Origin of the sequence: Photobacterium sagamiensis (genome assembly GCF_050337085.1) — a bacterium.
In the GTDB taxonomy this organism is placed as follows: domain Bacteria; phylum Pseudomonadota; class Gammaproteobacteria; order Enterobacterales; family Vibrionaceae; genus Photobacterium; species Photobacterium sagamiensis.
Window position 1 is genome coordinate 57,672 of sequence record NZ_JAKJSP010000018.1, and the last position, 107,486, is coordinate 165,157.

The window sequence follows — 107,486 nt, forward strand, 5'->3', positions numbered from 1 at the left end:
GCTACACCGGATTTGTCTGTTACGCTGCACCAGATGTCACCCTGGAGCAGGATCTGCTGCGCCGGGATCTGACCATCAATGCCATTGCTCAGGCTGACGACGGGACACTGGTAGATCCCTATAACGGCCAGCAGGATCTTAACAATAAAACCTTACGCCATGTCTCACCGGCATTCGCCGAAGATCCTCTGCGGGTATTGCGCGTGGCTCGCTTTGCCGCCCGCTTCGCCCATCTCGGTTTTACCGTGGCTGCAGAAACCATCGCCTTAATGCAAGAGATGGTCATCACTGGTGAATTAGCCGCTTTAACCCCCGAGCGGGTATGGAAAGAATGGGAAAAATCCCTCTCGACCCAGCACCCTGAGATCTTTTTGACTGTCCTGCGCCAGTGCGGAGCACTGGGGATCGTTATGCCTGAAATTGATGCCTTGTTTGGCGTACCACAGCCGGAACAGTGGCATCCGGAAATTGACTCCGGACTCCACACATTGCTGGTGACGCAACAGGCCGCGTTATTAAGCCAGGATAAGGCGATCCGCTTTGCCGCCCAGGTACATGATTTAGGGAAGGCGTTAACCCCCGAAGAAGAGCTGCCAAGCCATAACACGCATTGCCATACCGGTTTAAAGGCAATAACGGCGCTATGCCAGCGCTTGCGGATCCCCAATGATTATCGGGATGCCGCACTGATGGTCTGTGCTCAGCATACTAAAATACACCTTGCCAATGAGATGCGCCCGGCAACCTTTATCAAAATATTGGATCAGATAGATTGCTGGCGAAAACCCGAACGGGTTAACCAATTAGCCCTGTGCTGCCGGGCTGATGCGCGTGGCAGAACAGGTCATGAACAGGATGAATACCGACAAGCTGATATTTTAGTTGCCGCGTTCACCGCCGCCCAAGGTGTTGCCGTCAAACCGATTGTCGAGGCCGGCTTTAAAGGGAAAGAGATCAAAGAACAGCTCGCTATTCGTCGTACTGTTGCTGTTGAGGAAGCGCTGAAACCGCTGCGCTTCAAGCAATAACGCCGCTCCAGTCCCCATCAAAACACAAAGCCCGGCAATATCTGCCGGGCTTTGTTATTTTAAGAAACTGTGTCGTCACAATTGTGCACTGCGATTCAACACCGCTATGACTGGGTCAGCAAAAACGCAATCAGACCACCACCCAATAGCAGACGGTAGATAACAAACGGCATCATGCCCATACGTGTTACCAGCTTAAGGAACACATGGATACAGGCATAAGCACTGATGAAAGATACCGCTATACCGATGTTTAACGCACCAAAATCGACGGGTTCACCGCTGGTCACCAGCTTCGTACCAAGATAGCCGCCAGCCAGCAGAATAATTGGGATCGACATCAGAAACGAAAAGCGGGCTGCCGCTTCACGGGTAAACCCCAAATGTAACGCTGCCGTCATGGTCGCCCCTGAACGCGACGTTCCCGGGATCATTGCAGCGGCTTGTGAGAAGCCGATAAACAGCGAGCGTTTCCAGCCAACCTGATACTCATCATCTTGCTGAGTTGCACGTTTATCTACCCACCATAACAACAAGCCGAACACGATGGTCGTACAGGCAATAACCCAGGCTGAGCGCAGATACAGCTCAATAATATCTTTCATGAACAAGCCAAAAATACAGGCCGGAATTGTCGCCAGTACAATCATCCAGGCCAGTTTAGCTTCTGCGCTGCGATGGCCTTTGAAAATCGATCCAACCCAGGCCGATAACAAGGCCACCACTTCTTTGCGGAAGTACAAGATCACCGCCGCCAACGTACCTACGTGCACGGCGACATCAAATGCTAATCCCTGATCGTTCCATCCGAACACCTCGGAAGGCAAGATCAGGTGGGCCGAGCTTGAAATAGGAAGAAATTCTGTCAGCCCCTGGATCAGGGCCAGCATAAATGCTTCAAAATGACTCATTAATTATCCTCTGTTACTAATTCTACCGGCCACAAGGCTTGAGAATGTTCAAATACCTGCCATAACTGCCCGATGGTACGATCATCACCCGGGATCGCGAGATCAGGGCAAAGCTCCGCCATCGGCCATAAAACAAAAGCAAATTTATAAAGATCTGAACGTGGGACAGCGGGGGCAGCCTCACGTAATACCTCACCGAACAACAAGATATCCAAGTCTAACGTTCGGCTTTGATTTTTTTGTGCATTCGGCGCTCGCCCGTATTGCAGCTCCAGCTTTTTCAGCGTCTGCTGCAACGTATCAAGTGCCAGCGAAGTGTCTATTTCAACCACGCAATTAAAAAAATTGGGGCCGGCAAAGCCCACCGGTTCCGCTTCAAATGTGCGAGACGCCCGGTAATGCGTACCCAGTTTTCTCAGCTCAGTCATTGCCGCCTGAATATGGTACTCACGCTCAATATTGGATCCCAGGCTGATATAAACGATGGTCACTTGCTGCCTCTCTCGATCTGGACCCCGACACCACGGGCATTAACAACTGCGCCGGGTTTTGTGACACGCACCTTCAGCCAAGGGACAGAAAACTGGTTCATAATCAGACTCGCGACTTCTTCCGCCACCCGCTCTACCAGTAAAAAACGGCCATTCTGAATATGGTCCGTCACTGCGGTACTTACCGCGGCGTAATCCAATGCATAGGCCACATCATCACTGTTTGCAGCCGGGCGGTTATCGTGCGCCATTTCCAAATCGAGCACGAGTTTCTGTTTTATTTCTTGTTCCCAGTCATACGCCCCGATCGTGGTGATGACTTCAAGATGTTCGATAAATACTAAATCCATGTTCAATCGCTAATTTTGTTAGAGGTCGGATACCTAATGTGAGCAAAAGCGCGTATTATCAGGTCGTAATCGTCAAAAATTATGACATTCATTCGTCAGGTCATCATATTGCATGTCAACCTGGAGTGGCACTATACCACAGGAGTGAATATCTGGGATGGAACCGGGTGATTATCATCACGATAACGCCTGAATGACACGGCAGCGATGTTATCGCTACCCAGCTGGAATTTTGCATGACGCCATTAGTTCTTCTGATCATCATTGGAGCCTACCTGTTAGGCTCCATATCGAGTGCGGTCTTAATCAGCCGGTTCTATGGAATGCCCGATCCTCGCGACTCAGGCTCTGGTAATCCTGGGGCGACAAATGTCTTACGCCTGGGCGGCAAAAAAGCCGCAACCATGGTGCTGTTCTGCGATATCATGAAAGGTATGCTGCCGGTCTGGCTCAGTTACTACCTCAACATCAACCCATTCTTACTAGGCATTATCGGTATTGCCGCTTGTCTCGGCCATATCTATCCAATTTTCTTTCATTTTCGGGGCGGCAAAGGGGTTGCGACCGCTTTGGGGGCACTGGCGCCGATTGGCTGGGATCTCAGTGGAATGCTGATTGGAACCTGGTTGCTGGCCGTATTTATTACCGGCTATTCATCGCTTGCTTCACTGATCACCGCATTAGCTGCGCCGATGCTGACCTGGATGGTAAAACCGGAATACACCATGCCGGTCGCAATGCTGTCTTGTCTGATTGTGCTCCGCCACCATGACAATGTACGTCGTCTGCTGGAAGGTAAAGAGACTAAAATCTGGAAAAAAATAAGCCGCAAAACCAAACCCGGATCGAGTTGATTAGTGCGGCTCTGTCTACTTGCAGCGATGACTCAGTTGTTCACCGGCTCCAGCTGATCAATCGGCCAGCGCGGGTAGGCTTTCACCGCCAGATCCATGGATTCCTGGTTCTTCAGGCGCTGCATACCAGCATAGGCAATCATCGCACCATTATCGGTACAGAACTCAGTACGCGGATAAAAAACCTCACCCTGCATCTTGGTCATCAGTGCCTTTAATTCCTGACGTAAGTATTTATTCGCACTCACACCGCCAGCAATCACTAACCGTTTCAGGCCGGTTTGTTTTAACGCACGCTTACATTTAATAGCCAGCGTATCAACGACGGCCTCCTGGAAGGCAAAGGCAATATCAGCACGGGTCTGTTCATCGCTCTCATTGGCACGGATGGTGTTTGCCGCAAAGGTTTTCAAACCAGAAAAGCTGAAATCCAGCCCCGGACGACCGGTCATCGGTCGCGGAAACTTAAAGCGTCCTTGGGTGCCTTTTTCAGCCAGCTTTGATAACAACGGGCCACCAGGATAGTCCAGCCCCATCAATTTTGCTGTTTTATCAAAAGCTTCACCTGCTGCATCATCAACGGACTCACCCAGGATCTGGTAGTCCCCAATGCCTTTAACTTCCACCAGCATGGTATGACCGCCAGAAACCAGCAGTGCCACAAATGGAAATTCAGGTGCATTGTCTTCCAGCATAGGAGCCAGCAAGTGACCCTCCATATGGTGTACCGCGACTGCGGGTAAGTCCCATGCATATGCCAGGCTGCGACCTATGGTTGCACCCACTAACAATGCCCCCACCAGACCAGGCCCTGCGGTATAGGCCACACCATCAAGATCAGCAGGTGTTAGCCCTGCTTTTTTCAACGCTTCTTTGATCAGCGGAATGGTTTTTTTCACATGATCACGCGACGCCAGCTCTGGTACCACACCGCCATAATCAGCGTGCAGTTTTACCTGACTATAAAGCTCATGTGACAGCAGACCTTTTTCATCATCGAAAATTGCAACGCCTGTTTCGTCACAGGAGGTTTCGATGCCCAGTATACGCATAACAACCTCTATACTATTAGAGTGCCAACCTGATTAAATATGTCGCCCTTTCAGAGCAATTAACGAGTCAGATTGGTATTTAGGGGAGTAATTGTGGGCCATGTTACCGCCCTTGACAGAAATTAACCAGTTCATGGTTGCAGAATGCTTTACAAATGCCCCCTAATCAGATTAGAATTTCGCACCATTTTTAATAAGCTGACACTCTTCGACTGTCAGCGTTAAACCGAATCACTCTGAGGTGAGTATTACATGCCAGTAATCAAAGTACGTGAAAACGAACCGTTTGACGTAGCACTACGTCGTTTCAAGCGCTCTTGCGAAAAAGCAGGTGTTCTTTCTGAAGTACGTCGTCGTGAGCACTTCGAAAAGCCAACAACTGTACGTAAGCGTGCGAAAGCAGCGGCAGTTAAGCGTCACCTGAAGAAATTGGCTCGCGAAAACGCGCGTCGCGTTCGTCTGTACTAATCGTCAGATAACGAAAGGATCGCGTAATGACTCTGATTGAACGTCTGAAAGACGAACAAAAAACGGCAATGAAGGCGAGAAATAAACCTCGCCTTGGTGCCATCCGCTTAGTTCTTGCTGCTATTAAGCAACGTGAAGTTGACGAAAGAATAACGCTTTCTGATGACGATGTTGTTGGCGTATTAACTAAGATGGTTAAGCAACGCCGTGACTCTGTAGCTCAATATGAAGCTGCAAGTCGTCAGGATCTTGCTGATGTTGAGCTGGCTGAAATTACAGTACTTGAAGAATTTATGCCTCAACCACTGAGCGGCGACGAAGTTGCCGCTCTGCTGGATGAAGCAATTGCTTCTACAGGTGCTGCCAGCATGCAAGACATGGGTAAGCTAATGGGCGTGCTAAAACCGCTGATTCAGGGTCGTGCCGACATGGGTAAAGTTAGTCAATTAGTGAAAGCTAAACTAGGCTAAAACTAACCCAGCTCTACAACAAGCCGTGCTATCCATCAGGAATGCGCGGCTTGTTTGTATTTTACCTTCATCATTTTTCAGTCTATTTTTACACTCTATTCCCATAATTATTTTCAGGTATAACTCATTGTATGGCAGGAAGAATCCCTCGTTCATTTATTGATGATCTCATCACACGACATGACATCGTGGATGTCATCGATGCGCGAGTGAAGCTAAAGAAACAAGGTAAAAACTTCGGTGCCTGTTGCCCTTTCCATAATGAGAAAACCCCTTCCTTTTCTGTCAGTCAGGAAAAGCAGTTCTATCACTGTTTTGGCTGTGGTGTGCACGGTAACGTGCTTGACTTCGTCATGGAGTTTGACAGGCTTGAGTTTGTCGAAGCCATTGAAGAGCTCGCCTCACAACTCGGTCTTGAAGTTCCCCGAGAAGACGGCGGCAAACCTTCAGGTCCACGTACTGCAGAAAAAAGAAGCCTGTATGATCAGATGGGTTTAATTTCACAGTTTTACCAATCTCAACTGCGTACTCCTGATGGACAAGTCGCGATCGATTATCTGAAAAATCGAGGCTTATCCGGTGAAGTAGTACAAAAATTTGGGATCGGTTATATCCCCGATCAATGGGATATGGTTCGTAGCCGTTTTGGCCGGGATCCTGAATCGCAAAAATCACTTGTCACCACCGGCATGTTGATCGAAAACGATAATGGTCGTCGTTATGACCGTTTCCGTGGCCGAGTGATGTTTCCGATCCATGATCGCCGCGGGCGCGTCATTGGTTTTGGGGGACGAGTCTTAGGAGATGGTACCCCTAAGTACCTTAACTCACCGGAAACCCCGATATTCCATAAAGGCCGCGAATTGTACGGCCTATATGAAGTGTTGCAAGCCCACAGGGAACCAGAAAAGCTCTTGGTTGTCGAAGGGTATATGGACGTCGTTGCCCTTGCGCAATTTGGGGTTGATTATGCCGTGGCCTCTCTGGGAACCGCCACCACAGGTGATCATATCCAGACTCTGTTTCGCCAGACCAGTACTGTCGTCTGTTGTTATGACGGTGATCGGGCTGGCCGGGAAGCTGCGTGGCGTGCAATGGAGCAGGGACTGCCCTATTTGACCGATGGGCGTCAGTTGAAATTCATGTTCTTACCCGATGGTGAAGACCCGGATTCCTGTATTCGCAGTGAGGGGCAAGAAGCATTCGAACAACGTACCAGCCAGGCAATGCCCCTGACAGAGTTTTTATTTAATACCCTGATGCAACAGGTTGATACCAGCAGCAATGAAGGTAAAGCCAAACTCAGCACCCTGGCGGTTCCGCTGATCGATAAAGTGCCAGGTGGGACGCTGCGACTATACTTACGTGAGCAGCTTGGAAAAAAGTTAGGTTTACCAGACGAAACACAACTTCAACAGCTAATATCAAGACAAGGTGTTGAAACTAAAAAAGTTGGCCAACCCGAAATCAAGCGAACACCAATGCGTGAGGTTATCGCATTGCTGATCCAGAAGCCGCATTTTGTCAACAGCCTCGAATTTGACATGGCTGCATTTGAAGGAATTAACGTGACAGGGTTAAATTTATTGCTATCAATAGTTGATAAATGCCGAGCTAACCCCAATATCACCACAGGCCAGTTACTAGAGTACTGGCGTGGCAATAAGCAAGAACCCATGATGGCCCGTTTGGCTGCATGGGAATTACCTCTGTCAAAAGACGAGGATAACACTCTAGATGTATTTTTAGACGCAATGGACAAAGTAATTGGCCAGTGCGTTAAACAACAAATCGAAAAATTGCAGGCTAAATCGAATACCGTCGGCTTATCAGTCGAAGAAAAGCAGGAGTTGCAGTTACTATTACTGAACCGTCCTGGCTAGTATGTAGTCAACAATTAAGAAATTTGTTATAGTTAATGGTTTGCATCTCTGCACACTAAATTCTCACTCAGACCCGAAGTTGGATATCGTCTATGGAGCAAAATCCGCAGTCTCAGCTAAAGTTACTTGTCGCTAAAGGCAAAGAGCAAGGCTATCTGACCTACGCCGAAGTAAATGATCACCTACCGGAAGACATTGTTGATTCCGATCAGGTTGAAGACATTATCCAGATGATCAATGACATGGGTATTAAGGTAGTGGAAACCGCACCTGATGCCGATGAAATGATGATGACTGAAGATAATGCAGATGAAGACGCCGTCGAAGCGGCGGCCCAAGCGTTATCTAGCGTAGAAAGCGAGATCGGTCGTACCACTGACCCGGTTCGTATGTACATGCGTGAAATGGGTACGGTTGAACTACTTACCCGTGAAGGCGAGATTGATATCGCAAAACGCATTGAAGATGGTATCAACCAGGTTCAGTGTTCAGTAGCTGAGTATCCTTCTGCAATCGCTCACCTGTTAGAGCAATTTGATAAAGTTGAAGCCGACGAGCTTCGTCTGACCGACATTATTTCTGGTTTTGTTGATCCTAACGATGAGGGAACAACTGCACCAACCGCGACACACGTCGGTTCAGAGCTAAGCAAAACAGATCTTGAAGATGAAGATAAAGATCTTGAAAAAAGTGACGGCGACGACGACGAAGAAGAAGAAGAAGATACTGGTATTGATCCAGAGTTAGCTCGCGAGAAATTCTTAGAGCTACGTAACTCTTATGAAAAAATGGCGACAGCGATTACTACTCACGGCCGCCACAATGCGAAGACCGAAGTAGCAGTTGAAGAGCTGTCTGATATTTTCAAGCAGTTCCGCCTGATCCCAAAACAGTTTGATAAGCTTGTTCGCTCACTACGCGACTCCATGGATAAAGTACGCACCAATGAGCGTCTTATCATGCGTATGTGTGTCGACAACAGCAAAATGCCAAAGAAAACCTTTGTTAAATTCTTTGCCGGCAACGAATCCTCAAGTGAATGGATTGATGAAGCACTGAATTCTGGCAAGCCGTATGCCGAGCGTTTGAAGAACTACGAAGAAGATCTTCGTCGCGCATCATATAAGCTGAGAATACTGGAAAAAGAGACTGGCCTCTCAATCGTACGTATTAAAGATATCAGCCGTCGTATGTCTATCGGTGAAGCGAAAGCCCGCCGAGCGAAGAAAGAGATGGTTGAAGCGAACTTACGTCTGGTTATCTCGATTGCGAAGAAATACACCAACCGTGGTCTGCAATTCTTGGATCTGATCCAGGAAGGCAACATTGGTCTAATGAAAGCGGTAGACAAGTTCGAATACCGTCGTGGTTATAAGTTCTCAACTTATGCTACATGGTGGATCCGTCAGGCTATCACTCGTTCGATTGCTGACCAAGCGCGTACTATCCGTATTCCAGTACACATGATTGAAACGATCAACAAACTGAATCGTATCTCTCGCCAAATGCTACAGGAAATGGGTCGTGAGCCTATACCGGAAGAACTGGCTGAGCGCATGCAAATGCCTGAAGACAAGATCCGTAAAGTGCTTAAGATTGCCAAAGAGCCTATCTCAATGGAGACCCCGATTGGTGATGATGAAGATTCACACCTAGGTGATTTCATTGAAGATAACACGCTACAGCTTCCAATGGATGCCGCGACAGCAACGAACTTGCGCGGAGCAACTAACGATGTTCTAGCAGGCTTAACGCCACGTGAAGCTAAAGTCCTTCGTATGCGTTTCGGTATCGATATGAACACTGACCACACCCTAGAGGAAGTGGGTAAGCAGTTCGACGTAACGCGTGAGCGTATTCGTCAGATCGAAGCGAAAGCACTGCGTAAACTGCGTCACCCAAGCCGTTCAGACGTGCTGCGCAGTTTCCTTGACGAGTAATCGTTGAGTTTGCAATAAGAAAAGCGAGCCTTCGGGTTCGCTTTTTTATTTCCGCCCTCCTGCCTTCTACATCCCTCATCATTTTTCACTGCCAGGTAATAGCCATTGAGATCATTATCCCGATGGGTATAAGGCAATGATTTGTTAACTGCCTAAAAAGCAAACAAAACATCTTCTTTATTCGCTAGACAAGCGCCAAGTCATCCCATATAATTTCTCGCACACTGGCCCCTTAGCTCAGTGGTTAGAGCAGGCGACTCATAATCGCTTGGTCGTCTGTTCAAGTCAGACAGGGGCCACCAGATATAGAAAGGGCTGAGCGGTTAGTAACCACTCAGCCTTTTTGCTTTTCTGAATCCTGTGTAGCATATATGTAGCAAATTTTTCAGACGTTTTTCCCGGTCATCCCCTCCAAAGCACATTTCCACTCACATTTTTTGCCACAACAAATTGCCCCATAAACACGCTGTGATTTAATAAGCAACAAAACACACATGGATATCTTGTATGGCAAAGCGGAACCCAAACTTTTTCACCTTCCTCCTTGAGTCACCTTGGTGGTATAGCGTAATCGCCAGCTTGGCTTCATATTCCGCTCTTAGTTACTTAATACCCATGCTGATTGGTAACGACTCTGCGGTCTCTAACGCCTTTCTGGGCGGCCTAAAACAGATTGCCCCTTATGTTGCCTGCACTCTGCTGATCCCGGCTCCCTTGGCCTATTTGAGAGCTTGGGGATTAAAGAAAAAATTTAAAGCTACCGCTAACCGACAGGATATCAATAAGCTCGACTGGCAAGAATTTGAGTGGCTTATTGGTGAGGTGTACCGAAAGCAAGGTTTTACCGTAGAGCAGACTATCGGCCACGGCCCTGACGGTGGCGTTGATATCGAATTGAGAAAAAATGGCGAACTGTGGCTGGTTCAGTGCAAACACTGGAAAACCCAAAAGGTGGGCGTAAAGGTACTGCGTGAACTCTATGGCATCCTGATCAGCCGACAGGCGCAGAAGATGATTGTCATCACCTCCGGCAACTATACCCGCGAAGCTGTCGCGTTCTCAGAAGGGAAGCGCTTTATCCTCATCAATGGCGATGAGTGCGTGAGTATGATTGAAGACATCAAACAAGTATCAGCATCAGCATCAGCATCAGCATCAGCATCAGCATCAAAGCCTGTCATGTACTGCCCACAATGCCAATCAGCTTTGGTACTGCGAACGGCGAAGCGCGGCCCCAATACGGGTAATCAGTTCTACGGATGCTCAAGTTTTCCAAAGTGTCGTTATATACAACCTCAGTAAATCTGCGTGCTTTCCTGCGCATGGTGACACTTCGCATAGTGATCTCGCAACTCACTTTGGGACACAAACGTGTCAGCACCATCTCTAATTTAGAAATTTATGAATTATCTTAGGTAAGGTAAGTGTCCAGTAATGATGGTGCAGATCAGTATTACAAAATCCGAAGATGTGCGGCATTTACTACATGGCGTGAAATTGCAGTTAATTGATAGGTTTGTTGACCATCAAGTCTACGCGTTAAGTTAACAGTACCATTGAGAATAATGTATTCAACCTATCGATATTGGTGATCTAAGCAAAAAAACGGCCTCAAACATGCATTTGAGACCGTTGGTATTTATCATATTAAGCTTTTAAACTTAAGTTTTACCACTTAATCATTACTTATATTAAGCACGTTCAGAGTTCAAACCTTTTATCAGACCCACACACATAATCAGCATTACAAAGGTAAAGGGTAATCCAGTTGTCACAACACCAGCTTGCAAGGCTTGCAGCGACTCGGTACCACCAAGCCAAAGCATCGCTGCAGCAATAGCACCTTGTACTACCGCCCAGAAAATACGCTGTGGTACCGGCGCATCAATCTTACCGCCCGCCGTGATACTGTCGACCACAAGCGAAGCAGAATCCGATGACGTAATAAAGAAGATTAATACTAATACAATCGACAACACGGACAATACATTACCATACGCCATGGCATCGAATACGTGGAATAATGATAACGATATATCAGTCAAACCATTCGTACCCAGTTCACCTACTTTATTAATGACTTGATCGATTGCAATACCGCCGAACGTCGCCATCCATACCAACGTCACTAACGTTGGAACAAAGATCACAGCGCACAAGAATTCACGTACTGTACGACCTTTAGAAATACGCGCAATGAACATACCAACGAATGGGGCTAATGAAATCCACCATGCAAAGTAGAATACTGTCCAACCCTGCATCCACGTAACATCACCACGGTCATGCGGATAACTAAGAGCAACAAAACTCTCTGCGTAAGCAACGAAAGTTTCTGGAATCGATACGACAATGACATCAAAACTTAAAATCAGCATAAAAGCTAATAGCGCAAATGCAAACATCATATTGATATTACTCAATACTTTAACACCGCCATTAATGCCTCGAATAACAGATATAATTGCAATTAAGGTAACAAAAACAATAACCATCAGCTGCAAGCCAATGCCGCTTTCAATGCCAAATACGTGATTGATACCACTCGCAGCTTGCTGTGCGCCAAGACCAAGTGATGTGGCGAGAGAAAATAACGTCGCAAGTACAGCCATGATATCAACGATGTGACCAGCCCAGCCCCACGTTCTATCACCAATTATTGGATAAAATACCGAGCGGATTGATAATGGCAGACCTTTGTTATAAGAAAAGAAAGCCAGAGAAAGTCCCACAACGCCGTAAACAGCCCAGCCATGGATACCCCAGTTATAAACCGTGGCCGCCAGTGCTAATGATTTTGCTTCTGCCGTAAATGGCTCAACATTTAATGGGGTTCCCCACCAGTTAGTGAAGTAAGCCGTTGGTTCAGCGACCCCCCAAAACAATAGGCCAATACCCATACCTGCAGCAAATAACATCGTTACCCAAGATAGGGTTGAGTGTTCAGTTTTTGCTTGCTTACCACCAATTCGGATTTTACCAAATGGAGATATAATCAACATCATAGTAAAAAGAACAAAGAAGTTAGTTGACCACATAAAAAACACATCAAATTCAGCCATGATGCTGTTGCGAATACTAGTTAGTGTTTCGTTTGCGGTGGTAGGGTCAGCGAGGAGGAGTGCAGAGAGGAGGAGGATAATGAGGCCAGCGCTAATGCCGAACACGGGGTTATGTATATCTGCTCCCCATTTTTGAATATTATCCTGACCGACTTGGTAATCTGTGGTTCCAATACTGTATTTGTTTGTCGAACTACATGTATCTATGGAGCGATGTTTAATTAACGTACTACTCATAACCACTGTTTAAGAATATCCTGCAATACTTTTTGATCGAAAAGTAAAAACGAAATGACCATCACATAAAAATGAGGCGGGCATCAATAAAGTGCGCAGACTAACAATAACGTGATAAAAACTCAAATAAAGCTTGCCTATCCCCCCCAAGGTAAGGTTGATATATTCCCTTTCTGTCATCAATAAGCTTGTTTGATTACGTTGAAAGATTTATAAACAGTTGTGCATTTCTAACGTGTGTTGAAAAAGTGAACACTGCCCACTCCTCATGTTACTAATGATTATCACCTTAGTTTCTTTACAATTTATTAGCTTATGATCTTGCCCTGCCATTGGCAGCGCCTACCTAGTGACAATAATCTCGTATTGCACCACTTAAGCTTTAGTCGCTCAAAACAAGATTAACAATAAATAAATGAGCAATAACTCTAGACTGATGTATGGAATACTGGTAGTCCTGATATTTATAGGCAGATCGACATAAAAAAGGTATCTCAAAACGGTCGTTACAATTTATGGTGAGTATCTGCTCTAACAAATAAAGGGGCAAAACCTTCATACTTAATTATTCCTACTTCATACACTTATTCACAGAACTCCAAGTTAAGGGGCGTATGGCACCTGAAACGCTATGCGCCATTCATGTAAGCGGGTAATGATCGCTTTACCAGCTATCACAACACCTTTAAGCGCCCTAACAAACTCACCTTCGCAATACTGGCTTGTCTTTACCGCTCCCGTTTCAGAGTCAAACGACAGCTCATAGTGAGGCTGAAAAGCCTGTTCTTTGCGTTTACAGAACACTCCCCCCATCAGTTGGGTAAAGCTTTTCCAATCGCTGCTATCAGCCGCTTCTGTAATTTGCTGGGCTAACTCACTTTCACCCAGTAACGACTTAAGACGACGCAGTTCACGCCACACAGTCACCGAGCAGCCACCTAATTGCTGAAACTGCCTGATACCCCAGCAAGCGGCCCACGCATCAACACGAGCTGCGGCGTTTTTAGGATCTTCGCCATAAATACCGGAATCCAGATTTTCACCATCGATATTCTTGGAAATATATTTAGCGATGTAGCCTGTTGCCGATCCTTTACTCTCGTCAATCTTGACCTCGGTGAAACGATGTTGGTCTGCGCCCTTCTCTTGGCTGTCTTCACGCATTGCATACTCACGCATGATAGACGTCATGCCTTGGTAGTGTTCAGGCTCAACAAACAAGAGTAAGTGCCAGTGCGGCGTTCCGTCATGCTGTGGCTCTGCAACCCGAAAGCCATAGAAACGGATCCCTTCACGATGCAACTTAGAACGAATCAGTTTCCATACGTCATTGAGATACTGCTGACCATCCAACGGCGTATAACCTTCCCAGTTAGGATTTTCCATACCAGACTTTGAATAGCTCCGGTGATACTTGGACGGGCAAGTAATGGTGAGAAAGGTCGCAACATGACCAAGCTCTTTCGCCAACTCTTCAAAGCCCCTCGCCCTTACCATCAACTCGGCTTTACGGATTTTAGGATCAGCGACACCTTTTTGTGACAGCTCCAATAGCGAAAAGCTCTGTCCATCCTGATTAGTTGCGATGGTGTTAGCCAGGTACTCTTGCTGAAAGTGTTTCTGGTTTACCCTGGCTTTCAAGGTTGGATTGGAACAATAGATACCCTTAATACGATTAACCTGATTAAGGTGGTGATAAACCAGCTCAACATTACGGTTATGGGCTTTACGTAACTTACGAAGCCACCACTTATCATCACAAAGACGGCCAGTGATCCCTTCCATTGAATAGCTTTCACGACTTGGAGACTTCACACCCTGAATAGTAGCGAACTGTTCAAGCTGCAAAAGTGCCTGTTCTGGTTCGTTGATATGGAAACGACGAAGAGAAAGGCAAGCAGACGAAAAACTCTTGGCATCAGCCCGTAGCCCATCCTCACTGACATTGAGATTGAGCTTTTTAAGAGGAATTGAAATCTTATTGGCGAGAGAATCCGTTGTTTCCCTGAGGAACGCATTGCGATCCCGCTTGCTCGGCATTGAAAGATAGTGGTTAAACAGTTTCTGCTGAACAAAATCAGGAAAAGGCCGAAGACGGCCTTTTACAAATTCCTTATCGTCCCAGTCGACCATTGAGAAATTTAACCCTGTTAGCATATCGCCACCTTCCCTTTCAGCGTAATAGAGAAGCGATCCCAACGCACACCATACTTCTGAATTTCGTGGTACTTAATCAAGCCTTCACGGCGAAGCTTGCAAATGGTTGGATGAATGATTCGAGTTGTAAGAGGATGAGATAAAATAACCTTCCCTTGCATAGAGCAGTATTCAGAACAAACATCGAACGTATGACCTTGTTTCAACCATTCCATTACATTCTTTTGCTCTTTCGTTAGGTTATGCATAAGCGCCCCCTTCATGAGAGAGTTGATGCATTTTGCGATGGCTATCTAACCATTGGTCGAGATCTTCTTTGAGGTATCGCACAGCGCGGCCAATTTTAATAAACGGCGGGGATTCAGTGCGGTTCTTGCGTAGCCCTTCCATTCGTGACTGACGAAGGAAGGAACGGCTCATGCCGATGTAGTGGGATGTTTCTTGTTCTGTGTATACACATTTTTCTTGTAGTACTGATTGCATTATTGTGCCTCCTGTTGTTCACTGAGAGACAAATTACACAGTGCTTAATTCCCGGGAATCTAATCAGGAAGCTAACAAGGAAGATTATTTTTCGAGACTTTTCCGAACTGATGACAGGTTATTTTGAAAGGTTTTGTAGCTCATTACTCGTTGCTTTTCCCTATCTCGACCAAACCAAACTATCTCATCACGGTTAATTTCATCTACGATGCCATCAACATCATACTTACGTGGATTCTTCTTGGTGTCAGTTCGTAATAAATTCCAAATCGTATTTGAATCAGCATTAGGGTAATCAACCAAAATCGCTCGAATCATCACGCGTATTGGATTCGTATCAATTTTCGGTTTATTCAGCTTTTGGGGTTGGTTCAATAATGGCTTCGTTTGATTAACGATACGGTTCGATTGGGTTAGCGGTTCGGTTTGCTTTAGGCAATCAAGGCCAAAGTGTTCGGCTAGTTTTCGGATATCAAACCGTAGCTGTTCTGGTTTTATTTCTATAGATTGGATACCAAGTGATTTCACATGTGGGGTCACATAAGCTTTTAAAGCGTCACTAAAAAATCCTCTTCCTTGTCCATTCTCAATTTTTTTCTTATGTTTATTGCTCACTTGAAGCAATGAAAGAAGTGACTCGCCAATCTCCCCTACAGGTCCACAGGCTTCAAACGGTACAACAGGAACCGTACTTTGATATCGAATTTCAGAAAATGTGGAGTTGGGCAAAGTTGCGAACCGCTCCCGACAATCCACGATCGCCTTGATTCGCTCTGGCTCGTGGATCTTAAACCGTTCAAGACGAATACTTTTGCCTTCACAAAACAAAGTTTTGGTTTCTTCTTTGGTTAAGCTAACCGTACCGTGATAGTCGAACAAACCGAGTAACGCGTTTGTTTTGCTTACTAAGCCGAAACCTTTGTCTTCTATCCAAGCGCATAATGCAAGATCTTGGCGTTCAACAGCATCTAGTAAGTCACCTTTGGTTAAGCTGGTTATATCGGAGATCTCATCAATTCGATAGAAGGTGCGCTTTATCATATGCATCAATTGTTGGTTGCAAAGAATACAAGTTATCGATTGGGTTCGATCAGCTCAAATAGACCGCTGCATAGCCGTTAAGTGACTCGCATTTATCGATAAGAATTACTCTGTGATTCAGCTATGAATTGATTACTCAACCTCATATGGCTATCGAAAACGGGGAACATAACTTGAGGACAACGACTCTACTTTTTGGTAGTTTACCGCTAAATTCAGCCTTACCCTATCGCGTTTTTGCCCCATTCTGTGCCAGAGCTTTTACTCATTAGTATTCTGTTCATGTCGATTTGCCATATGTGAGCTTATGTAAATTAAGTGTGAATCGCTTGGGTTTCTTAGTTGCCTCGTAGTTTAGACAAGTAAGGGTGGGGGGGGAGAGGCTGATGCTTCAATAAAAAGCCCGCCTCATCTGGCGGGCTTTTCTATTTATATATCAATCAAGCTTTAGTTGTTTTTTTTGCGACGCAATGCAGTCAAGCCAAGACCTAGCAGAGTAAACAAGCCCGCAGAGCCGCCGTTACCGCCTGTGTTACCATTACCGCCTGTGTTACCATTACCGCCTGTGTTGCCGTCCGTTATGCCTGAAACAATATCAATGCGCTCTTGCTCTGTAATTGAACCAGCATCACCTGTATACGCATCAGCATTGTAAATAACATCGCCTTCACCTGTCAGAGCAACCTCAGAGCCGCTAGTCGGCATAGTGAAGTAGCACACTTCTTTAGGCTGAAGAATGCCGCCACACTCATCAATTTCAATTGACTCAGCACCGCCGTAGACATCAATGCCAACACTACCAACGTTCTCAACGCGGACGCGCTTGCCTGGCTCAGCTTTTGTATTGTAGCTCAGCACGGCCTCATAATTACTTGTTTTGGCGATTGAATCCTGAATAAAATCCAGGTAGTCATAAACATAAAGCGCAGTTGAACCTGTGTCGGCTTTACAGCTTTCAATCCCATCATAAGCATCAGTGCCAACAATTAAGCCCTGTACCTGATTTTTATCATCAACATAAGAACCACCAGAGTCCCCAAAGCATCCAGCGCCGTTTACTGCGTCCACCTCGAATGCATCACCATAGTTGTCATTGGTCATAACTGGATCGCCATTCTCATCGAGAACAGGGATGCCATTTTCATCCACCTGTGGGTATAGTTCATAAATACTGGTATTTACACGACCAATAGCTGATTTAAGCGATATTTTTGTAGGGTAGCCATCGTTCAGGGTGGCGGATTGGTTACTCTCGTTAGCACCAGTACCCCAAAGAGTAACCTGTTCTCCATGAGCAATGCGAGCTGTAGGTAATTTGAAGACCTGACTTATCTTAACTTTTTCTTTTAGCTTAATAATACGAATGTCGAGGCTGTAGTGGTACTGAACAGCGTCTGGCGGCAAACCTGCATCATCTACCATTTCAATATAGTCTGGATGATCGATCACTTCCGCAACTTCTGCGTAAGTGCCGTCATAAAGACCGATAAATTGCGGTTTAGGACAGTGAGCAGAAGAAATAACAACGTCAGGAGCAATAAGCGAGCCTGTGCAGTTACCATCAGAAGATACGCCCGCTTGATGCTGACCCCAGTTTTCCCATGTTCCACCCACGATAGCAAGAGCTGGTGCGGACACTAACAAAGAGAGGGCTATACATTTTCCTAACACAAACAACACCTTTAATTCAAAGACTTAAACCGATTGCAATGATACTGGTATATATGAACCTGTAAACATAATCCTGATCAATAGTTTGTACTGGTAAGATGTCTTTGGAAGTTATGTGACTTATGTCAGTCTTTTCGTCGTAGCTGTGAATCGAAATACCATACAGAGCGCCATTCAAGAAAAACTAGCGTAAAAAAATCAGCTCGCAGTCAACCAAGACTCGAACCGATCTAATTTTCAGTATTTGAATGTCAAAGGAGCCGGTTTAGATTTTCTCTAGTAACTCAGGATAGAAGATGCCATAAGCGTACGAGCCAAAACTTACCTTGTCGTCAGCATCAACAGCTAGAATAATCTCACCCTGCGGCGATTTCAGTCTGTACGCAGCCACATAGCCATCGAATGAAGTCGCTGCACGGTCAACAAGCTCAATCTGCTCGATATCTGAAATCATATTCTTTTGATAATCAGGAATGTTATACATGAACGTGCTGTCAGTAATTTCGATTGTATCGCCATCAACTGTACGGTAAGTACCAGCAAGATGCCCGATGTCGGTGCCGCCGCTAAATAGCATGGAGATCACTAGGAACAGGGTTACAACACCGCCAGCAACGGCAATCAAAAGCGATTTATTTTATTTAAGTGCGTTAATGTCGAAGTTTTTTATATCTACAGTCCCAGCTTCGGATTTCACCTTCTCGCTGAATGCATTGAACTTCTCTTTACCTTTATTCATTTCATAACTCTAGGTTTTATTTATTATCAGATTTAAATCTGTTTTTTGGTGTTACCTTTGTGTTTTACAGGTTCAAACACGTGATTGCTTACGTTCATGATGTATTAATAAAAGCAGCTAAAGTAGTGACCTTAGCTGCTTCGATTCATGAGATGACTACTTAATCTTTTCTAACAAATCATACTCAACCACATCTTGCTTATTGTTACCTAACTGTGGAGGATAAATTGAAATATCAAGATTCGAAACATTTGAATAATCTTTGGTTAAATCCGTCAACTGACCTGAAAACACGACTTTATCATTTATAGTTAGTTCCATAATTGAGAGTAAGTAAGCATTATCCAAATCTACTTCAAACTGTTCACCCATAACGACATCGACTTCTTTCGCTTTTTTCAATATTGACGAAAATGCTGATTGTTTATACTTAGTCCACGCATCACGTACAGCAAGTTGTTCTTTATCAATCTGCTCTGTTATAAATCGTTCTCTACTCCACTCAGAAACAGACTTTTCATAGGCTTTCTCAGCAGTATTAATATCACGACTAATTTCATGTAAAGTGCGACGTAAATTTTCGATAAAACCGTATTTTTTACCTGCAACCGTCGACGCGGCTCTGTAAGCTGCTTCACCCGCTTTAATCTCTGCTTTACCAGCATCTTTGAGATTGTAATACTCAACAGCATTAGCTAAGGCTATGCCCGTACCTTTCCCTTCAACCAAGAGCATTGAGTTAGGAAAGACATAATAACAATGAGTTTTGGTCTGAACGAATTGATTTTGATCGCTGACTTTACATGCGGTGGTACGTACACGGACATCAAATGGTGGATCGTTTTTCCTAATAGCCCTCATCGGTAACTTCTGGTCAACAATCTGTTTATTGTAGGCTGTACGCACCTGTAGCTCGATTTCCTTACGCCTCTCATTCGCTTGCATTTTGACACTCTTCGATTGCTCTAAAGCAGCTTTAGGAGCTTTCATCTCTTCTTCATAAGCTTTGATGTTATTCTCAACATTAACTTTTGCTTGTTTAAGCGCTTTAAGTTCAGCAATAATCGGTGCCCGTACAATTTTTTTATGCTCTTCAAAAAGGTCAGGCATAGCTTTTAATTTTTTATTGTAAACTTTTGCTACCTTTTCCAGATCCGAAATATCTTTGGATTTCATTTTCCTTAAATCGAATTCTTTACTGTCAATAACTGACACAATAACCGTTGTATCATCAGCTAATATATTCTTAATCTGCTCGGCACTTTTTGAGCTAATATATCGATTACGAACGCCCATAATCTCAATATCACCCAATTCTTGAGCGTATTTGATTTGATGATCAGGTACAACAGTGGCATTTATGATATCACTGCCACCGCCTCCAAATAGTATGGAAATCACCAGGAACAAGGCTACAACACCGCCAGCAACAGCAATCAAAAGCGATTTCTTTTCTTTGAGTGCGTTAATGTCGAGGTTCTTTAGATCAACAGTGCCCGCTTCGGCTTTCACCTTGTTACTGAACGCGTTGAATTTCTCTTTGCCCTTTTCAATCTCTTGCTTGGTATCAACAGATTTCAAAGTTTCCATAGCATCCTTTGCTGACTGCTTACCAGCTTCGATGTTTGAAGTAACTTTATCTTGCTCTGTCATAACATTTCCCTTCTTTGCGAGAATTCACTGATAGCTTATATCCATTCAAATGGTTACAAGCTTTAAATTAACAACTTAACTGTGAGTTTGACTTAAATAAACCAAACATAATATGGCAACATACCCTGCGAGAATGAAGATTCTTGCGACCAATAAAGTAGCAGCGAAATAGTCAGGAAGACTACAAAAACAAAGCCCCTGAACAAGTCAGGGACTTTTGTGTTTGTCATTAACACAAGGTCTTAATTAGAATAGCGAGTTGCCACCCTGCGCCTTGTATGCTTTTACAACTTTATTCTTGCTATTGAACTTAATAACAGTGGTTTCATTAATATTGTTTGATGAAAATGCAGGGACTTTAACGTACCCGTATTTCCAAGTGTTCCCTTCTTCATCAACCGCGTGACCGAACAGCTCTACAATCTTCTCTTTAGTGTAATGCTTTTCTGTCATTACTTTGATTTGAGCATCAGAAATGAATACGCCATTTTCGTGGTCTAGCGCACTTGTCGCTTTTGAAACCGTTGCCATGAAGCCACTTTCTTCAGAGCCACCGTTCGAAGCACAACCACCAAGACCAAGACTAAGCGCACAAACTAAAACAGCGATACCTTTATTCATTTCATAACTCTCTAGGTTTTATTGATTATCTGATTTAAATCAGTTTTTTGGTTTTACCTTTGTGTTTTATAGGTTCAACCACAAGATTGGTTTTGACTTTTTCTTTAGTGTAATAATCCGAATATCAGATCTGTGTGTCCAAAGGTGGTCATTTTCAGAATTGCGCTTAATGCCAGAATCATCAAGCATATGAACAGGGTGATTGACCACCTCCTCAACCTCTTCATTCGTACCATTATTAAGATAAACAAAACGAGGTTTTGGACAATGTGATGCAGAGAAATCCGCGATCCAGTACAATTGCAATCAGAGGAAACGACAGCTTGATGCTGATCTCAGTTTTCTCATGTTCCGCCCATGATGGCTAGAGCGACGCATTTTTATACGAATAATCGATTAGAATCAAAGCGTTAAACTGCTTGCAATGATACCAGTATATATAAACCTGTAAACATAATCCTGAACAATATTTTGTACTGGTAAGATGTCTTTGGTAGTTATGTGACTTATGTCAATCTTTTCGTCGTAGCTGTGAATCGAAATGCCATACAGAGCATCATTCAACTAAAACTACCGCAACTTTTTCTTGCTCGGTGTACGCCCCATTGCGGGATCTCTTGTTATCATTAAACAGCCTTTGATTCAGCATATTTCGACATTAATACATGTATCCCTTACCTCAAAAAGCATTTTATACAATGAACTAAAGGACTGGCTGGGTATGGGGGAAAGCGACAGATAAGAACCGATTTCTGATGATATCGGCACGAGAGTAGTAGCATCAAATTGTCATAATGCGGGGCAAAACGTGATTGCAGAGAAAGTTAAAGCTCATATCTATGGGAACACATATACGTCAGCGAATTAGTTAGCTTTGATGTACTTCAGACAAACCAAGCGTCATACCCGAGATCAGGTTGCCCTTCTTCAAAAAAACACGCTCGGTAATTCCTGTTAGCGGGTGTTTTAGGATGTGATACCTTTCCTTATCCGAAACGCCCGATTTAGAGCAGAAGGTCTAACAGACTTTTGTCCCAAAGTGTCTCAGTCGTGTCCTTTCTATCATCAAAAATAGAACGTTGTACTTTGATGGCGTTGTATGGCGCTATGGGAGCGAAAGCGAGTTAATCACCCGATCAGATTTACCGCTGCTGCCTTATGCTCCGGTGCCAAATGCGCGTATCGCAGGGTCATGTTCAAATCAGCATGGCCCAACAATTCGCGAACGGTATTGAGATCAACACCTGCCATCACCAACTTACTGGCGAAGTGGTGCCGTAAGTCATGAAACTTGAAATCAATGATAAAGGCTACCTCCAATACTAACGCCCAAGGCTTTTTCACGTCGGTTAATGGCTGCCCTGTTTTTCCCTCATATATATAGAGGGAATCTGGATTTTGCTGCCGCCAGCTTTCCAACGTCGAAAACACCTCATTATTAAGGGGCACGATTCGCCCTTCTTTCGATTTAGCATTGCTGGCGCGAACCGTCAGGTATCGGCCTGAAAAAGAAATATCAGCCCATGCAAGGCCAAGCAACTCGCCGCGTCGTAGACCTGTGTTCATGGCAAGTAACACCAGCGGTTCAAGGTAATCGGCAAACGCGACATCATTCAAACTGGGATATGGCTCTTTGTGACGTTTTTCCCGGTGTTCATTGGCAGACACCCGTGAGGCTCGTATGTTTTGATCTCGCTCCTTTAGCGCATGGCGAAGCCTTTTCTCTTCCATCTGAGATAAATAACGTACTCGGGTGTTATCGCTTTTGATGGCTTTAACCTTGCTGAGTTCGTGATACTCAATTAAGCCCCACTCAACCGCACGAGATAATGCACCTTTTAATGTGTTCACCGTGTAATTGATGGTTGCTGGTGCTCTGCCTAGTTTTCGTTGTTCACTGCGCCACTTTTCAATATCCCAAGGCGTTATCTGGTCAAGATCTCTATCCATCAAAAAATCAAACCGCGAACGCAGGTGGTTGACGATTCTTGCTGCTGTCTTGGGGTTTCGGGTTTGTAAGTAAGGTAGGTATCTTTCTTCAAGGAAAATGGAAAGGATTAAGTGCTTGCGACGAAGCACCTCTTCCCTTGCTTGCTTCTTCACGGCATGAACATCATTGCCTTTGGCAACTTCTCCCATCTTTTCTCTGGCAAGGTCACGCGCCTGAGCTGGAGTCAGATCACTGGCAGGGCCAATTTTAAAATTGACCTGTTTACCATCCAGACGGTAATACAGGTAGTAAACGATTCGACCTAGCTTTGAGATACGAGCATGAAAGCCGGGGATTTCCGTATCATTGAGCCTTTTCTCTTCGACCGTGAGTTGCTTGATTGATGAGGCTGATATCTTCTTCTTCAATGCCATTTCACCTGCTTCCCTGAATAACGCCACTCTGTATATGTAGCATATATGTAGCAAATGAATTGTATTTCAGTAGATCTCGGTGAACAACAAAAAACAAACCACCGACCATAACTACTTGATAATTATTGGATTTATTTCACATTATCGTTCACTGCCGTTCATTGGAATTCACTCAAAAACCGACTCATAATCGCTTGGTCGTCTGTTCAAGTCAGACAGGGGCCACCAGATTCCTGATGAGGCTTATGGAGAAATCCGTAAGCCTTTTCTGTTTCTGCCCTTCCCATATCCTGTCTGCAGGTTAGGTCAACCAAGTTCCTTTCCATCTACTCCACTGAAATTCATCAGCAAATTTCCACTAAACAGCATCTTGATAGCCCTCCAGAAAACCACATCGACAGAATACGCACCAAGCTGTAGCCGTCGCAAAAGAACATAAAAACAATGACATTCCGATTAAGAAACAAACAAAAATAGAGCAAACAATCAACACAAATGCATATCACCCAGCTTCATATCGATAAGTGTGACACTCCTCCCAGAATGATTCATGCAACAAATGTAAAAAGAGCAGGAGAAATATATTCCAGGAGAACATAAATGCTATTCGGTAAATTATGTCCTGCTTGTAACTGCAGAACGAACTTCTTACAATTACACAGGACTTTTTTTGAAAAACATGTTGTAAGAAAAGACTGGCTTAAATATCAATGCAACGAATGCCAATCTGAGGTATTTACTCATCGTTATCAGGATATTGGAATGGAAATTAGTAAGCGCTGCGACAGTGCTGCTGCTTAATTTTTCAGTAGTAGCTCATAATCGGCTGGTCGTCTGTTCAAGTCAGACTGGAGCCACCAGATATAGAAAGGGCGAAGCGGTTAGTAACCACTTCGGCCTTTTGCTTTTCTGCTGTTCTGTGCGGCAGATCCCCCCCCTTTTCCGCTATCCCCACCTATGTAACAATTCAAGGCCTATCCGATGACGTCTGGCACGCTCTTTAATACGCTCTGCTACAGCGATCTCATTTTTAACGTATACCCAAACTACTTCAAGATGCCGTGTTCAGCGAGAATTCAGTGGCTTTTAGGCAAGGCAGCCATATGAGCGAATAGTGGTTCTATTTGGAGTATGGCTAACGCAGTATAAAAGCCACTGAAACTCGCCCCTTGGGAGCTCCTCTGGAAACTCACTTCTGCGCAAAATGTGCTTGAAAGGGGATGCCATTCCTACACACATTTCGTTTGAATTGAATTCCCAGAGGAAGCTCTGAATCATGCACCTTGAAGTAGTTTGGGTATAAATATGCTAGGTGTAGGCGTCGATATCCCTGATGCTATCGGTAACCAGTTTATTATCATTATTCAAGACGATCGCCTCTTGGGGGGTGCCCCACTATGCTGACAGATAGCTTAAGCGTCACTGAGTAGGCGGAAAGTACTTTCTTCACATCCGTATTGACGTTCTTTGTAGACAACGACCGTCTAAGCCAATGGTGGCGATGTACTTTGTCATTCTTGAATATTACTTTAAGGATATGTTGATTTATAAAGTGTGAATTTAACAGATATCCATAGATGCAGAACCAAAGACAAGGACCTTCATTTAATGACATTTGATATCGATCACAACATAACACCCTTTCAATTTCCACACGCAATTTTTTGCTAGCACCGGTCACATTTATTGATAACAAGCATATATTTAATAATTGAACTATAGGATACTTTCGTCATTAGTTTAAAGCATTGCTTTTTCATATAGGACATAAAATGAACGTGTACCTCAAATGGCAATCAACTTCGGCGCTAACATTGTTGGCCTGGTATAACGTAGACCACAAACTGTCCTTTCATTTATCTTCAGAATAAATTCTAGAGGCGCTCTTTACGCGGCCTCAAAAAATTCAAGACATTTAACAACTAATTTTTGGTGTTGTTTAGGTTAAATTTAATTTGTGAAAGCAAAGGTGCTTTAACATATTTAACCTATAATGCTGACTGTTAATTTTTACTTTGATTTTTATGTGGGAACATAAAATGAACATGTATCTTAAATGGCAACCTTCAATATTATCATCGCTGACGCCATGGTATATTGAAGATTATAAAATATCTTACTATTTTCCTTCAAAGTAAATATGGAAGCGTTTACGCCTCTTTTATTTGAGGCGGAATTAATACTCCTGACATTTCGTTATTTGTTTGACGCGATTTTACTCACCGTAAAATCAAAACATTAGATAACTTTGAAGGCATATTATTAATTTGAATTTTAGTAACATAAAAACCAAACATTAATTTATGGTGAAATAAACACCAATCAAGAGTAAAGGCATTATTATGGAAAACTTTAAACACTTACCTGAACCATTCCGTATCCGTGTTATTGAGCCTGTAAAACGTACTACTCGTGAATATCGCGATGACGCAATTTTAAAAGCGGGTATGAACCCATTCCTGCTAGATAGTGAAGACGTATTTATCGACCTGTTGACTGACAGTGGCACGGGTGCAATTACTCAAGAAATGCAAGCCGCGATGTTCCGTGGTGATGAAGCATACAGCGGTAGCCGCAGCTACTACGCACTTGCGAACGCGGTAAAAGATATCTTTGGTTATGAATTAACCATTCCGACTCACCAAGGTCGTGGTGCCGAGCAAATCTACATTCCTGTCCTTATCAAGAAACGTGAAATGGAGAAGGGACTAGACCGTAGCAAGATGGTAGCACTGTCTAACTACTTCTTTGATACCACACAAGGTCACACTCAAGTGAACTGTTGTGTGGCGAAAAATGTGTATACAGAAGAAGCGTTTGATACCGCGGTCAATGCAGATTTCAAAGGTAACTTTGACCTCGTCAAGCTAGAAGAAGCGATCCTTGCAGCAGACCCTGTAAACGTACCTTACATTGTGAGTACAATTACCTGTAACTCTGCAGGCGGTCAGCCTGTTTCTATCGCTAACCTAAAAGCCGTGTATGAGATCGCGCAGAAATATGACATTCCAGTGATTATGGACTCCGCTCGTTATGCTGAGAACGCCTTCTTTATTCAACAGCGTGAAGATGCTTACAAAGATTGGACTATCGAAGAGATCACTCGCGAATCCTATAAGTATGCTGACGGCCTAGCTATGTCTGCAAAGAAAGATGCCATGGTACAGATGGGTGGCCTACTTTGCTTCAAAGATGAGTCCATGATGGATGCATACACCGAGTGTCGTACTTTGTGTGTTATTCAGGAAGGCTTCCCAACCTACGGTGGTCTGGAAGGCGGTGCGATGGAGCGTCTTGCCGTTGGCCTCTATGACGGTATGCGTCAAGAGTGGCTGGCATACCGCATCGGTCAAGTTCAATACCTTGTAGATGGTCTGGAGGCTATCGGTGTCGTATGTCAGCAAGCGGGTGGTCACGCGGCATTCGTAGACGCAGGTAAGCTGCTTCCACACATTCCTTCCGAGCAGTTCCCAGCGCATGCACTTGCTTGCGAACTCTATAAAGTTGCGGGTATCCGCGCCGTTGAAATCGGCTCTCTATTACTAGGTCGCGATCCAGCGACAGGCAAACAACATCCTTGTCCTGCGGAACTACTTCGTCTGACTATCCCACGTGCGACTTACACTCAAACGCATATGGATTTCGTTATCGAAGCGTTCCAAAAAGTGAAGGAAAACGCAGCGAATGTGAAAGGCCTTGACTTTACTTATGAGCCAGCGGTGCTTCGTCACTTTACTGCTCGACTCAAAGAGGTTGAGCCAGCGCAAGAAGTGGCGAAAACGGAAACCAAAGTTCTAGAAGAAGCTTAATCACAATAAAAGAGCGCAATCCCTAGGGGCTGCGCTCTTTTCCTAAACACATAATAAAATAATACAGTTTAGGTTCATAAATCCAATAACGTGAAATTACAAGAGTGACTGAATTATGGAACAGAATCCGTCATTAGTAGTAGGTGACAGTGTTAAGGAAAAGAGTCCGTCGTTAATAGGTGGCGCATGCATTATAGCCAGTGTCTGCGTCGGTGCAGGAATGCTGGGGCTCCCAAGTGCGGGAGCGGGTGCATGGACTACTTGGTCAATTTTCGCGATTACAGTAACAATGGTCGTAATGACCGTTTCGGGTTGGATGCTGCTAGAAGCCTTTAAGCATTATGACTTAAAGGTATCTTTCAACACGGTAACCAAAGACATGCTTGGTGATAAGGTCAACATGTTCAATAACCTGACGGTGTATTTTGTAGGGGGTATTTTACTGTACGCCTACATCACATCTTCAGGCCTTATCCTTCAAGATGTTCTGGGCCTCGATAGCAAAATCAGCTCCATCTTGTTTGTTTTGGTGTTTTCAGCCTTTGTGTGGCACTCAACTCGAGCAGTAGACCGAATTTCCGTTGTTTTAATCTTATTTATGGTCTTAAGCTTTATATTTGGTGTGTCAGGGCTGGCGATCAAAGTAGATATGTCCATCTTGTTTGACACCATCAATGAAAAAACGAGCTACGCACCCTACGCAATGGCTATGCTGCCGGTCGCTTTGACGTCATTTGGTTATCACCATTCTGTGGCTTCAATGCGTGCTTATTACGGCGAAGAGCAAAAAGCAAAATACGCGATTTTGGGCGGCACAGTAATCGCATTAAGTCTGTACTTCTTATGGTTGTTCAGTATTTATGGGAATCTGCCTAGAAGCCAATTTGGACCTGTGATTGAGCAAGGCGGTAACGTAGATGTACTACTAGCCGCATTAGGTTCAGTCATTGAATCTGAAAAAGTGGCGAATGCGATCAATACCTTCTCAATGGCGGCAATTCTATCTTCTTTCATTGGTGTTGGACTTGGGGTGTTTGACTATTTGGCTGATCTGTTCAAGTTCGAAGACACTAAACAAGGTCGTGCAAAAACTTGGCTGGTGACTTTCTTGCCACCTCTGATTATGTCACTTCTGTTCCCGTTTGGTTTTATAATTGCCATTGCCTATGCCGGCGCTGCAGCAACGGTTTGGACGTGTATTATTCCTGCTCTTCTCGTGAGAAAGGCACGCATGTTAGAGAACGGTCAGGAAGGCTTTAAAGCACCAGGTGGCCAGCCAATGATTGTTGTAGTAATTGGCTTTGGTGTTTTAACCGCCGTGTTCCACTTCATGTCTATGCTAGGCATACTTCCAGCGTTTACAGGCTAAACAAATTTAAATCAATATCATAATGATTGGCTGGTTATCTTACTCTACTAATCTAGAAAACAGAGATAACCAGTCTATTAAATAAATAGGAAAATAAAATGGTTGCAATTAAGACGCCAGGTGCGCCTGAAGCTATTGGTCCATACGTACAAGGTGTGGATTTAGGTAATATGATCATCACGTCAGGCCAGCTACCTATAAATCCAGAAACGAAGGCAATGCCTGATGACGTTGCTGAGCAGGCAACTCAATCTTTAAAAAATGCATTAGCGATTGTCAAAGAAGCTGGATTAGACGCCAACAATATCGTTAAAACCACCGTGTTTGTAAAAGATCTAAATGACTTTGCCAGAGTAAATGAGGCTTATGAAGCTTTCTTCAATAATCATGATGCGACTTTCCCGGCTCGCTCTTGTGTTGAAGTGGCTCGCTTACCCCTGGATGCAAAAGTTGAAATTGAAGTTATCGCCTCACGCTAACTTTTAGGATTTTAAAAAGATATTTTTCGTCTTAGTTAATAGCCCTATCATATATATATGATAGGGCTAAATATTTTAAGCTTAAATACCCACAATTATTTTAAGTTCACCTAAAACAAAAAATAATCAAATCACCAAATGCTCTTTTAGATTCTTCCTATTACTCTAAATACGCAATTGGGATCCCACCTTGAGTTACTTATAGAAAGGAAAACATTATGCATGGCATTCTATCCATTCAATCACATGTTACTTACGGGCACGCAGGAAACAGCTCTGCTATTTTCCCGATGCAAAGAATGGGGTTCGAAGTATGGCCAATACATACGGTCCAGTTTTCTAATCATACTCAATATAAACAAGGTTGGACGGGACGTGCTTTCTCTGCCTCTGATATTGATGAGCTGGTTCAGGGGCTTGATAACATTGATGCGCTAACGCGTTGTAAAGCAATTCTCACGGGGTATCAAGGAAGTGCTGAACAATGTGAGGCTGTTATCAGAACCGTAGAAAAAGTAAAGGCCAAAAATCCTTCATCCTTATACATCTGTGATCCTGTCATGGGGGCACCGGATAAAGGTTGTATCGTTGCTCCCGGCATTACGGAATACTTAGTGAATCATTTAATGCCAATGGCAGATGTCATCGTGCCGAATCAATTCGAGCTCAGCCAATTTGCACAAATGGAAATCAACACACTTTCTGATGCCGTGAAAGCTTGCAACATTGCTTTAGCTAAAGGGCCAAAAGTTGTTCTTGTTAAGCATCTATATTGTGTTTCAGACGATAAGTTCAGCATGCTGTTAGCCACACCCGATGGCTGCTTTCTGGCCCAGCGCCCTCATTTACCTTTTGCTCAGCAACCCGTTGGGGTTGGCGATCTGATCTCTTCGTTGTTCACTGCGGGTCTACTAAAAGGCTATTCAACAATGCATGCATTCCAACATTGCCATGATGCTTGTTATGGCGTTCTTAAACAAACTCATCGACAAAACGAGTGGGAATTGCAAACCATTCAGGCTCAAAATGAACTCGTCGAGCCCAGCGAGACATTTCCAGTGGAAATGATCAACCTGAACTTGAAAACAGCGTAAGGATAAGCTCAAATATCAGATAAACAGACCCTCGTGTGTTTTAGTTATACAAGGCCCAACTCGAAAAGATTGGGCCTTTTTAGTGTGTGTCGCTGGTCGAAGCAGGTCTGTAAGACGAAGAATCGTATAAAAAGGTGACAAGGTTAACGAAATATTAACATTTTGAGTTCCGATCGACATTCACTACCTAGATGTTAATAAGTAACGATATAGGCTGAAATAGTGAACCATTAACAGTTGATAATAGCCAATTACTAACATTGCACAAGATAAACGACCACAGTAAACCACTACCAGTTGTTGAGATTATGTTTCCTTATTGCTAATTTTTCTCTCCACAGGGAAATGTTGGCGACATATGAACTAGGTACTGAATGGTGAAATATTCTGCCCTGTTCCGCCTTCATACAATAAACACACAGGTGGAACGGAATATGATATCAAAAATTAGTTGTTATCTTGCTGTAGCGTTAACCATGTTTACCTCTTCGGCTTTTGCCTCAGGTGAGCAAGTTGGATTTGATAAGGCAGTCGATCACTTTTTTAGCGAAAACCTCGGTTGGTTCGCAAACACCATTTTTACTTCGGTGCCTGTCAATGGAACAAATTTCCCGATCATCGTTGGTTGGTTATTTGTCGCGGCCATTATTTTCACCTTTTATTTCGGTTTTGTTCAGTTCAAGCGTTTTGGCTTGGCGGTGAAAATCGTTAAAGGTGACTTCTCGGATCCGAACGACCAGGATCCGGGTCAGGTTTCTCACTTCCAGGCGCTGGCGACGGCGCTTTCTGGTACGGTCGGGCTCGGAAATATTGCCGGTGTGGGTGCGGCCTTGGCCATTGGTGGCCCGGGAGCAACATTCTGGATGATTTTGTGTGGCTTGCTAGGCATGGCTTCGAAGTTCTGTGAATGTACCCTTGGGGTTAAATACCGCAATGAACTGCCAAACGGTGACGTGTCGGGTGGTCCAATGTATTACCTGAGCCGAGGCTTAAAAGAGCGTGGCTTTGGCGGTCTGGGGAAAGGCTTGGCTGTCGGCTTTGCGGTTATGACCATCTTGGGTGCGCTGGGTGGCGGTAATATGTTCCAGGGCAACCAGGCCAATGCGATGATTGTGCAGACACTGGGCTTGCCTGAGGGCTATGGCTGGGTGACAGGTCTCATCTTAGCTGGCATGGTGGCGTCGGTTATCATTGGTGGCATGCCATCGATTGCCCGGGTAACCGGAAAGTTAGTTCCTGCAATGGCACTGATATATGTAACTATGTCGGTTATTGTTTTGGTCGCAAACGCCTCTCAAATCGGCGACGCATTTGCACAAATCATTGACGGTGCCTTTACCGGTGCTGGTGTGGCAGGTGGTTTCGTCGGTGCTCTGATCCAAGGGATGAAGCGTGCAACTTTCTCTAACGAAGCCGGTGTGGGCTCGGCGGCGATTGCACATGCGGCAGTAAAAACCAAAGAGCCTGTAACCGAAGGTCTGGTTTCAGTGCTGGAACCATTCATTGATACCGTGGTTATCTGCACCATGACCGCTCTGGTTATCACGATTTCAGGCATGAACAATGGTGAGTTAAGCGGGGTAACGCTGACGGCGGCGGCATTTACTGAAACGGCCGATATATTCCAGTATGTTCTGGCGGTGGCTGTGGTTATGTTTGCTTTCTCAACCATGATTTCATGGTCTTACTATGGGCTTAAAGCATGGACCTATCTGTTCGGTGAAGGTGAAAAAACCGAGCTGGCCTATAAAATTATGTTCTGTAGCTTTGTGGTTGTCGGTGCCAGCGTTAGCTTTGGTGCTGTGATTGACTTCTCTGACGCGGCCATCTTTGCAATGTCTATCTTCAATATCATCGGCTTGTACTTCCTGATGCCAGTAGTGAAGAAAGAGCTGAATTCGTTCGTGGCGCGGGTTAAGTCGGGCGAAATCAAAGACTACAGCAAAGGCGGCGAGCGAGGTCTGGTTCCTTCCAAAGAGACAAACAGTTAAGTGACTTAAACCTAACTGACTAAACCAACAAGCCAGCCAATTACATTGGCTGGCTTGACTACAACCTGTCGGGCTGCGCTTTTTATATAACAGTATTTCCTGAAATCAGGTTTAGCTGGCCGGCACAACCCGAGCCTGCTTGCCATCAATATTTACCTGAACTTTCTGTCCGACCTGAAAGATCATATTTGGGTTAACCTCCTGAACGATCGCGATCACTTCTCCGTTATCCATTTTAATCGTCAAGTTAACACCATTACGGCGAGTAGCCGCATCCGCAGCTTTACTACCGGCAACACCACCCAGCACACCACCACCGATAGCGGCTATATCTGACCCTGAGCCGCCACCAATTTTAGAGCCTAAAATCCCACCAACTGCAGCACCGGCAACGGTACCGACAAGCTTCCCTCCACCGTCACCTTCAATGGTAACCGGTTCGGCTTTCATAATGGTGCCATAGCGTACATTTTGGATCTGCCGCGTATCACTGACACCATAAGAGTCACCATAGGGGTTGCTCGAACATCCCGCAAACACAAAAACAGAAAGCAGTAACATGAGAGAGAGAGGGTGTATCTTCATGGTGAACTCCTGAAAGAACGTATGTAGAACAAGTATAATAGCAACTGTAATAAATATGCCTTTGACCATGAAATATCTTGCCATTGTTTCAGCGACGACTTCATTGCTGTGCTTCCGCTAACAAAATTATGATTTAACACAAAACTTAGGCGGCATACGGCTGACTTCCTATGCCATGTATTGAGATATGTACTATCTATAAAGTAGTGCCGATTTTTTATACTGATTGCAGAAATGATAATGAGGAACGTGGCCTAAGGGCGGTAACGTTACGGATGGAATAGAAACAGGTTTTGCAACGCTGGTATTAATGAAGTCGCACCTGAACGAACACCATTACATTTTGCTACCACCCATCTGTTCGATTACCAGAGGAGGCCACGTATGTCTGTGGAGCTAATTCGCAACATCGCATTTACTGGGCAATCCGGCTCAGGAAAAACCAGCCTGGTTGAACGTTTACTGTTTGAGTCCGGCGCCATCAAAACGCTTGGTGAGCTCCAGCGGGGCACCACCGTGACCGACTTTGATCGTCAATCTATCGACTACCAGCATTCGGTAGAAGCCACCCCCGTTAACTTCTGCTGGCAAAAAAACCAGCTTAACCTGATCGATACTCCGGGAGCCGGTGATCTGATAGGCCGTGCGATGAGCGTTTACCCGGCAGTTGAGACCGTCGCGCTGGTGGTCGATGCCAATGCCGGGCCGGCATCGCTTTCCGACCAGCTATTTCAAATGGCCCATGACCACAAAAAGTGCCGCCTGATCATCATTAACAAAATTGATGCCGATGGGATCAACTTGCATGCACTTTTGGCTCAGCTGAAAGAACGCTATGGTTCGCAATGCCTGCCAATTAACCTGCCCGATCCCGACGGACATGAGGTTGTAGACTGCTATTTTGAACCGGATCCCGATGAGCCGACTCTGTTCAGCACTGTCGAAGAGGCGCACGACGCTTTGGTCGATCAGGTGATTGAAGTCGACGAAGAACTGATGGAAGTTTACCTGGAACAGGGACAAGATCTGAGCCCGCAGCAGCTGCATGCTCCCTTTGAGGCAGTACTGCGCGATGGCCAGTTGATCCCGGTCTGTTTTGTTTCGGCCCGCAGTGGCGCCGGGGTGAAACAATTGCTACAGGTAATGAGCGAGCTCATGCCATCACCTCTTGAGAGCAATCCCCCTCTCTTTTATAGTGGCGACAAACCGGTAACCGTGAGCCTGAACGAGCAAGATCATGCTGTTGGCCATGTGTTTAAGGTCAGTGTCGATCCTTACATGGGCCGGATGGCCTTTGTCCGAATTTTTCAAGGCGTGCTTACGCCCGACAGCCAACTCTACATTGATGATGGAAAAACGTCCTTCAAAGTAAGTCACCTCTATCAGGTACAGGGTAAACAGCGACGTGAAATTCAGCGTGCCGTTTCCGGCGATATTTGCGCCATCGCCAAAATTGACGATCTGCAATTTGATAGCGTTGTACACAATTCCCATGATGAAGACGGCTTGCATTTAACCAGCCTTAACTTGCCAGCCCCTATGTACAGCCTGGTAGTGCACCCGGCACGGCGTGGTGATGAGCAAAAACTTTCAGATGTACTGAAAAAACTCACTTCTGAAGATCCAAGCCTGCAGGTAACGCACCGGGTGCGGGTTAACGAAACCCTGCTGACCGGTATTGGCGAGTTTCACCTGAAGATTGCGCTCGAGAAAATGCAACAGCAGTACAAACTGGATGTACAGACCAGTGCGCCGAGTATCGACTATCGCGAAACGATTACCCGCCCTGCCGAAGCGCATCATCGGCATAAGAAGCAAACAGGAGGGGCCGGGCAGTTTGGCGAAGTCTATCTCAAGATTAATCCCTTGGATCGCGGTGAAGGCTTTAAGTTTGTCAACAAGGTGGTGGGCGGGGCAATTCCCGGCCAGTTTATACCGGCGGTGGAAAAGGGGGTGCGTCAGATACTCGAAGAAGGAGCGATTGCAGGCTATCCGTTGCAAGATCTGGAAGTGATCGTCTATGACGGCAAGCACCATAGCGTGGATTCCAAAGAGATTGCCTTTGTGTCGGCTGGTCGTAAGGCATTTTTAGAAGCGATAAAACAGGCAGAACCGATTATCCTGGAGCCTATCGTGGATGTAAAAATCCTTATCCCTTCCGATTGCATCGGCGATATCTCCGGTGATTTATCAAGCCGACGCGGCATGATCAACGACTCGCAACCGGAAAGTCAGGATCGTACCTTGATCCTCGCCAAGGCACCGCTCACCCAGCTGCAGGACTACTCGAAGCGCATCAAGTCACTAACCCGAGGAGAGGGCAGTTTTAGTTTGTCGCTCAGCCACTTTGAACCGGTTCCCACCCCATTACAGCAACAGCTCACCGAAGAGCATAGGGAAAGCGATAGTGCCTGAGAGGCCCGGGATTCCTTGTAATCCCTTCCTTATCCCCTAGGCGTTAGCCTGCGAAAAATAAATGTCCGCAGGCTAACGTTTCCGCAACAATATGTAATAAATCATTCTAACAATGAGAGGTTGATCCCCCTTCACTACAATCATACAAATCGGTACTTTATTTAAACAAAATAGCAATAAATCGCCCAACTATTGATAAATGACAAAACTTTATTCGTAATTCTGTAGATAATCACCGTCATTCCTTCAAGGATGGTAGCCAAAAGCATGACCGCTATCACAGGGTGATAATAGATAAGAACTCTGTTATAATGCGGCGCTTGTTTATCGTGCGGATTTATGGCTACAGCTTTATGGTTGCGTGATCGTTGATATCAGCCCATTTTTCACTGTTGCCGGAAGTTAAGAACGTGCGGTAATTTAGGAAAGAGTCAACTGTACAGGCCTTATAAAAGCAACTAACTGCTTTCATAAGGCAATATTTTTGTAAAAAATTTGTATTATCACCACGCCCTGAAGGCGGTAAGTTGAAGATCTATGATCTACTTCTCACTTTATGTCCATTATTCAACATTAATGGTTCACAAATTTCAGGTATAACACTGTGGTTAAATTTCCCTTGGGTAAAAATTTGTCCGGAGACAATCCTCAATGAAAAAGACCAAAATCGTATGTACGATTGGACCTAAAACAGAATCTAAAGAAATGCTTACCAAACTAGCTAACGCTGGTATGAACGTAATGCGTCTAAACTTCTCACACGGTAACTTCGAAGAGCACGGTCAGCGTATCGACAATCTTCGTGACGTAATGACTGAAACAGGTAAGCCTCTGGCTATTCTGCTTGATACTAAAGGTCCTGAGATCCGTACTATCAAACTAGAGAACGGTAATGATTTTGCTCTAGTTGCTGGTCAAGAGTTTACATTCACTACTGATATTTCTGTAGTTGGCAACCAGGACCGTGTTGCGGTTACTTACCCTGGTTTTGCTAAAGATCTTGTTAAAGGTAACATCATCCTTGTTGATGACGGTCTTATCGAGATGGTAGTACTGGAAACCACAGAAACTGAAGTTAAGTGTAAAGTACTTAACAACGGTGACCTGGGTGAAAACAAAGGTGTTAACCTACCTGGCGTTTCAGTAAAACTTCCTGCACTTTCTGAGAAAGATAAAGCAGACCTTAAGTTTGGTTGTGAGCAAGGCGTTGATTTCGTTGCTGCTTCTTTCATCCGTAAAGAAGACGACGTTAAAGAAATCCGTGAACTACTAAGCGCTAACGGTGGCGAGAAGATCCAGATCATCTCTAAAATCGAGAACCAGGAAGGCGTAGACAACTTCGACGCAATCCTTGAAGCTTCTGACGGTATCATGGTTGCTCGTGGCGACCTGGGTGTTGAAATCCCGGTTGAAGAAGTTATCTTCGCGCAGAAGATGATGATCGAGAAGTGTAACCGCGCTCGTAAAGTCGTTATCACTGCAACTCAGATGCTTGATTCTATGATCAAGAACCCACGTCCTACACGCGCAGAAGCGGGTGACGTTGCGAACGCAATCATGGATGGTACTGATGCAGTAATGCTTTCAGGTGAATCTGCTAAAGGTAAGTACCCTATCGAAGCGGTAACTATCATGGCGCAAATCTGTGCACGTACAGATTCAGCACTAAAAGCAGAGCTAGGCTCACGTCTGGACAGCTCACGTCTGCGTATCACTGAAGCGGTATGTAAAGGCGCTGTTGACACCTCTGAGAAGCTAAGTGCTCCTCTAATCGTTGTTGCAACAGAAGCAGGCAAATCTGCACGCTCTGTACGTAAGTACTTCCCAACAGCTAACATTCTGGCTGTAACGACTAACACTAAGACAGCAGCTCAGCTAGCACTGACTAAAGGTGTTACACCTGTTGTTGTTGATTCAATTGAAAGCACTGATGCATTCTACAGCCGTGGTAAAGAGCTTGCTCTTGAAACGGGTCTGGGTGCGAAAGGCGATATCGTTGTTATGGTATCTGGTGCGCTAGTTGCTTCTGGTACAACAAATACAACGTCAGTACACGTACTATAATTCGTAGACTGAACTGAAAAAAACGGGAGCGAATGCTCCCGTTTTTTATATCATCTGATTAATCCCCCTCCCCTCCATACTGGTATGTATTCACAGTTCCAGCCTTTCTGTATCGCACCCTGATCTTATTAATCGTATACTCACTCAACAGCGGATTCTTGCAAGGAATACAACCCCATAAGAATCATGCTTCGCTTGCTAAGAAAATCACAATAATATCCCCAGCCGTCATCATTTGACGGGACTCTCGGGAAAAACAATAAAAAAACCTGTGAGGAATTCAGTGTCTAGTCCTACTTTGACCAACACAGTCATGGAATTGATTCGACAAGACATCTTGCTTGGTGAACTCGCACCAGAGCAAAAGCTTGTTGTTGCCGACTTAAAAGCCCGTTATAACGTAGGTGCGTCTCCGATCCGGGAAGCTCTTGTTCAGTTATCATGGAAAAAATACGTAAAATTCGCCCCCCAAAAAGGGTGTTGGGTTGCTCCTGTTTCAGTCGATGAGCTCGAAGACCTCTTTGAAACCAACCTGGTGCTATCAAGAGTCCTGCTGGAACGCGCTATTCTCAATGGCGACGAAGCATGGGAGCTGAATATTTTGACCAGCTACCACAAACTCAACCGTATTAACCCAGCAGATCAGACCGTTGATTTATCTGAGTGGGAAAAACGCCACAGTGAATTCCACCTGGCACTGCTTGAGGGTTGTCAGTCTCCTGTCATGCTGACGCTATACCGTGAAGTGTATGAACAGATCGAACGTTATCGCCATATCTGGATTAACCACAGCCGCGACTATGAAGAGCGCTATCATGATAACGGCGAACACGAAGCGATGATGAAGGCGGTATTGGAACGTAATACACCGCAAGCACTAGAATTGCTTAACAACCACTTCCAACGGGCTATGGAGTTCATTAAGACTTATATACCCAAACCTCTTCAAGATGCGTAATTCAGCATTTTAAAGTGACTTGACTCTATGAGATTGATTTGAAGCTCGATCAAAGATCGAGCTTTTGCTGCGATTGCGAAACATTGTCTTTGTTTGAAAAAAACAGAGACGGATGTCAGCCAGAGCGTCAGAATAATAACCCTACCAGCCAAAGATTTCTTTATGGTGGGTATTGAGCAACAATACTGCGAGCAGAAAATACATCGCGCTAATTTTAAACCCAAGCATCAACAAGCACAGGGTCAAAAAACGCACTATAAACTTATTGATCATTGTTAATCCTCCTCTTCTTCTCTTAGCAAGAGTCCTTTCACTTTGATCTCCGTGCATCCAATGCGCTAAAACGCCGCCAACCTCGCCCATTCCGACCAAAGTCGATATATACCCAATAGACGCCAGGCGTTTAACTGCCGGTTAGTTGACTCCTTCTTTCCCATTATTCCTTTTATTAGACTTTAGTCTAACTGTCATCGTTTGATGACAATTTGTACAAACAATGTCTTTTCTACGCGCAGCAAAAAGCCCAACTCAGGCTATGCCTGAATTGGGCTTATATAAAAAACGCCTTACGCTTTTAGCGCGCGCTCACCACGGGCCATACCAACAACACCACTTCGGGCAACCTCAACAATATCGGTCGCTTCCCCCACGGCAGCAATAAAGGCATCCAGCTTGTCACTGGTTCCCGCTAGCTGAATGGTATAGATCTGGCTGGTCACATCCACAATTAATCCACGGAAGATGTCCGCCGTACGTTTAACTTCAGCCCGGGCAAAACCGCTGGCTTTCACTTTCACCAACATCAACTCGCGCTCAACATGTTCAGCTTCGGTAACATTGCTGACCTTTAATATATCAATCAGCTTATGCAGTTGTTTCTCAATTTGTTCATACGCCGCATCGTCTTCCACATTGGTGGTGATATTCAAACGCGACAAGGTCGGATCATCGGTTGGTGCCACTGTCAGAGATTCAATGTTATAGCCTCGTTGAGAAAACAGGCCAACGACACGGGACAATGCACCGGGTTCATTCTCTAGCAATACTGATATAATCCTGCGCATTATGTTCTCTCCGTTTTACTTAGCCACATTTCACTCATCGAGCCACCACGAATCAACATCGGATAAACATGCTCGGTTTCATCAACACTAATATCAACAAAAACCAGCTTATCTTTCAATGCCAGGGCTTTTTCCAGCTCACTATCGAGTTTGGCCGGATCTGAAATGCGTACCCCGACATGACCATAAGCTTCAGCAATCGCAGCAAAGTCCGGTACCGAATCCATATAAGAATGAGAGTGGCGACCTTGATAAATCATGTCCTGCCATTGCTTAACCATGCCTAAGAAGCGATTGTTCAAGTTGATGATTTTAACCGGAATATCGTATTGTAATGCCGTCGACAGTTCCTGAATATTCATCTGGATACTGCCATCCCCGGTGACACACACCACTTCAGCATCGGGCAGCGCAAACTTCACCCCCATCGCCGCCGGCAAGCCAAAGCCCATGGTGCCCAGACCGCCAGAGTTGATCCAACGACGCGGTTTATCAAACGGATAGTACAACGCGGCAAACATCTGATGCTGACCAACATCCGAGGCAACATAAGCCTCACCATTGGTCAGCTTGTACAGCGATTCAATCACCTGCTGTGGCTTTATGCGTTCATTACTCGACTCATAACTCAGACACTTACGTGCACGCCATGATTCTATATCTGCCCACCAGCCCTCAATCGCTTGCTCATCATTGCCGCCATCCTGCTCTGCCAGCAGTTTGAGCATGCTGTTTAATACTGTGTCGGCCGAGCCGACGATGGGAATATCAACGGCAATCGTTTTCGAAATGGACGACGGGTCAATATCGATATGCATAATGGTGGCATTCGGACAATATTTTTCGACGTTGTTGGTAGTACGATCATCGAAACGGACGCCGATACCAAAGATCAGATCCGCGTTATGCATTGCCATATTGGCTTCATACGTACCGTGCATGCCCAACATGCCTAAACAGTTTTTATGGGTTCCCGGAAAAGCGCCAAGACCCATTAGGGTATTTACAACCGGTATGTTCAATGATTCAGCCAGAGTCAGCAGCTGTTCACTACACTCCGATATGATGGCACCGCCACCCACATACAGAACCGGCTTTTTCGCGGCCTGCAAGGCTTTTAATCCCCGCTTAATTTGACCTTTATGCCCCTGAGTCGTTGGATTATATGAACGCATGGCGATCGATTCAGGATATTGGTAAGGATAGGTTTCAGCCGGGTTTAGCATATCTTTCGGAATATCGATAACCACAGGGCCAGGGCGGCCACTTGAAGCGATATAAAAAGCTTTTTTGATGATTTTAGGGATATCTTCCGGCTTTTTCACCAGAAAGCTGTGTTTTACAACAGGGCGAGAAATACCCACCATGTCACATTCCTGGAAAGCATCGTTACCAATCAGATTACTCATCACCTGACCAGAGAAGACAACCAGTGGAACTGAGTCCATATAAGCGGTAGCAATACCCGTAATGGCATTCGTCGCGCCCGGACCAGATGTTACCAGTACCACACCGACATCACCGGTTGCACGGGCATAACCATCGGCCATATGCACAGCCGCTTGCTCATGGCGCACGAGTACGTGTTCAATATCACTTTTCTCATGCAGTGCATCATAGATATCAAGCACTGAACCGCCAGGGTATCCGAAGATATGTTTTACGCCTTGATCGATCATCGAACGAACGATCATATCTGCGCCAGACAACATTTCCATATTTCTTGCCTCCAGGTTGATTACACCAACCCACATAGCTAATTCTTCCATAAAATGAAGCTCAACAGCAAACTGGTGAATGTCTGTAAGCGAGGTCGAATACAGACGACAAACCGAGTTAGATAGCGCAGCTAAACTTTATCATTGTGCGTCATCAGGTATATGGGACGTTTTGTGAGTATTCTATGAAACACAAAATGCCATTACCCAATAAATAATTAGCTATACGGGCTGATATAACATAGTTAGGGCTTATTTTTAGCCTAAATTGAAATCATTGTTACTTTTTCATGCTATGCGAGCCACTACCGGTCATAACAAGCAGCAGTTACCTGCAACAACTTTAACGCTTTTTTAGCAATCAAGTCTATTGCTGAAAAGCATGTTTGACCTATTCATCTGAATGCAGAAGAAATTAACTATATTCATCCGGAGCTTACCGAGTACGACAGGGGGGATTAACTGTAACTAACCAAAATTTCAGATAGAAATGCTTATCTAAAGCGGAGAGAAGAAAGAAGAAAGAAGAAAGGGAATGGTGAACAAGTCTCCGAAAACAACAAAGGGGCCATATGGCCCCTTTGTTCAAAGTTATTGATATTTACCGTACAGATGATTTTTTATGGCTCTCTTCGTACATACGCTCAATTTCCTGATGGTAACGATCATGAATGACCTTGCGACGCAGTTTCTGAGTCGGCGTTAGCTCGCCTTTTTCCATCGAAAACGATTTAGGCAGCAAGGTGAATTTTTTCACCTGCTCAAAGCGTGCCAGATCTTTTTGCAACTCAATGACTCGTTTCTCAATCAGCTCAACAATCTGGCTATGTTTGACCAGTTCAAGGCGATCGTGATATTTAATGTTCAGCTCGCGAGCATGCGCTTCCAGGGTATCAAAGCAAGGTACAATCAGTGCAGAGACAAATTTACGGGTATCAGCAATCACGGCAATCTGTTCGATTAAGTGATCTTTACCAATCGCTCCTTCGATGACCTGAGGCGCAATATATTTACCGCCTGAGGTCTTCATCAGCTCTTTAATACGATCGGTAATAAACAAGTTGCCCTGCTCATCGAAACGCCCCGCATCACCGGTTTTTAAGAAGCCATCTTCGGTAAAGTTCTTCGCCGTTTCTTCCGGCATTTTATAGTAACCGCGCATCACCATCGGGCCACGGACCAGAATTTCATCGTTCTCGCCGATCTTCACTTCAGCCCCCGGCATCGACATACCGATAGAATCAGGATTAAAACACTGATCATCCCAGCATGATACGGTCGCCGTGGTTTCTGTCATGCCGTAACCAAGCTTAACGTTAATGCCTATCGCGTGGAAGAAACGACCAATGCTCGCATCTAACTTCGCACCGCCACACGGCATAAATTTAATCTGTCCGCCCAGTAAATCCCGAAGTTTAGCCAACACTAGCTTATCTGCTAATGCATACCCCTTCTTCAACATCAGTGACGGCTCACGTTTTTCCTGGTGGCAGGCCGCCATGCGTGCCCCCATGTTCACCGCCCAGGTGAAGATCACTTTACGATGAAAGGGTGCACGCGCGACCTTATCATGTACTGCAGAGTAAATTTTCTCGTACACCCGAGGAACCGCAGCCATGACATTCGGCTTTATTTCCACCAGGGCTTCACGCACTTTGTTGGTATCGGCCAGATAGCAGTTAACCGCGCCACGGTGCAAGACAAAGAACGTCCATGCCCGCTCAAAAACATGAGAAAGCGGCAAGAAACACAGTGACGTATCACCTTCGTCCAGAGCCAGATTCTGATCATGCGCTTCAAGCTGAGACGCAATGTTTGCGTAATCCAGCATCACGCCTTTAGGTGTTCCTGTCGTACCGGAGGTGTAGATCAGGGTCAGCAGATCATCCATCGCTTTGGAGTCTAAACGATGTTCAAGTTCAGCTTCTAAGTCAGGGGTAGCACAAGCGATGAAGTCATTAAAATGACAGACTAATGGATGGTCAGATAAGATCACATCATCCGACATCACGACAATACGCTCAAGCTGCGGGCATTGTTCGATCATTTCAACAGCGGCATCGTGTTGCGCCTGCTCACCGACAAACAGAATACGCACATCTGCATTGTTGATGATATAAGCCGACTGCTGCGCAGTATTAGTTGGGTAAATAGGTACGGTGACACAGCGATTATACAAAGCCGCGACATCAGTAATGGTCCAGCGAGGCATATTATTGGAAAAAATACCAACTTTATCCTGAACGTTCAGCCCTTGCGCCAACATGGCTAATGCCAGCTGCTGTATCTGCTCGCCAAACTCAGTCCAGGAAATATCTTGCCACTGGCCTTCAACCTGATGACGTAAAGCAACCTGATCGCCTAAACGGGCGATCTGGGTACGAATTCGATTTACTATGTGAAAGTCACGTTCAGCCATAACTACTCTGCCTTTTTAGCTTACACTTGTAAGCCCACTTGAGCTGCGAAGTCTACCTTTGATGTGAAAAAAGGCAACCATAAAGGGGGATAATTTATCTTTTATGCCGCGACCTTCTCAGTACCAGCCCTTGTCCCAACAGGCTTTACACGAATTATTAATAGAATGACTACAAGTGTAAGAAAGTGCTGCTATCCAACTCTCAGCCACCCGTGTACATGACCACTCTGAATGAAGCTGGCCGGAGATTGCAAAAATGAGAATAAAGAAAAAGCCGGCTGGCGCCGGCTTTTAAGAAAATCAGAAAGATGAGTCGCCACAGATGGTTAGCAGCTGATCACGCATCCAGATATGACCTTTATCTTTCTGCGAAGATTCATGCCAGCTCAGATAACCACTGATAGAAGCCGACTCAAACGGTAAAGGCAGCACTTTTAACTGCAGGTTTTCCGCAACAGATTCCGCTAACCAGCGAGGTGCGACAGCAATCAATTCAGATTGACCAACCACATACATGATATTACTCAGGCTCGCTCCCTGGTAAGCATCCTGGTATGAGGTGTGCTGATTGTAGATATGATCAGCAAACATCTTCACGCCCGGCTGCGACTTTAATACCGCATGCGTTTCTGAGGCAAACATCGCATCAGAAATCGTGTCACCGATGATCCTAGGGTGGTTACCTGCCGCAATTACGACCAGTTCATCGCAGAATAATTCGCTACTGCAAAAACCAGGCTCATCAAAGCGAACGTAGTCGATAACAAAATCAATCTCCTGATAACGCATTTTTTGCGTTAGTTCAGCATCAAATTCCGCTTCAAGCTGCATACGCAAATTCGGTGCCTGCTCTGTCACATTACGCAGGATGCGAGGTGCAAAACGCATATCCGACGGGCTGCAAATCGCCAGCTTAAAAGTACGCGTTGAAGTTTCAGGCGAGAAGATTGACGATGGCAGTTCATTCTTCACCAGCTGCAGTGCCTGGCGCATTGGACCAAACAACTGCTTAGCACGTTGTGTTGGCTGAATACCGCGGCCATGACGAATAAAGAGTTCATCATTAAACATCACCTTTAAACGAGCGACAGCGTTACTTACAGCAGGCTGAGACATACCCAGGTTGTGCGCTGCCCGGGTGATGTTTTGCTCTTGCATAACTGCGTCAAATACTGTCAATAAATTAAGATCAACACTTCTTAAATTTGACTCCACCTTGTAACCATCAGCAGGGTGAATAGAAGAACCTCTACGTGTCATATATTGCCTCTAAATGAATCTATCTGGCGCGCATCCGTTATGCCATCGCTAAATTAAAGAACCGAAATCTTGTTCTCAAATAAGTTAACCCTTTTTCGGGATGCGCTCAGTATCATCAAATAGATTGATGTAACCAATAGCTGAAAATCAGCAAATGTAAGCAAACATAAACCAGAAGCCAAGGTCACAATAAAAATACATTTACATCAACATATTACATAGTTCTAAAAAGACCTAAAATAACTATAAATATAATAAAGGCGTAATTATAAGCGAAAAAAGGCACTTTTTTATTCAATTCACATGACACTTCAACGTAATATTTTCAGGTTTGAAGAAGCAATTAATAAGTTTCAGTGATTAAAACCAACGGTAAAAAGAGACTCAATACGGATAATTCTCGGCCATCGCCCCACCAAGCCAATCAAGAAATTCAATCAGCCGTCACAGCTTCAACCATCATTCATGACAGTAATACCATTTGCTTTTCGGCACACAATTCGCGCTCAGTAATACGACATCGGGGATATAAAATCGCAGTAAAAAAAACGAGGCACTGTCAATTGTCAGTACCTCGTTTTCATTATTCTCGGTTACAGGTAATAAACCATCAGGCCTCTAGCGCTTCATGCTTTCGCACCAAACCAAAATCCGCCAGAATGGCATAAGCCGCCGGGATCATAAACAGTACCAGCAGGGTCGATGTGAAAATACCGAACACAATAGAAACGACTAAGGGTTGGATAACCTGAGCCTGTAAACTGGTTTCCAGTAACAAAGGCAACAGACCCGCAGCGGTTGTCAGCGAGGTTAAGAATACCGCCCGAAAACGCTCTCTACTGGCTTTCACCACCGCGTCGTGAACACTGTCACCGTCATCAACATGATGGCGAATATATTGCACCAGCAGAATAGAGTCGTTAACCACCACCCCGGCCAATGATACAAACCCCATAATACTCGGCATACTCAGCGCATACCCCAACAGCCAATGGCCCCAGAGCACCCCTATTGCAGCAAGCGGGATCGCCAGCAGCACCACAAAAGGTTCCAGGTAGCTGCGGAACTGAAAGCTGAGGATCACAAATACACCGAAAATTCCCAATGCAAAGCCTACCCCCATTGATTGTCCGGTCTCGGCGGTATCTTTGGCCTCACCTTCAAAGTCAAACCGCAGCCCGGGATACGTCTGCTGCAACTGTGGCATTAAACGGTTGCGAAATTCCTTCAGCACTTCAGCCGAACTGATCTTACTGCTCTCCAGATCACCAAACACACTCAGGGTTCGCAACCCGTTCACCCGTTGGATCCGGACATAATTGCGTTGGTGTTCCAGCATCGCCACTGAGGCTAGTGGGATCTGGCTGCCATCACCGAGGATAATTGGAAAACTGGCAAAGGTTTGCAGGCTGGCCGCTTCCTGCTTATCAAAGCGTACTTCTACTTCTATATTTTCCGGACCAAGCTGAATTTCATCGGCAGTCTGGCCAAAATAAGCCGCCCGCAGCTGAGAAGCGATCATTTGCCCGTCGATACCAAAACTTTCAGCCCCGGGACGAAGCTTCACCAGCACCTCCTGCTTACCCATCCGCATATCATCCAGCACACCGAACACCCCATCAAACTCATTGAGGAACTGCTGAATTTCAATCGATGCCGCCTTCAATTGATCCAAATCATCGTGCTGCATGCGAATTTCAATCGCCCGGCCACCCGGCCCCATGATCGGTTGCTTAAAGACCAGAGACACCGGATCTGCGATGATGCCGACTTCTTCCCGCCAGGCGGCAATAAAGTCATCGATCACCGTTTTACGTGATTCTGCGCTCAGTAAATCGAGTCGGACCGTCGCCACATGAGGACCATTTTCGTCAGCATCAGCATTGAAGTTATATTGCTCGGTAATATGCTCAACGAGGGTTTGACCGCCTTCTTTCCCGTCACTCCACTGCTGATTGAGCTTTTCTGCGGCAACCACTATCTGCTGTACGACTTTTTCAGTCTGAGCCAGCGATGAGCCCGGCGGTAGAATCACCCGCGCTTCAGCAATGTCGCCGTCCAGTTCAGGAAAGCCGACAAATTTCAAAGCGCCGCCGGCAAGAAGTGAGAATGAGATAAACAGCATCGCAATCACACTGCCCATAAACAGGTATCGCCAGCGTACGACTGCCTCCACAGCAGTAACCAGCTGCTTCTGGCGGAATGCTTCAAATTTAATTAAGAACCGGGCTTTGAACGCCAAATCCGATTTATCCCCTTTGCCACCGCGGCTTTGCTCGCGCTGCTTCTTCAGGGAATGACTTAAATGGTGAGGCAAAATCAAAAAAGCTTCGACCAGACTTAAAGTCAGTACCAAAATTAACACCTGAGGCACCACCTTCAGTACCGCCCCCATCTCACCTTGAAGAAACAGTAAGCTACCAAAAATACAGACCGTCGTGAGATAGGATGACAGTACCCCGGGAAAGACTTTTTTCACCCCATTGGTCACCGCATCGGTAACCGGCTGGCCGCGTTCGAGATGGGCGGCAATGGATTCAGCGATCACGATCGCATCATCCATCATAATACCAATCGCCATTAACAAGGCGACCAATGACATCACATTGATGGATAGGCCAAGCCCGGCCATGAGAAACAGACTGCCGAGAAAAGCGACAGGCAATCCGGCAGCAACCCAGAATGAATAGCGGAAAGTGAAAAACAGCCACATGGTGGCAAACACCAATGTCACCCCCTGCCAGCCATTTCTGACCATCATGGTTAGGCGATCCCACAGCAGCGATGACAAATCATTGGTCATGTTGAGGGTGACACCTGTGGGTGCGATCTGATTTTCATCTTCTACAAACTGTGCAACCCGCTCTTTAATGCGCAGGGCGTCGTCCGCTTTGTTCTTACTCACCTTCAATATCGCGGAGGGCTGACTATCAAACAGGATCTTTTGTTCATCGAGCTCAAAACGATCGGTAAGCGTCGCGATATCGCCAAGTCGCAACACGCCCCCTTCACTGTCTGCGCCGATAACGGTTTGTGCCAGGGCCGTTGGCGTGATCTTTTGTTCATCAAAGCGGATCAACAAATTTTTATCTCCGAGCTCTATGTTTCCGCTCGGTAATTTAATATTCTGCCGCGCCAGACGGTCAGCAACATCCCCGACACTCAACCCCAACTGGCGTAACGAGGCTTCTTTGAGCTCGATCCGGATCTGATGATCGGAAAAACCACTCACCGCCACTAAAGACACCCCATAATCGAGCTTTAGCTTACGTTTGAGCTGTTCGGCATACGCTTTCAGTTGCGGCCAGGTGGTATCTGCATTAATCGCAACATCGACAACTGGCTCATTCCAGTCCAGCTCCCGTACAATCGGAGACTCAATCTCGTTGGGGAAATCATTAATCGCGTTGATTTGAGTCTGTACATCCACCAGCATCCGCGACACGATATCGCTATGAGTCAGCTTTAAGACCAAAGATGCCGAGCCTTCCACGGCTTCACAGCGGGTTTCCACTATATTGGCCAGCCCATCGACAGCATCTTCCATCCGCATACAGATACTCTCTTCCACCTCTTGGGGGGAGGCGCCGGGATAGATCACCGAGGCAATAACGTAAGCCGGTGAAAATTCAGGAAATGTTTCCCGCTTAATTTGCGGTAGTGCAACCAGACCCAGAAGCAGCAAAGTCAGCATTAACAAGTTAGCGGCCGTCGGATGACGCGCGAAATAACGGATCATGGCGTAAGATCCTCTGCCGTAGTGGCTTGCTCTGGCGACGTATCTTCCACCGCTTTACCATTCAGGCTCACCACCCTGAGCCCCATCCCCGATACCGCAGGTAACAGATCGTTGACGATCAGTTGTTGCTGATCAGCCAATTCACCGCTTATGGCGACGACACCATCACGGCGGAACAACACGTTAACCGGTTGAATTTTTAATACCTTGCTATTACCGTTTTTGTTATCAACCAGATAGACATGTTCACCATGCAGCGCACGCTCGGGAATGATCCAATGGGCATTCGCCTGACCTTCAATTCTGGCTTCAACGAACATGCCGTTAACTAACGGGGGGGCGGTTTCTGGTGATAACTGGCTGTAATCCTGATCAACTTCAAGGATCACCCCAACCGTGGCCTGATTAGCATTGACGGTATCACTGATCCGGGTCACGGTGGCTGGCCACTGCTGGATAAAACTGCCACTGGAAAGCTGGATACTCGCCGTCAGATCGAGCTGATCTGCACGGGGGCGGCCATCGGCATGAGCGGTATATTGAGTCAGGCTTGAGGCCAGTACCTGCATATCATGCAAGGCAACCTGTGCATCGATTTCGACCTTCTCAATGCCATAAGCCACCAGCATCGACTGTTGCAGGTTCACCACCTGATCCTGTTCGATATCGACACTGGAAATTCGCACATCAATCGGCAAAACAATGACCGTTTTTTCCAGCGAACGTCTGGCTTCTGCCTGGCGAGATTGGTTGATCTGTAATTGCGCCTGCGTCACCTTGCGCTCATTGGGCAACACGATCTGCTGGTTTTCAATATCTTGAACGGTTTTCTGACTGGCAAGATAAGCTTGTTTCTCTAAGTCCAATTCTGACTGGGAAGCCAGCCCTTTCCGGCGCAGCTCTTCCTTACGGGCCACTTCTTTTTTGCTGATCGCCAGGCGGTTACGTTCAATCTTCAGTGTCGCCTTGAGGTTCTGCTGCTCCTGATCTAACTTGGCCAATTGTGCCTGGCTGGAGCTGATATCCGCCTCGGCCTGAGCCAGTGTTAATTCGTAATCCAGCGGATCAATTTTGATAATGACCGTTCCGGCATCCAGAACCCGGCCTTTTTCTAAATCAGGGTGGCGATAGACGACTTTCCCTGTAACTTGTGCAATCGCCTGCCATTCAACCTTCGGTTTTACCCGGCCAAAACCACTGGCCACCGGCGCCAGAGGTTGTTGCTGCAGGCTAATCACATCAACGGCACGCTCCCGGTTTACCGCGGGCTTCACACTGGGAGAGGGGCGCATTTTAATTGCCAGAACCAGCACCAAAATACCAAATAAAATGGTGGGAACGAGCAGTAACTTCCTGTTGATTTTCACCTGAATCATCTCCTTAATCTGTCAGGATCCCTTGCATCAGTACCTTGACATTATGTTCTGCCAATTCCATTAAATAGGCTTCATTTATTTCCATCCCTTGAATATCCATCATGGCCAGCGGGATCAGAAACGGAAATACCAGCATACTGATGAAGGTCATTCTGGCTTTCTCCGGGCAAATATCCTGGCGAAGTTTGCCCTCCTTTTTAAGCTGCTTAAATATCAGTTCTGATGCGGGGTTAGTGAACTCATTGAAGAGCTTCTCAAAAGCCTGACGTTGTATATCGCCCGGCTCCATCATCATAGTCCGTGTCATCAGCTTTGGCAGATCCGGATTGGGTGCCATTATGCGGTAATAAGTTCGCATCAAATCACCAATACTTTCGATATCGCCTTTACTCAACACCACCTCGATCTGATTGTGTATTGGTTCAAGCGTTTCGCGCAGCATGTTTTCAAACAGGCCGGCTTTATTACCAAAGTAATAACGGATCATCGCCACATTTACGCCGGCCCGACTTGCGATCATGCGGGTAGAAACCTTGCTGTAAGGCAGCGCGACAAACAGTTTTCTGGCTTCAGCGATCAAACGGGCTCTAGCATCAGACTCTCCCATGGGGCGACCTGCTTTTCCGACCATAATGTTTTACTCATTCAATATTAATCAATTGATTAATAATTTACTCTACAAGCGACGATTTCGCTCACTGGATTTATTCACTCCAATATAAGCAAATGATTAATTACTAACCGTGCTCTGCCTCATCATCTCAGCACTTAGGTCCATTCCTGTTACAACAATGCAAACACTGAAATATGCTGAGGTAATATCAGGAACAACAGATATCCACCATGGTGATAGTAACCGCCATTATCCATCGGGGCAGCCACCTCAATCAACCACTTGAAAATCATATAGATAGCATTTTATGCAAAATAAATAATCAATTAATGGTTGACGGTTGTCCTGTCTATTTGGTATTCATTTGTTAATCAACTTTGTGGATATCATTTAAAAAATGAAAAATCGTTTCTCTCTACTCCTAAGCCTCCTCTTAATCGTGATCAGTTCGCGCGGGTAGCTTATGGTGAGAAACACCACTAAGAATTAAAAAAACCCGCGCAGTCAGCGCGGGTTTTTTCATATACAGGGCCAGCGCAAGCGGATGCAGACAACGCCTACTCAAAGGCAGGCCAACAAAAAAGGATGTAGCAATGAAAGATCAGGTCATTATTTTCGATACCACCTTGCGCGATGGTGAACAGGCGCTATCTGCCAGCCTAACGGTTAAAGAAAAGCTTCAAATCGCTTATGCACTGGAACGTCTGGGTGTTGATGTGATCGAAGCCGGCTTCCCGATTTCTTCTCCCGGTGATTTCGAATCGGTGCAGACCATTGCTAAGCACATCAAAAACAGCCGGGTCTGCGCCCTGTCGCGGGCTGTTGCAAAAGACATTGATGTCGCCGCTGAGTCACTAAAAGTAGCCGAAGCATTCCGTATTCATACTTTCATCTCAACCTCGACGATTCACGTTCAGGACAAATTGCGCCGCAGCTATGATGATGTCATCGAAATGGGGGTTGCAGCGGTAAAGCGCGCCCGTAATTATACCGATGATGTTGAATTTTCTTGTGAAGACGCTGGCCGTACCCCGATTGACAACCTGTGCCGGATGGTCGAAGCCGCTATCAATGCCGGTGCCAATACCATCAATATCCCGGATACCGTTGGCTATACCCTGCCTAACGAGTTTGCCGGCATCATCGCACAACTGTTTGATCGCGTGCCGAACATCGACAAGGCCATTATTTCTGTTCACTGCCATGATGATCTGGGCATGTCGGTTGCCAACTCGATGGCAGCGGTTCAGGCTGGTGCCCGTCAGGTAGAAGGAACGATTAACGGCCTGGGCGAGCGTGCCGGTAACTGTTCGCTGGAAGAAATTGCGATGATCATCAAGACCCGCGCAGACTTCCTGGGTGTTCACACCAACATCAAGCACGACGAAATTCACCGTACCAGCAAACTGGTCAGTCAGCTTTGTAATATGCCAATCCAGGCTAATAAGGCGATTGTCGGTGCCAATGCATTCAGTCACTCCTCGGGGATTCACCAGGATGGCATGATAAAGAATAAAAATACTTATGAAATCATGACCCCTGAATCGATCGGCCTGAAAAACCAGGCGCTGAACCTAACCAGCCGCTCTGGCCGCGCTGCGGTTAAAAACCATATGGATGCGCTGGGTTACACCGAGAATGATTACAATCTTGACACGTTATACGCCGACTTCCTGAAGCTGGCCGATCGCAAAGGACAAGTGTTTGACTACGATCTGGAAGCGCTGATGTACTTTGCCAACCTGCGTGATGAAGATGACTTTTTCAAGCTGAATTATCTGAGTGTGCAGTCTGGCAGCATCATGGCAACAACCAGCATCAAATTACAATGTGGCGATGAAGAGAAATGTGAAGCGGCGGTTGGTAACGGTCCGGTTGACGCGCTATACCAGTGTATCTATCGCTTAACCGGCTATGAAATCGTGCTGGACAAATTTGATTTGACCGCCAAAGGCGAAGGCGAAGATGGCCTGGGCCAGGCTGACATCATTGCGAACTACAAAGGCCGTAAATATCACGGTACCGGTCTGGCGACCGATATCGTTGAAGCCTCGGGGCAGGCGCTACTTCACGTTATTAACAGTATTTATCGCGCAGATCAGATAGCAGAAATTAAACAAAAAAACCATATGGAGACAGTATAACCATGGCAGGTACATATAAAATAGCGGTTCTACCGGGTGACGGTATTGGCCCGGAAGTCATGCAGCAGGCGCACAAAGTATTAGATGCCGTAGAGGAAAAGTTCGGTTTTACACTAGAACGTTCTGAACATGATGTCGGCGGTATTGCGATTGATAACCATGGTTGTCCATTACCAGAATCAACAATGAAAGGCTGTGAAGAATCTGATGCGATTCTATTTGGCTCAGTCGGTGGCCCGAAATGGGAACACCTAGCACCAAACGATCAGCCTGAACGTGGTGCGTTACTGCCACTACGTAAGCATTTCCAGCTGTTCTGCAACCTGCGTCCGGCACAAATTCACAGTGGCTTAGAAAACTTCTCACCATTGCGCGCCGATATCTCCGAGCGTGGCTTCGATATCGTCGTTGTCCGTGAACTGACCGGTGGCATTTACTTTGGCCAACCTAAAGGTCGTGAGGGCGAAGGCCCGCAAGAAAAAGCTTACGACACGGAAATTTACCACCGTTACGAAATCGAGCGTATTGCTCGCATTGCCTTTGAATCTGCGATGCTGCGTGAAAAAAACGTATATTCAATTGATAAAGCGAACGTTCTACAAAGCTCTATCTTGTGGCGCGAAGTGGTTGAAGAAGTCGCTAAAGACTACCCGGATGTCACGCTAAACCACATGTACATTGATAACGCGACCATGCAGCTAATCAAAGATCCATCTCAATTTGATGTAATGCTGTGTTCTAACATCTTTGGTGACATCATCTCTGATGAATGCGCAATGATCACAGGCTCTATGGGCATGTTGCCTTCAGCCAGTCTGAACCAGGACAAGTTCGGTATGTATGAGCCAGCAGGCGGTTCAGCACCAGATATTGCAGGGAAGAACATTGCTAACCCGGTGGCACAAATTCTGTCTGCTGCCCTGATGCTACGTTACAGCCTTGATGAAGAAAAAGCCGCGCGAGCAATAGAGCAAGCGGTATCTCAAGCACTTGAAGCCGGTGAGCTAACTGCCGATTTGGCAGGTAAAGGTGCCGCACTAAGCACGAGTGAAATGGGCGATAAAATCGCAGATTATATTCGTCAAGCTTAGATTCATCGCTAACAACCCGATATCAATTATACCTGTCGTTAAACACGCATATAAAAAGTGAAACGACAGGTATTAATGACAAGGAACATCGAACAATGTCAGCAAAAACCGGAACATCAAAAACACTGTATGAAAAAGTCTACGATGCTCACGTCGCGGTAGCAGCTGAAGGTGAAAACCCAATACTGTACATTGACCGTCACTTGGTGCACGAAGTTACCTCACCGCAAGCCTTTGATGGTTTGCGTGAAAAAGGCCGTAAAGTTCGCCAAATCGGCAAGACTTTCGCAACTATGGATCACAACGTTTCAACCCAGACCAAAGACATTAATGCTTCGGGTGAAATGGCACGTATCCAAATGGAAACATTAGCAAAAAACTGTGAAGAGTTTGGCGTCACCCTATATGACCTGAACCATAAATATCAAGGCATTGTGCATGTAATGGGTCCTGAGCTAGGCATTACCTTGCCGGGTATGACCATTGTCTGTGGCGATTCCCATACCGCAACCCACGGTGCATTTGGCTCCCTGGCATTTGGTATCGGTACGTCAGAAGTCGAGCACGTACTGGCGACTCAAACCCTGAAGCAATCACGCGCTAAAACGATGAAAATCGAAGTAGTCGGTAAAGTCGCGGAAGGTATTACGGCCAAAGACATCGTGCTGGCGATTATCGGTAAAACCACCGCAGCTGGCGGTACCGGTTATGTAGTGGAGTTCTGTGGTGAGGCAATTACCGATCTGACCATGGAAGGCCGTATGACCGTCTGTAACATGGCCATTGAACTGGGCGCTAAAGCCGGTCTTATTGCCCCCGACCAAACCACTTACGACTACATTAAAGATCGTAAATTCTCGCCGACAGATGCAAACTTTGATGCTGCCGTCGAATACTGGAGCACTCTGAAAACAGATGATGATGCCCAGTTTGATGCGGTTGTGACCTTAGATGCGAAAGACATCAAACCTCAAGTCACCTGGGGAACCAACCCTGGTCAAGTTATTGCTATTGATGAATTAATACCTGGCCCTGACAACTTCACCGAGCAAGTAGATAGAACCTCAGCAGAAAAAGCACTGGCCTACATGGGGCTAGAAGCAGGCAAGAAATTATCTGATTTCAATATCGATAAAGTCTTTATCGGTTCTTGTACCAACTCTCGTATCGAAGACATGCGTGCAGCGGCGGCTATTGCCAAAGGGCGCAAAGTCGCAGCAAATGTTCAAGCATTGGTTGTCCCGGGATCTGAGCAAGTAAAAGCACAAGCTGAGAAAGAAGGGCTAGATAAGATCTTCATTGAAGCCGGCTTTGAATGGCGCCTACCGGGCTGTTCAATGTGTCTTGCGATGAACAATGACCGCTTAGGGCCAAAAGAGCGCTGCGCGTCAACGAGTAACCGTAACTTCGAAGGTCGCCAGGGTCGTGATGGTCGTACTCACCTAGTGAGTCCAGCAATGGCAGCAGCAGCAGCATGTGCCGGTCACTTTGTTGATATCCGCGACTTAGATACCGCAACGGCTTAATCAGGAAGGAACGAACAATGACAGGTTTTAAACAACACACAGGATTAGTGGTTCCACTTGATACCGCGAATATTGATACTGATGCCATCATTCCTAAGCAGTTTTTGCAAAAAGTGACTCGCACCGGTTTTGGTCAGCATCTTTTTAATGATTGGCGCTTTCTAGACGATGCGGGTCAGCAAGAAAACCCAGACTTCATCATGAATGCCCCCCGCTACCAAGGCGCAAGTATTTTGCTGGCACGTGAAAACTTCGGTTGTGGTTCATCCCGTGAACACGCCCCCTGGGCACTGGCTGATTACGGCATTCAAGTGATGATTGCACCCAGCTTTGCCGATATTTTCTATGGCAACTCAATCAACAACCAAATGGTGCCGGTTCGCCTGACCGATCAGGAAGTTGATGAGCTATTCCAATATGTTGAAGCTAACGAAGGTGCCGAGATCACCGTCGATCTGGAATCGATGTCAGTGACCGCTAACGGAAAATCGTATTCATTCGAAATTGATGAATTCCGTCGCCACTGCTTGCTAAACGGTCTGGATAACATTGGCCTGACCCTGCAGCACGAAGACGAAATTACAGAGTATGAAAGCAAGATCCCCGCTTTTCTTGTCTAACGTAAGCAAATACTAACTCACGCCCAGCCTCAATTGATGCTGGGCGTTTTTATTTACAGCATGGCTTCTTTTTACTTGAAAGAAAACCTATCAATACAAGGTCATATCATCTAGCCTCTTCCTTAAAAACCGCAAGGAGTTATGATGCGTATCATATTCGCGCTTTTATTACTGCTGGTTTCAAGCCCCGGCTGCACCGCCCCAAAAGCCGATCTGTGGCCCTATTGGCAACAAAGCAATGAAGCCAATACCGCGGCCATTGATCATACCCGCTGGCAACGCACTTTGGATAACTACCTGGTTCAACAACCACAACAGACCCTGTTTCGCTACCGCGCAGTTTCCGATAATGATAAGTGGGAGCTTGACCGCTATATCCGCTCCCTCACCGCCATCGATCCACGCCGCTACCGCCAAGATGAGCAGTTTGCCTACTGGGTCAATCTCTATAATGCCCTGACCGTACAGTTGATCCTGAACAACTACCCGCTGAAATCCATTACCAAGCTAGGTGGTTTCTTCACTTTCGGGCCTTGGGATGAAAAGCTGATCACCATCAATGGCAAACCATTGTCACTCAATGATATTGAACACCGAATTCTGCGCCCGATCTGGCAAGATGCTCGCATCCACTACGTGGTCAACTGTGCCAGCCTGGGGTGCCCGGATCTTCAACCACAGGCCTTTACTGCCAGCAATAGTGAAGACTTACTTGAACAAGCCGCCAACCGCTTTGTGAACAACACCAAGGGCGTCAAGCTGACAGGCAATAAAGTCCGCCTTTCCTCTATCTATGATTGGTATGGCGTGGATTTTGGCAATAAAACCGCACTGCAAAGCCACCTGAATCAATACTGGAAAGGCGCTCCAGTACAACTTAACCACATCAGCTATGATTACGACTGGACGCTGAATGAAACAAAATAAGGCTATGCACCGCCATGAAATCCGCAGAGTAGTATTACGCTGGCAACGGACTGCTTAGCGATTATTCCTATTTCAAAAGAGAACCACTCTTCTATCAATCGCTATCCTTGAACTTGACTCCCAGTGGTGTTCTGAATGGTTAGATAATTAATGAAATTGGTATTAGAATAGCTACTGTTCTCATTGGGGAGTCAATGTTGTTTAGGCAACAAAGGCTGAGATTGCTGACGCAGAACCCATTGAACCTGAACCAGGTCATACTGGCGTAGGAATTGAGAAAATAGCCGCTGCTCGTTTCACCAGAGCAAAAGCATAAGGCAACACCTTCTCAACCTTCGCTCACTTGAAATAATTGTCCCGCAGGATGTTGGGCATCAGGAGCGCATCGTGAAAAAACTACTACCAATTCTTTCTCTCTCTTTATTAGCCGCAGGCTCGGCATGGGCCAGTGACAATACCTTAACGGTCTATACCTACAGTTCATTTGCATCAGACTGGGGACCGGGCCCGGCCATCGAAAAAGCCTTTGAAGCCCAATGCGGTTGTAACCTTGAGTTCGTCGCGCTTGATGACGGGGTTTCGATTCTAAACCGTGTTCGCCTGGAAGGCAGCAGCACCAAAGCGGACATCTTGCTGGGATTAGATAACAACCTGATGGCAGAAGCCAAGCAAACAGGCTTACTGGCAACGCATAATGTTGATACCGACGCCGTTAACTTACCCAATGGCTGGAATGATACGACCTTTGTCCCTTACGACTACGGCTATTTTGCCTTTGTCTATGACTCGGAAAAACTGACTAATCCGCCCAAGAGCCTGGCAGAGCTGATCAAACGTGATGATATCAGCGTGATCTATCAGGATCCTCGCACTTCCACACCGGGGCAAGGCCTGATGCTGTGGATGAAGTCGGTCTATGGCGATAAAGCATCGGATGCCTGGCAGCAGCTGGCAAAGAAAACCGTCACGGTCACCAAGGGCTGGTCGGAAGCTTACAACATGTTCCTTAAAGGGGAATCTGACATGGTGCTCTCTTACACCACGTCTCCGGCTTACCACATCATTGCTGACAAAGAGAGCAAATACCAAGCTGCTGACTTCAGCGAAGGTCACTACATGCAGATTGAAGTGGCCGCTAAGCTGAAAAACAGTCCAAACGCCAAACTGGCCGATCAGTTTATGACGTTTATTTTGAGTGATGATTTCCAGTCAGCGATGCCAACAGGTAACTGGATGTATCCTGTCACCAAACAAACATTACCGGCAGGTTTTGAGCAATTAACCCTGCCAGCGAAAGCCTTGCAATTTAGTGCCAAGGAAGTGGCTTCACAACGTCGCGGCTGGATCCGTGAATGGCAAAATGCCCTTACGCAATAGCGCTTACGCAAGAACCCTTACTTAAGCGCTCTGACTAAAGAGCGCTTATAAAAAAAGAATATTCTGAATAATGGTCACTGACTTTTGAATACCCGTTTTCGTGCTTCCCTGCCGGGCGTGATCACCGCCGGGCTGATCGCTACCGTGGTGATCAGTGCCATCACCGCGTTGATCAGTCAGGCGACCGACTTCAACTCGCTGCTAATCTGGCAAGATCCCTACCTGCGCCATGTGGCGGGATTCAGCTTTTATCAGGCTTTGCTCTCGACCCTGCTCAGCGTAGTACCGGCAATTCCGGTTGCCTATGCGCTGTCGCGCCGGCAGTTTTTCGGCCGTAGCTTATTGCTGCGGTTATTTGCGATGACACTGGTGCTACCGGTACTGGTCGCTGTCTTTGGCCTGCTGGCGATTTACGGGAAAAGCGGCCTGCTGGCTGCAATACTAAAGCAGCCACTACCGTTTAATCTTTATGGATTAAACGGCATTTTGCTGGCCCATGTGTTCCTCAATTTACCGTTAGCTACCCGCCTGTTACTGCAAAGTCTGGAAGGGATCCCTTTTGAACAGCACAAACTGGCGGCACACCTGGGTATTACGGGCTGGAGTAAATTCCGCCTAATCGCCTGGCCACGCCTGAGGCAACAGCTGCCGCATGTGATTGGTCTGGTTTTCATGCTCTGCTTTACCAGTTTTGCGGTGATTATGTCACTGGGCGGCGGGCCAAAAGCCACCACCATCGAACTGGCGATTTATCAGGCATTGCGCTATGACTTCGATCTGGCAGCCGGGGCCGTTCTGGCACTGTGGCAAATGCTGATTTGCTGCAGCCTAGTGTTATTCACCCAGCGATTTGCGAAACCACTTTCAACCCTGACGGGTTCGGTGACAGAGCACCAACCCAATTATCTCGATAATCGCCGGGCAAAAATTTGGGACTGGAGCTGGATCAGCCTCGCCCTGTTGCTCGTTCTGCCGCCCTTACTGGCCGTTATCGGTGCCGGGTTCAACAGTAAACTCCCCCAGCAACTGGCCGAGCCCGCATTGTGGCAAGCCATCGCGAATTCACTCAAGATTGCGGGGTTTTCCTGCATGATCGCCGTATCAAGTGGTATCGCCATCTTACTGACCAGTCGTCACTGGCGTCTGCACAATAAAAGACTTCGCGCCGACGGGATAGAACTGCTCGGCACCATTATTCTGGTTACCCCCAGCTTAGTGCTCAGCACCGGGATCTTTTTGCTACTGCGCCAGTATACCGATGTCTTTGCTACCGCCCTCTGGGTGGTTATTTCCGTTAATGCGTTAATGGCACTGCCTTACGTGATTAAAACCCTGAGCCAGCCAATGCTGCATGTGGCTCAGCAATACAATCCATTGTGCCAGAGCCTGGGAATGAGCGGCTTGTCACGTCTGCGGCTGGTTGAATGGCGCGCCCTGCGCAAACCCATCGCCCAGGCACTGGCGATCGGCTTTGTGCTCTCGCTCGGTGATTTAGGGGCTATCGCCTTATTTGGCAGTCAGGATTTCCAGACGCTGCCACTGTATCTGTTTCAGCTGTTGGGAAGTTATCAGATGGATGCGGCTGCAGTTGCGGCTTTGTTGCTGTTATTACTCAGCCTCGGGTTATTCACCGTGGTCGAAAAAGTGCTCATTCCTGGCCATAAAAAGTAGAAGTCATAATGCTCAAACTGAACCAATTGTGTCACCACTATATACACCCCGGACAGTCTGCCCAGGATGGAGCAGTGCCGATGATATTCGACCTGCAGGCTGAAAAAGGCGATATCGTGGCATTGATCGGCCCAAGCGGGGCTGGGAAAAGTACCTTGTTAGCCATGGTGGCGGGTTTTCTAAAACCCGATAGTGGTGAACTGCACATTGCCGGGCAACCGATAACAACCCAAAATCCCGCCGAGCGTCCGCTCTCCATTTTGTTTCAGGATCACAACCTGTTCCCCCACCTGACGGTGTTTGAAAACATCGGCCTCGGCATTCACCCCGGATTAAAACTAAGCCGGGAAGATAAAGAAAACATTGTGAACGCGGCATCTCGGGTGGGGATCAATAAATACCTCGACCGCCTGCCGGAACAACTCTCCGGCGGACAAAAGCAACGGGTGGCGCTGGCACGCTGCCTGATCCGGCAACAACCCTTACTGTTGCTAGATGAGCCGTTCTCGGCGCTTGATCCGGCGCTGCGCAAAGAAATGTTATCGCTGGTCAAAAGCCTGGCGAAAGAGCAGAAAATCACCGTGCTGATGGTCACCCACAGCCCCGAGGATGCGCTGAAGATCGCCAGTAAGTGTGCGTTTATCTATGAAGGCAAGGTGAAGGTGTCAGGCCCGACCCAGCAAGTACTGGGCGAGCCTGAAGATGAAGCATTGAAAAAATATTTAGGTATTTAAGACGTGCTAGTTTCTAGTTTCTAGTTTCGAGGGTCTAGGGTCTAGGGTCTAGGGTCTAGGGTCTAGGTTGAATGGTACAGAGCGCTAGGTCTCTGTACCAAAAAGCGACAGGAGAGTTGACTCTATTCACTCGTTTTCGTCCCTCTCCCCTATTGTTTACAAATTCTCTTCCGCAAATTCAGCAAGACGACTGCGGACAACCCCATTGATATAGATGTTGGCACTACCTTCAAAGTTTTTAAAGCGTTCGACAATATAGGTTAAACCCGATGTAACGGGTGAGAGATAACTGGAGTCGATCTGCGACAGGTTACCGGAACAGACCAGTTTGGTACCTTCACCGCAACGGGTGATGATGGTTTTGATTTGTGAAGCCGTTAAGTTCTGGCATTCATCCAGCAATACAAACGCATTCTGAATTGAACGGCCACGCATGAAGTTAATGGATTTGAACTGAATATTGGCTTTATCAAAGATATATTTCATTGAGCCGTCAGTACAAACATCGTTTTTATGTAGCGCTTCCATGGTATCTGTGACCGCGGCTAACCACGGCATCATTTTTTCTTCTTCCGTTCCCGGTAAGAAACCAATGGATTCCGCAATTTCCGGGGTGTTACGGGTGACAATAATCTTGTCATACATGCTTTTTTCAATCACCAGCTCCAGCGCAGCGGCCATCGCCAGGATAGTTTTACCGCACCCGGCCGGACCGGTCAGAATGACCAGATCAATATCGGGATCGAGCATCGCATCAAGCGCCATTCCCTGATAGACATTTTTAGGATGGATCCCCCAGGCCTGGCGGTGCATCAATCGCTCATGGCCCAGATCTTTGACCGTGACCGTTTCACCATCAATACTGTCTATCCGGGCCGTAAAATCATCTCCGTCATCAAGGAGATACTGATTGATATAAGGTGCCTCAAACAATTCAGCCGGCAAGGTATGTACGGTGGCACGCCCGCGGCTTTCAGTCTGACACTCCCCGACCCGCTCCCAAAACAGTCCGTCAAATTGGTGAAAACCTTTACTTAATAGTTTTACATCATCAATAAGCTGATCAGAGCGATAATCCTCAACCTTGCAGACGCCGGCACCTTTGGCACGCAGCCGCATATTGATATCTTTGGTCACCAATACGACTTCGCGTGGTGCATAGTGAGATTGCAGGTATAACACCCCGTTAAGAATACGGTTATCACCGGCTTTATCAGCAAAAGCGTGCACCATTTCTTTGATCGTGTAATCAGCAAAAATAGCAACAGTACCTTTATGACCTCCAACATGAGTAAAAGGAATACCGGCAGAAATCTGCTCGGGGGTGGCATCGTGGAAGATATCTTCCAGGGCGCGGATGGCTATCCGTGCATCGCGGGAAACATCACGTTTACTGTCTTTAATCCGATCGAGCTCTTCCAGCACCGTCATCGGAATAACGACATCGTGCTCTTGGAAAGAATAAATAGCGAGAGGTTCATGAAGCAAAATATTTGTATCGAGTACAAAGATTTTCCGTGCATAATCGTCCATAAGCACCTCCTAGGTAACATCCTGATAGCAAAATAAATTGCCATTACACTTAAGCGTACGTCAAAACACGGTGGTTACTATTAAAGACCGGGGATAATTAAATAAATGTGACAAAAATACTGTGACGGATTTGAGCAACTTTCACCGTGACCTCAATCACATCATGCAGTAACATGACTGCCTTTTTTACCGATGCGAATTCTGGCTTACACTTAATCTCAGTGTAGCCCAAATATCAACCAGCATCGGGTTTCACATTTTCCTTAATATCAAATAATTAGAAGGCTTTTACCACTATGCCATTTGCTTTGGGTCAACGTTGGATCAGTGATACTGAAGGTGATTTAGGTTTAGGCACTGTCGTCGCAAAAGATGCCCGTACAGTCTCCCTGATGTTCTCGGCCAGTGAAGAGAGCCGCTTGTATGCACGCAATGAGGCTCCTGTTACCCGTGTAATGTTTAATGTGGGTGATGTGGTTGAAAGCCATGAAGGCTGGTCACTGAACGTTGAAGTCGTTGAAGAGAGTGGCGGCGTTTTCACCTATATCGGTACCCGCACAGATACGGGGGAAGAGAACGTTAAACTGCGTGAAATTTTCCTCTGCCACCAAATCCGTTTTAACAAACCTCAGGACAAATTATTTGCCGGTCAGATCGATCGTATGGATCGCTTTGCCCTGCGGTACCGCGCGCTAAAAAATCAGTATGAGCAACATAAAAGCCCACTTCGGGGCCTGTGTGGTATGCGTGCCAGTTTAATCCCGCATCAGTTATACATCGCCCATGAAGTCGGTCGTCGTTACGCACCACGCGTGCTGTTAGCCGATGAAGTCGGCTTAGGTAAAACGATTGAAGCAGGCATGATCATCCACCAGCAAATTCTGTCAGGCCGTGCCGAGCGCATTCTGATCCTGGTACCGGAAACGCTGCAGCATCAGTGGCTGGTTGAGATGATGCGTCGTTTTAACCTCCACTTTTCGATTTTTGACGAAGAGCGCTGCGTTGAAGCCTATGCCGATGCTTCAAACCCGTTTGAGACCGCGCAATACGTGCTGTGTTCATTGGACTTCCTGCGTAAGAGCCGTCGCCGTTTTGAGCAGGCTCTAGAAGCTGACTGGGATCTGCTGGTCGTGGATGAAGCGCACCACCTGGAATGGAGTGAAGACAAGCCGAGCCGTCAGTACCAAGTGGTAGAAGCGTTATCCGAAAAAGCCCCTGGCGTACTATTGCTTACTGCAACCCCGGAGCAGCTTGGCCACGAAAGTCACTTCGCCCGTTTGCGTCTACTCGACCCGGATCGTTTCTATGATTACGACGCTTTTGTCGAAGAAGAGCGCCAGTATGCGCCGGTAGCAGAAGCCGTCTCCCGCCTGTTGTCCGGCGAACGACTGGATAATGATGCCAAAAACAGCCTGACAGAGCTCCTGTCAGAGCAAGATATTGAGCCAATGCTGCGTATTATCGAATCAGGCGATATCGATAATGAACAGTCGCAAACGGTGCGCCATGAGCTGATCGATAACCTGATGGACCGCCACGGTACCGGCCGCGTGCTGTTCCGTAATACCCGAGCGGCGATCAAAGGTTTCCCTCTGCGTCATCTGAATATGTATCCACTGCCACTACCGAACCAGTACCAGACGGCAATGCGTGTTGCTGGAATGATGGCAGGTAAAGTACCTAGCGAACAAAAAGCGATTAAACTGCTTTATCCGGAAGATATTTATCAGGAATTTGAAGGGGATTCAGCAACCTGGTGGAACTTCGATCCGCGCGTAAACTGGCTGCTTGACATGCTGAAAGCGAACCGCAACGAGAAGGTACTGGTCATTTGCTCCCGCGCCCAGACCGCGCTGACTCTGGAGCAGGCATTGCGCGAGCGTGAAGGTATTCGTGCCTCCGTGTTCCATGAAGGCATGTCGATCATCGAACGCGATAAAGCCGCCGCTTACTTCGCTCAGGAAGATGAAGGGGCTCAGGTACTGCTATGTTCAGAAATTGGTTCGGAAGGTCGTAACTTCCAGTTTGCTAATCAGCTGGTGATGTTTGATCTGCCGATCAATCCGGATCTGCTGGAGCAACGTATCGGTCGCCTCGACCGTATCGGCCAGCTGCGTGATATCGAAATTCATGTACCGCACCTGCAAGGCACATCGCAGGCGCTGCTGGCTCGCTGGTATAACGAAGGCCTTAATGTCTTTGAAGAAACCTGTCCGACTGGCCGGGCGGTATATGAAGCGGTAAGAGATGACTTAATTGAGCTGCTGGCCAGCGAGAGCCATGACGCCGATGCGCTGGAAAGCCTGATCGAACAAAGTGCGGCGATGCATCAATCGCTGAAAGCCAAACTAGAACAAGGCCGCGATCGCCTGTTGGAGATCCACTCCAACGGCGGAGAAAAAGCACGTAAACTTGGTGAGCAAATTGCCGCTAAAGACGGGGATACCAATCTGGTTGCCTTTGCTCTGGGCCTGTTTGATACCATTGGCCTGAATCAGGACGATAAAGGTGAGAATGCGATCGTCGTAACACCATCTGAGCATATGATGGTCGCCAGCTACCCGGGGCTGCCATATGACGGCTGCACCATCACCTTTGAGCGCGACACCGCGCTGTCACGTGAAGATCTGCACTTTCTTAGTTGGGAACACCCGATGATCCAGGGCGGTATCGACTTACTGCTGTCTGAAGGCGTTGGTACCACGGCGGTTTCTCTGCTGAAAAACAAAGCCTTGCCTGCAGGCACCCTGCTGCTTGAACTGGTTTATGTGGTGGACGCCCAAGCGCCGAAACAATCGGGCATTGGCCGCTTCCTGCCACAAACACCTATTCGTATCTTACTCGATGCCAAAGGGAATAACCTGTCGGCGAAAGTGGAGTTTGAAGGCTTTAACCGTCAGCTAAGTCCGGTTAACCGCCATTTAGCCAGCAAACTGGTCAACTCGGTGCAAAAAGAGATCCATGTCCTGATTGCACAAGCTGAGCAAGAAATTGTCAAAGAGCAAGTCACTGTACGCGAAGCGGCTCAGGCTGAAATGGAAACCAGCCTGCGGGCAGAGCTGGATCGCCTGCAGGCTCTGAAAGCGGTTAACCCGAATATCCGTGACGATGAGCTGGAACTGATTGAAAGCCAGATCCAGGATCTGACCGGCTATATCAGTAAAGCCCAGGTACAGCTGGATTCATTGCGTCTGATTGTGGTCAGCCACAACTAATTCGCTTGCTGTCAGTCCATAGCAAAAGCCGCGTGACACTCAGTGTCATGCGGCTTTTATGTTAGATTATTTCTACTTATCTCATCCGAGTGACTCATGAAACCATTGCCATTGCTGGAATACAATCCACCCACCGATCCCTGGCTGGATGTACTGCATCTGGATAACGATATTATTGTGATCAATAAAGCATCGGGACTCCTTTCCAACCCAGGCCGGGATCCCGTGCATTATGACAGTGTGTTTTCTCGCGTCATCCAGGACTACCCTGACGCCCAACTCGTCCATCGTCTTGATATGGCAACATCGGGGTTGATTATCCTCGCGCTCAATAAAAGTGCTGAGCGTCACCTCAAAATTCAGTTCCAAGAGCGCCAGACTCAAAAGATCTACTACGCACGGGTGTGGGGCTCCCTAAAACAGAACACCGGCACGGTGGATCTGCCATTGATTTGTGACTGGCCAAACCGCCCCAAACAGAAAGTCTGCTTTGAAAATGGTAAACCGTCTGTCACCCATTACGAAGTGGTCGCACGGGAAGAGAATGCCACTCTGGTTCGCCTGCGCCCAATTACCGGCCGTTCACATCAGCTCCGCGTTCATATGCTGGCATTAGGCCACCCAATTCTGGGGGACCGTTTCTACGCCCATGATGAAGCCAGGGAAATGGCGCCACGCCTGCAGTTACATGCGACCGAGCTGACATTAGCCCATCCGGGGTCTGAAGCACCCATGCACCTTTTTGCACCTTGTGATTTTTTCCTTGAAGCGCCAGAAAAAACCCTCGAATTACCGGCTGCAGTTCAATAAACAGGTTGAAAATAAATCAGTATTTGGTCTTAATTACCCCTATTACGACCAAATCGGATCACCTGACATGGAAACTATCGTCTTTCTCGATCGCGCCACGATTCCCGCTCATATCCAACTGCCGCAGCCAGCCTTTGAGCATCAGTGGCTTGAATACCCTGCCACCGAATCCAATCAGATCATTGAGCGCCTGCAGTGCGCCACCATTGCGATTGTCAACAAAGTGGTTCTTGATGCCGATATCCTGAGCCAGTTACCACAGCTTAAAATGGTGGCAATATCAGCCACGGGCACCAATAACGTCGATCTCGATTATTGTCGTCAGAATCAGATCACCGTAGCTAACATCCGAGGTTATGCCACCCGCTCGGTTCCCGAACATGTCATTGGGTTAATGTTTGCGTTGCGACGTAATTTAATCGGATATCATCAGGATATTCAGGCCGGTGTATGGCAACAAAAAAAGCAATTCTGTTTTTTCACTCACCCGATTGGCGATATTGCAGGATCGACGCTGGGTATCATTGGCCGCGGCGGGTTGGGTCAGGCGGTCGCCACATTAGCTAACGCACTGGGCATGCAGGTATTGTTTGCCGAACACAAAGGAAGAATAGATTGTCGTGAAGGCTACACCCCGTTTGACGAGGTGCTGGCGCAGGCCGACGTACTGACACTGCATTGTCCGTTAAACGAGCAAACAACCAACCTGATCAGCTCAGGCGAGCTGAGCAAGATGAAATCCGCCAGCATCCTAATCAATACCGGAAGAGGTGGCTTAGTTGATGAAGCCGCCCTGGTCGCAGCATTAAAAAATGGCACCATTGCCGGTGCGGGTGTTGATGTGTTTACCAAAGAGCCAGCAGACAGCAGTAATCCACTCATCGCCAATGCCAAACTGCCCACGCTTTTGCTGACCCCTCATGTTGCCTGGGGCTCAGATTCAGCGATTCAGACCCTGGCTAACCAGCTTATCGACAATATCAATGCCTTTATCGCCGGTAAACCGCAAAATGTCGTGTAATACCAATTCCATTAATTATCTAACCATTCAGATAATTAATGGATTTGATATAGAAACGGGAGCATAAGCTCCCGTTATCAACGCTACCTGTCGCGGTACCGATAAACTATTTGGAGCCATTCTCTTTACGGATCAGATCATAAGCCGCCTGCAATTCTTGCGCCTTCTGCTTAGCCATCTCCCTCATTTCTGGCGGCAGGCCTTTCGCCGCCAGCTTATCAGGGTGATGTTCATTCATCTGCTTGCGATAAGCACGTTTGACTTCCTGAGCTGAAGCTCCATCAGTAACCCCCAGCAGCTCATAGGCATCCGCCAGTTGATCACGCGTCGGTGGCTGTCGGTAAGCCCCTTGCTGCTGATATTGCTGGTTAAAGCCACCTTGCTGAAAACGAAACGCCGCTTCTTGCATGTGCAGGCGTTGCTCTAACTGCTGCGAGGAGAAACCTAAACTACGGGCAATTACATGCAGTAATTGCCGTTCGCTCGGATGCAATGTTCCGTCGGCAAACGCAGCCTGGATCTGTAACTCTAAGAAAAACTGTAATAAATCGGCTCGACCAGCACAGTTTCGACGCACGCTAGACAGGGTTTCATCAAGCTGAAAGCCCTCTTCCTTCCCTTCTCGGAACGCATTTTGCGCCTGACGGCGTGATTCACCATGCAGGCTCATACGATCCATAATGGCGCTGGCCACCCGGATTTCATCTTCCGTAACCCGGCCTTTCGATTTGGCCATATGACCCATCACCGCAAAACCCGCGTAGAAAAACTCCGCCTGACGCTCTGCGCTGTTGGCTTGATGTGAACCAAAACCGCCAAAGCCACCACCGCGATAAACATTTGTTCGTGCTTTATCGAACTTATGGCCTAAAAACAGGCCTAATAACAATCCAAACGGGCCACCAAGAAGGAAACCAAAAAATGCGCCTAAAAGCTTACCCCACACCTGCATTCGATACTCTCTGGTAATTTGCTAAATTTATTCATGGTTTACTCGACACTGTGGCCTGAAAAGATGCCGTCGAGATGAAATTGCATTATGATAGCTGTCATTTCTCGGGAATGCTTGTAAAAAGCGCAACCAAATAGCTATGCGCCACAAACTGAATACAGGAACGTTTAATTCGATGTCATTAACCTCCCGCAGCTTACTTGCCACCATGATCAGCCTGGCCCTTTATGGCCCGGTAATGGCAGACGAAACTCCAACCCCAAGCGACGATGTCAATGATAAGCTTACTGTAACCGGTGAGGAAACGGATGAGCTTGAACTGGTGCGTGGTATCTGCATCGCACCTCAGGATCGCTCAGCTGATCCCAATAATGAGCCAATCAAAGTCACAGCCGATCATGCTGAAGCCAAAACTAACACCAAAATGACTTACTCCGGTGATGTGGTTGTCCAACAAGGCCACCGAACGATGGCGGCAGATATGGCCACCTTACGCCAGCCGGAAAATATCGTCACGGCGGAAGGCAATGTCTATTTCCATGACGGTGGTATGGAAGTCTACTCCGAGCGCTTGCAAAGTAACCTCGATAGTGAAGATGCCGAAATGGATAACGCGGTCTATAGCATGACCTGTGAGCCCGGTCGGGGGGAAGCGAGCAGGATCACCAAGAAAAATGTTCAGGGCACCCAATTCTATCGTATGAAAGACGGCACCTATACCACCTGTCCGACTGACGATAACAGCTGGCGTTTCTCTGCGACCACATTGGAACGAGAGGGGGAGTCACCTTTCGCCGACTTGTACAACGCCCGCTTCGAAGTGCTTGATGTGCCTGTTTTCTATTTGCCTTATTTAAGAGTGCCGGTAGGAAAAGAGCGTTTAACCGGTTTCTTGTACCCGTCTCTCAGCTATGGCTCCCGTGATGGTTTCGAGTTTGAAACGCCATTTTACTGGAATATCGCCCCGAATTACGATATGACCATCACCCCTAAATACATGAGTAATCGGGGGCTGCAACTTAAATCTAACTTCCGTTATCTGACGGAAGTTGGCCGCGGCGAGTTAAATGGCGAGTACCTTGGTGATGATAAAACTGCACCGGAACAAGGTGCCCGCTGGGCCTTTAACTGGTCTCATACCGGAACTTACCAAGAGCACTGGCTATTTAAGGCGGATTACAGCAAAACCAGTGACTTCAGCTATTTCAATGATATCGATTCCAGCATCGGTAACCGCGAAGACAACAACCTGTTGCAGACCGGAGAGGTCTCTTACCGCGATCAAAACTGGGATTCAACCTTAAGGGTTCGTGATTTCCAACCGCTAACATCAACTGGCGAAGGTACTCAATACCGTCTGATGCCTCAGCTGGAGTTTAACTACTACCGCCCGGATCTGCCTTATGGCTTCGATTTTTCAATGGCCAGCCATATCAGCCGTTTTGAAAATGACTCAAACGCTAGGCCATCGGCCGATCGTGTTCACCTCGAACCGATGCTCACACTGCCCTATGCGACCCCCTGGTGGTCTATCACTTCAGAAGCTAAGTTGATGTACACCTATTACAATCAAGATTTTGATAAATCGGCCACTGATTTATCAACGCTTGACGAAACGGTTTCACGTACGGTTCCAAGTGTGCGTATCCACAGCGGGCTATATCTGGAGCGGGATACGGCACTTTGGGGTGACAGTTATACCCAAAGCCTTGAACCACAGATCCAATACCTCTTTATACAGGATGTTGACCAGTCAGGTATTTATAACCCGGTAACATATTCTGGTGGTGGGTATGACAGTACCCGCCTGCAACAAGACTACTACGGTCTGTTTAGTGACAAAATATACAGTAGTGTTGACTACATTGCTCCGGCAAACCAATTTACCCTTGGCGCTTCAACTCGCTACTTCGATAATAATTTTAAGGAACGATTTACCCTATCGTTGGGTCAAATCTTCTATATCGATAAACCGACGTTTGATGGTACCAGTGAAGATGATGCGGAAAGTTATTCAGCGACAGCATTAGAAACTGAATTTAACTATGCCGATTGGCTCTTCTTCAAAAGCTCAATGCAGTATGATGCCAGTGATAGCAAGGTTCAGCTGGCCAGTGGGGCTATTGAATACCGTACCGGTGGGATTTATATTCAACCAAACTACCGCTACGTCTCCAGCAGCTACCTGGACCGGTTCGTCGCAAATCCAAACGAAGCCGATGATAGTGGCAAACAGGACGGTATTTCTCAGCTCGGTCTGTCAACAGGCTTTCCTCTTTATGATGGCTTGAGCCTGCGTGCCGACTATTTCCACGATCTGAATGTCAATAAAATGCTGGAGAGTCAAGTTGGCTTGACTTACCGATCTGCTTGTTGGCTTATCGGTCTGACTTATAACCAGTACGCGTCGACCTCTTTAGGCCTGGATTCCACGGATTACGAAAGTAACGTGACCTTGTCCTTCAGCTTACTCGGCCTGCAGGGCGCAAAACCTCTCGGTTACAGTACCGATACGGGTAATGCATTGTCATACGGTAATTCATTCTCTTTAAATAATTAACCCAATTACGGCCATAAGTCGTAATTGCAACACAGATGGAACGAAAATGAAAAAGTGGAAGTCTTCTCTGTTAGGCCTGGTTATCTGGAGCCTCGCAGCTGGCAGCATTGCTGCCCCCAAGGAAATGGATAAGGTCGTGACGCTGGTTAACAACAGCGTGATCCTGCAAAGCGATGTCGATGCCATGCTTAAAACGGTACGCATCAATGCCGCCGAGCAAAGTCAGCCATTGCCTTCTGACGAAGTCCTGACTGAGCAGATCATGGAAAAACTGATCATTGAAACCTTACAGCTGCAGCAGGCAGAGCAATTTGGTATCCGAATCGACGATACCCGCCTTGATCAGGCGATTGCCCGGATCGCCCAAGAACGGCAAATGACGGTTGCCCAACTGCAGCAAGAACTGGCCTCAAACGGCATCGGTTATTCAATGTTCCGCGAACAAATGCGTCGTGATATGACAGCAAGCGAAGCGCGTACCATTCAGGTTCGCCGCCGCATCAGTATTTTGCCACAAGAGGTAGAAACGCTGGCTGAGCAACTTAACAAACAAAATCTACAAACTGTACAGTTCAACATCAGCCACATTCAGCTTCGGGTTGAAGACGGTGCCAGCAAGGCACAGCGCGAAGAAACGGAAAAACAAGCGCAGCAGCTGGTGAGTGAACTCAAGCAAGGCGCAGACTTTGTTAGTCTGGCTTACAGCTACTCTAAAGGCCCGAAAGCACTGCAAGGTGGCGAATGGGGATGGATGCGCCAGGAAGAGATGCCAACCATCTTTGCCGATCAGATCAAATCAAATGGCAAAGGTGCCATTATCGGTCCTTTCCGTAGCGGTGTTGGCTACCACATCATGAAAATTAATGATGTCAAAGGGTTAGAAACAGTCTCGGTCACTGAAGTCAATGCTCGCCATATTCTGTTGAAAACCTCGGTCATATTAAGTGATGACGGCGCAAAACGTCAGCTGGAAAAAGCGCGCAAGATGATCCTCGCTGGTGAACAGACTTTTGCCGACGCCGCTCAGGCATTGAGTGCCGACCCGGGTTCGGCCGCCAATGAAGGTGAACTGGGATGGCAGACACCTGATATTTATGTGCCGGAATTTAAAGATAAAGTAGAAACTCTGCCGGCAGGCACTATCAGTGAACCCTTTAAAACCGTCCATGGCTGGCACATTGTTGAAGTATTAGATCGTCGTAATGTTGACCGTACTGATGCGGCAGTCAAAGACCGAGCTTATCGTATTTTGTTCAGTCGTAAGTTCAACGAGGAAGCCCAGGCGTGGATTCAGGAATTACGTGCCGGCGCTTATATCGAAACATTAGGAACCGACAATGAGTAAGGTTAAACGCATCGCGATCACACCGGGAGAACCTGCTGGTATCGGCCCTGATTTGGTGATCGCTATCGCCCAACATGACTGGCCGCATGAACTGGTTATTTGTGCTAACGCCCAGCTTATGGTAGAACGTGCAGCCCAATTGGGATTACCGCTGGAAGTAAGACCGTATGATGCCTCACTTCCCGCGCAGCCGCATCAGGCTGGCACAATGGTTGTCACTGACCACGCGCTGAAAGCGCCAGTGACGCCTGGCGAGCTAAAAGAACAAAATGGTCACTACGTACTACAAACGTTAGAGCGCGCTGCGCAGGGTTGCTTGAGTGGCGAATTTTCGGCATTGGTAACAGGCCCTGTTCACAAGGGTGTAATTAACCGTGCTGGTGTGGCATTCAGTGGCCATACTGAGTTTTTCGCCCAACAAGCAAACACGGCGCAAGTTGTGATGATGCTGGCGACAGAAGGCTTGCGGGTGGCGTTAGTGACAACGCATATCCCTTTGGCTTATGTCTCCAAAGCGATAACAGAAGAGCGGCTGCAACAAGTCATCCGCATTTTACACGCGGATTTAGTCAGTAAATTTGGCATTAAACAGCCGAAAATTTACGTTTGTGGCTTAAATCCGCACGCCGGTGAAGACGGTTGTCTAGGCAGAGAAGAAATCGATGTCATTTCTCCGGCCTTAGAGCAGCTTCGCCAGCAGGAAGGGATGAATCTGGTAGGCCCACTGCCTGCCGATACTATCTTCCAGGAAAAATATCTGGCCGATGCAGATGCTGTATTGGCTATGTATCACGATCAGGGGCTGCCAGTGCTGAAATATAAAGGCTTTGGTAAATCGGTCAACATTACGTTAGGTCTGCCCTTCATCAGAACTTCAGTAGATCATGGTACCGCACTGGAACTCGCAGGTACTGGACAGGCGGACACGGGTAGCCTTTGGACAGCGCTATCACACGCCCTCGAATTGGTAGAAAAACAAGCATGAGCAGCGATCAAGTCCACCTCGGTCACCGCGCCCGTAAGCGCTTTGGCCAGAACTTTTTGAACGACCCATTTATCATTGATGGCATTGTATCTGCCATCAATCCACTGCCGGGACAAAACCTGGTTGAAATCGGCCCGGGCCTGGGTGCAATCACCGAGCCTGTCGGCAAACTGGTCGATAAGTTTTCAGTTATCGAACTGGATCGCGATCTGGCGGAACGTTTACGCAACCATCCGGATTTGGCAAATAAGCTAACGATCCACGAAGGCGATGCGATGCGTTTCGACTTCACTCAGCTGATCAAACCAAACAACAAGCTGCGTATTTTCGGTAATCTACCGTACAACATTTCTACGCCATTGATGTTCCACCTTTTTACCTTTCATGAGAATGTGCAGGATATGCACTTCATGTTACAGAAAGAAGTGGTCAATCGTTTAGCGGCGGGACCTGGTTGCAAAGCGTATGGTCGTCTGACTGTCATGGCTCAGTACTACAGCAGAGTGATGCCGGTACTGGAAGTGCCGCCAGAATCATTTACGCCAGCACCAAAAGTTGATTCAGCGGTTGTACGCCTGACGCCATATGAAACCCTGCCATACCCATGTACTAATCTTAAATGGTTAGATCGTGTTTGCCGTGAAGGTTTTAATCAGCGCCGTAAGACAATCCGCAACTGTTATAAAGCGCTGTTCAGCATCGAAGAACTGGAGAACCTGGGAATTAACCCGGGGTTACGTCCGGAAAATATCACGGTTGAGCAGTTCGTTGACATGGCAAACTGGCTGGATGCCAACCATAAAAACGCATAAGCGCATTGGTTGACGTTTGACTGTTTAGTATCATTTGTAACTGTTCGGCTCAGCGCTATTTAATTCAACAGCCTTATTTCTTAATCAATAAGGCTGTTGGATTAGATGGTCATAAGGCGAGCAGTTATAATGCAAGAAAGGAAGCATGATTTTGAGTACTAACGCCACCCCAACCATCAAATGCAGAGTGGTTACTCACTACCTCGAGGACCAGTCTGAGCCTGACAATCAGCGTTATGTGTTTTCGTACACCATCACTATCAGTAACCTCGGGCAGGGAGCAGCTCAATTGCTGAGTCGTCGCTGGCTGATCACCGATGCTAACGGCAAAAAATTAGTGATCGAAGGTGAAGGTGTCGTCGGCGAGCAGCCTGAAATTGCCGCCAACGAAGAATACACCTATACCAGCGGTACCATCATTGAAACCCCACTGGGAGTGATGCAGGGCCATTACGTCATGAGCAATGATCAGGGGGATGAATTTACTGCCGAGGTTTCTCCCTTCCGACTGGCTATTCCCAATATTCTTCATTAAGGATCCGTATGGCTACCTACCTTGTCGGTGACATTCAAGGTTGTTTTGACGATCTCTGCCACCTGCTTGATCAGGCCCGATTCGATCCTGAGCATGATGAATTATGGCTGGCTGGCGATTTAGTCGCCAGAGGCCCAAAATCACTCGACACCTTACGGTTTGTTAAAGCGCTCGGTACACAAGCGACGACAGTGTTAGGCAATCACGATCTACACTTACTAGCCATTGCTAATGGCATCGCCAAACCGAAAGCCAAGGACAAAATTCAGGCCATCTTAGATGCACCCGACAGTGCCGAGTTGCTCGACTGGCTACGGCGCCAACCGTTACTCGCCGAACATCCGTCCTTACCTTTCGTAATGGCTCACGCAGGCATACCCCCGCAGTGGGATCTTCAGCAAGCCCATCAGCATGCAAGGGAAGTCGAAACCTGCTTGCAGTCAGCAGATTATATCTGGCTACTGCAAAACATGTACGGTAATGGCCCGGACTTCTGGACTCCCGAGCTCGAAGGCATAGAGAAGCACCGCTTTACCATTAATGCCTTCACCCGTATGCGCTTTTGCTATCCGGATGGCAGGCTGGATATGGCCTGTAAATTATCACCCGATCACCCGGAAACAGGTGAGCTGCTTCCTTGGTTTAGCCTTCCCCGTTCACAACCATTAGGGAAGAAGATCATTTTTGGTCACTGGGCAGCATTATCGGGCTACGAAGATACCAAGGTGATCGGTCTGGATACGGGATGCGTCTGGGGAAACAGTATGACGTTATTACGCTGGGAAGATGATGCCAGGTTTGAAACAGCCTGTCCGGTTTATGCGTAGGGAAGAAAGCTGAAAATCGAGTGACGAGAGCTCTCTCTCTCGCCACTCTCTATTCTTAACTCTCTACTCGATCTAATATCGTAAAGCGCATATTGTGGGCATTTTTGTCATCGGCAGCATATTCTTTGCTATAGGTTTCCATCCAGTTATTGCCCCAGTCAGGGAAACAGGTATCCCCCTCAACCGCCAGATCAATAAAAGTCAGATACAGGCGATCAGCGACCGACAGACACGCCGCGTAAATACTGCCACCACCGATAATCATCAGCTCTTCAACATCACCCGCCGCGCTCTTGGCTGCGTCAATGTCAGCGACTACGGTCACACCTTCTGCACAAAATTCCGGATTACGGGTGATCACTATGTTATGACGTCCCGGCAACGGACGCCCAATCGACTCAAAGGTCTTTCGTCCCATCACGATGGGTTTACCTAATGTCGCTTGCTTAAACCAGGCAAAATCTGCTGGCAGATGCCATGGCATCGCATTGCCTTTACCGATAACACGATCTTTAGCCATCGCCGCGATCATACTGATCTTCATCACTATCCCCTGTTAACTGCCACTAAAAACGCTATACCACCGGCCGGCGACGATAAAACAATAGTCCCGGCATTGCCAGCCCGATTGCCAGTGCTGCGACAATAAACACCGCTTTAATGACATTTTCCACCATCAGTGACCACAACTCCGGACTAAAGCCTCGATGATTAATTTCCACTAATGCAATCATTGCTTTAAAGGCAAAAACCCCCGGAACCATAGGGATCATCGCCGCAACAGTAAACACCTTAGGATGGGCCAGAAAACGGTGTGACCAATGCACACCAATCATCCCGACCATTGTCGCCGCACAAAACGTCGCCCATTCAATCGGTACGCCAAAATGCATCAAGACAAAGCGACTGCCATGGCCCAGCGCCCCGCCGATAGCACAATACTTCAGTGCTTTTTGCGGAACATTAAATACCAGAGCGAAGCCTACCGCCGGGATCATGGCAAAAAACATATCATTGAGCAGCGCCAGAATAAAGGCCAAATCGATCATGACAACCACCCCCACACACCCAGCACATTCATTGCTGCGACAATACCGGCACTGGTTGATAACGTCAGTAAGCTGGCCATGGTCCAGCGGGCAATCCCCATATTAGAAAAGCCTTTAACCATATCTGAAACCGCATTGATTAACGGAAAGCCGGGCACCAGCATTAACACTGAAGAAGCCATCGCCAGAAAAGGGGTTTCACCAATCTGGTATACCTGACCAAGACCAGAAATTAAGGTGGTCACAAAGGCTGTCACCCCAAAATTCAGTAATGGATTAAAGTGAGCGTGGGCTATCTCCTGACGCACAAACATACCGACGGAAGATGCTACAAAGGTCAGCAAGAAGACAGGCCAGTCTCCCCCTGCTAAGCGGCTAAAAGAGGCACAGGATAAACCGATCATCACGATAACCAGAAAACGGTTGTAACGCAGGGGTTTGATCTGCTCTAAACGCTGATGAACACCATCCACATCAATGACACCGCGCTCTGCCATGATGCAGACACGTTGAATTTCTGTCACCACTTGCATATTAATACCGCGATCCTGACAACGGCGGGTCGTGGTAATACAGCGGCCATGATTCAATGTCGTCAGCACCATCGAACTGGCCGATAACGACACTTCAACGCTCTCAACCCCCAGCGCTAACCCTAACCGCGAGGTTACATCCATCACCAGCGTGCTTTCAGCACCATGCTGTAATAACCTTTGTCCTGCAGCAACCGCTAGACGGGACACTTCCCTCTGCTCTGGCTCTGACAGTTGCTTTATCCCACTTGCCATCAATCTTCCCTCTGTATCGTCTCTACACCAAGCTAACCCTTGCAATCAGGGACTATTCGGTAACAGCTGAAGATCATCAATCATTTCACCCGGCCATCATTGGCTAATTATCAGACAAATTTACTCTGGCAGTGTTGATTAGACACAAAAAAGCCGCTCATAGGAGCGGCTCATTATCTTGGGGCGAACATGAATTATGGTTTGTAGATGATCTCTACATCATAATCATCTTCGTTCCAGTCATCCCAATCGTCATCATCGTCATCATTATCATCTTCAGCTTTTTTGATTTGCTCAGCGTGATAATCATCCCACTTGAATTCGACTTTCTCTTTTTCTACCGCTTCTTCTTCGAACGTTACTTTTGGTAACTGCTCAATGAATGCCATCAGATCATAAGTAAGCTCTTTCGTCCCCATACGATTGAGGCCAGAGATACTGTAATAGTCACCTTCCCAGGCAAGTGCGCCCAGGATCTCATCGATCTTGGCTTGAGCATCTTCTTCTGATAACAGATCCACTTTATTGAAGATGATCCAACGAGGTTTGTTCGCCAACTTCTCGCTGTACTTATCAAGCTCATTCAAAATCGTGAATGCATTCTCAACCGGATCTGAACCATCGGCTGGCAATAGATCAATCATATGCAGAAGAATACGACAGCGCTCAAGGTGTTTCAGGAAACGAATACCTAAGCCAGCACCATCCGCAGCACCTTCGATCAGGCCTGGAATATCTGCAACAACGAAGCTGCGATCAGAGTCGACACGTACCACACCCAAGCTTGGAACCAGGGTCGTAAACGGGTAATCAGCAACTTTTGGTGTTGCTGCAGAGACTGCGCGAATGAAGGTTGATTTACCAGCATTCGGTAGCCCCAGCATACCGACATCCGCAAGCAACAATAGCTCAAGGCGCAGGTGACGGATCTCACCTTTCGTTCCCATTGATTTCTGACGCGGCGCCCGGTTTACTGACGATTTATAACGGGTATTGCCTAAACCATGAAATCCGCCTTTCGCGGCCATGATCTTCATACCGTGCTGCGTCAAATCAGCAATAATTTCACCGGTCTCTTCATCAACCGCACGCGTGCCCACGGGAACACGTAATATACAATCTTCGCCACGTTTACCGGTACAGTTACCGCCACGGCCATTTTCGCCGCGAGGTGCTGAGTGAAAACGCTCAAATCGATAATCGATCAGGGTATTAACGTTTTCATCGGCCAATAAGTATACATCACCGCCATCACCGCCATCGCCGCCATCAGGGCCGCCTCTTGGCACATATTTTTCAGTACGGAAACTAACGGTACCATTACCACCATCACCGGCATCAACTCGAATTACCGCTTCATCTACAAACTTCATCTCTTTCTCCGCACTGTGGCGTTCAATATCCCAATCTGATCAATCATCAAATTATTCAGATTGCTATTAATCTATTGTAATGGACCTTGGCTATTTGTGCTGACGAATAATTTTATGGCCAATGGCACAGAACATGGCACTACTCACCACAACCATAGCGCCAATATACCCCAATACATTAAGGGCTGCGGCAGTAAAAAACTGCGGCCAAATCAGACTAGCAAGATCGACAAATATTATCGTAAACAAGGGAGCTAAGGTGATCACCGCGCTCACCTGTGAGGCTTGCCAGCGCGCCATAGCTTCAGCAAATGCGCCATAACCGACAAGGGTATTAACACAGCAGAACATCAACATGCCCAACTGCCTAGAATCCATTAATAAAAGTTGCCCGGGTTTGGCTAGCGGGGTCAGCATCAAGGTACAGATCACATAGATCATTAACAGGATCTGCGCTGAGCGGAACTGTTTGAGCAGACACTTCTGCGCCAGCCCATATACCACCCATACCAAAGCTGCCACGACTGCCAATAATACGCCATGCGTATAGCCTGTAAAACTAGTAAACAATTCTACCAGTCTTTCATTAAAAAACAGGAGCAAACCGAGCATCAGGCATGCCACACCAATCATTTGGTGCACACCTAATTTTTCTTTAAACAGCCAGACACTGGTCAGCAACAGAATCACTGGTGCGAGCTGTATGATCACCTGAACCACAGGCGGATCCAGATATTCTAATGCACTATTAAACAGGACAAAGTTACCCGCCAGACCGATACTGGCCAGGATTAACAAGCCAAGGCCCGTTACGCTTGCAGACTTAACCTGAGGTAATTGCTTACGCCAGAATAACCATCCCCCTAAACCAATGGAGGCGGTTAAAAAGCGGTACCAGACAATGGTAAAAGGTTCCATCACCTCGACAGCCTGCTTCATGGCGATGGGCAGAGCCCCCCAGAACAGTGCTGTTATCAGCGCTAAGACCATTCCTGCTGCAGGGTTTTGATTAACATAAACCCTCAAGACATAAAAAGCCCCGCCAATTGGCAGGGCTTTAAGATTCGTTACGAGACTGAATTATTCAGCTTCGATAGTTACGAATTTACGGTTTTTAGGACCTTTAACTTCGAACTTAACTTTACCGTCAGTTAGTGCGAATAGTGTGTGGTCTTTACCGCAGCCTACGTTAGTTCCAGGGTGGAATTTAGTACCACGCTGACGAACGATGATGTTACCTGCAAGAACAGATTCGCCACCGAAACGCTTAACACCTAGACGTTTGCTTTCTGAATCACGGCCGTTATTAGTAGAACCGCCAGCTTTTTTATGTGCCATTTTTAAATTCTCCTAATTATTAAGCGCTGATGCCAGTAATTTTGACTTCAGTGAACCACTGACGGTGGCCCATTTGCTTACGAGAATGCTTACGACGACGGAACTTAACGATTTTAATTTTATCGCCGCGACCGTGCGTCACAATCTCTGCAGTCACTTTACCACCCGCAACGAATGGTGCACCTACAGTTACTTCTTCACCGTTGGTTACTAGAAGAACGTTGTCAAATTCAACGCTAGCGCCTGTTTCAGCGTCTAGTTTTTCCAAGCGTAAGGTCTGGCCTTCGCTTACTCGGTGTTGCTTACCACCACTTTGGAAAACAGCGTACATGTCTTACTCCGCTTTTCCGCATAGGCCATCTGCCACGTTAAATATTGGGCAACGGGTATGCGCTTAATCTTGTCATCAATAGGGCGCGAATGTTACGTGAAAACGGTGCTTGTGGCAAGCCATTAAACAAAGAAAATTGGTGAAAAGCTGTCCAGTAGAACAACTCTCTGATCTGTAGTAATTAGGGGTTGTGAATAAAGGGATATTTTAGTGTAAGATTCTATTACAAATTCGAATAACCTTTCCGCCTTAGCGGCCAACAAATTTGCTGGATGTATAATGGATTTTAAAGCTATCCAAGCGCTCACCGCCAATGATATGGCGGAAGTTAACGCGAAGATAAAAGCACAACTGAACTCAGATGTCGCTCTGATTAATCAACTCGGTTTTTACATTATCAGCGGTGGCGGTAAGCGCCTGCGCCCGATACTCGCCGTCTTGGCTGCCCGCGCTCTTGGCTATGAAGGTAACAAGCACACGACTGCTGCGGCATTTATCGAATTTACTCATACTGCAACACTGCTTCATGATGATGTTGTTGATGAATCGGATATGCGCCGTGGCAAGGCAACGGCCAATGCCGCATTTGGTAATGCTGCCAGTGTCTTGGTCGGTGATTACATTTACACCCGCTCTTTCCAGATGATGACAAGCCTGAGATCCTTGCGGATCCTGGATATCATGAGTGAAGCAGTGAATGTGATCGCCGAAGGTGAAGTGCAGCAGCTGATGAACTGCAATGATCCGGAAACCACCGAAGATAACTATATGCAGGTTATCTACTCAAAAACAGCCCGCTTGTTCGAGGCTGCAACGCAGGTAGCAGCCATTCTTGCTGAGGCGCCAGAGAACATCGAAGTGGCCTTGCAAGACTACGGCCGTTATTTAGGTACTGCTTTCCAGCTGATCGATGATGTACTGGATTACGTTGCTGATGGCAAAGAGATGGGTAAAAACGTCGGTGATGATCTTGCTGAAGGTAAACCAACTCTGCCCCTGCTGTATGCTATGCACCATGGTAACGCCGAGCAATCTTTAATGATTCGCGAAGCTATCGAGAAAGGGAATGGTTTAGATAAGCTTGAACCTATCCTGGCTTGTATGCGCGAAACCGGCTCGCTGGAATACACCCAGCAGCGCGCCGAAGATGAAGCAGACAAAGCCATTACCGCACTGGCGCCTATACCCGAATCTGATTACAAAGAAGCCTTGATCGCTCTCGCACACCTTGCTGTGCAGCGCAATAAATAATCCCATAGACGCCTGCCCTGATCCCATTTTCTGATCACATCTCTAAGCAGGCTTTCCCCCTCCCCATCCTTTTCCGCCCGAGAAAGGATCCTTCAGCTGATCTATAGTTAATACACAGATCATCTTTGCCCTGAGCTATATTTGGAGGCCATGATGCAAGCTAAAGATCTGAAACAAGGGATGTGGGTGGAGTGTCCGCAAGGCGTGGTAGAGATCATTGAAGTTGATCCCGCCCATAACTCTGCAATTGTCGAAAGTATGCACGATCATTCGCGCAGTACCGTTAATTGCGATGACATTCAGGAACAGCCTCAACTTCACACGGGTTGTAACATTTATTACTAGAATGACCTTAGCCGGTCGATACAAAGAGCCATGCTGGATGCACAAAAAAAGCGGCTAGAGTGCCGCTTTTTTCCGTTTTACCGCAATTATTTAGCGGCGAATTCTTCACCAAGCGCGATATCAGATGACAGAGTATCAAGCATGCTATCTAATGCTTCCTGTTCGAATGCACTCAGCTTACCGTAGTCCATCACTTCTTTGGCACCCTCTTTACCTAGCAGTACCGGTTGCGCAAAGAAGCGGGCATGTTTGCCATCACCTTCAACGTAAGCACATTCAACAATACCTTGCTCACCCTGTAATGCGCGAACCAGTGCCAGACCAAAGCGACATGCAGCCTGGCCCATCGAAAGTGTTGCAGAGCCGCCGCCCGCTTTCGCTTGAACAACTTCTGTACCTGCATTCTGAATGCGTGGAGTCAATGCTTTGATTTCTTCTTCCGTAAACTCAACACCTTCAACCTGAGACAATAGAGGAAGAATAGTGACACCAGAGTGCCCACCAATCACAGGTACGCGGATCCCACTTGGATCTTTTCCTTTCAACTCTGCGACAAATGTCTCCGAGCGGATCACATCAAGCGTAGTCACACCAAACAGTCTGCGCTTATCGTAAACACCGGCTTTTTTCAGTACGTCAGCGGCAATCGCAACTGTCGTGTTCACAGGGTTAGTAATAATACCAACGCAAGCTTTTGGACAAACAACAGCAATTTTCTCGGCCAGTGACTTAACAATGCCAGCATTCACATTGAAAAGATCCGCTCGATCCATGCCTGGCTTACGTGCAACACCTGCAGAAATTAATACTACGTCAGCGCCTTCCAGTGCTGGGGTCGGATCTTCACCGCCATAACCTTTAATAGAAACAGGAGTCGGGATATGACTCAGATCAGCCGCAACACCTGGCGTTACCGGAGCAATATCATATAACGCAAGATCAGAACCTGCTGGCAGACGGTTTTTTAATAGCAGAGCCAATGCCTGGCCGATGCCACCAGCCGCGCCAATTACAGCAACTTTCATGTTCGTTCTCCTTTACGATAGAAGTATATTTTTCAGACCTGTGGGTGACGTTATAGCAACCAATTGTTAAATACAATCAAACCCAATCAGCTTTGCGAAGTCACGCATAGGCCATCATAAAGCGGGCTAGCTACGTGCGACAATGAAAATCTTTGCCGAATGATACTTAGCTCGAAAAACCAGCTGCAACAATCAGGTAATACCAATTTAAACAATTCACTGGAGAGTAGAACAGGATAAATAGATCCCCCTTTTTATAAACGATAAAAGTGATTGAAACGTAAGTTTCCATGAACTCTGTTTGCTACTCACCAAGAGGTTATGCGAAAATATGTTACCTCGTCCCTGTACATAAAATTTACTTATGCGAAATTCAGATAAACAAGAACGTTTAATCAAAGCATTCAAAACGATTCTAAAAGAAGAAAAATTCAGCTCTCAAGGTGAAATTGTTGATGCCTTGAAAGCTCAGGGGTTCGATAATATCAACCAATCAAAAGTCTCTCGCATGCTGACCAAGTTCGGCGCCGTCCGTACTCGTAATGCTAAGATGGAGATGGTTTACTGCCTGCCTGTAGAATTAGGTGTGCCGACCACAACCAGTCCGCTAAAAGAGCTGGTAATGGAAATAGGCCATAATAACGCCCTGGTTGTGATTCAGACAGGACCAGGTGCCGCACAGCTGATTGCCCGCCTGCTGGATTCTCTAGGTAAGGCCGAAGGTATTTTAGGTGTCGTTGCCGGTGATGATACTATTTTCATCACGCCAACTAGCAGCACCACCACCGAAGAGCTCTTTGATTCTGTATGTGATCTTTTCGACTACAGTAACTAATGTGTTAATGGGGGGGCATCAGCCCCCATTAAACGTGACAAGGCTCACAATCAGACAAACTTCTTATAACTTGCTCAAGTACAAAGCAAGCCATTGATAATAATAGATAATAAACCACCCCCCTCTCTAAATAGCTGTAATTTTATCAAATATTTAGCAAATCTTTGTTAACACAGTTTTAAATCCTTTCATCACTTTTGCTATTATCTGCCTGATTTGCTTCCGCAATGGTGCCTTTTCCACCGATGGAAAAACATTTCTCCTCAGGAGATAACAACAATAAGGAAAGGATAAACATGGCATTGAAACAACTAATTAAAATGAGTGCGCTAGCAGCAGTTGTCATGACTGCTGGTATGGCCAACGCCCAGAGCTTCATCACAGTCGGTACCGGTTCAGTAACGGGTGTTTACTACCCTACTGGCGGTGCTATTTGTAAGCTGGTGAACAAAGATCGTAAACAGCATAATGTTCGCTGTTCTGTCGAATCGACTGGTGGTTCTATCTATAACGTGAACACCATGCGTGCCGGAGAATTAGACTTTGGTATTGTGCAATCAGACTGGCAGTATCACGGCTACAACGGTACCAGTAAATTCAAGGATCAAGGTTCTTATAAAAAACTCCGCGCCGTTTTCTCACTTCACACCGAACCGTTCAATATTATTGCCCGCACAGATGCAGGCATTAACAATGTAGAAGATCTAAAAGGCAAACGCGTAAATATCGGTAACCCGGGCTCTGGTGACCGCGCTACTATGGGTGTAGTCATGGAAGCACTGGACTGGACTAAGGCCGATTTCAAATTGGCCTCTGAACTAAAAGGTTCCGAGCGTTCACAAGCATTATGTGATAACAAAATCGATGCATTCATCTACATGGTTGGCCATCCAAACGGTTCAATCAAAGAAGCAACGACATCTTGTGATGCTAAGCTGGTTTCTGCTACGGGGCCTGCTATTGATAAAATAGTTGCCGACAACCCATACTACGCCAAAAGCACAGTACCTGGCGGCATGTATAAAGGTACCGATAAAGACGTAAATAGCTTTGGTGTAGCAGCAACACTGATTTCCACTACGGATGTCTCTGACGATGTGGTTTACGCTCTTGTGAAATCAGTATTCGAAAACTTCAATACTTTCAAACGACTACACCCGGCATTTGCTAATCTGAAACCTGAAAACATGGTTAAAGATGGTCTGTCAATTCCTCTGCACCCAGGGGCAATTCGCTACTACAAAGAAGCCGGTTATCTACCAAAATAACCTCGCTTGACTACATTTAAGAGGCACTTGTTGCCCCTCATGCGCCGCATTTGCGGCGCATGCTATTTCACACGCCCATAGAATTATAACAACCTAGGATGCTGCATGACGAAGACAACACAAACGTCGACAGATGTTCAAGATATGGTAGCCCAGGCAGACACAGGGGCTAGAAACCCTGGCGGTATTGCGGGACGTATCTTATGGTTCGTTCCACTTTGCTGGTCTTTATTCCAGCTATGGTACGCCTCTCCACTTCCGTTCATTTTTAATTTCGCTATCTTGAATGATACCGAAGCCCGTTCAGTGCACCTTGCCTTTGCCATCTTCCTGGCTTTTACCGCTTATCCGGCACTGAAGCACTCACCACGAGATCGTATTCCTGCTACCGATTGGTTACTGGCACTGGTCGGGAGCCTGTCGGCTGGTTATATCTATCTGTTTTATACCCAACTCGCCGAGCGATCTGGCGCTCCAACCCAGATAGACATCATTGCTGCTGTCTGCGGGATGATACTGCTGCTAGAAGCCACTCGACGCGCCTTAGGCCCACCGTTGATGGTGGTTGCTGCCGTATTCTTGCTCTATACCTTCGGCGGCCCTCATATGCCCGATGTCATTGCGCACAAAGGGGCTAGCCTGAATAAAACAATGTCACATATGTGGCTAACGACTGAAGGGGTCTTTGGCGTTGCCCTTGGGGTATCAACATCGTTTGTATTCCTGTTCGTACTGTTCGGTGCAATGCTGGAACGTGCAGGAGCAGGTGCTTACTTCATTAAAGTCGCGTTCTCATTATTAGGTCATATGCGTGGTGGTCCGGCAAAAGCGGCTGTTGTCGCCTCGGGCTTATCCGGGCTGGTTTCGGGCTCATCGATTGCCAACGTCGTCACCACCGGTACTTTCACCATTCCACTCATGAAGCGTGTGGGATTTTCCGGTGAAAAAGCGGGAGCTGTCGAAGTTGCCGCTTCCACCAATGGTCAGCTAACACCGCCTATCATGGGTGCAGCCGCATTCTTGATGGTTGAATATGTTGGGATCTCTTATGTAGAAGTGATTCGAGCCGCGATCTTGCCGGCATTGATCTCATACATTGCCTTGTTATACATCGTTCACCTCGAAGCCTGCAAGGCGGGTATGACCGGGCTGCCGCGTCGTTATAAACCCACGATGGCACAAAGCTTATTATCCTTTAGCGGTACCTTGCTCGGTCTGATAGTGATCAGTGGTGCGGTTTACTATGGTATTGGTTGGACGAAAGATGTCTTTGGCGCTGCAGCGACACCGATTATTGGTGTGCTTATTTTAGTGGCCTATGTCGCTTTAATAAGAGTCTCGGCTAACTATCAAGACCACACCATGGAAAACCCGGATGAAGCGTTAATCGAAGTGCCGGAGCCTGGGCCCACTATCAAATCGGGGCTGTACTTCCTGCTGCCTATCGTCGTACTGGTCTGGTGCTTAACCGTTGAACGTTTCTCTCCGGGCCTCTCGGCATTCTGGGCGACCGTATTTATGATCTTCATTTTATTAACACAGCGTCCATTATTGGCGATGTTTAATAAAGAAAAAACGTTAAAAGATGCCGCACGTGAAGGGGTTGATGATCTGGTAGAAAGTCTCGTTTCTGGCGGTCGCAACATGATCGGTATTGGTGTCGCAACGGCTGCCGCAGGCATTGTCGTCGGTGTGGTCACCCTCACCGGCATCGGTCTGGTAATGACTGACTTTGTCGAGTTTATCTCCGGCGGTAACATCATGCTGATGTTATTGTTTACTGCATTGATCAGCCTGATCCTGGGGATGGGACTACCAACGACAGCTAACTACATCGTGGTTTCAACCCTGATGGCCCCCGTTATCGTGACGCTTGGCGCACAAAGCGGACTGATTATCCCGTTAATCGCCGTTCACCTGTTTGTGTTCTACTTTGGTATTCTGGCCGATGACACACCACCGGTTGGCCTTGCCGCCTTTGCCGCCGCTGCCATCGCCAAATCCGATCCGATACGTACCGGTATCCAGGGGTTCACTTACGATATCCGAACCGCGATCCTGCCGTTTATGTTTATCTTCAACACCCAGTTGTTGTTGATGGATATCGACTCCTGGTGGCATTTAAGCCTCACCATCGTTTCGGCTGTGCTCGCGATGCTGACCTTTTCTGCGGCCACGCAGGGGTGGTGGTTTACCAAAACCAAATGGTGGGAAGTTGCGCTCTTACTACTGATCACTTTCTCACTGTTCCGCCCGGGCTACTGGTGGGACATGGTTTACCCGGCCAAGCATGAAATGCCTGGCGTTCTGATTGCTGATGCAGCCGATAAACTGGATATTGGTCAGCCGCTTGAACTGCAAGTCAGCGGGGAAAACCTGGAAGGTAAAACCATTAGCAAACTTGTCTTATTACCCTTTGATGAAGAGGCTATATCACCGGACGATCGTATCGCGTCAACCGGATTGATGCTCCGTCAAGACGGCGAAAAAATGATGGTTGATATGATCGAGTTTGGTAGTGCAGCAGAATTGGCGGGGATCGATTTTGACTGGGAGATCACAAAAGTCAACCTACCCGCTGTACGACCAATGAAAGAATGGGTTTTTGTTCCCACTTTATTACTCTTAGGTGCTTTAGGATGGAACCAACGCCGACGTGCTAAAGCCGGGATCACACAGTAACAGTACCCAGCATAGGTCTACACTCAATGATAGGGAGAAGTTATTCTCCCTTATTGAGCCCACACAGCTTAAGGGAATAATATGTTTAAACAAATTTTGGTTCCGGTCGATCTCAATGAACAGGGCTTCTCAGATAAAGCCGTTGAGCTCGCGGTCTGGCATGCGAAACAATCCAATGCGACAATTCATTTACTGAACGTCTTGCCTGGCATTCACATGTCGATGGTGTCGAGTTATTTTCCCAAAGATGCCGCTCGAAAAATGAAACAGGATGCCCAGCATCAGCTTAATCTTTTTGCTGAAAAATACATCCCGGATGAAATTATCCATCATATGTATATTTCTGAAGGAAAAGCCTGGACAACCATCTTAGAGCAAGCTAGCCGTATTGGTGCGGATTTGATCATCATGCCTAGCCATCAACGCTCGAAGCTGGATAAAGCCATGCTCGGTTCAGTTGCATCGAAGGTGGTTGAAAACTCACCCATCAATGTGTTGGTGCTCAAACCACAAGGTCATTTAAAATAACAAAAAGCACAAAGCCCGCAGATGCGGGCTTTGATTTATTCAGGGGCTGGGGTCGGTGAGTACATGACTCAGACTTAACCGTTACGCTGATCATACCCCCAGCGCGGCACTAAGCCTTGTTCAATACCAAGGTGATCAAGAATTCGTGCCACCATAAAATCCACCATATCTTCAATGGATTCCGGCTGATGATAGAAACCTGGTGCTGCAGGCATAATGGTCACGCCCATTTTTGACAGCTTCAGCATATTTTCCAGGTGCAGGGTCGAAAACGGTGTTTCTCGTACCACCATCAATAGCTGTCCCCGTTCTTTCATAACCACATCGGCAGCACGCTCAAGTAAATTATCAGACATACCATGCGCGACCGAAGCAAGCGTTCCCGCAGAGCAGGGACAAACAACCATTTGTTTTGGTGCCGCCGATCCCGATGCAACGGGCGAAAACCAGTCTTCCTTGCCGCACACATCCAGCTTACTGGCATCGCAGTTCAAATGTTTCACCAGCAACTCTTTCGCTGCAACCGCTCCGCCCGGTAATTTTAAGCCATGCTCTGTTGCCAGCACCACTCTCGCGGCAGATGAAATCAATAAATAAACCTGATAGTCAGCAGCTAAAAGGCATTCCAATAAACGCAAGCCATACGGTGCCCCGGACGCCCCCGTCCAGGCGAGAGTAATGCGCTTATCTTTCATTTTATTTTCCTTCATTGAGGTTACTTCGCAGCAAGTGCCACCAGTAACTTGTCATGTATACCGCCAAAGCCGCCATTACTCATCACCAGAATATTGTCGCCCTCTTTTGCTTCGGCTGTGATTTTATCCACCAGCAGATCCAAATCACTTTCAGTCATCGCTGGCTGAGTACAGGACCGGGTTATTTCCGCCACTGACCATGGAATAGTATCCGGCTGGAATACGAACACCTGATCGGCAGCATGTAATGCCGGGGCAATTTCGTTTTTATGAACACCTAACTTCATGGTGTTGGAACGAGGTTCTAACACCGCCAGGATCCGCTCATCTCCCACTTTCGCTCGCAAGCCACCCAAGGTTAGCTTAATGGCTGTCGGATGATGGGCAAAATCATCATAAACCTTAATTCCCTTCACTTCGCCTTTGAGTTCAAGCCGACGCTTGGTATTGATAAACCTTGCTAACGACTCGCAGCCAAGATCCGGCGTAACGCCAACATGACGGGCAGCAGCAATTGCCATCAGGGCATTACTCACATTATGCTCACCCACCAAATCCCAGCGGACGGTTCCCACCACGGCACCATCAAGATAAACATCAAACACACTGCCGTCGGCAATGCGCTTTTTCGCCATCCAGTGGCCATCCTCACCGGTATATTCCAACTCGCTCCAGCAGCCCATATCTAAGGTTTGCTGAATATTTTCTATACCCTTTGGCGCAAGAATTCGGCCATTACCCGGCACAGTTCTCACTAAATGATGAAATTGGCGTTGGATCGCTTTCAAATCATCAAAAATATCGGCGTGATCGAACTCCAGATTATTCATAACCAGCGTTCGTGGTCGATAATGAACAAACTTAGAACGTTTATCGAAAAAAGCACTATCGTATTCGTCCGCTTCAACAACGAAGAACATACTTTCACCTAAACGCGCAGAAACGCCGAAGTTTCCGAGCACCCCACCGACCAGAAAACCAGGTTGATAGCCACAATCTTCAAGGATCCAGGCCAACATACTGGCTGTGGTGGTTTTGCCGTGAGTACCCGCTACCGCTAAGACCCAGCGTTCATGCAATAAAAACTCCTGCAACCACTGCGGACCAGAGGTGTAACGCAGGTTGCGGTTAAGTACATACTCAACGCAGGGATTACCACGACTCATCGCATTACCGACCACCACTAGGTCCGGCGCCGGATCCAACTGTGACGGATCGTAACCTTGTATAATTTCAATACCTTGAGATTCAAGCAAGGTACTCATTGGAGGGTAAACATTGGCATCACTGCCGGTCACTTTATGGCCCAATTGTCTGGCAAGAATGGCGGCGCCGCCCATAAATGTGCCGCAAATACCTAAAATATGGATGTGCATAATTCTCGGCTCACTGGCTAAATTCAGATGATTTCACGCTTTTGCGTTACTTCGTTACCATAAAAAAGATCTTTATATACAATTCTTTATATACAAAAAGGTAACCCCCTATAAAACGGCTAACCGCCATTTATGGGTACATAATTGTCCGTTAGAGACATTGTACCTGACATATCCGCCCCAAAGACAACTTGATGCAAGGATTGTACATGCCCGATATTAGAACCCTTGGTGAGTTCATTGTCGAGAAACAGAATGACTTCCCCCATGCCAGTGGTGAACTCTCTTCACTGCTAGGCTCGATAAAGCTTGCGGCTAAAATCGTCAACCGTGAAATCAACAAAGCTGGACTTGTTGATATTACTGGCGCTGTCGGTAGCGAAAATGTGCAAGGTGAAGAGCAACAGAAACTTGATCTTTATGCCAATGATAAATTTAAAGCCGCACTGGAAGCCCGTGATCAGGTCTGTGGTGTCGCCAGTGAAGAAGAAGACGAAGCGGTAGCGTTCAATAAAGAATTGAACCGTAACGCCAAGTATGTGGTTTTAATGGATCCACTGGATGGTTCTTCGAATATTGACGTAAACGTTTCCGTCGGTACCATCTTCTCAATTTATCGCCGTATATCACCAAAAGGGACGCCACCGATACAAGAAGATTTCTTGCAGCCCGGTCACCGTCAGGTAGCTGCAGGTTATGTTATTTACGGTTCATCGACCATGCTGGTATACACCACAGGTAATGGCATCCACGGCTTTACCTACGATCCCTCTTTAGGTGTGTTCTGCCTGTCTCACGAAAATATGCGTATTCCTGAAAACGGAAGTATCTATTCTATCAACGAAGGTAACTATATTCGTTTCCCTGAGGGGGTGAAGAGGTACATTAAATACTGCCAGGAAGACGCGCCAGAGGATAACCGTCCTTATACCTCGCGTTATATCGGCTCTCTGGTGTCTGACTTCCACCGTAACCTCCTCAAAGGTGGTATCTACCTGTATCCAAGCACCGCTGCTTACCCTAACGGTAAGCTACGCTTACTGTATGAATGTAACCCGATGGCATTTCTGATTGAGCAAGCCGGTGGTTTAGCCTCGGATGGTGAAAATCGGATCATGGATATCAAGCCAACAGAGCTGCACCAGCGTGTCCCGTTCTTTGTCGGTTCAACTAAGATGGTCCGTCAGGTTGAGGACTTCCTGAAAGAATACCCGGAACAGCAGTAAACCTTCATCCAGCAGGCTGCAAATTAACAGCCTGCTGGATATTTCCTTGCCCTAAGAGCCTGCATTAACCAAGCTATTCACTGTTTTTTTAAGCCCGCTGGTTATAATTCATACATCTGTAACAATTAATTAACTAAGCATGAGGTGTGAACCATGAGCCTTAACCAAGTCCCGGCAGGCAAGGATATCCCAGAAGATATCTACGTTATTATCGAAATACCGGCAAACGCAGATCCAATCAAATACGAAGTCGATAAAGATACGGGGGCAGTCTTTGTTGACCGTTTCATGTCGACTCCAATGTTTTACCCATGCAACTATGGGTATGTAAACCATACTCTGTCACTCGATGGTGATCCTGTGGATGTATTGGTTCCCACTCCGCACCCACTTGTACCAGGCTCTGTTATTCGTTGTCGCCCGGTTGGTGTATTGAAGATGACCGATGAGTCAGGTGAAGATGCAAAAGTGGTTGCAGTACCACACAGCAAACTGACTAAAGAGTATGAGCACATCCAGGATGTCAATGATTTACCCGAGCTGCTAAAAGCACAGATCACTCACTTCTTCGATCATTACAAAGCACTTGAAGCGGGTAAATGGGTAAAAATTGATGGCTGGGCTGACGTAACTGCGGCTAAAGAAGAAATTATGACTTCTTTCAAACGCGCTCAGGAAGAATAATACCGTGAGTCGGTCAGAAAACGCTCCTAGCTCCTGAAAGAATAGGCGGAGCGTTTCAGCCGACGGATACAGTCAACGCTATAGCAGAACAAGGCATTAAAATGAAACCAAACGTGTTTATTGCGTTATTACTTCTGGCTTGTTTTCACCCAGCCTCTGTTCAAGCCAAGATCGTTACCCCTGACGAGTTTTGGCTGCAGTATACCCAGGGCAATCCCTTACTGATCGATGTTCGCAGCAACGAGGAATTTGTTCGTGGCCACCTGCCGTTATCACTCAATATCCCATACGACAAGATAGAAACAATCACGACATTTGCCGCTGATAAATCTCAGGCTATTCTGCTTTATTGCCGAACGGGACGACGAGCTGAAATTGCCGAGCAAACGTTAAACGAGCTGGGTTACCACAATGTCTATAACGGCCAGAGCTATCAGGCACTACTTATGGCAATGCCTGAATCATCGCTTTCGCAAAAAAATAAAGCACCATAACAATGGTGCTTCTTCTGTGTATTACTCACTCATAGTCCGAATCATCCTTAATCAAACTCAAACTGGTACAGTAAGTCAACGGCACTATCTAACCCCGATACCGCCTCGACATAGAGATCTTTCATCAGCCTATAACGAACCGTAAATTCACCGATTGAGTTAAATATCCCCACGCCATATTTGACCTGCAGGCCGGGCGCAATATAACCACTAATGGTCACTTGCGATTCATCACCCGCACCAGCCGTATCCAATGCAAGATCCTGAACACCGAAAGCTTCACCGACATTGCCCACCAGCTGACCACTTTTTGCGATCCCCATGCTGATCAGCGCTGTTGTCATCGCGCTATTATTCTCACCCGATTCACTGTCCAGGTTTTTACCACGCAAAAGATACGATAAGGCATTTTGCTGCGCCATGGCCGGATCCGAAAATATATCAATTTGGGGGGCATCGGCCGGCCCACTGACCCGGATCCCTGCAACCACATCATCTTCAATGTTGTCGGGATTTCGGATCGCTTCAATCGATAGATAAGGTTGATCTGCCGGACCATTAAACAAGATTTGGCCTTTACGAATAACCAATTCCTGACCAAATGAACGATAGGTACCATCTTGAAGGTTCACTTCCCCGTAAACCAGCGGACCTTTGTCCTTCTGACGAACATTCAGCTCACCGATCAGTCCGGCATTAAGACCAAAAGCTGACATTTTTACATCATTACCAATCTTCACCAAAATATTGGTTTTCAGATCAAATGGTATCTTCTGCTCAGCGTCTACGGGCTGTAAATCATCTGTTAACAGTATTTCATCATCCGACACCGATACCGCCGACTCCGGCAGCTGATCAATCTTGATCCGCCCCCATGGAATAGCAACATTCCCGGTGATCTCCGCATTATTGGGGGAGGCTGCAATGGTTAGATCCGGAGACACTTTCAGTGCCAGCATTGGCGGGATATGGAGCTCCAGTTCACGACCATTCACATCCAGCTGAGCTTTCCAGTTTGTCAGATCCTGCCAGTCACCATTACCGCGAATTCGCAATTTACCATCCGGAGTGATCACATCCCCTTCCAGAGTCGCGTTATACCCCGAGAAGGTTGCGCGAATATCGGCTTGTTCAACATCGAACGGTACTTGACGACCGATAGCCTTAACCTTTGTCACCTGGAGCAGACCATTCACAGCAGGGTGCATTACAGGGCCTGTCACGGTCAGATTGGCATCAACCTGACCATCAAACTCGTGGTAATCCTTAATGACAGGTTCGAGGATATCCAGCATCAGTCGATCTATTTTTACACTGGCCTTCAGCTGCTGCTCAGCCGTTAGCTGAGTGATCTGAGCCTCACCACTGAAGTTACCATTATCAGTTATCGCGATTAACCAATCTGCATTCAGCACATCATCTTTAATTTCAGCATTGACCGTGATCTTATCCCAACCCACTGTAAGAGGGGGTTGATCAGCCTCCGGCTCCTGAGTTACCGATCCCGTAGGGAGTTTAATCAGTGCTTTCACAAACGGCGATGTTTCAGGTGCCCACGCGGCTTCCAGATTGGCATCAACCTCCCCCTTAACCACAATCGATTCAGGAAGATAAGGCTCAATTAAATCAAAATCGAAGTTGTTCACCGCCAATTTAGCATAGCCTGATGTTCCGGCATTTAAATCTTCTGTTAAACACAGTGACGATTTACCCTGCCGCCAGCAATGAGCGGCGACATTGGCTAACTCGGTTTTCAAACCGTAGCCCAGTTTCGTGGGATGATCCAATGTCCATAAACCAACCTGGGTCTCAATCACTGCCTGATCCAAGCTTCCCTGCCAGCCGGTCTTACGATCAAGCCTGCCTGCCAGAGCGAGCTCTGCGCTGACGGGCTGCGCATTCACATCAAGGGTTAAAGTATGTCGCTCTTCGGTACCACGGAAGATCAGGCGCAGATCATCAAGTTTAAAGGCATCATATTCACCATTGGCGGCATACAGGCTGATATCCGCCTTTAATTCAGGCATTGGCGTCACTTGTCCTTTCAGCTCAAAAGACTGCAAACTCGCCAGTTCCTGCCATCCCAGAGCATCACCATTCAGTGCCAGATCTATCTCGGGTTCAGCCCTTTTTCCCGATAAATCAACCTGTCCATGAACTCGTCCACGCAGCCCAGGTAAAGATTGTGCTAAATCAGGCGCGTCAATCTGAGCTGTCATGGCCCATTCTTTCGCCAGCTTACCCTTTGCCGTTAATCCATTCGGACCATGCTTTAAAGTCAGCCCGCGGGTAACCAGCTGAATGTCACCTTTACCTTTCAGATCTTTGGCATCTAACTGCCCATTAAGGGTAAAGGGTTGCTTCATGACAACCCCGTCGATGGCCAGTTCCGGCAAGGCAACAAACCAGCCACCTTGCTTCGTCAATCCACCCGATGTCCGTAATTTCCCGCTCAGATCACCTTCAGCCTCCGGCCATTCCAAGCCTGGTTGAATATGGCTGAAATCAAGTTGTCCCTGCCACTTCACGGCATCTTTCCAGCTAGCATTCGCTTTACCGACGATGGTACCGCCTAGAGTATCGACCTTAAGCGCCTCAAGGTTGACCTTGTTCAAGTCGCCTTTACCATTCAGGCTCACCGCAACAGCAGGCATTGGCTCGCCATCAACCTTGCTCTTCAGATCAAACTTATAACCATCAAGGCTGCCTTTAGCGTTCACTAAGGTGTCAGCAGCCTCGAACTCAGGTTTTGTCTCAATTGGCCATTGGATATGATGACTGGAAACAGCCAAATCAAACGGTAGCTTCGGATCGAGTGGCGACAGTTGCCCCGAAACAAGCGCATCCAACGTCCCTTTCAGGCTTGCATCTAAAGTCAGCTTTGCCAATGAACCCGATGCGTTCAGAGCGAGCTGATGATCTTGCAGCGGCTCCATTGCAATATCAGCGTTCGCATCTAATGATAATGGGTAGTCACCGGTTAACGACACATCTGCCGTTGCTTGTAGCTTCGCCTGCGGTACATCTAAAACCAATTTACTGATAGCGATATCACTTGATTGCGCACTTGCAACAAGTTCAAGCAAATTGACCTGTTGCGGTATGTCGCCATTAAGCTTGAACTCCCTCACAGTAAAGCGCTGAATATCAAACGACATTGGCAACATGACTTCCGGTAAAGTAATAGGCTCAGAAGATGGTTTTTCTTCTACTGGCTGAGCCATATCTCCTTCAGCAGCCGTCGCAAGTGTCAGCTCAATACCTTGCCAGTCGGTTGGTTTTAGTACCAAATGGCTGCCTTCAATCTCTGCAGCAGTAGAAAACTGTTGCCATGTGATCTTGTTGCCCAGAATGTCTAGCGCAATATCATCAAGACGCACACGATCAATTCGAATCGGCAATGGCATAACCACATCCGTTACGGGCCCTGATGCAGGTTCTTCCGTATCTGCTTCTGATGGCGGCAATTCAGGCAGACTAAAACGGATCCCCGTCAACCCAAGCTCAGAGACGCACACTTCAGGGATCAAAAAACAACTGTCATTCAGCTTAAGGCTGAGGTTATCAGCTGCTAAGTCCACCAGCTCATCTCGATATTTGATCTGGTTTAACTGGAAGCCTTTAAGCAATGCGCCACTGCTACTGCCAACCGACAAGGCCGGCAGCGCTTTTTGTGCTCCCCATATCGCCAGTTTTACCCCGGTAGAGGTATAGAGCAGTGTCGCAACGGCAATGATTAAGAATAAAATCAGAGCCAGCAACCCCAGAGAAATACGTTTCACCCAGATCATAATTCAGGCCCCAGAATAAAGTGGATCTTGAACTTATCTTCTTCCCTATCAAGTCCCCATGCAAAATCAAGACGAATTGGGCCGACAGGCGATGCCCATCGCACCCCGACACCGGTACCACTCAGCCAATGAGGGTTATCAATCCAGGCTGAGCCGTAATCGTAAAAGACGGCCCCCCACCAATCGCCATAGACACGATACTGATATTCAAGCGATGAGGTCAGCATGTACTGACCACCGATCAACTGCCCCTGATCATCTCTAGGAGCAATAGATTCATAGTTATAACCACGTAAACTATTATCGCCACCGACGAAAAAACGCATCGATGGCGGCACGTCTTCAATTTTATCGGCAATCACAGCACCACCATCGACACGTAACAGCCCACGGTGATCCTCTCCGGCACTACGTATCCAGGCACTACGACCACGGAAGCGCGCCAAGCGTGTATCTGAACCGAACGCAGGATCTGAATACTCAATAGACATCAATTGCTTATCCCCCCAGCTAGGCATTGCACCGCCGCGGGCTCTGGCTTTACTGTAGCTGATACCCGGGAGAATCATTCTCAAAACACCACTTTCATTCGCACCCTGATTATAATTTTCATATAACCCGCGAATAGAAGCGACGCGCTTCCAACCCGACTCCAAGCGCCAATGACGCTCTAGTCCGATATTGTTTTCGATGCTGACGGTATCGTGGTTATCAACATAACGGATCCCAGTAACCACCTGATAGTAATCATTTAGCACATCATCAAGAGGGATTTTATAAGTCGCCTCAACTTTTGGCTGAGCTTTCGATAATTCAGTTTTTACATTCAGGCTATGGCCAGCACTATTCAACCACGGTTTTTTCCAGTTAAACTTCAAGCGCATCCCGACATCCGTCGAGTAACCAATACCGGTTTCAACCTGATTACGCACCTGTGGTTCAAGGGTGACTTGAATGGGTACCGTTTCGTCATCTAAATGGGAAACGTCACCTCCAACAAAAATAGAAGAGAACCAGCCTACATTTGATAAGCGATGATTAAACTCACCTAATTTGGAGGCTAAATACGGTTCATTTTCGTCAAAAGGAATTAACGATTGCAGCCGGTCTTCTTCAATCTGACTTCCAGTAAAAGTCGTTTCACCAAAGTTATAACGCCGTCCTGCGGAAAATTCGATCGTAATAAAAGCTTCATTTCGTGATGGCGCCACTTCCATTACACTCTTTGTCAATTCAGCATCAAAGTAACCTTTTCGCAGTGCCAGGCTGGAGAGGGACGATTTCAATGCTTCATATTTACCATGGTTGAGAGACTTACCAAGCCCTAAACCACTATCTTTCACTAATACAATAAAATCCGGATCATCTTCTGCCATTCCAGAAATTACGATATTGCTTCGGGCAATACGGGTGATCGGTCCAGGCTCCACAGTAACAGTGATCTCTGTGTCCTGACCATTTTCGTCAACCTGATAAGAAAATGAAGGTTGATAGCGGCCTAGCGCTTTAAGCGCATCTTTAATCTCGCCTTCAAGTTGCTCACGAAAGCGCAAAGTCGTACTGTAATCATCCTTAGGGATCGCTGATACATAAGCAGCAACGTTGGTTTTCAGCTTTCCTTTTAACCCCTCAATTTCAAGCGAAGTCTCCGCTAGCAGCGAGTTTGAAAAAATAATAGCTACAGCGGTAATGCCAAACCGTTTTAAAATGTTAGTCATTCTTATTGTGCTTCATTTATAAGAGTTTCACTTCAGGTATGCGCATAAGTGATTCTGACAAAGCCAGCCATAACTGCCAACATTTATTATCTGAAAAACATTGAATATTGATTGTCTTGCCGTATTCCTCTACTTTCTATCTAACAGACAGTGTAAAAGGATCTAACAATGTCACCAGAGAAACAGCAATTGATAATCCAAGACACAGCGCTAATCGGACGAGCAACCCCTATCATTCCGTCCCGGCCTCATGCCGTAAATAGCACTTTACTCAATGATGATAAACCTCAGGGACACGAGACGCTCATTGTCGGAATGGGGTGCTTCTGGGGAGCCGAACGACTCTATTGGAAACAAAACGGTATTTATAGTACAGCAGTGGGCTACAGCGGTGGTTTCACCCCAAACCCAACCTATGAAGAGGTCTGCACAGGTAAAACAGGGCATGCTGAAGTTGTCAGGATCATTTACGATCCATTGCAAATAAGCCTGGCTCAGCTACTGGCTCTTTTTTGGGAGAATCATGACCCAACTCAGGGCATGCGCCAGGGAAATGACATCGGTACCCAATACCGCTCCGCGGTCTATGTTACATTGCCAGAACAGCTCACACATGCCAACACCAGTAAAGAGCGCTATCAACAGGCCCTACAACAACATACTGGCAGCTCAATTACGACAGAAATAGAATTGGCTGGCACATTTTATTTTGCCGAAGATTACCACCAGCAGTATCTGGCCAAGAACCCTGATGGATATTGCGGCTTAGGCGGAACGGGGATTTGTTTAGCCCCGCAATGATTTTCTGGCCAGAGCAACAACCTCTGGCTAAATGACGTCCGCAGCTAAAGACTGAATTTCTCTGTTTACTTCAGATAATGCATTAAGAGCCTTAAGGCTCTGATTTTTTGGTGGTAATAACCGCCCACAATCAAATTCGAAGGCACCAATACCAACAATAAACAACCGACCACGAAAATAACTTTTCACGTAGCGCGCAATTTGGTTGGGGCGATATTGTTTAAATATTCTTAGCATGTTTCCCTCACATAATTGACATAGTAATAGACCTTGAGAATTCCAATTCGTTTCAAAAATCTAGTCTGAATATTATGTAAACTGTCTGTCAACCTTCAGTGTTTATCTGCCATTTTCACCCAAAATACAAATAAGAACTTTAGAACAGATTTTAATGACCTGCATAGAAACGATATACAATATTTTGCACAAATCCATGAGAACTTCGCAATTTAGATAAAATCTAAAGCATTTAGTGATTGAGATCGATTATTCTTAACTGGTATAACCAGAACATCAAAAGCTAACTAATATAGTGATGAATCTAAAAAATAAATGGAATAAATACAATGAATAAGAAGCCAATGATTGCTTTACTTGCTGCATTATTACCGGGTGTTGCAGCCGCACATAATATTCAAGTCGGACAAACCGTGCCTAATGTCACAGTGTCTGATCAAGGGGAAATCATGCTAACTGGTGACAAAGTCATCTATCAGCCATGGGAAAGTACACAGTTAACAGGCAAAGTCCGGGTGATTCAGGCTATTGCCGGTCGTAGCTCAGCCAAAGAAATGAATGCCGAAATCATAGAAGCAATCAAAGCCGCAAATTTATCGGCAGAAATATATCAGACCACAACCATCATAAACCAAGATGACTCAATCTGGGGAACGGGGGGCTTGGTAAAGTCTTCAGCTGAAGATAGCAAGCAAGAATTTTCCTGGTCATCCATGGTAGTCGATGCTGATGGCACTGTGCGGTCAGCATGGCAACTACAAGAAGAAAGTTCTACCATTATTGTATTGAATAAAACTGGTCAGGTACTCTTTGTTCAAGAAGGTAAACTGACACCACAAGAAATAGATCAAGCCATGGAGCTGGTTAAAACAAACCTGTGATCATCTGGCGTTAATCTTTACCTTCATGCAGACAAAGTCATGACCAAAGCTAAAAAGTAATGTTATATTATTACAATATTATTGGTTATGGCTTTTTCTCTTTAAGTGACAGTCAAAAAATGGCTTAGATTGCCGCGTTTCTGCATCGCTTTTCTGATCTTCCTGATTTACTCAATCGGGCCAATTACTGCACTCCATAAACTAGAGGCCATCAACCCACACCACCATGTTCAGGATTGTAGCATTTGCCATCTTGCTCATGATGCAACAACGCCCTTCTCTATCAGCCTGCCAGCTGAAATCAGCCATGGCTTCAATCACCTAATACTAGCCACCTCTCAAGGCTACACACAGCCTTCAATACAATTTGCCCGTGCCCCACCAATACATTCCTGATGTCAAAATATAAATCTACTCAATCGTATTTTATCGTAAGGAATTATTATGACTTTTCCACCGCGCGTCACGGCTTGCGCCCTAGTTGTTAGCACCCTTTTATCAACAACCGCTGCTGCCGATGAGTATTTTCGTCAACATGAAGCTCATCAGCACGGGGTTGTAGAATTCAATATTGCCCAAGATGGTCAAGATCTGTTACTCGAAATTACCGCTCCTGCCGCTGATATCGTTGGTTTTGAACATGCTCCACAAACCAACGATCAGCAACAAGCTCTTCAAAAAGCGCTCTCTCGGTTAGAAAAAACCACACAGTTGTTTAGCTTTAACCAGCAAGCACAATGCGAACTTACCGACAGCTATATAACTGAAACATTAACCGCTCATCATGACAAAGAGCACAGTCATGATAAACACCACGACCACCATGAGCATGAGCATGAGCATGAGCATGAGCATGAGCATGACAGCCATGGAGAGCACGGATCCTTTTCCGCACAATATAATTATCACTGCAAGAAGATCAATGCGTTACAACAAATGGAGTTGAGCTGGTTTAAATTTTTTCCTTCGACTGAAAAAATCACCGTGCAGGCTATCACTGAAAAAAGTCAGCAAGCGAGTCAACTAACGCCAAACAGCACCACTTTTATTTTTTAGTCATATCAGGGGGATATCATTCCCCCACTTTAGGAAAAACCATGAACGTTATTGAACTCAATAACCTGACATTCCGTTGGCCAGGCCAAACGGAAGACTTGCTCAACATCCCTCACCTATACATCGAAAAAGGTGAGAAAGTGTTTCTTAAAGGACCAAGTGGGAGCGGTAAATCAAGCTTGCTAAGTTTATTGGCCGGTATTACTCATCCAAGCACTGGAAGTATCAACCTTCTGCAACAGTCATTCAGTCATCTCAAACCTACCCAGAGAGATAAGTTCAGAGCCGATCACATTGGTTACATTTTTCAGATGTTCAATCTACTTCCTTATCTTTCAGTCATTGATAATGTACTGTTACCTTGCCGCTTTTCAACCCGGCGAAAAATGCAGATAAAGGATAGTTTGGAAGCCGAGGCCAAACGGATTTTAAACCAACTTCATCTCCCGCAAAGTTGCCTCAACAGGCCTATTTCTGAGTTAAGTATCGGCCAGCAACAGCGTGTCGCGGCAGCCAGAGCATTAATCGGCCAACCTGAATTACTGATTGCAGATGAGCCGACTTCCTCATTAGATCATGATAACCGGGAGGCTTTCATCGAACTGCTGATGAATGAATGTGAACAAGCTCAAACCACACTGTTGTTTGTCAGTCACGATGCAACTCTGGAATCCTTATTCGATCGTAGCATCGCTCTCCATGATATCAATCACGCATACAAAGGAAGCACACAATGAGTGCAATACTACGATTGGCATGGCAAAGCTTGGTAAACCGAAAAACAACGGCACTTCTTACTCTATTGACCGTAGCTATTTCTGTCACCCTGCTACTGGGGGTAGAAAGAGTTCGAACCCAGGCTAAAACGAGCTTTGCCAATACCATTTCCGGTACCGATCTCATCGTTGGTTCTCGTTCAGGACAAGTAAATCTATTGCTTTATTCAGTATTTCGTATTGGGAATGCAACCAATAATATCGACTGGCAGAGTTACCAGGAGATCAGCCAGCACCGAGCAGTAAAATGGGCAATACCCATTTCACTCGGAGATTCACATCGCGGCTTTCGTGTAATTGGAACCAATCAAACCTATTTCGAACGCTACCAATATGGAAACAAACAAGCCCTTTCATTATCTAAAGGGCGTACATTTACTAACCTATTCGAAACGGTGTTAGGTGCAGAGGTTGCCAAAAAACTAGGCTATCAATTAGGTGACGACATCGTCATTGCACATGGTATTAGTGATCAAGCATTCAATCGCCACGATAATCTGCCTTTTAAAGTCGTCGGGATCCTGGCTCCGACCGGAACACCTGTAGATCGAAGCGTTCATGTGTCTTTAGCTGCTATCAAAGCTATTCACGTTGGCTGGGAGTCCGGAGCAAGGCTTGGTAATACACCAGATGCCATAACCTTAGCGAACCATCAATTTGAACCCAAACAGATAACGGCGGCGCTCTTAGGTCTGCAATCTAAAATCCAAACGTTCGCCTTACAACGCTATATCAATACCTACAAGAAAGAACCATTGAGCGCCATCATGCCGGGCATTGCCCTACATGAGCTTTGGGGAATGATGTCTGTTGCTGAGCAGGCATTACTGGTCGTCTCAGCTTTTGTTGTCGTTGCGGGCCTGCTTGGTATGTTAACCAGCTTGCTTACCAGCTTAAATGAAAGGCGCCGAGAGATGGCGATCCTCAGGGCTATGGGTGCCAGACCTGGCCATATTTTCTTTTTACTGGTAAGTGAAGCGACGGTACTGACGGCAATAGGTATTACCGTTGGTACTGCCCTTCTATTTGGCATACTGCAAGTTTTACAGCCACTTATTCAACAACAATTTGGACTTCATATCAAAATCACAGCACCAACATCGCATGAACTAAGTCTGTTGGGATTAGTGCAAATTGCCGGCATCATGGTCGGGCTCATCCCCGCGATGCGTGCTTATCAACACTCATTAGCAGACGGCATGACAATAAGAGTATAGGACGGACAATAATGAAAAAGTGGTTAATTGCAATATGCTGCTGGTTGCCTCTGATCAGCAATGCTAATGATGTACTCACTTTAGACTGGATTGATTTAATTCCAGAACAAGAGAGAAATCAGTTTGATCAAAATCAGATGCCTTTCTCAAATCACGATGGGGAAGCAGCGAAACAATCAATGATTGGTGGTGTACGCGAAGAACTCAATGGTAGCAAAGTGAAAATTCCAGGTTTTGTCATTCCTTTAGAAGGTGATGATAAATTTGTCACAGAATTCTTATTAGTTCCGTATTTTGGTGCATGCATTCATGTCCCACCACCACCACCAAATCAAATACTCTATGTGAAATTTGAAAAAGGAGCACCAATCCAGCAATTATGGGATGTGGTTTATGTTGTAGGAAAATTAAAGACTCAGCATATCAACCATGAAATGGCCGAAGTAGGTTACTTACTTGATGGAGTTGGCCTTGAAGAATACGATGATATGTAATAGAAAGAGCTAGCTTTCATCAATGAGCTAAAGTTGGCTTATCTGATCTCATTAAACGAGAGAAGCAAGATAAGCCAACATACTCACATAACCTAAAACCAGTAAAATGTCTGCAACCCGTTTACCTGACTTATTCATCAACGCCTCCAGCCACCGCATTTTCACCAAACAAAATAATTAACAAATTTAACCATTATTCAACACCAAAGTCACGCCTATTGATAATATATACGAAGAACTGGTAAAACTATAATCAGGGAATCTTTATCAGGGGCAATTATGAGCAACGAACACGACGAAGATGCCACCGCATCAAAATCACCAAAAACCATCGTAACGACGAAAGAGAAAAATGAGAAAAGCAGCTATATAAAAAACAGTCAGGAACGAACTAAAGAGATCGCATCTCTTTATGCTATTAATGCAATGATCAGCCGTTCACATGAACAGGACCTACAACAAAGAACTGAGCACAGAGAAAAGATAGAACAACAACGTAAGCAACATAATCTTGAGGTAATCATTAAACTCGCTCATGACGCATGTGGCGATGAAACGGCAGGTGACCCCGATCCTGACTGGCTTGTACGCTTCTTTTCGATGGCCCAGAACATTCACGGAACATCGATGCAAAAACTGTGGGGAAGGATCTTAAAGCAAGAAATCCTATCTGCTGGCTCTGTATCTTTAAAAGCCTTAGAAACATTACAAAATATGACTCAAAGAGAGGCACAAACTTTCCAGCGTGCCAGCGTACTCGCCTGCCATTTTGGCAATGACAGCAGCAAAAGACTACTAACCGGAATTAATATAAAGAAAGGACGGTTTCCATTACTCAAGCAAAACTCAAGTCATAAACTGCAGTTGGGCAACTACCAACTTCCTTACTCAAATCTCCTCATATTGATGGAATTAGGGTTACTCTTGCGAACAGAACTAGAATCAGGCGAGATCTCCCTAGACCATACGCTGCCTTTTAGCTATCAAAACAATTCCAACATGTTAAAAGCAATGAAGAAGGGCACTACTTTCACCTATTATCGTTTCTCTCCAACAGGACAAGAATTAGCACGATTACTCGGAAATAAGGATCACGAAGCTTACAAAGAAAATCTACTTGATTTATTAAGTAAACATTTCATTGTTGAAAGTGCACTAACATAAATAGCATAAATTGGTCAATCAAGCTTTCACTGATTATGACGGTGTTATAGATAAATATAGTCTTGCTCGGTGTGATTTTATAGCACAAGTCGATTCAGTGAAAAGTTTATGCCCTTGGGTATAGATAGAATTGGTAAGTTCGTTAATGTCATTGCCATAGCGCCCTTGCCATTCAAATTGCCTTCCCTCAATAAGAATGACTCTGTGTTCTTTCAAACAAACGGATCTGCCAGCTTTACTGGGCAAACGAAAAAAGCCTCAGCATTTCTGCTGAGGCTTCTTACTAAGTGGCGGAGTCGACGGGACTTGCTACGTAAGCGCCCATTTCGCCCCGCATTCTCTTTAAAATAAAAGATTGGTATTGATAAAGCTCCTTTATAAATGGAGCTAAATCATGACACGCGAAGACAAGTGGAACTTATGGAATCAACGTTTGCAACAGCAAGCTGAAAGCGGACAGACAGTAACAATCTGGTGCGAGGAAAATCAGATTGCTCAATCACAATTTTATAACTGGCAAAAGAAAATTACTAATCCGCCGCAAGAAGCCGATAATGTCATCATTCCTATTTCGATGTCGTCACCTTCTGTTGCTGTTGTCATCGAGACGCCCAGTGGTTACCGGATCTCCGTCAATGACACTACTGTTATGGGGTTGCCTGCCAGACATCATCAAGGCCTTACCATGATCCCACCACCTGCTGGTAACGTCTATCTGGCTACGGGGGTGACTGACTTGAGAAAGTCCATCAATACACTTGGCCTGTTGGTTGAAGAGGTCTTGGAGCTTAATCCTGTCAGCCCTCACTGGTTCGTGTTCTGCAACCGCAGCCGTGACAAACTCAAAATCTTGCAGTGGGATACCAACGGGTTCTGGCTTCATTACCGCCGCCTCGAGAAAGGAAAATTCAGCTGGCCCAGGCACCCGAAAGATACCATAGCGATGGAAATTACCGCTCGCCAGCTACGGTGGTTGCTCGATGGCTTGAACTGGCAAAATGCAGTGGCACACCAAGCATTATCAAGCCTAAAAATACCATAAAAACAGCCAATTAAACTGGTTAAAGCGGCTGTTTTTACTATACTTTTTGTATGCAAAAGGAACTTGAAAAGCCCACGGGCATCACCCCAGAAATCCAAGCCTACATCGATAGCTTGGTTCAAAATGTCAGCCAAGAATACGAAACCCGCATTGCTGAAATGTGGGAGCAATTTCGGCTGACTCAAGCCAAGCGTTTCTTGCCACAAAGCGAGAAGTTCCCAGCTCAAGGTTGTTTGTTCAACGAAGCGGAATCACTGATAGATCACGAGAAACTTGACGATAAGCCGGAAATGGAAACCGTCACTTACACGCGTAAACGCGGTCGCAAGCCCATTAACCCAGATTTACCGCGAGAGGTTCTCGAGTACGATTTGCCAGAGGGTGAGAAAACCTGCCCATGCTGCCAAGGTGAACTTCATAGCATCGGTGTCGAGACCTCAGAGCAACTCGACATCATCCCCAAGCAAGTGAAAGTCCTGCGCCACGAACGTAAGAAATATGCGTGCCGTCACTGTGAAAATCACGGGGAAGGTAGCAAAATTATCACCGCGACCATGCCTCGACAACCTCTTCCCGGCAGTATTGCCACGGCAGGAACATTAGCAACCGTCGCAGTCAGTAAGTATGCTGATGGTCTGCCGTTATATCGTATTGAAAAAGAGCTGGCACGTGTGGGCATTGATATCCAACGTACAACATTGGCGAACTGGATGATAAAAACAGCCACATTACTCTCTCCGATTTATCAGTCTATGCACAAAGCACTCCTGAATGAGCGCGTGGTTCATGGTGATGAAACAACATTGCAAGTACTCAAAGAGCCGAACCGAAAAGCACAAACAAAATCCTACCTGTGGGCTTACTCCAGCCCAGAGCAGAGTCAAACACTTGTGGTGCTGTTCGAGTACCAACCGGGCCGTGCGCATACTTACCCCAAAGAATTTCTTGAGGGGTATGATGGTACCATCATGACAGATGGCTATGCCGCATGGCGCATGCTTGATAAGGTGACACACCTTGAATGCTGGGCGCATGCCAGGCGTAAGTTCAACGATGCTTTCAACTTAAGTCCCAAGAAAGCGGGTCGCCCTAAACAAGCGCTGAGTTATATCCAAAAGCTGTATGGCATCAAAAAAAGGCTGAGAGACAAGCCATCGTCAGAAAAATACACGGTACGTCAAAAAGAAAGCATCCCCATACTCAATGCGTTCAAAGCCTGGCTTGAAAAAGCCGCTTCACAACTACTTCCTGAAAGTCCGATGGGAAAAGCGGTCAGTTATACGCTCAAGCAATGGGGTTACCTTGAAAAGTATGTCGATGATGGTGCTTACCCGATAGATAACAATCGTGTTGAGCGAGATATCCGTCCGGTTGCGACCGGTCGGAAAGCCTGGTTGTTCGCGGATACCCAAAGTGGGGCGAATGCGAGTGCGACCTTGTTCAGTATTATGCTGAGTTGTCGAGCCAATGGTGTTGAACCCTACGCCTATATGCGTCATGTCCTTACAGAATTACCACAGCGTGATGAAGACTGTGATGTCGATGATCTGCTACCTTTTACCTTTAATCACTCCTAATCGCTAGGTGGGTAGGAATACCCGCTTACCTTGCTACTGCTTGAAATCAGCGCGCCCCGCCGTGACAGGCCGCTAAGCTCTCCAATAAAAAGCCTAACCAACTGAACAACCACTTCGCGGTGTCTATTTATATTGTTACAAACGTAAAAAAGCCCCAGTCGTTAGACTGAGGCTTTAATACGTGGCGGAGTGGACGGGACTCGAACCCGCGACCCCCGGCGTGACAGGCCGGTATTCTAACCAACTGAACTACCACTCCGCAGTGTCTATTCAGCATGAAGCTATTTGGCGCCTGGCGATGACCTACTCTCACATGGGGAGACCCCACACT

Annotated in this window: 90 protein-coding genes, 2 tRNA genes and 1 riboswitch (1 of these 93 only partly in view); of the genes, 53 read left to right on the top strand and 39 right to left on the bottom strand. The window is 46.6% G+C overall.

Translation table 11 applies throughout. The features are described 5' to 3' along the window. Positions 1-1,028, top strand: the 3' portion of a protein-coding gene (locus L4D76_RS08260; RefSeq protein ID WP_428440440.1) for a multifunctional CCA addition/repair protein. 208 nt of this gene lie to the left of the window's left edge; only the last 1,028 of its 1,236 coding nucleotides appear in the window; its start codon lies beyond the left edge, outside the window; its stop codon occupies positions 1,026-1,028. A 104-nt stretch (positions 1,029-1,132) separates the two neighbouring features. Here L4D76_RS08260 and L4D76_RS08265 read toward each other — a convergent pair whose 3' ends face one another. From L4D76_RS08265 to folB, 3 genes are read right to left on the bottom strand one after another with little or no spacing between them, the layout of a single operon-like run. Continuing rightward, positions 1,133-1,939, bottom strand: coding sequence for an undecaprenyl-diphosphate phosphatase (locus L4D76_RS08265; protein WP_428440441.1), 807 nt, complete (start codon positions 1,937-1,939; stop codon positions 1,133-1,135). Beyond that, the gene (folK, locus tag L4D76_RS08270; protein ID WP_428440442.1) at positions 1,939-2,430 is read right to left on the bottom strand and encodes a 2-amino-4-hydroxy-6-hydroxymethyldihydropteridine diphosphokinase; all 492 of its coding nucleotides are present in this window, start codon (positions 2,428-2,430) and stop codon (positions 1,939-1,941) included. The genes L4D76_RS08265 and folK overlap by 1 nt, the downstream gene beginning before the upstream one ends. Continuing rightward, positions 2,427-2,780, bottom strand: a complete 354-nt coding sequence (folB, locus tag L4D76_RS08275; RefSeq protein ID WP_428440443.1) for a dihydroneopterin aldolase — start codon at positions 2,778-2,780, stop codon at positions 2,427-2,429. The genes folK and folB overlap by 4 nt, the downstream gene beginning before the upstream one ends. 236 nt (positions 2,781-3,016) lie before the next feature. On the opposite strand from folB, the gene plsY reads away from it, so the two are divergent. Beyond that, positions 3,017-3,634, top strand: coding sequence for a glycerol-3-phosphate 1-O-acyltransferase PlsY (gene plsY / locus L4D76_RS08280; protein ID WP_428440444.1), 618 nt, complete (start codon positions 3,017-3,019; stop codon positions 3,632-3,634). Positions 3,635-3,666: 32 nt separating this feature from the next. On the opposite strand, the gene tsaD is transcribed toward plsY, so the two are convergent. Next, positions 3,667-4,686: a tRNA (adenosine(37)-N6)-threonylcarbamoyltransferase complex transferase subunit TsaD gene (tsaD, locus tag L4D76_RS08285; protein WP_428440445.1), complete on the bottom strand. Its 1,020-nt coding sequence runs from the start codon at positions 4,684-4,686 to the stop codon at positions 3,667-3,669. A gap of 252 nt (positions 4,687-4,938) precedes the next feature. Between tsaD and rpsU the strand changes: the two genes are divergently transcribed. The 6 genes from rpsU to L4D76_RS08315 all read left to right on the top strand — a co-directional run bounded on the left by rpsU (position 4,939) and on the right by L4D76_RS08315 (position 10,749). Continuing rightward, a complete protein-coding gene (gene rpsU / locus L4D76_RS08290) occupies positions 4,939-5,154 on the top strand; it encodes a 30S ribosomal protein S21 (protein ID WP_062691783.1) in 216 nt (71 codons plus the stop codon). Between the two features lie 26 nt (positions 5,155-5,180). Continuing rightward, positions 5,181-5,624, top strand: a complete 444-nt coding sequence (locus L4D76_RS08295) for a GatB/YqeY domain-containing protein (protein WP_428440446.1) — start codon at positions 5,181-5,183, stop codon at positions 5,622-5,624. Between the two features lie 131 nt (positions 5,625-5,755). Further along, on the top strand, positions 5,756-7,507 hold the full coding sequence (gene dnaG, locus L4D76_RS08300; RefSeq protein WP_428440447.1) for a DNA primase: 1,752 nt from the start codon (positions 5,756-5,758) through the stop codon (positions 7,505-7,507). A gap of 92 nt (positions 7,508-7,599) precedes the next feature. Then, on the top strand, positions 7,600-9,447 hold the full coding sequence (gene rpoD / locus L4D76_RS08305) for an RNA polymerase sigma factor RpoD (protein ID WP_428440448.1): 1,848 nt from the start codon (positions 7,600-7,602) through the stop codon (positions 9,445-9,447). A 226-nt stretch (positions 9,448-9,673) separates the two neighbouring features. Next, positions 9,674-9,749, top strand: a tRNA-Ile gene (locus tag L4D76_RS08310). Between the two features lie 205 nt (positions 9,750-9,954). Next, on the top strand, positions 9,955-10,749 hold the full coding sequence (locus L4D76_RS08315) for a restriction endonuclease (protein WP_428440449.1): 795 nt from the start codon (positions 9,955-9,957) through the stop codon (positions 10,747-10,749). Between the two features lie 389 nt (positions 10,750-11,138). Here the strand turns inward: L4D76_RS08315 and L4D76_RS08320 are convergent, their stop codons facing one another. The 10 genes from L4D76_RS08320 to L4D76_RS08365 form a co-directional block, all read right to left on the bottom strand. After that, positions 11,139-12,746 (bottom strand): BCCT family transporter, encoded by a 1,608-nt coding sequence (locus L4D76_RS08320; protein WP_428440450.1) that lies wholly within the window; start codon positions 12,744-12,746, stop codon positions 11,139-11,141. Positions 12,747-13,349: 603 nt separating this feature from the next. Further along, entirely contained in the window at positions 13,350-14,903 is a 1,554-nt protein-coding gene (locus tag L4D76_RS08325) for a replication endonuclease (protein WP_428440451.1), read from the bottom strand. Then, complete coding sequence (locus tag L4D76_RS08330) at positions 14,897-15,151, bottom strand: hypothetical protein (RefSeq protein ID WP_428440452.1); 255 nt, start codon at positions 15,149-15,151, stop codon at positions 14,897-14,899. The genes L4D76_RS08325 and L4D76_RS08330 overlap by 7 nt, the downstream gene beginning before the upstream one ends. Beyond that, positions 15,144-15,386 (bottom strand): helix-turn-helix transcriptional regulator, encoded by a 243-nt coding sequence (locus L4D76_RS08335; protein WP_428440453.1) that lies wholly within the window; start codon positions 15,384-15,386, stop codon positions 15,144-15,146. The genes L4D76_RS08330 and L4D76_RS08335 overlap by 8 nt, the downstream gene beginning before the upstream one ends. An 84-nt stretch (positions 15,387-15,470) precedes the next feature. Then, positions 15,471-16,427, bottom strand: coding sequence for a hypothetical protein (locus L4D76_RS08340; protein WP_428440454.1), 957 nt, complete (start codon positions 16,425-16,427; stop codon positions 15,471-15,473). A 447-nt stretch (positions 16,428-16,874) separates the two neighbouring features. Further along, positions 16,875-18,098: a trypsin-like serine protease gene (locus tag L4D76_RS08345; protein WP_428440455.1), complete on the bottom strand. Its 1,224-nt coding sequence runs from the start codon at positions 18,096-18,098 to the stop codon at positions 16,875-16,877. Positions 18,099-18,363: 265 nt separating this feature from the next. After that, entirely contained in the window at positions 18,364-18,723 is a 360-nt protein-coding gene (locus tag L4D76_RS08350; protein ID WP_428440456.1) for a hypothetical protein, read from the bottom strand. 270 nt (positions 18,724-18,993) lie between these two features. After that, positions 18,994-20,490, bottom strand: a complete 1,497-nt coding sequence (locus tag L4D76_RS08355; RefSeq protein ID WP_428440457.1) for a hypothetical protein — start codon at positions 20,488-20,490, stop codon at positions 18,994-18,996. 246 nt (positions 20,491-20,736) lie between these two features. Beyond that, a complete protein-coding gene (locus L4D76_RS08360) occupies positions 20,737-21,111 on the bottom strand; it encodes a hypothetical protein (RefSeq protein WP_428440458.1) in 375 nt (124 codons plus the stop codon). A gap of 1,128 nt (positions 21,112-22,239) precedes the next feature. Next, entirely contained in the window at positions 22,240-23,475 is a 1,236-nt protein-coding gene (locus L4D76_RS08365) for a site-specific integrase (protein ID WP_428440459.1), read from the bottom strand. A 1,772-nt stretch (positions 23,476-25,247) separates the two neighbouring features. Here L4D76_RS08365 and tnaC (L4D76_RS08370) point away from each other — a divergent pair. The 7 genes from tnaC (L4D76_RS08370) to L4D76_RS08400 all read left to right on the top strand — a co-directional run bounded on the left by tnaC (L4D76_RS08370) (position 25,248) and on the right by L4D76_RS08400 (position 32,217). Then, positions 25,248-25,346: a tryptophanase leader peptide gene (tnaC, locus tag L4D76_RS08370; protein WP_413466705.1), complete on the top strand. Its 99-nt coding sequence runs from the start codon at positions 25,248-25,250 to the stop codon at positions 25,344-25,346. Between the two features lie 174 nt (positions 25,347-25,520). Further along, positions 25,521-25,613 (top strand): tryptophanase leader peptide, encoded by a 93-nt coding sequence (tnaC, locus tag L4D76_RS08375; protein WP_428440525.1) that lies wholly within the window; start codon positions 25,521-25,523, stop codon positions 25,611-25,613. Positions 25,614-25,817: 204 nt separating this feature from the next. Beyond that, positions 25,818-27,284, top strand: coding sequence for a tryptophanase (gene tnaA / locus L4D76_RS08380; RefSeq protein WP_428440460.1), 1,467 nt, complete (start codon positions 25,818-25,820; stop codon positions 27,282-27,284). A 115-nt stretch (positions 27,285-27,399) separates the two neighbouring features. Beyond that, positions 27,400-28,653 (top strand): aromatic amino acid transporter, encoded by a 1,254-nt coding sequence (locus tag L4D76_RS08385; RefSeq protein WP_428440461.1) that lies wholly within the window; start codon positions 27,400-27,402, stop codon positions 28,651-28,653. Positions 28,654-28,751: 98 nt separating this feature from the next. Beyond that, positions 28,752-29,132: a RidA family protein gene (locus L4D76_RS08390; protein ID WP_428440462.1), complete on the top strand. Its 381-nt coding sequence runs from the start codon at positions 28,752-28,754 to the stop codon at positions 29,130-29,132. Between the two features lie 218 nt (positions 29,133-29,350). After that, on the top strand, positions 29,351-30,226 hold the full coding sequence (gene pdxY, locus L4D76_RS08395; RefSeq protein WP_428440463.1) for a pyridoxal kinase PdxY: 876 nt from the start codon (positions 29,351-29,353) through the stop codon (positions 30,224-30,226). A gap of 434 nt (positions 30,227-30,660) precedes the next feature. After that, on the top strand, positions 30,661-32,217 hold the full coding sequence (locus tag L4D76_RS08400) for an alanine/glycine:cation symporter family protein (protein WP_428440464.1): 1,557 nt from the start codon (positions 30,661-30,663) through the stop codon (positions 32,215-32,217). Positions 32,218-32,328: 111 nt separating this feature from the next. Here the strand turns inward: L4D76_RS08400 and L4D76_RS08405 are convergent, their stop codons facing one another. Further along, entirely contained in the window at positions 32,329-32,802 is a 474-nt protein-coding gene (locus L4D76_RS08405) for an outer membrane lipoprotein (RefSeq protein ID WP_428440465.1), read from the bottom strand. A 384-nt stretch (positions 32,803-33,186) separates the two neighbouring features. Here L4D76_RS08405 and fusA point away from each other — a divergent pair, with 384 nt between their 5' ends. The 3 genes from fusA (at position 33,187) to L4D76_RS08420 (ending at position 38,239) form a co-directional block, all read left to right on the top strand. Further along, positions 33,187-35,217 carry an elongation factor G gene (gene fusA / locus L4D76_RS08410; RefSeq protein WP_428440466.1) on the top strand — a complete coding sequence of 677 codons (2,031 nt, stop codon included), beginning with the start codon at positions 33,187-33,189 and terminating at the stop codon, positions 35,215-35,217. Between the two features lie 651 nt (positions 35,218-35,868). After that, positions 35,869-37,281, top strand: coding sequence for a pyruvate kinase PykF (gene pykF / locus L4D76_RS08415; protein ID WP_428440467.1), 1,413 nt, complete (start codon positions 35,869-35,871; stop codon positions 37,279-37,281). 313 nt (positions 37,282-37,594) lie between these two features. After that, entirely contained in the window at positions 37,595-38,239 is a 645-nt protein-coding gene (locus L4D76_RS08420; protein WP_428440526.1) for an FCD domain-containing protein, read from the top strand. Between the two features lie 141 nt (positions 38,240-38,380). Here the strand turns inward: L4D76_RS08420 and L4D76_RS08425 are convergent, their stop codons facing one another. The 8 genes from L4D76_RS08425 to L4D76_RS08460 all read right to left on the bottom strand — a co-directional run bounded on the left by L4D76_RS08425 (position 38,381) and on the right by L4D76_RS08460 (position 50,446). Beyond that, on the bottom strand, positions 38,381-38,512 hold the full coding sequence (locus L4D76_RS08425; RefSeq protein WP_428440468.1) for a hypothetical protein: 132 nt from the start codon (positions 38,510-38,512) through the stop codon (positions 38,381-38,383). Positions 38,513-38,805: 293 nt separating this feature from the next. Beyond that, positions 38,806-39,303: an acetolactate synthase small subunit gene (gene ilvN / locus L4D76_RS08430; RefSeq protein WP_107285451.1), complete on the bottom strand. Its 498-nt coding sequence runs from the start codon at positions 39,301-39,303 to the stop codon at positions 38,806-38,808. Next, entirely contained in the window at positions 39,303-41,021 is a 1,719-nt protein-coding gene (locus L4D76_RS08435; RefSeq protein ID WP_428440527.1) for an acetolactate synthase 3 large subunit, read from the bottom strand. Before L4D76_RS08435 ends, ilvN begins: the two co-directional genes overlap by 1 nt. Before the next feature lie 601 nt (positions 41,022-41,622). Continuing rightward, positions 41,623-43,440, bottom strand: coding sequence for an AMP-dependent synthetase/ligase (locus tag L4D76_RS08440; protein WP_428440469.1), 1,818 nt, complete (start codon positions 43,438-43,440; stop codon positions 41,623-41,625). 300 nt (positions 43,441-43,740) lie between these two features. Next, complete coding sequence (leuO, locus tag L4D76_RS08445) at positions 43,741-44,700, bottom strand: transcriptional regulator LeuO (RefSeq protein ID WP_428440470.1); 960 nt, start codon at positions 44,698-44,700, stop codon at positions 43,741-43,743. Between the two features lie 610 nt (positions 44,701-45,310). Continuing rightward, a complete protein-coding gene (locus L4D76_RS08450; protein ID WP_428440471.1) occupies positions 45,311-48,439 on the bottom strand; it encodes an efflux RND transporter permease subunit in 3,129 nt (1,042 codons plus the stop codon). After that, positions 48,436-49,806: an efflux RND transporter periplasmic adaptor subunit gene (locus tag L4D76_RS08455; RefSeq protein WP_428440472.1), complete on the bottom strand. Its 1,371-nt coding sequence runs from the start codon at positions 49,804-49,806 to the stop codon at positions 48,436-48,438. The genes L4D76_RS08450 and L4D76_RS08455 overlap by 4 nt, the downstream gene beginning before the upstream one ends. Before the next feature lie 13 nt (positions 49,807-49,819). Then, positions 49,820-50,446 (bottom strand): TetR/AcrR family transcriptional regulator, encoded by a 627-nt coding sequence (locus L4D76_RS08460; protein WP_428440473.1) that lies wholly within the window; start codon positions 50,444-50,446, stop codon positions 49,820-49,822. Positions 50,447-51,021: 575 nt separating this feature from the next. On the opposite strand from L4D76_RS08460, the gene leuA reads away from it, so the two are divergent. From leuA to thiQ, 8 genes are all read left to right on the top strand, one after another. After that, positions 51,022-52,572 (top strand): 2-isopropylmalate synthase, encoded by a 1,551-nt coding sequence (leuA, locus tag L4D76_RS08465; protein WP_428440474.1) that lies wholly within the window; start codon positions 51,022-51,024, stop codon positions 52,570-52,572. 2 nt (positions 52,573-52,574) lie between these two features. Further along, positions 52,575-53,663: a 3-isopropylmalate dehydrogenase gene (leuB, locus tag L4D76_RS08470; RefSeq protein ID WP_428440475.1), complete on the top strand. Its 1,089-nt coding sequence runs from the start codon at positions 52,575-52,577 to the stop codon at positions 53,661-53,663. A gap of 95 nt (positions 53,664-53,758) precedes the next feature. Further along, on the top strand, positions 53,759-55,189 hold the full coding sequence (gene leuC / locus L4D76_RS08475) for a 3-isopropylmalate dehydratase large subunit (protein WP_428440476.1): 1,431 nt from the start codon (positions 53,759-53,761) through the stop codon (positions 55,187-55,189). 17 nt (positions 55,190-55,206) lie between these two features. Beyond that, the gene (leuD, locus tag L4D76_RS08480) at positions 55,207-55,809 is read left to right on the top strand and encodes a 3-isopropylmalate dehydratase small subunit (protein ID WP_428440477.1); all 603 of its coding nucleotides are present in this window, start codon (positions 55,207-55,209) and stop codon (positions 55,807-55,809) included. 144 nt (positions 55,810-55,953) lie between these two features. Then, the gene (locus tag L4D76_RS08485) at positions 55,954-56,736 is read left to right on the top strand and encodes a DUF547 domain-containing protein (RefSeq protein WP_428440478.1); all 783 of its coding nucleotides are present in this window, start codon (positions 55,954-55,956) and stop codon (positions 56,734-56,736) included. Between the two features lie 174 nt (positions 56,737-56,910). Next, positions 56,911-57,025, top strand: a riboswitch (TPP riboswitch). 98 nt (positions 57,026-57,123) lie between these two features. Beyond that, entirely contained in the window at positions 57,124-58,113 is a 990-nt protein-coding gene (thiB, locus tag L4D76_RS08490) for a thiamine ABC transporter substrate binding subunit (RefSeq protein WP_428440479.1), read from the top strand. Positions 58,114-58,197: 84 nt separating this feature from the next. After that, on the top strand, positions 58,198-59,784 hold the full coding sequence (gene thiP, locus L4D76_RS08495) for a thiamine/thiamine pyrophosphate ABC transporter permease ThiP (RefSeq protein ID WP_428440480.1): 1,587 nt from the start codon (positions 58,198-58,200) through the stop codon (positions 59,782-59,784). An 8-nt stretch (positions 59,785-59,792) separates the two neighbouring features. Further along, complete coding sequence (gene thiQ / locus L4D76_RS08500; RefSeq protein ID WP_428440481.1) at positions 59,793-60,518, top strand: thiamine ABC transporter ATP-binding protein; 726 nt, start codon at positions 59,793-59,795, stop codon at positions 60,516-60,518. A gap of 156 nt (positions 60,519-60,674) precedes the next feature. Here the strand turns inward: thiQ and L4D76_RS08505 are convergent, their stop codons facing one another. Continuing rightward, on the bottom strand, positions 60,675-62,051 hold the full coding sequence (locus L4D76_RS08505) for a PhoH family protein (protein ID WP_428440482.1): 1,377 nt from the start codon (positions 62,049-62,051) through the stop codon (positions 60,675-60,677). A gap of 296 nt (positions 62,052-62,347) precedes the next feature. Here L4D76_RS08505 and rapA point away from each other — a divergent pair, with 296 nt between their 5' ends. From rapA to L4D76_RS08520, 3 genes are all read left to right on the top strand, one after another. After that, positions 62,348-65,266 carry an RNA polymerase-associated protein RapA gene (gene rapA, locus L4D76_RS08510; RefSeq protein ID WP_428440483.1) on the top strand — a complete coding sequence of 973 codons (2,919 nt, stop codon included), beginning with the start codon at positions 62,348-62,350 and terminating at the stop codon, positions 65,264-65,266. Between the two features lie 96 nt (positions 65,267-65,362). Further along, positions 65,363-66,076, top strand: coding sequence for a bifunctional tRNA pseudouridine(32) synthase/23S rRNA pseudouridine(746) synthase RluA (gene rluA / locus L4D76_RS08515; protein ID WP_428440484.1), 714 nt, complete (start codon positions 65,363-65,365; stop codon positions 66,074-66,076). 67 nt (positions 66,077-66,143) lie between these two features. Further along, a complete protein-coding gene (locus L4D76_RS08520; RefSeq protein ID WP_428440485.1) occupies positions 66,144-67,097 on the top strand; it encodes a D-2-hydroxyacid dehydrogenase in 954 nt (317 codons plus the stop codon). A gap of 106 nt (positions 67,098-67,203) precedes the next feature. Here L4D76_RS08520 and djlA read toward each other — a convergent pair whose 3' ends face one another. Continuing rightward, positions 67,204-68,049 carry a co-chaperone DjlA gene (gene djlA / locus L4D76_RS08525; protein WP_428440486.1) on the bottom strand — a complete coding sequence of 282 codons (846 nt, stop codon included), beginning with the start codon at positions 68,047-68,049 and terminating at the stop codon, positions 67,204-67,206. 175 nt (positions 68,050-68,224) lie between these two features. Here djlA and lptD point away from each other — a divergent pair, with 175 nt between their 5' ends. The 6 genes from lptD to L4D76_RS08555 all read left to right on the top strand — a co-directional run bounded on the left by lptD (position 68,225) and on the right by L4D76_RS08555 (position 75,113). Further along, entirely contained in the window at positions 68,225-70,609 is a 2,385-nt protein-coding gene (gene lptD / locus L4D76_RS08530) for an LPS assembly protein LptD (protein WP_428440487.1), read from the top strand. A gap of 46 nt (positions 70,610-70,655) precedes the next feature. After that, complete coding sequence (gene surA / locus L4D76_RS08535) at positions 70,656-71,954, top strand: peptidylprolyl isomerase SurA (protein WP_428440488.1); 1,299 nt, start codon at positions 70,656-70,658, stop codon at positions 71,952-71,954. Beyond that, the gene (gene pdxA / locus L4D76_RS08540; RefSeq protein WP_428440489.1) at positions 71,947-72,939 is read left to right on the top strand and encodes a 4-hydroxythreonine-4-phosphate dehydrogenase PdxA; all 993 of its coding nucleotides are present in this window, start codon (positions 71,947-71,949) and stop codon (positions 72,937-72,939) included. Before surA ends, pdxA begins: the two co-directional genes overlap by 8 nt. Next, positions 72,936-73,751, top strand: coding sequence for a 16S rRNA (adenine(1518)-N(6)/adenine(1519)-N(6))-dimethyltransferase RsmA (gene rsmA / locus L4D76_RS08545; protein ID WP_428440490.1), 816 nt, complete (start codon positions 72,936-72,938; stop codon positions 73,749-73,751). Before pdxA ends, rsmA begins: the two co-directional genes overlap by 4 nt. Before the next feature lie 145 nt (positions 73,752-73,896). Continuing rightward, the gene (gene apaG / locus L4D76_RS08550; protein WP_428440491.1) at positions 73,897-74,286 is read left to right on the top strand and encodes a Co2+/Mg2+ efflux protein ApaG; all 390 of its coding nucleotides are present in this window, start codon (positions 73,897-73,899) and stop codon (positions 74,284-74,286) included. An 8-nt stretch (positions 74,287-74,294) separates the two neighbouring features. Further along, positions 74,295-75,113 carry a symmetrical bis(5'-nucleosyl)-tetraphosphatase gene (locus tag L4D76_RS08555; protein WP_428440492.1) on the top strand — a complete coding sequence of 273 codons (819 nt, stop codon included), beginning with the start codon at positions 74,295-74,297 and terminating at the stop codon, positions 75,111-75,113. A 55-nt stretch (positions 75,114-75,168) separates the two neighbouring features. Here the strand turns inward: L4D76_RS08555 and folA are convergent, their stop codons facing one another. The 7 genes from folA to rplU all read right to left on the bottom strand — a co-directional run bounded on the left by folA (position 75,169) and on the right by rplU (position 79,992). Then, a complete protein-coding gene (gene folA, locus L4D76_RS08560) occupies positions 75,169-75,657 on the bottom strand; it encodes a type 3 dihydrofolate reductase (RefSeq protein ID WP_428440493.1) in 489 nt (162 codons plus the stop codon). Between the two features lie 31 nt (positions 75,658-75,688). Beyond that, positions 75,689-76,162, bottom strand: coding sequence for a threonine/serine exporter family protein (locus L4D76_RS08565; protein WP_428440494.1), 474 nt, complete (start codon positions 76,160-76,162; stop codon positions 75,689-75,691). Then, entirely contained in the window at positions 76,159-76,950 is a 792-nt protein-coding gene (locus tag L4D76_RS08570) for a threonine/serine exporter family protein (protein ID WP_428440495.1), read from the bottom strand. The genes L4D76_RS08565 and L4D76_RS08570 overlap by 4 nt, the downstream gene beginning before the upstream one ends. 194 nt (positions 76,951-77,144) lie before the next feature. Beyond that, positions 77,145-78,323: an Obg family GTPase CgtA gene (gene cgtA / locus L4D76_RS08575; RefSeq protein ID WP_428440496.1), complete on the bottom strand. Its 1,179-nt coding sequence runs from the start codon at positions 78,321-78,323 to the stop codon at positions 77,145-77,147. Between the two features lie 90 nt (positions 78,324-78,413). After that, entirely contained in the window at positions 78,414-79,313 is a 900-nt protein-coding gene (locus L4D76_RS08580) for a DMT family transporter (protein ID WP_428440497.1), read from the bottom strand. 90 nt (positions 79,314-79,403) lie between these two features. Further along, positions 79,404-79,661: a 50S ribosomal protein L27 gene (gene rpmA, locus L4D76_RS08585; protein WP_107285195.1), complete on the bottom strand. Its 258-nt coding sequence runs from the start codon at positions 79,659-79,661 to the stop codon at positions 79,404-79,406. A 19-nt stretch (positions 79,662-79,680) separates the two neighbouring features. Then, on the bottom strand, positions 79,681-79,992 hold the full coding sequence (gene rplU / locus L4D76_RS08590) for a 50S ribosomal protein L21 (RefSeq protein ID WP_428440498.1): 312 nt from the start codon (positions 79,990-79,992) through the stop codon (positions 79,681-79,683). Between the two features lie 279 nt (positions 79,993-80,271). Between rplU and ispB the strand changes: the two genes are divergently transcribed. Together ispB and L4D76_RS08600 are read left to right on the top strand one after the other, a co-directional pair. Beyond that, complete coding sequence (gene ispB, locus L4D76_RS08595; protein WP_428440499.1) at positions 80,272-81,243, top strand: octaprenyl diphosphate synthase; 972 nt, start codon at positions 80,272-80,274, stop codon at positions 81,241-81,243. Positions 81,244-81,396: 153 nt separating this feature from the next. Beyond that, positions 81,397-81,588, top strand: a complete 192-nt coding sequence (locus L4D76_RS08600; protein WP_428440500.1) for a hypothetical protein — start codon at positions 81,397-81,399, stop codon at positions 81,586-81,588. Positions 81,589-81,674: 86 nt separating this feature from the next. Here the strand turns inward: L4D76_RS08600 and mdh are convergent, their stop codons facing one another. Further along, complete coding sequence (gene mdh / locus L4D76_RS08605; RefSeq protein WP_428440501.1) at positions 81,675-82,613, bottom strand: malate dehydrogenase; 939 nt, start codon at positions 82,611-82,613, stop codon at positions 81,675-81,677. A gap of 364 nt (positions 82,614-82,977) precedes the next feature. Between mdh and argR the strand changes: the two genes are divergently transcribed. From argR to L4D76_RS08625, 4 genes are all read left to right on the top strand, one after another. After that, positions 82,978-83,448 (top strand): transcriptional regulator ArgR, encoded by a 471-nt coding sequence (gene argR, locus L4D76_RS08610; protein WP_428440502.1) that lies wholly within the window; start codon positions 82,978-82,980, stop codon positions 83,446-83,448. 296 nt (positions 83,449-83,744) lie between these two features. Continuing rightward, positions 83,745-84,716, top strand: a complete 972-nt coding sequence (locus L4D76_RS08615) for a TAXI family TRAP transporter solute-binding subunit (RefSeq protein WP_428440503.1) — start codon at positions 83,745-83,747, stop codon at positions 84,714-84,716. Between the two features lie 105 nt (positions 84,717-84,821). Continuing rightward, positions 84,822-87,398, top strand: a complete 2,577-nt coding sequence (locus L4D76_RS08620; RefSeq protein ID WP_428440504.1) for a TRAP transporter permease — start codon at positions 84,822-84,824, stop codon at positions 87,396-87,398. 81 nt (positions 87,399-87,479) lie between these two features. Further along, a complete protein-coding gene (locus L4D76_RS08625; RefSeq protein WP_428440505.1) occupies positions 87,480-87,926 on the top strand; it encodes a universal stress protein in 447 nt (148 codons plus the stop codon). Between the two features lie 74 nt (positions 87,927-88,000). Here the strand turns inward: L4D76_RS08625 and L4D76_RS08630 are convergent, their stop codons facing one another. Together L4D76_RS08630 and mpl are read right to left on the bottom strand one after the other, a co-directional pair. Continuing rightward, entirely contained in the window at positions 88,001-88,621 is a 621-nt protein-coding gene (locus L4D76_RS08630) for a flavin prenyltransferase UbiX (protein ID WP_428440506.1), read from the bottom strand. Positions 88,622-88,641: 20 nt separating this feature from the next. Next, on the bottom strand, positions 88,642-89,997 hold the full coding sequence (gene mpl / locus L4D76_RS08635) for a UDP-N-acetylmuramate:L-alanyl-gamma-D-glutamyl-meso-diaminopimelate ligase (protein WP_428440507.1): 1,356 nt from the start codon (positions 89,995-89,997) through the stop codon (positions 88,642-88,644). Positions 89,998-90,206: 209 nt separating this feature from the next. Here mpl and fbp point away from each other — a divergent pair, with 209 nt between their 5' ends. The 3 genes from fbp to L4D76_RS08650 all read left to right on the top strand — a co-directional run bounded on the left by fbp (position 90,207) and on the right by L4D76_RS08650 (position 92,401). Further along, positions 90,207-91,223, top strand: coding sequence for a class 1 fructose-bisphosphatase (fbp, locus tag L4D76_RS08640; RefSeq protein ID WP_428440508.1), 1,017 nt, complete (start codon positions 90,207-90,209; stop codon positions 91,221-91,223). A 153-nt stretch (positions 91,224-91,376) separates the two neighbouring features. Then, on the top strand, positions 91,377-91,907 hold the full coding sequence (ppa, locus tag L4D76_RS08645) for an inorganic diphosphatase (RefSeq protein ID WP_428440509.1): 531 nt from the start codon (positions 91,377-91,379) through the stop codon (positions 91,905-91,907). 101 nt (positions 91,908-92,008) lie between these two features. Beyond that, a complete protein-coding gene (locus L4D76_RS08650) occupies positions 92,009-92,401 on the top strand; it encodes a rhodanese-like domain-containing protein (protein ID WP_428440510.1) in 393 nt (130 codons plus the stop codon). Between the two features lie 47 nt (positions 92,402-92,448). On the opposite strand, the gene tamB is transcribed toward L4D76_RS08650, so the two are convergent. Together tamB and tamA are read right to left on the bottom strand one after the other, a co-directional pair. After that, positions 92,449-96,192 (bottom strand): autotransporter assembly complex protein TamB, encoded by a 3,744-nt coding sequence (tamB, locus tag L4D76_RS08655; protein ID WP_428440511.1) that lies wholly within the window; start codon positions 96,190-96,192, stop codon positions 92,449-92,451. After that, a complete protein-coding gene (gene tamA / locus L4D76_RS08660) occupies positions 96,189-97,910 on the bottom strand; it encodes an autotransporter assembly complex protein TamA (protein WP_428440512.1) in 1,722 nt (573 codons plus the stop codon). The genes tamB and tamA overlap by 4 nt, the downstream gene beginning before the upstream one ends. A gap of 168 nt (positions 97,911-98,078) precedes the next feature. Between tamA and msrA the strand changes: the two genes are divergently transcribed. After that, positions 98,079-98,711 (top strand): peptide-methionine (S)-S-oxide reductase MsrA, encoded by a 633-nt coding sequence (gene msrA, locus L4D76_RS08665; protein WP_428440513.1) that lies wholly within the window; start codon positions 98,079-98,081, stop codon positions 98,709-98,711. Between the two features lie 27 nt (positions 98,712-98,738). Here msrA and L4D76_RS08670 read toward each other — a convergent pair whose 3' ends face one another. Beyond that, a complete protein-coding gene (locus L4D76_RS08670) occupies positions 98,739-98,948 on the bottom strand; it encodes a DUF1107 domain-containing protein (protein WP_428440514.1) in 210 nt (69 codons plus the stop codon). Positions 98,949-99,277: 329 nt separating this feature from the next. On the opposite strand from L4D76_RS08670, the gene L4D76_RS08675 reads away from it, so the two are divergent. The 8 genes from L4D76_RS08675 (at position 99,278) to tnpC (ending at position 107,155) form a co-directional block, all read left to right on the top strand. Beyond that, the gene (locus L4D76_RS08675; RefSeq protein ID WP_428440515.1) at positions 99,278-99,829 is read left to right on the top strand and encodes a YtfJ family protein; all 552 of its coding nucleotides are present in this window, start codon (positions 99,278-99,280) and stop codon (positions 99,827-99,829) included. 444 nt (positions 99,830-100,273) lie between these two features. Then, the gene (zrgA, locus tag L4D76_RS08680) at positions 100,274-100,885 is read left to right on the top strand and encodes a zinc uptake protein ZrgA (RefSeq protein WP_428440516.1); all 612 of its coding nucleotides are present in this window, start codon (positions 100,274-100,276) and stop codon (positions 100,883-100,885) included. A 41-nt stretch (positions 100,886-100,926) separates the two neighbouring features. After that, positions 100,927-101,622, top strand: coding sequence for an ATP-binding cassette domain-containing protein (locus L4D76_RS08685; protein ID WP_428440517.1), 696 nt, complete (start codon positions 100,927-100,929; stop codon positions 101,620-101,622). Then, positions 101,619-102,878, top strand: coding sequence for an ABC transporter permease (locus L4D76_RS08690; RefSeq protein ID WP_428440518.1), 1,260 nt, complete (start codon positions 101,619-101,621; stop codon positions 102,876-102,878). The genes L4D76_RS08685 and L4D76_RS08690 overlap by 4 nt, the downstream gene beginning before the upstream one ends. A gap of 11 nt (positions 102,879-102,889) precedes the next feature. After that, on the top strand, positions 102,890-103,372 hold the full coding sequence (locus L4D76_RS08695; RefSeq protein WP_428440519.1) for a DUF3299 domain-containing protein: 483 nt from the start codon (positions 102,890-102,892) through the stop codon (positions 103,370-103,372). A 279-nt stretch (positions 103,373-103,651) separates the two neighbouring features. Then, positions 103,652-104,536: a TIGR03899 family protein gene (locus L4D76_RS08700; protein WP_428440520.1), complete on the top strand. Its 885-nt coding sequence runs from the start codon at positions 103,652-103,654 to the stop codon at positions 104,534-104,536. A gap of 394 nt (positions 104,537-104,930) precedes the next feature. Further along, positions 104,931-105,578 carry an IS66 family insertion sequence element accessory protein TnpB gene (tnpB, locus tag L4D76_RS08705; RefSeq protein ID WP_428440521.1) on the top strand — a complete coding sequence of 216 codons (648 nt, stop codon included), beginning with the start codon at positions 104,931-104,933 and terminating at the stop codon, positions 105,576-105,578. A gap of 50 nt (positions 105,579-105,628) precedes the next feature. After that, entirely contained in the window at positions 105,629-107,155 is a 1,527-nt protein-coding gene (gene tnpC, locus L4D76_RS08710; RefSeq protein WP_428440522.1) for an IS66 family transposase, read from the top strand. A 182-nt stretch (positions 107,156-107,337) separates the two neighbouring features. On the opposite strand, the gene L4D76_RS08715 is transcribed toward tnpC, so the two are convergent. Then, positions 107,338-107,414 (bottom strand) — tRNA-Asp (locus tag L4D76_RS08715). Positions 107,415-107,486: the final 72 nt, after the last annotated feature.

Bases quoted from the DNA above. Each gene is read 5' to 3' on its own strand.
- L4D76_RS08265 (WP_428440441.1), bottom strand. From the start codon at position 1,939: ATGAGTCATTTTGAAGCATTTATGCTGGCCCTGATCCAGGGGCTGACA.
- folB (WP_428440443.1), bottom strand. From the start codon at position 2,780: ATGGATTTAGTATTTATCGAACATCTTGAAGTCATCACCACGATCGGG.
- plsY (WP_428440444.1), top strand. From the start codon at position 3,017: ATGACGCCATTAGTTCTTCTGATCATCATTGGAGCCTACCTGTTAGGC.
- tsaD (WP_428440445.1), bottom strand. From the start codon at position 4,686: ATGCGTATACTGGGCATCGAAACCTCCTGTGACGAAACAGGCGTTGCA.
- rpsU (WP_062691783.1), top strand. From the start codon at position 4,939: ATGCCAGTAATCAAAGTACGTGAAAACGAACCGTTTGACGTAGCACTA.
- L4D76_RS08295 (WP_428440446.1), top strand. From the start codon at position 5,181: ATGACTCTGATTGAACGTCTGAAAGACGAACAAAAAACGGCAATGAAG.
- dnaG (WP_428440447.1), top strand. From the start codon at position 5,756: ATGGCAGGAAGAATCCCTCGTTCATTTATTGATGATCTCATCACACGA.
- rpoD (WP_428440448.1), top strand. From the start codon at position 7,600: ATGGAGCAAAATCCGCAGTCTCAGCTAAAGTTACTTGTCGCTAAAGGC.
- L4D76_RS08315 (WP_428440449.1), top strand. From the start codon at position 9,955: ATGGCAAAGCGGAACCCAAACTTTTTCACCTTCCTCCTTGAGTCACCT.
- L4D76_RS08320 (WP_428440450.1), bottom strand. From the start codon at position 12,746: ATGAGTAGTACGTTAATTAAACATCGCTCCATAGATACATGTAGTTCG.
- L4D76_RS08325 (WP_428440451.1), bottom strand. From the start codon at position 14,903: ATGCTAACAGGGTTAAATTTCTCAATGGTCGACTGGGACGATAAGGAA.
- L4D76_RS08330 (WP_428440452.1), bottom strand. From the start codon at position 15,151: ATGCATAACCTAACGAAAGAGCAAAAGAATGTAATGGAATGGTTGAAA.
- L4D76_RS08335 (WP_428440453.1), bottom strand. From the start codon at position 15,386: ATGCAATCAGTACTACAAGAAAAATGTGTATACACAGAACAAGAAACA.
- L4D76_RS08340 (WP_428440454.1), bottom strand. From the start codon at position 16,427: ATGATAAAGCGCACCTTCTATCGAATTGATGAGATCTCCGATATAACC.
- L4D76_RS08355 (WP_428440457.1), bottom strand. From the start codon at position 20,490: ATGACAGAGCAAGATAAAGTTACTTCAAACATCGAAGCTGGTAAGCAG.
- L4D76_RS08360 (WP_428440458.1), bottom strand. From the start codon at position 21,111: ATGAATAAAGGTATCGCTGTTTTAGTTTGTGCGCTTAGTCTTGGTCTT.
- L4D76_RS08365 (WP_428440459.1), bottom strand. From the start codon at position 23,475: ATGGCATTGAAGAAGAAGATATCAGCCTCATCAATCAAGCAACTCACG.
- tnaC (WP_413466705.1), top strand. From the start codon at position 25,248: ATGAACGTGTACCTCAAATGGCAATCAACTTCGGCGCTAACATTGTTG.
- tnaC (WP_428440525.1), top strand. From the start codon at position 25,521: ATGTATCTTAAATGGCAACCTTCAATATTATCATCGCTGACGCCATGG.
- tnaA (WP_428440460.1), top strand. From the start codon at position 25,818: ATGGAAAACTTTAAACACTTACCTGAACCATTCCGTATCCGTGTTATT.
- L4D76_RS08385 (WP_428440461.1), top strand. From the start codon at position 27,400: ATGGAACAGAATCCGTCATTAGTAGTAGGTGACAGTGTTAAGGAAAAG.
- L4D76_RS08390 (WP_428440462.1), top strand. From the start codon at position 28,752: ATGGTTGCAATTAAGACGCCAGGTGCGCCTGAAGCTATTGGTCCATAC.
- pdxY (WP_428440463.1), top strand. From the start codon at position 29,351: ATGCATGGCATTCTATCCATTCAATCACATGTTACTTACGGGCACGCA.
- L4D76_RS08400 (WP_428440464.1), top strand. From the start codon at position 30,661: ATGATATCAAAAATTAGTTGTTATCTTGCTGTAGCGTTAACCATGTTT.
- L4D76_RS08405 (WP_428440465.1), bottom strand. From the start codon at position 32,802: ATGAAGATACACCCTCTCTCTCTCATGTTACTGCTTTCTGTTTTTGTG.
- fusA (WP_428440466.1), top strand. From the start codon at position 33,187: ATGTCTGTGGAGCTAATTCGCAACATCGCATTTACTGGGCAATCCGGC.
- pykF (WP_428440467.1), top strand. From the start codon at position 35,869: ATGAAAAAGACCAAAATCGTATGTACGATTGGACCTAAAACAGAATCT.
- L4D76_RS08420 (WP_428440526.1), top strand. From the start codon at position 37,595: ATGGAATTGATTCGACAAGACATCTTGCTTGGTGAACTCGCACCAGAG.
- L4D76_RS08425 (WP_428440468.1), bottom strand. From the start codon at position 38,512: ATGATCAATAAGTTTATAGTGCGTTTTTTGACCCTGTGCTTGTTGATG.
- ilvN (WP_107285451.1), bottom strand. From the start codon at position 39,303: ATGCGCAGGATTATATCAGTATTGCTAGAGAATGAACCCGGTGCATTG.
- L4D76_RS08435 (WP_428440527.1), bottom strand. From the start codon at position 41,021: ATGGAAATGTTGTCTGGCGCAGATATGATCGTTCGTTCGATGATCGAT.
- L4D76_RS08440 (WP_428440469.1), bottom strand. From the start codon at position 43,440: ATGGCTGAACGTGACTTTCACATAGTAAATCGAATTCGTACCCAGATC.
- leuO (WP_428440470.1), bottom strand. From the start codon at position 44,700: ATGACACGTAGAGGTTCTTCTATTCACCCTGCTGATGGTTACAAGGTG.
- L4D76_RS08450 (WP_428440471.1), bottom strand. From the start codon at position 48,439: ATGATCCGTTATTTCGCGCGTCATCCGACGGCCGCTAACTTGTTAATG.
- L4D76_RS08460 (WP_428440473.1), bottom strand. From the start codon at position 50,446: ATGGTCGGAAAAGCAGGTCGCCCCATGGGAGAGTCTGATGCTAGAGCC.
- leuA (WP_428440474.1), top strand. From the start codon at position 51,022: ATGAAAGATCAGGTCATTATTTTCGATACCACCTTGCGCGATGGTGAA.
- leuB (WP_428440475.1), top strand. From the start codon at position 52,575: ATGGCAGGTACATATAAAATAGCGGTTCTACCGGGTGACGGTATTGGC.
- leuC (WP_428440476.1), top strand. From the start codon at position 53,759: ATGTCAGCAAAAACCGGAACATCAAAAACACTGTATGAAAAAGTCTAC.
- leuD (WP_428440477.1), top strand. From the start codon at position 55,207: ATGACAGGTTTTAAACAACACACAGGATTAGTGGTTCCACTTGATACC.
- L4D76_RS08485 (WP_428440478.1), top strand. From the start codon at position 55,954: ATGCGTATCATATTCGCGCTTTTATTACTGCTGGTTTCAAGCCCCGGC.
- thiQ (WP_428440481.1), top strand. From the start codon at position 59,793: ATGCTCAAACTGAACCAATTGTGTCACCACTATATACACCCCGGACAG.
- L4D76_RS08505 (WP_428440482.1), bottom strand. From the start codon at position 62,051: ATGGACGATTATGCACGGAAAATCTTTGTACTCGATACAAATATTTTG.
- rapA (WP_428440483.1), top strand. From the start codon at position 62,348: ATGCCATTTGCTTTGGGTCAACGTTGGATCAGTGATACTGAAGGTGAT.
- rluA (WP_428440484.1), top strand. From the start codon at position 65,363: ATGAAACCATTGCCATTGCTGGAATACAATCCACCCACCGATCCCTGG.
- L4D76_RS08520 (WP_428440485.1), top strand. From the start codon at position 66,144: ATGGAAACTATCGTCTTTCTCGATCGCGCCACGATTCCCGCTCATATC.
- djlA (WP_428440486.1), bottom strand. From the start codon at position 68,049: ATGCAGGTGTGGGGTAAGCTTTTAGGCGCATTTTTTGGTTTCCTTCTT.
- lptD (WP_428440487.1), top strand. From the start codon at position 68,225: ATGTCATTAACCTCCCGCAGCTTACTTGCCACCATGATCAGCCTGGCC.
- surA (WP_428440488.1), top strand. From the start codon at position 70,656: ATGAAAAAGTGGAAGTCTTCTCTGTTAGGCCTGGTTATCTGGAGCCTC.
- pdxA (WP_428440489.1), top strand. From the start codon at position 71,947: ATGAGTAAGGTTAAACGCATCGCGATCACACCGGGAGAACCTGCTGGT.
- rsmA (WP_428440490.1), top strand. From the start codon at position 72,936: ATGAGCAGCGATCAAGTCCACCTCGGTCACCGCGCCCGTAAGCGCTTT.
- apaG (WP_428440491.1), top strand. From the start codon at position 73,897: ATGATTTTGAGTACTAACGCCACCCCAACCATCAAATGCAGAGTGGTT.
- L4D76_RS08555 (WP_428440492.1), top strand. From the start codon at position 74,295: ATGGCTACCTACCTTGTCGGTGACATTCAAGGTTGTTTTGACGATCTC.
- folA (WP_428440493.1), bottom strand. From the start codon at position 75,657: ATGAAGATCAGTATGATCGCGGCGATGGCTAAAGATCGTGTTATCGGT.
- L4D76_RS08565 (WP_428440494.1), bottom strand. From the start codon at position 76,162: ATGATCGATTTGGCCTTTATTCTGGCGCTGCTCAATGATATGTTTTTT.
- L4D76_RS08570 (WP_428440495.1), bottom strand. From the start codon at position 76,950: ATGGCAAGTGGGATAAAGCAACTGTCAGAGCCAGAGCAGAGGGAAGTG.
- cgtA (WP_428440496.1), bottom strand. From the start codon at position 78,323: ATGAAGTTTGTAGATGAAGCGGTAATTCGAGTTGATGCCGGTGATGGT.
- L4D76_RS08580 (WP_428440497.1), bottom strand. From the start codon at position 79,313: ATGGTCTTAGCGCTGATAACAGCACTGTTCTGGGGGGCTCTGCCCATC.
- rpmA (WP_107285195.1), bottom strand. From the start codon at position 79,661: ATGGCACATAAAAAAGCTGGCGGTTCTACTAATAACGGCCGTGATTCA.
- rplU (WP_428440498.1), bottom strand. From the start codon at position 79,992: ATGTACGCTGTTTTCCAAAGTGGTGGTAAGCAACACCGAGTAAGCGAA.
- ispB (WP_428440499.1), top strand. From the start codon at position 80,272: ATGGATTTTAAAGCTATCCAAGCGCTCACCGCCAATGATATGGCGGAA.
- L4D76_RS08600 (WP_428440500.1), top strand. From the start codon at position 81,397: ATGCAAGCTAAAGATCTGAAACAAGGGATGTGGGTGGAGTGTCCGCAA.
- mdh (WP_428440501.1), bottom strand. From the start codon at position 82,613: ATGAAAGTTGCTGTAATTGGCGCGGCTGGTGGCATCGGCCAGGCATTG.
- argR (WP_428440502.1), top strand. From the start codon at position 82,978: ATGCGAAATTCAGATAAACAAGAACGTTTAATCAAAGCATTCAAAACG.
- L4D76_RS08615 (WP_428440503.1), top strand. From the start codon at position 83,745: ATGGCATTGAAACAACTAATTAAAATGAGTGCGCTAGCAGCAGTTGTC.
- L4D76_RS08620 (WP_428440504.1), top strand. From the start codon at position 84,822: ATGACGAAGACAACACAAACGTCGACAGATGTTCAAGATATGGTAGCC.
- L4D76_RS08625 (WP_428440505.1), top strand. From the start codon at position 87,480: ATGTTTAAACAAATTTTGGTTCCGGTCGATCTCAATGAACAGGGCTTC.
- L4D76_RS08630 (WP_428440506.1), bottom strand. From the start codon at position 88,621: ATGAAAGATAAGCGCATTACTCTCGCCTGGACGGGGGCGTCCGGGGCA.
- mpl (WP_428440507.1), bottom strand. From the start codon at position 89,997: ATGCACATCCATATTTTAGGTATTTGCGGCACATTTATGGGCGGCGCC.
- fbp (WP_428440508.1), top strand. From the start codon at position 90,207: ATGCCCGATATTAGAACCCTTGGTGAGTTCATTGTCGAGAAACAGAAT.
- ppa (WP_428440509.1), top strand. From the start codon at position 91,377: ATGAGCCTTAACCAAGTCCCGGCAGGCAAGGATATCCCAGAAGATATC.
- L4D76_RS08650 (WP_428440510.1), top strand. From the start codon at position 92,009: ATGAAACCAAACGTGTTTATTGCGTTATTACTTCTGGCTTGTTTTCAC.
- tamB (WP_428440511.1), bottom strand. From the start codon at position 96,192: ATGATCTGGGTGAAACGTATTTCTCTGGGGTTGCTGGCTCTGATTTTA.
- tamA (WP_428440512.1), bottom strand. From the start codon at position 97,910: ATGACTAACATTTTAAAACGGTTTGGCATTACCGCTGTAGCTATTATT.
- msrA (WP_428440513.1), top strand. From the start codon at position 98,079: ATGTCACCAGAGAAACAGCAATTGATAATCCAAGACACAGCGCTAATC.
- L4D76_RS08670 (WP_428440514.1), bottom strand. From the start codon at position 98,948: ATGCTAAGAATATTTAAACAATATCGCCCCAACCAAATTGCGCGCTAC.
- L4D76_RS08675 (WP_428440515.1), top strand. From the start codon at position 99,278: ATGAATAAGAAGCCAATGATTGCTTTACTTGCTGCATTATTACCGGGT.
- zrgA (WP_428440516.1), top strand. From the start codon at position 100,274: ATGACTTTTCCACCGCGCGTCACGGCTTGCGCCCTAGTTGTTAGCACC.
- L4D76_RS08685 (WP_428440517.1), top strand. From the start codon at position 100,927: ATGAACGTTATTGAACTCAATAACCTGACATTCCGTTGGCCAGGCCAA.
- L4D76_RS08690 (WP_428440518.1), top strand. From the start codon at position 101,619: ATGAGTGCAATACTACGATTGGCATGGCAAAGCTTGGTAAACCGAAAA.
- L4D76_RS08695 (WP_428440519.1), top strand. From the start codon at position 102,890: ATGAAAAAGTGGTTAATTGCAATATGCTGCTGGTTGCCTCTGATCAGC.
- L4D76_RS08700 (WP_428440520.1), top strand. From the start codon at position 103,652: ATGAGCAACGAACACGACGAAGATGCCACCGCATCAAAATCACCAAAA.
- tnpB (WP_428440521.1), top strand. From the start codon at position 104,931: ATGACACGCGAAGACAAGTGGAACTTATGGAATCAACGTTTGCAACAG.
- tnpC (WP_428440522.1), top strand. From the start codon at position 105,629: ATGCAAAAGGAACTTGAAAAGCCCACGGGCATCACCCCAGAAATCCAA.